This window comes from Sinorhizobium terangae, from assembly GCF_029714365.1.
Taxonomy (GTDB): Bacteria; Pseudomonadota; Alphaproteobacteria; order Rhizobiales; family Rhizobiaceae; genus Sinorhizobium; species Sinorhizobium terangae.
Genome location: NZ_CP121659.1, coordinates 3,802,524 through 3,914,428, shown reverse-complemented (window position 1 = coordinate 3,914,428; position 111,905 = coordinate 3,802,524). Strand labels below are relative to the sequence as shown.

Sequence of the window (111,905 nt, the reverse complement as noted above, 5' to 3'; positions counted from 1 at the left end):
TGAAGGCGATCGCGGGCGAGATCCTCGCCGAATGGCAAAGGCCGGATGGAATCCAGGCCGCCTGGAAGAAGCCCGGTCCCGACAATCCGCTCTTCCGCGACAGCAGGGAGGCCGCAACCGAGCTCCTCGGCATTCTCGTCCACAGCGTCGAGATGGTGAAGGACCAGCGGCTGCGGCCCTTTTACACCGGCACGCTCGATGGAAAGCCCGACAAGGGCCGTCCAAGGCTCGCCATCTACTGGCGCTCAGTCAATACGATGGCCGCCATTTCCGCGAATCTGCGGGCCCTGCAGATGCTCTTCGATACGGCCGGCATGGAGAGCCTGCTTCCAGCCGACAGCCGCTCGATCGCCGGTTCGATCAATTTCCTCTTCAAGGCGCTGATCCGCGCCGCGGACCGCATCGAGGGACCGATCGACGCGGCGCTTGCGGACGAGAACCAGCGTGCCACGCTCGACTTCATCGCGCTCAACACCGCTGATCTCCTCGATCGCTTCAATCGCGAATTCGGGGGCGCCATCGGCCTTGGCGCCGGCTTTTCCTTTGCCGACGGCGATTGACATTGCACGTTGACACGGCAACGTGAAGGGGCCCCGCCGGCCAGCGGTTGACAAGCCGCCCTTTTGGGCGCAAAGCGCAAGTCGTGTCCGCTGTCGCGGGCATGTTTCACCTAGCAAGGATCAACCGGAATGAACCCCGACAGTCGAAGTCGAGCCTTCACGCTCACGGCCGTCCGATCCTGATTGATCAGGGCTCCGGGCGGTCGGATGACTCGCCCCATGGAGCCCCAAATGCTGCGCATCTACAAAGGCCAGAACAACCATCTCGCGCCCGTCGACCTCCTCAACGGCCTGGCATCCCAGGAACCGGTGATCTGGTTCGACCTCTTCAGTCCCTCCGCCGAGGAAACCCGGCTGGTCGAAGAGAGGCTGGCGATCGCCATCCCGACACGGGACGAGATGCAGGAAATCGAGCTTTCAGACCGCCTCTACCAGGAGGACGGCGCCGAGTTCATGACGATGACCGCCGTGGCGAAACTCGACAGCGACAATCCGACAAAAGTGCCGGTGACGTTCATTCTCAAGGGACCGAGTCTCGTCACGGTGCGCCACGCCGATCCGAAGCCGTTCCAGGTCTATGCGACCCGCATCCAGAGGCCGAACGGGGCGGCGTGCGAAACCGGGGAAATGGTGATGCTGGGGCTGCTCGAGGCGATGATCGATCGCACGGCGGATGCGCTGGAGCGCGCCGGCAACGAGGTCGATGCGATCTCGCGCGAAGTTTTCCGTAAGTCGCACGCCAACGCCACCAAGAAGACGCGCAACCTGCAGTCGCTGATCGAGCAGATCGGCCAGAAGGGTGACCTCTTGACGATCATTCGTGAAAGTCTGGTGAGCGTCGGCAGGCTCGTCGCCTACCACGTGGCGATCGAGGGCAACGGACAGCGCAAGGCAGCCAAGGAGAGCCGGCAGCGGATCAAGCTGATCCAGCGCGACGCAACCTCGCTCGGCGATCACGCGCTGTTCCTGTCGAACAAGATCAACTTCCTGCTCGACGCGACGCTCGGCCTCATCAATCTCGAACAGAACCAGATCATCAAGATCTTCTCGGTGGCAGCGGTCGTGTTCCTGCCGCCGACGCTGGTCGCCTCGATCTACGGCATGAACTTTCAGTCGATGCCGGAACTGTTCTGGGACCTCGGCTATCCCTATGCTCTCGGCATGATGGTGCTTTCGGCGCTGTTGCCCTATCTCTATTTCAAACAGAGAGGGTGGCTGTGACGATGGCGCACTCTTCCCGGACTTTTCCCGCACAACCCCTCCCCAACCCCTCCCCACAAGGGGGAGGGACTTACGACGCTGCGCCGGCTTCGTTCAATCTCAACATTCCCGGGCATTCGGACGTCGGAGCTGGGATTGAGCGGGTCACGGAGGCGAGTCCCTCGCCCTTGTCGGGAGGGGCTGGGGAGGGGCTTGCCACGGGAAAGCGCCTCCGCCAGCAAAATCATATCAATGCCAGGAACCTCATCGATCGGCGCAGCTTCGTCAAAATGGCGGGCGCCGCCTGGCTGGCGACGCTTACCCCGCGTAGCGCTTTCGCGCTTGAAAGAGCCGACGCCGTCTTCGCCTCGGCCTTCATGGCGCCGGACGGAAGCTACGGCGTCGCGACCCTGACGGACGAGGGCCAGATCATAGACCGGACGCTGCTGCCGGCGCGGGCGCATGGCATGGCCTTCTCCCCGGAAAGCCGGCGCGCCGTCGCCTTTGCCCGCCGGCCTGGCACCTACGCGATGGTCCTTTCGACCAATGGCGCCGCCGAACCCGTCGTGATTACAGCCGCTGAAGGCCGACACTTCTTCGGCCACGGCTGCTTCTCCGCCGATGGCCGCATGCTCTATGCGACCGAGAACGACTTTTCCGCCAATCGCGGCATGATCGGTATTTACGACGGCACGAGGGGATTTGCCCGGATCGGCGAATTTCCGACCTACGGCATCGGGCCGCATGACATGACCCTTGCGGCCGACCGGCGGACGCTCGCGATCGCCAATGGCGGCATCGAGACCCATCCGGACTTCGGCCGCACCAAGCTCAATCTCGACCATATGGAGCCGAGCCTGACACTGGTCGACACAGTCACGGGGGCGCTCATCGAAAAGCATGTGCTGCCGAGGGAGCTTAGCCGGCTATCAACGCGGCATGTGGACATCGGAACCGACGGAAAGATCTGGTTCGCCTGCCAATACGAAGGGCCGCGCAACGACCTGCCCCCGCTCGTCGGCCATTTCTCGCGAGGTGAGGACCTTGCCTTTATCCCCCTTCCCGAGCGAACGACTGAGGCGCTCGCCAACTATGTCGGCGCCATCGCCGTCAACCGTCGCGAAGGGCTCGTCGGACTGACATCGCCGAAGGGGAACGTCGCCGTCACGCTCGATGCGCGCACAGGCGCCGTCTTGAATGAGAAGTTCATCGCGAAGGCCGCAGGCGTCGCCGCGGCCGAACACGGCTTCGCCGTCTCCTCCTATGATGGCCACTTCAACGTCCGCAAAAGCGCCGTTGCCTGGGACCAGCATATCGTCAGGTTGGGGTAGAGGTGGAGGCTACGTCACATCGCGGCATATCCGACGCCTGAAAGCGTCGCGAGATCGTCCCAGCGATAGGCGACCTGATCATAGCTTTCGCCGCCGACGCTGACGCGCCCTCGCCCGACGACACGCGCACCGAGCCGTTCATAAAACGCACGGTTCGGATTGCCCGCCAGCACCCAGGCAAAAAGCGACGAGGCGCCCGTGTCCCGGCAATGCCGCGCAATCGTGCGTACCAGCGCGGAGCCGATGCCGGCGCCCTGGAACTCCTCCAGCAGGTAGAGCGTGTAGAGTTCGCGATCGAAGGCCGGTGGCATTCCCCGTGCTCGCCCGTAACTCGCCAGGCCGATTACCTTCTTCGAGGTCATATCGGCAGCGACCAAATGGAAAGCGGCCGCGGCACGCATTCGCCGCGCATGCCGGATCGCGTGATCCTCGACCGTCATCGCATCGAGATACGCGTCGGAGATGATGCCCCGAAACGTCGACCGCCAGGTTTCGACGAGCACCGATGCCATCATCAGGACATCGTCAGGCTCGGCCGGTCGGATTTCAATGCGTCTGAAGTTCCTCATCGTAGACATATAAGGATCAGCCGGGGTTCGCGAAAGCAAGCGCGCAGTCCAATCGGCGCATATTTCGCCCCGGATGTGGTTCGTGTACCGCGTATCGGGCCTGGTGGCGTCCGAGCGTGGCGATTTTCCACCTCGCCCGCGCTTGTCCTGCCTCCACTCGCATGCCACTGTCGGCCCGAAGCGGGCGCTCGGCCCCGCCCTCGGAAAGGCCTTTTCTATTGATCGACGACGAGCCGCATGATTTTCACGCCCGCATCCGGGAAAGCTTCGACCGCCAGGCGGCCATGCACACCATCGGCGCGGAGCTGACACGCATCGAACCGGGCACGGTCGAGATCGAGCTGCCCTTCGATCCCAAGCTGACGCAGCAGCACGGCCTGCTGCATGCCGGCGTGATTTCCGCCGCGCTCGACGCTGCCGGCACCTATGCCGCCTATTCCGTAATCGACCCCGACGCGTCGCTGCTGACCATCGAGTTCAAGGTAAACCTGCTTTCGCCCGGCCGCGGCGACCGCTTCCTTTTCCGCGGCGAGGTGACGAAGCCCGGCACGACGATCATGGTTTCGGACGGGCGGGCCTATGCCATCCGGCCGGACGGGCCGGCAAAGCTGATCGCCTCGATGACGGGAACGATGATGGTGGTGCGCGGACGCGAAGGGATCGAGGGATGAGCTTTGAACTGAAGTCCGTGGCAGGCAAGACGATCCTCTACGTGATGGCGGTCGATGCCGAATACGGGCCCAGCCTGCGCACCCGCATCGCGCCGCTGATGACCGGGGTCGGCCCCGTCGAAGCCGCCGTCACCTTGACGAGGGCGCTCGCCAAACTCGATGCAGCCGACAGCCTGCCCGATCTCGTCGTCTCGCTCGGCTCGGCCGGGTCCGCCACCCTCGAACAGACCGAAGTCTACCAGGCGACGTCTGTCGGCTATCGCGACATGGACGCGTCCGTACTCGGTTTCGAGAAGGGGGCGACGCCGTTCCTCGATCTTCCCGCGGTCGTCAAACTGCCGTTGCGCATCCCGGGCGTGAAGGAGGCCCGGCTTTCGACCGGCGCCAACATCGTCTCGGGAAAGGCCTATGACGGCATCGACGCAGACATGGTCGAGATGGAGACCTTCGCGGTCCTGCGCGCCTGCCAGTCCTTCGGGCTGCCGCTGATCGGCCTGCGCGGCATTTCGGACGGCAAGGCGGAATTGAAGCATGTCGACGACTGGAAGGAATATCTCCATGTGATCGACGAGAAGCTCGCCGCCGCGATCGACCGGCTGGAGGCAGCACTAGGAACCGGTGAAATCAGGCTCTGAAAGTCCTAAATTGTCGGGGTGCAATGTAATCGTTGCGCCAAGGGCGGGCTTTCATTAAAGGCTCGCCATGATCAAGCTTGAAGGCCCGCTATGACTGAGACAGCCCATCCCGACACCGTTCTCATTGTTGACTTCGGCAGCCAGGTGACCCAGCTCATCGCCCGGCGCGTGCGCGAATCCGGCGTCTATTGCGAAATCGTGCCGTTCCAGTCGGCCGAGGAAGGCTTCAAGCGGCTGAAGCCGAAGGCGGTGATCCTGTCCGGCAGCCCGGCTTCGACGCTCGAGATCGGATCCCCCCGCGCGCCATCGGTGATCTTCGACAGCGGCTTGCCGGTCTTCGGCATCTGCTATGGCCAGCAGACCATGTGCGCCCAGCTCGGCGGCAAGGTGGAAGGCGGTCATCACCGCGAATTCGGCCGCGCCTTCCTGGAGGTCGAGAAGGAATGCGCCCTCTTCGACGGTCTCTGGTCGGTCGGCTCGCGCCATCAGGTCTGGATGTCGCACGGCGACCGCGTCACCATGATCCCGGACGGTTTCGAGGTCGTCGCGACCTCGTCGAATGCGCCCTTCGCCTTCATCGCCGATGAGAAGCGCAAATATTATGCGGTGCAGTTCCATCCGGAAGTGGTTCACACGCCGGACGGCGCCAAGCTGATCGCCAACTTCGTGCACAAGATCGCCGGCATCAAGAGCGACTGGACCATGTCGGCCTATCGCGCCAAGGCGGTAGAGGCGATCCGTGAACAGGTCGGCGACAAGAAGGTGATCTGCGCGCTTTCCGGTGGTGTCGATTCCTCCGTAGCAGCCCTTCTCATCCACGAGGCTGTCGGCGACCAGCTCACCTGCATCCTCGTCGACCATGGCCTGATGCGCAAGGACGAGGCGGCGAATGTCGTCGCCATGTTCAAGGAACACTACAACCTCCACCTGCTGCACATCGATGCCTCCGACCGCTTCATCGGCGAGCTCGAAGGTGTCAGCGATCCGGAGACCAAGCGCAAGATCATCGGCCGTCTCTTCATCGAGGTGTTCGAGGAAGAAGCAAAGAAGCTCGGCGGCGCCGATTTCCTGGCCCAGGGCACGCTCTATCCGGACGTAATCGAAAGCGTTTCCTTCACCGGCGGCCCGTCGGTGACGATCAAGTCACATCACAATGTCGGCGGCCTGCCGGAGCGCATGAACATGCAGCTCGTCGAGCCGCTGCGCGAACTCTTCAAGGACGAAGTGCGCGTGCTCGGTCGCGAGCTCGGCCTGCCCGACAGCTTCATTGGCCGCCATCCCTTCCCCGGACCCGGTCTTGCGATCCGCTGCCCCGGCGGCATCACCCGCGAGAAGCTTGAAATCCTGCGCGAGGCGGACGCGATCTATCTCGATGAGATCCGCAAGGCGGGCCTCTACGACGCGATCTGGCAGGCCTTCGCCGTGCTCCTGCCGGTGCAGACGGTCGGCGTCATGGGCGACGGACGCACCTACGAATTCGTCTGTGCGCTCCGCGCCGTCACCTCCGTCGACGGCATGACCGCCGATTTCTACCACTACGACATGGAATTCCTCGGCCGCGCGGCAACGCGCATCATCAACGAGGTCCGCGGCATCAACCGCGTCGTCTACGACGTGACCTCGAAACCGCCGGGCACGATCGAGTGGGAGTGATCCCACTCTCCACGTCGCCGCATCGATCATCAATCCAGCTTGTCGCGTCGCGCACTACAGCGCCGCGCGTCCAATCGGACGCGCAAAGGTCGCTGTAGCACTTTGATTTGCTGCGTGATTTTATCCTTAAATCGATTCCGATTTAAGGAATCATTTAGTAGACAGGATGCTACCCCGTGGGGGATCATCTGACCCCGCGTTTCATGAGGGAGCAAGTAGCTGCGGCGCGCCGAAATCGATAGCCAGAACCGCTGCCAGCTCAAGCGCCAGTGCGACTACCGCCTGGCGGTGGATATCATCACTCGCGCCTGGATGACGTTCCCGGAGGTTAAGGCAATTGCCGTGATCGACTCGGTCACAAAGCCGCTGTGGAAGGAGGTTCCCCGGTTGCGCTGAGCACTTCAAAGTCCCATAAACCACATTCCGACGGATCGCCTATCGAGGGACAGCAAAAGTGGAAATTACGGACATCATCATCGCCGGCGATACGCCGGGCGTCGAATGGCGGCTGCCGGTGTTCCGGTTCAAGGGGACGAAACGGGAAGCACCGCGAACCTATATCCAGGCGGCGCTTCATGCGAACGAACTGCCGGGCACGGCGCTCTCGCATTTCCTTCTGGAGAAGCTGCGCCGGGCGGATGCCGAAGGCGCGATCCTCGGCGATATCACGGTCGTTCCGCAAGCAAATCCGATCGGTTCGGCGCAGTCGCATTTCGGCGAGTTGCAAGGTCGCTTCGATCTCGGCTCCCGCACCAATTTCAACCGTGACTTCCCGCTGATTTCCCTTGGCGAACGCGACGGCCTGCTCGAGGATCTCGACCGGTACTCGGCGACCGACCGACTGAAGCGGCAGCTGCTCCACATGGCGCTTGGCGCCGAGCTGGTGCTCGACCTCCACTGCGACGACGAGGGGCTGCAATATGCCTATATCAACGAGGCCTTCTGGCCGGAAGCCGCGGACCTCGCTGCTGCGCTCGATATGAAAGCCGTGTTTCTCTCCGATGGCGAAAGCTCCGCTTTCGAAGAAGCGGTCGGCCATGCCTGGAAAAACGAGGACAAGAGCCGGAAGAAAACGTCCCTGCCCGGCCGGCTTTCCGTAACCGTGGAGCTGCGCGGTACGCGTGACGTCTATCCGGCAACCGCAAGCAAGGATGCCGACGGCGTCTGGCAGTTTCTTCTCGCCCGCGGCGTGGTTTTCGGGGCACGCACCGATGTTCCGGCCTTCTCCGGCAAGGCCGTGCCACTCGACAACATCGAGATGATCCGCGCACCCGCAGCCGGCGCGATCCTCTTCCATCGCGATATCGGTGAAAGCGTCCATGCAGGAGAACTGCTCGCGACGATCCTTGCCAAGCCCGGTACTCCGGAAGGCGCGATCGAGGTCCGGGCGCCGCAGGACGGGCTGATCGTCACCCGGGTCTCCACCCGCTTCGCACGCCGTAGGTCGGACCTGATGAAGATTGCCTGCGAGGAGCCTTCGCGAGCGGTGCGCAAGCCGGGCACGCTGGAGGCCTGATCCTCTGAGATGCCCTTACCACCTACGGCGTGGCACCAGCTTGCATTTTCGGACTGTCGAGAAGGATGGTCGAGCGGAGCGTCTTGATTTCGGCGATCTGCTCGAACTCGCTCCAGAGCAGGCGCTTGTAATCCGCAACATCGCTGACGGCGATCTTCAGCAGGAAATCGAAATCGCCGGCAACCGTGTGGCATTCGACCACTTCCGGCATGCGCGAGACCAACTCGATGAACCGCTGCCCCACTTTGCTCGCGGTGCGCTCCAGCGTCACCTCGACAAAGGCCTGGAAGCCGATGCCGGCTGCCTGTGGGTCCACCACAACCGTTTGGCGGATGATGCCTGCCGAATAGAGGCGCGCCAGCCGTCGCGACAGTGGCGCCGGCGAGAGGCCGACCTTTTCCGCCAGTTCGTTGTTGCTTCTCGATGCGTCTTCGACGAGCAGGCGGATGATCCGCCGGTCGATCGCATCCAGTTCCGTTTTTCCGCGCTCCATCGCAAACTCGCTCAACTCCATAACCGAGCAAATCCGCAGAGAAATCTGGCCGACCTGCGCAAAAACATATAAGCGATCTTGGAACTTGCGGCAAATTATGCGTCGAATTTGCGTTCAGACTATCTTACAGAGGTTGCAGACAAGTCGCGCATGCGGCTTGCCTTTCCGCCTGCCCAAAACAACTATGCCCCAATTGTTAGCACCAGAGGGAACCCGGCATGTTCGATGCTCTCGCCCGTCAACCCGACGACCCGTTGCTGGCCCTGATCGGCCTCTACCGAAACGACGCGCGCCCCGGCAAGGTGGACCTTGGCGTCGGCGTCTACCGTGACGAAACCGGCCACACGCCGATCTTCCGGGCCGTGAAAGCGGCGGAGAAGCGGCTGCTGGAGACGCAGGACACCAAGGCCTATGTCGGGCCTGAAGGGGACCATGTGTTCCTAGACCATCTCTGGACGCTTGTCGGCGGCGATACGGTCGAACGGAGCCATATCGCAAGCGTGCAGACGCCGGGCGGCTCGGGCGCGCTCAGGCTCGCGGCCGACCTGATCCACCGCGTGGGCGGCCGGCGGATCTGGCTCGGCCTGCCGAGCTGGCCGAACCATGCGGCAATCTTCAAGGCGGCGGGCCTCGAAACGGCAAGCTACGAGTTCTTCGACATTCCGTCGCAGGCGGTGCTCTTCGACAATGTCATCAGCGCGCTCGAGGGTGCGGCGGCCGGTGACGCCGTCCTGCTGCATGCAAGCTGCCACAACCCGACCGGCGGCGCGCTGACAGAAGCGCAGTGGCTGGAAATCGCCGCGCTTGTCGCGGAGCGTGGGCTCCTGCCGCTGGTCGATCTCGCCTATCAGGGCTTCGGCCGCGGCCTCAACGAAGACGTTGCAGGCCTGAGGCATCTCATCGGCGTAGTCCCAGAAGCGCTCGTCGCCGTTTCCTGCTCGAAATCCTTCGGCCTCTACCGCGAACGCACCGGCGCCATCTACGCGCTCACCGCCTCGGCGAGCTCCGCCGACACCGTGCGGTCCAATCTCGCCGGGCTCGCCCGCACCAGCTATTCCATGCCGCCGGATCATGGCGCTGCCGTCGTGCGCACGATCCTCTCGGACAAGGACCTCGCACGCAGCTGGGCGGAGGAGCTGGAGGCGATGCGCCTGCGCATGACCGGCATCCGCCGGGCGCTTGCGGAAGGACTGAGAACCCGCTGGCAGGCGCTCGGCGCGATCGCCGCTCAGGAGGGCATGTTCTCGATGCTGCCGCTCTCGGAAGCGGAGGTGCTGCGGCTTAGAAGCGAGCATGGCATCTACATGCCGACATCGGGCCGCATCAACATTGCCGGGCTGAAAACGGCGGAAGTCGCCGGCGTCGTCGGCAATTTCACGAGCCTCTGAGGGAGACAGCGGGGATGGAGGTCGACGGAGAGGGAAGCATTGCCGTTGCGCCCACCGAGCGCCACAGGCTTTACGAGGATGCGCTTGCCATCCTGACCGGCACGCTTATCGTCTCGCTCGGCGTGGTGATCTACAGCAAGGCGGTGCTTTTGACCGGCAGCACGGCCGGCCTCGCCCTGCTTCTGCAATACGCAACCGGTGCCGGATTCTGGCTGGTCTTCTCGCTCGTCAACCTGCCCTTTTACGTTCTTGCCGTCCGGCGGCTTGGCTGGCCGTTCGCGTTGCGCACGTTTCTCGCCGTCAGCCTTGTCTCGCTGTTTTGCCGCCTGACGGCGCGGTGGGTGGAGTTCGCGCACGTAGATCCGATCTACGCCGCCGTTGTCGGCGGCGGGTTGATGGGAATGGGTCTGCTCGTCCTCTTCCGACACCGCACCGGTCTCGGCGGCATCAACATCGTGGCGATCTATCTGCAGGAGAAATGGGGGATCCGCGCCGGCTATTTCCAGCTTGCCGTCGATCTGGCGATCCTGGCAGCCGCCTTCTTCGTGTTGCCGCCGGCGAACCTCGTGCTCTCGATCGTTGGCGCTTCTGTCGTCAACATGATCCTCGCGATCAACCACAAGCCCGGCCGTTATGTCGGCGTAACCTGAGCGGGCGCTTCCGGGCTTTTCTCCGAGGCGTCGCCCCGCTATTTGTTGCCCGCATTGGTAGAGACGGGAAGAGATTCGGCATGACGGTTACGATCTACGGAATCAAGAACTGCGATACGATGAAGAAGGCGCGCAGCTGGCTCGAAGACCACGGCGTCGCCTACCGGTTCCACGACTACAAGCAAGAAGGGATTGACCGGGCGCATCTTCAGCGCTGGTGCGACGAATTCGGCTGGGAAACGGTGCTCAATCGCTCGGGCACGACCTTCCGCAATCTGCCGGAGGAGGACAAGCAGGACATGACGGCTGAAAAGGCCATCGCGCTCATGCTCAAGCAGCCGTCGATGATCAAACGCCCGGTGCTCGATGCCGACGGCAAGCTCATGATCGGCTTCAAGCCGGAGCTCTACGAAGCCCGGTTCGGCGCGTAAGAGGCAGGGGATGTCCAAGACGACCCGCGCCACGCAGACGCTCGCCAAAGCCGGCGTTTCTTTCACCGTGCACAGCTACGACTACGACCCCGGCGCCGAGCGCGTCGGCCTGCAGGCGGCCGAGGCGCTCGGAGAGGATCCTTCCCGCGTGCTGAAGACGCTGATGGCCGAGGTCGATGGCAAGCCGGTCTGCTGCATCGTGCCTTCCGATAAGGAAGTCAGCATGAAAAAACTGGCGACCGCCTTTGGCGGCAAATCGGCCAACATGATGAAACCCGGCGACGCCGAGCGCCTGACCGGCTACCATGTCGGCGGCATCAGCCCCTTCGGCCAGAAGAAGATCGTTCCGACCGCGATCGAGGAGGCAGCGCTTGCCGAAACGCTTGTCTATATCAATGGCGGCCAGCGTGGTCTGCAGGTGCGGCTCGCGCCAAAGGATGCGCAGGCGGCCCTGAAGGCGATCGCTGCTCCGCTGATAGCCTGATCCGGCCGTCTCAGGCCAGCCGCGAAAGCAGTTCGGCGAGCTTGCCCGCCTCATCCTCGCCGAACTTTGCGCCGACATGCCTTTCGATCGAGCGTGCATAGGTTTGCCACATGCGGGCCCGCATCTGACGGCCCGTCTCGGTCACGACGACCCAACAGCCTCGCGCGTCCTCGTCGAAGGCTTCCCGGCGCACCAGGCCTTCCTTTTCCAGCCGATCGATCAGGCGCGAGAGGTTGTATTGGGCAAGCAGCGTGCGGGCCTCGATCTCGAATGGCCTGAGCCTGCCGGCTTCGGCGCGCACCAGTTCCCAAAGCACATCGTACCAGCCAAGCGGAGGCAGGCCTGCCTCCTTGAAATCCTTCTCGATCGCCGAAAGCACGCGCCGCTGTGCGCGCATAAGCGCGACCCACGCCCGCGTGGCCGCCAATGTCGGCTCGTAGTCTGCTGATCTTTCATTCATAGATGCAATTACATCCATCTTGACTGATTTTGCAAGTCGATATATATGCAGTTGCATCTACATTGCCCCAAAACAGGGAGAATATCGATGACCGCGCCACTGACCCTGATCAGCCACCATCTCTGCCCATACGTCCAGCGCGCCGCGATCGCGCTCGCCGAAAAAGGCGTGCCGTTCGAACGCGTCTATATCGATCTCGCCAACAAACCGGACTGGTTCCTGAAAATCTCGCCGCTCGGCAAGGTGCCCCTGCTCCGCATCCCGCAGGACGGCGGCGAAGCGATCCTCTTCGAAAGCACAGTGATCTGCGAATACCTGGAGGAGACCCAGCCGGGAGCGAAACTGCACCCGGCCGACCCGCTGACCCGGGCGCGCCATCGCGGATGGATGGAATTCGGATCGGCGATTCTTTCCGACCTCTGGACCTATGAAACCACCCAGGACGCCGACGTGCTCGAAACCAAGCGTGGCGTGCTCCGGACGAAATTTGCGACCGTCGAAGCAGAGCTCGGCGACGGCCCTTATTTCGCGGGCGCCGACTTCAGCCTGGTCGACGCCGTCTTCGCGCCCATCTTCCGCTATTTCGACGTGTTCGACACGATTTCGGACATGGGCATATTCGACGGACTGCCGCGCGTCATCGCCTGGCGGAAGGCGCTTGCCGCAAGGGCAAGCGTGAAGGCGGCGGTAACCCAGGACTATCCCGAGCGATTGATGGCGTTTCTCGAGAAACATGACGCGGCGCTTCTTCGCTCAAGGCGCGCCGCCGCGTGACATGCGGCTTGAACCGGTCTAAAACGAGCGCACCGCTCGACCGCGCGCGTCCCCGACGTGCAAGGCGGCGACGGCACGCAAAAGCCATGCGCTCGTTTCCACCGGCAGCGTCCATCGTCGGGAACGGCGCGAGAGGACAGCAGGAGCCGCGATGAACGCCCCCCTTCAATCCGCAAGGAATCCCGTCGATCCCGTAAAACTCGAAAAGCTCGCGGAGGTCGCCGTCAAGGTCGGCTTGCAACTCCAGAGGGGCCAGGATCTCGTGGTGACCGCGCCGATCGCGGCGCTGCCGCTCGTCCGCCTCATCACCAAGCACGCCTATGTTGCCGGCGCGGGCCTGGTGACGACGTTCTATTCCGATGAGGAGACCACTCTTGCCCGCTACGCCCATGCACCGGACGAGAGCTTTGATCGCGCAAGCGACTGGCTCTACGAAGGCATGGCCAAGGCCTATGCAGGCGGCGCCGCGCGGCTCGCCATTGCCGGCGACAACCCGATGATGCTTTCAGCTCAGGATCCGGCGAAGGTCGCGCGGGCCAACAAGGCGAACTCGATCGCCTACAAGCCGGCGCTCGAAAAAATCTCCAACTTCGACATCAACTGGAACATCGTCTCCTATCCGAACCCGTCCTGGGCGAAGCAGATGTTTCCGGACGATCCTGAGACGGTCGCCGTCGAGAAGCTTGCGAATGCCATCTTTGCCGCCTCCCGCGTCGACATCGACGACCCGATCGCCGCCTGGAAGGAGCACAACGCCAATCTCAGCAGGCGCTCCGCATGGCTGAACGGCGAGCGCTTCGCCGCGCTGCATTTCTCCGGCCCGGGTACCGACCTGACTGTCGGACTTGCGGATGGCCACGAATGGCACGGCGGTGCCTCGACCGCCAAGAACGGCATCACCTGCAACCCGAACATCCCAACCGAAGAGGTGTTCACGACACCGCATGCGCTCCGCGTCGAGGGACACGTCTCGAGCACCAAGCCGCTCTCCCACCAGGGTACGCTGATCGACGATATCCAGGTGCGCTTCGAAGGCGGCCGGATCGTCGAGGCCAAGGCCTCGCGCGGCGAAGAGGTGCTGAAGAAGGTTCTCGATACCGACGAAGGCGCGCGCCGGCTCGGCGAAGTGGCGCTGGTGCCGCATTCCTCGCCGATCTCGGCGAGCGGCATCCTCTTCTACAACACCCTCTTCGATGAAAATGCCTCCTGCCACATCGCGCTTGGCCAATGCTACTCGAAGTGCTTCCTCGATGGCGCCAACCTCAGCCAGGAACAGATCCGGGCGCAGGGCGGCAATTCGAGCCTGATCCACATCGACTGGATGATCGGCTCCGACAAGGTCGATATCAACGGCGTACGGGCGGATGGCAGCCGCGTGCCGGTCATGCGGAAGGGCGAGTGGGCCTGATCGGTCTTCCGCCCGAGCATCCGCCCCCTCATCCGCCTGCCGGCCAGCCCCTCATCCGGCCTACCGGCCACCTTCTCCCCGCAAGCGGGGCGAAGGTGGCCGTGGCGTCGCCCAAGTCCCTCTCCCCGCTTGCGAGGAGAGGGGCAAATCCGCCCTACTCTTGCGATTCGTGCCGCATCCCACTACGCCCGGACGGGCGCTGCACGACGACGCATCTGTGCCTGCTGGCTCATCCAGACACTCACGAACACGACGATGATCCCGAACACCTGCAGGGCCGTCAGTTGCTGATCGAGCACGCCCCAGCCAAGCAATATCGCCACGACGGGGCTCAGGAAACCGAGCGGCGAGACTTGGGATGGCTCCAGCCGTGACAGGCCGCGGAACCAGAGCAGGTAGGTGAATGCGGCGCCGATCAGGCCGAGATAGGCAAAACCCATGAGGTTTGCGGCGGTGAGCGGCGGCAAGGCCGGCTCGAAAATCAGCGCCACCGGCGCCAGCAGGAAGCCGCCGGCGGCCAGTTGCCAGGCGGTGAAGGTCAGCGGCGAGACGGGCGGTGCCCAATGGCGGGTGAGCACCGTACCGAAGGCCATGGAGACGGCGCCCGCGAGGCCGGCTGCAACACCCACTCGGTCGAGAGTGGCTGCCGGCGTCAGCACCAGCAATGCCACGCCGACCATGCCCGCGACCCCAGCCACGATGCTCAAGACCCTGATCGGGGAGCCGAGAATGATCCGCGACAAGACGACGACGATCAGTGGCTGGATGGCGCCGACGGTCGCGGCGACGCCGCCGGGCAGGCGATAGGCGGAGACGAAGAGCATCGTCTGGAAGAACGAGAAGTTGAGCGCCCCCAACAGAAAGCTGCGCAGCCACCAGATGCCCTTCGGCATTTGCCGGACGAGGAGCAGCAGGAGCAACCCCGCCGGGAGAGCCCTCAGCATCGCGACGGTGATCGGGTAGCCGGGGGGCAGGAATTCCGTCGTGACGAGATAGGTGCTGCCCCAAATGGCGGGGGCTACGGCCGTCAGGCCGATGTCGAAGTTGCGTGTGGTCATGTCTTTATCTCAAGTATCTTTGCGTCAAGATATCTCCATTCTATCCGCAATTATCTTGACGTCAAGGTATCTGCAGACTAGAGCGGACATGACGGCGCGGAACGGTTCGGCGCTGCCTCGCTGTGGCGGATCGATATGGAAGAGCCAAATAAGGACCACGTGGACAGGATCCTGGCGCAGTGGCGCCGGGAGCGGCCGGAGCTCGACGTTCAGGCGATGGGCCTTCTCGGGCGCCTGGGCCGGCTCAGGGCCCATATCGTCCGGCAGCAGGAAGCGGTCTTCGCCGAATACGAGCTGACATCGGCGAGCTTCGACGTGCTGGCCACGCTCCGGCGCTCCGGTCCCCCTTTTCAGCTTTCCCCCGGCGAATTGCTTGCTGCCACCATGGTCACCTCCGGCACGATGACCAATCGTATCGACCAGCTCGAGAAGGCCGGCCTTGTCGAGCGGCTCGACAATCCCGAAGACCGGCGGGGGGTGATCATCGCCCTAACACCGGAGGGGAAAAAGCGCATCGACGCGGCGGTAACGGCCCATGTCGCCAACCAGCAACGCCTGGTCGCCAGCCTTGACCCAGAGGAGCGGAAAGCGCTCGACGCGATGCTCCGGAAATTCCTGGCGACGTTTGAATGAAATCACCTTGGAGCGAGATGCGGAAAACCGCGCACACTTATCCTCATCCTACCCTACTCTAGAGCGCCGTGCGTTCAAATGAACGCACAAAGGACGCTCTAGCACTTTGATTCTAGAGCATCTTATCTGCTTTCAGTGATTCCACTTGAAAGCGGGATGCTCTAGATCCGGCTCACCAAAGCGCCCACGCGTTCGAGATGGCGCTTGCGCTTCGCCTCTGTCGCCCGGTCCATGTCGTGAAGGCTGATCATGCGGAAGTCGAGACCCTTGCCGCAGAAGGCGGCGATGCCGCGCTTGAGCAGTCGCCCCACCGGATTGCCCATGTAAAGGTGCACGACCCACCAAGGCGAACCCGTAGTGGTCAGCGCCCAGAATAGCTTGATGTTGCCGAGCCGCGGGACAATCCTCCCGCCCGCCGGATCATGATCGAAGGCGACGCCGGGTGCGAAGACGCGATCGAAGAAGCCCTTGAGGATCGCCGGAAAATTGAACCACCACTGCGGAAAGACGAGTACGAGTCCGTCGGCCGCCCGCAACCGGGCAATCCACGAGGCTGCCGCCGAGGAGTCGTAGCGATCGGAGAAATAGCTGCCGCGCTCTCTCGCACTCAGCCGCGGGTCGAAATCCTCGCGATAAAGATCGAGCAGATCGACCGCGTGCCCATTCGCTTCCAGCGTCTCTTTGGCTATCCGCGCGACGCTCGCCGCAAAGCTATCTTCGAGTGGATGAGCAAGCACCATCAGGATGCGCATCGTGCCTCACTCAAAACAGGCTGCCTTGCTTGGGCGGCCCGGAAGCAGGCTCCGGCGACCGTGACGGACGCTTTTTCGGCTCTTGCGGCGAAGGGGGCGTGCCGCCCTCGCCCGCGATTGCCGATACACTGCCATCGGCGAATTCCAGCGAAAGCGCCATGCCGGGCGCGACCGCCGCCGCCTGTTTCACCGGCTGCCCTGCAGCATCGCGCACCAGCGCAAAGCCGCGCTTCAGGACGTTGCGATAGGATAGCGATTGCAGCACCCGGTCCTGCGCGGTGAGCACGCCCTTGAGCCTACGTATCTCGCCGGCAATGGCAGCATCAGACCGTGCGCGAAGGCCTGCGACGCGATCAGAGGCGCGGTGGATCTGTCCGATCAGCCGCGACGGCAGGGCGCGAAGCGAGGCGTCGGCGGCAGAGACGCGCGACTGGCCGCGGTGGACCTGACGCTCGACGATCCGCTCGGCGCGGTTCATCGCCTCCGAGAGACGCCGCCGGCGGTCGCTGATCCGCGTCGTCAGCAGATCCGAGCGGAGATGCGCACCGATCCGCTCAAAGGCACGGCGCTTGTTGGCCGTATTCATTTGCAGGCCACGGCCAAGACCGCCCGACGCCTCGTCGAAACGGCGTCGCGGCAGAGCCAGCAGTTGATCGAGCGAAGGCAGGGCGCGGGAAAGCGCGCGCAGTTCCTGCCGGCGGTTGTCCATCTGCCGTGTCGCGGCCGCCTTCAGCCGTGCGGACAATGCGGACACCTCCGCCTCGAGGTCGGCTTTCACCGGGACGGCCATTTCGGCGGCGCCGGTCGGGGTCGGCGCCCGCTGGTCGGCGGCATAGTCGATCAGGGTCCAATCCGTCTCGTGCCCAACGGCCGAGATCAGCGGAATATGGGACGCAGCCGCCGCACGCACGACGGCCTCGTCGTTGAAGCTCCAGAGGTCTTCGAGGCTGCCGCCGCCGCGCGCGACGATCAGCACGTCCGGCCGCGGAATCTGCCCGCCGCTCTCCAGCGCGTTGAAGCCGCGTATCGCCGCTGCCACTTCTTCACCCGAACCGTCGCCCTGGACACGCACCGGCCAAACGACGACATGGACCGGGAAACGGTCGGCTATGCGGTGGAGGATATCGCGGATGACGGCGCCGGTCGGCGAGGTCACCACGCCGACCACCCTGGGCATGAAGGGCAGCGGCCGCTTGCGCCCGGCATCGAACAGACCCTCGGCGGCAAGCTTGCGCTTGCGCTCCTCGAGCAGCGCCATCAACGCGCCGGCGCCCGCCGGCTCCAGGGATTCGATGACGATCTGGTATTTGGACGAGCCTGGAAAGGTCGTCACCTTGCCGGTGGCGATGACCTCCATCCCCTCTTCCGGGCGGAACTTCAGCCGCGAAAACGCGCTTTTCCAGATCACCGCGTCGATGCGGGCGCGATCATCCTTCAGCGAAAAATAGGCGTGGCCCGAGGAGTGCGGACCGCGATAGCCGGAAATCTCGCCGCGGACACGAACCTGGTCGAACGCCTGCTCGACGGTTCGCTTGATCGAACCGGAAAGCTCCGAGACCGAATATTCGGCGAGATTCGACGGCGCAGGGGAATCGAAGAACGAGTTCATGCGCCCTTTGTAACCGACAGCGCCGCGAAGATCAGCAGCCGCGCGCGCCTATCTACCGTTTTTCTGCGCGACGGCGGCTCATTCCGCGACTTGCGGTAGAAAATTCCCCTTGAGTCGGAAGAGTTTTACCCCGGTCTCCGCCGTAACTGGCAATGGTTCGAGGAAATCCGGTATTTCTCCCGCGGCGAGACGGCCATAAAGCCCCTTGGGCTCCCTCTCGACGATCGTCCGCGTCTGCGGATCGTCCGCGCAGAAGGCCAGAACAGGCTCGCCCAGCGCCTTGAGCATCCCCGCTGCCTCACCCGGTGCTGCCAATCCGATTCTGAGCTCCGCCAGCATACCTTGCGGATTTCTGTGATAAGGCGCACTCAGTGCGCGGTGCGCCGTGAAGCGCAGGATCGCGGCGCCCATGTTGGAGGGGTCGACAACGAGGGTCGGCTTGATCTTCTGCAGATCCGCCATCGCCGCCGCCGAATAGCAACGCTCCGCCTTCTTCTGCCCATTGGCCGCGCCGCCTCCCATCTCCTTGATGCCGTTAACCGTCAATTCACCCGCCAGCGCCCAGACGGCGGGGACGGAAGCGAGCACAGCCAAGGCATAGATGACGGATGCGAACGGACCGCCACGCCCCTGCATCATCCTCGACCTTAGATCGACAAGCAGAAGCGAAATCGGCAGGATGGAAAGCAGATTGGAGAAGACGGCGGCGCGAACCTGCATCAGCGCGATGCCCCAATTGACGGCAACCACGGCCAGCAGGATGAGCGACAGGCCGGTGCGTTCGCCCCGCCAGATGCGCCAGAGGCAGAGCCCGGCGGCAAGGAGGCCCGCTGCGTAGAAACCGCCGAGGCTGCCCGAATCCTGCCCCGCGATGAACAGGAACGATCGTGCTTCGATAACACGGTCGAGCCACAGCTCGCGCAGGAGCAGATCGAGATCGGAAAGCGGATTTCGCAGGCACTCCGGCGCAATGCCGAGAAGCACGCCAGCGGCCACGACGCCGTTGCCGGCGAGGACTGCAAACCGCGCGGGTCGGGCAAGGCGGCTTGCCACCGCGGCCGCGACCGCAAGCAAGACGCCGCCCGTCATCGACAGAGCATAAAAAGCGATCGACAGGCTATCACATGTAACGGTTCGATAGAGATCAGGCGACACGGTCAGAAAGAACGCGGCGCTCACGGTGGTTGCAAGAGCTGCACCGAAGGCGGCGGCCGCAGCGGCGAATACCTGCCCCTCGCACGCCCAGATGACAGCGACGACAAGGCATACCACGGCAACGAAGGGTGTCGTCTCGACGCCGATGGCGAGTGCCAGCGCCGCGGCGGCACCGGCGATCGCGAAGTTGATCACCCGATATCGCTGATCGACCACCATCGCCACCATTGTCGCCGCCAGGACGAGTTGGACATTGTGGTGGTCAATCGCTCCCGCCAGGAAGCGGTTACTGGTCGCGACGAAGATCGCGGTCAATCCGAGGCAGAAATGCATGCATTGTGGGCCGCCAATGCGCCTGCCCGCCAGCCCCATGACGGTAAGCAGCGGAAAGACCAGCAGGAACGGCCAGATCGCCAGGGCGATCATTTCGGCTCGCTCGGGACCTACGATCGGCTCGAAGAGGGAGATGAGTGCGGCAAGCGGCAGGTCGATGAGACGCGACCAGTGCATCAACGTGCCGCCATCAAGGCCGAGCCTCGTCTGAGTGAGGTCGAACCAGCTTTGCCCGGCCAGCAGATCGCGAACCTGAACAAGCCGCATCGCGTCGTCGTTGTCGCGGCCGACATAGTCCTCGGCGTACAGCATCCTGACGAGGAAGAAAGCAATGACCGGCAGGCCGTAGGCGAAGACCATCCACGGCAAGCGCGACCAAAGCGGAGCGTGCCTTGCACCGGCGTGCTCATCCGACGCAATCAATGTCCCAACCGTCTCTGCCATCAGACTGTCCGCCCGCCGCCGGGATCACGGCCGCGACTGGACGCGATCCAAGAGCGCTGCGTGATCGGTCAATTGGATGCGAAGAACCGCGTCACGGCTTTCGCTTGAAATGCGCCGCAATCTTAGCGAGCGGCAATCAAGAAAGCGTAAAGCCGCGGCCGACACGCTTCCCGATCACGCAGCAAAGCCCCGGCAGGCATAGCGTCTTGTTAACCGCACCGCGTGTAGGATCGCCTGAGTTCCCGCCACCGGAGCAGCGATCCATGTCCGATCAGCTAGACATCGCCGTCCTCCTGCCTTGCTACAATGAAGCATCGACGATCGGTCAGGTGGTGCGCGGCTTCAGGGCGGCGCTGCCGTCCGCGCGCATCTATGTCTACGACAACAATTCGGTCGACGGCACGCCGCTGCAGGCGATGCTCGCCGGAGCCACGGTCGTGCGCGAGCGCCGTCAGGGAAAGGGCCATGTCGTCCGGCGCATGTTCGCCGACGTCGACGCGGACATCTATGTGATGGCCGATGGGGACGGCACCTACTCTCCTGCGGATGCCGAAGACCTCATCCGCACGCTTCTGACCGAGCAGGCCGATATGGTCGTCGGAACCCGCAGGGATATCAGGGTCGAAGCGGGACGCCAGGGTCACGCCTTCGGCAACCATATCTTCAATTTTCTTTACCGTACGATCTTCGGTACCGATTTCAGCGATGTCTTCTCGGGCTACCGGGCGTTTTCGCGCCGCTTCGTGAAGAGTTTTCCCGCCGTCTCCAATGGATTCGAAATCGAGACGGAAATGTCCGTGCACGCATCCCGGCTCAAGCTGCCCGTCAGCGAACTCGAACTCGACTATGGCCGGAGACCGGAGGGTTCGCATTCGAAACTTTCGACCTTCAGGGATGGCGCCAGGATTCTCTGGATGTTCGCCATGCTGATGAAGGAGACGCGGCCCTTCGCGTTTTTCGGCCTGATCAGCGCGGCGTTCATGGGTGCGAGCCTCATCTTCATGGCGCCAGTGCTCATCGAATATTTCGAAACCGGCCTCGTGCCGCGCATGCCGACCTGGGTGCTTTCGATGGCGCTCATGCTGGTGGCGATCATGCTTTTCACCGCCGGCCTCATTCTCGACTCCGTTTCGCGCGCTCGAACGGAGCAGTTGCGGATCCACTACATGACAATCGCCCGGCAAAGACCGCGCCGCGATAAAAAATCGCCTCCTGCCTCCCTGCCGAAGCCGCAGGTCAGGAAAGCCTGAGACCTAACTCTTTGAACTTACGCAATTCCGGGCGGAAAACCGCTAGGCACTTTTCCTGGAATTGCTCGAGGGACACTGCCGATGAACCGGGAAACGACAAACCGCATACGCTTCGTCATCGAGGACGTCATCCCGCCCATCCTGCGCGACTCGCGCCTGTTTAAGGGGATGGCGAGCCTTGCCTGGGGGGACCATATCTCCCATCTCGCGCGCTTTCGCGAAAGGGCGCCATTCCTCTCGGCCGTGGAGTACGAGCAGCTCTACCGGCAGCATCCGCGCGTGCATGAAGGAACCGATAACTCCGAGGCCTGCATCCGCAAGATCACGGCCGGGATCCGCGGCACCAGCGTCTGCGACGTCGGCTGCGGCACGGGCGCGCTTCTCAAGCGGATCAGAAGCGCCAACCCGACTCTGGAACGGCTCGCCGGCGTCGATTTCGCCATCGACGATGCCTCGGCGATCGACGGTGTCGAATATGTTGCCGCCAAGATCGAGGAACTGCCGTTTTCGGACGGAGAATTCGACACGGTCGTCTGCACCCATGTGATCGAACATATTCTCGACTATCGCCGGGCGATATCCGAGCTCCGGCGTATCGCTCGGCAGCGCGTGATCATCGTCGTGCCGCGCGAGCGGGAATACCGCTACACCTTCAACCCGCATTTCAACTTCTTCCCCTACACGCATTCTTTCCTGCGGGCGATGCATCCGGTACCGGAACGCCATGAGTGCGTCGACATCGGGCGCGACATTTTCTATCGCGAAGATAAGTGATGAGGCTCAACGGATGACGGCTTTCAATCTCGCGCCGGCCGTCTGGTTCGGGCTGATCTTCACGCCGATCCTGATTTCGACCGGGCAGATCCTGTTCAAGCTGACCAGCGCCAGAACGGGCGGCTTCGACATCCGCGGCCTTGCGGCGCTAATGTCCAATCCAATGCTGCTCACGGCGCTGGCCCTCTATGGCCTCGGTACGATCATCTGGATCTTCACCTTAAGGTCCGTGCCGCTGACGCTTGCCTACTCCTTCATGGCGCTGACATTCTGCTTCGTACCGCTGTTTGCGGCCGTTTTTCTCGGCGAGGCGCTCACCGTTCGCTATGCCGCCGGCGCCGCCCTGATCATAGGCGGCATGATCGTCATAAACTCCTGAACCGAGCTCGTCCTGGCTTCTCACAAATATCAATCCGGTTGCTCGAAGAAGCGCCGCGTCGCGTCGTCAGCCGGAAAGAAGGATTCGATCAAGACACCCTCAACCAGCGCGTCCTGAGTGGAACCAAAGGTCGAAAGCGTCGTGATGAAACGCAGTTCGGCAGCACCGACGCGCAGTTCAACCGGCAGCACCGGCAGCCGGTCGGTCTCGGGATAGTTGTCGATTGCCCGCGCGACCGCAGGATCGGCGACGAGCCGATCAAGCCGTCTTTGCAAGGGACTTCGCGGCCCCTGCAGCCAAGCCTCCATGCGCACTCTCTGGACAAGGTCCGCGGCGGCCGTCTCCCAGTTTATGACGAGCGCACGGATGCTCTCCGATCCGAGAAAGGCGTCGAGGAAGTTCTGACCGGGGTTGAGAGGAATATTGGTGGCTTCCGCAAGCGCGGCAAAGGCGGGAGTCGTGAGCAGCACGGTATATTCGTGGTCAAAGACGAGACCGGGATAGGGAGCATGGCGATCGAGCATCAGCCTAATTGCGCTTGCTACGGCGGCAGGCATGGCGTCGAGCCCACGAGCGGGACGCGTCGTCATCCGCGGCCGGTAGCCTGCTGCGGTGAAGAGCGAGCCCTGATCCCGAGCCGGAATATCGAGCACCGATGCCAGCCGCAGGATCATCCCCTCGGACGGTTTCGAGCGGCCGTTTTCCAGGAATGAAAGGTGGCGTGCCGAAATTCCTGCCGCGACCGCTAGATCGAGCTGGCTCATGCGGCGATGCCCGCGCCATTCCTTCAGGTGACGGCCGAATTCCATGGATGTCTTTCCTCCGTGCGCCGGGAGATTGGCCCGACGGAAGTGCAAAATCCATTACCTCTGAGGTAATCGGCTTGATGATCGCCTGCCGCAACTCCCAGCAGAAGGCCCGCTCAAGGCGTGCCATCATTCGTCGGCTAATGTGTTGGATTTAGACCGTCTCCCAACCGTCCTTTTCGCTTGCCCGGTAGATGGCGTCGATAAGTTTCTGGTTGAGGCGCGAGTTCTCGAGCGTCACCACTTCCTCCTGTTCGCCGGTTGCTGCGCGCGAGAAGGCCTCGGCCTCGAGCTTGTACTGGCGCGCATCCTGGAAGCGGAAGAGTTGCGACTGGCCGTGGTTTTGGTTGGTCAGTTCCACCTCCTCGCGGCCGTAGCGGTCGGCATTGAAGGGCGACTTCACCTCGATGTAGCCCTTGTCGCCGTGGAAAACCATGACCTGACGGGCAGCAAGCTGGGTCGAAATGTAGAAGCTCAGCTCGAAATCGCCGAAATCGGCGCGCACGCTCGAATAGATGTCGGTGCCGAATTCCGGATCGCGGTCGGTATTGGCCTGGACGCGAACGGGTTCCTTGCCGGTCACGAAACGGGTCGTGATCGTCGGATAGACGCCGATATCCGGCAGGCCGCCGCCGCCGAGTTCCGGGACGTTGCGCATGTTGGCGGGATCGCGATTGTAATAGGTGAAGGCGCCTTGGACATGCCTGAGCTTGCCGATCGCCCCTTCCGCAAGCAGCGAGCGCACCTTCCGCCACACGGGGCTGTAGGTCACCATGAAGGCTTCCGAAACCAGAACCTTGTTGCGGTCGCGCGCCGCGATCAGCGCGTCGATCTCCTCCGCCTTGAGCGCGATTGGCTTTTCGCAGAGCACGTGCTTGCCGGCATCGGCGGCCTTGATGGTCCATTCCACGTGCTGCGAGGTCGGCAGCGGAATGTAGACGGCATCGATCACATCGGATGCCAGCATTTCCTCGTAGGATCCAAACGCATGCGGCACCGAGAAGCGGTCGGCCATCGCCCTCGCCTTGGCGAGATCGCGACTGGCGATTGCCGAGACCACGCAGTTTTCCGCATCCTGAATGGCAGGCACGACGAGTTCGCGGCCAATCTTGGCCGTCGACAGAATTCCGAAACGCAGCATGGTTAGACTCCTTCCCTGGCTGCGCCGACACTAGCTCCGAGGTACGTACCTAGCAACTGTGCGGCACGCAGAAAAACGTCGGCTAGCAGGTGTCATTCTGCGCAATGGTGGCCTATCTTTTGAGCCCGCAATCCTCCCGATCGCAAACTTGTTTTCATCCAACCTTGTGGAGCGAAACCATGGAAAAGCGCAGACTTGGCCGAACCGGCCTCTCGATCGCGCCGCTCGTTTTCGGCGGCAACGTCTTCGGCTGGACCGCAGATGAGAAGACATCCTTCGCCCTGCTCGACGGCTTTTTCGACGCCGGCTTCAACGCCGTCGATACGGCGGACGTCTATTCCTCATGGGTGCCCGGAAACAAGGGCGGAGAATCCGAAACGATTATCGGCAAGTGGCTGAAGCGGTCGGGCCGTGCGCGCGACGAGGCGGTCATCGTCACCAAGGTCGGGTCGGAGCTGGGGCCGGACCGCAAGGGCCTGTCGCGACGCTGGATCATGCAGGCGGTCGAGGATTCGCTGCGCCGTCTGCAGACAGACCATATTGATCTCTACCTGTCGCATTGGCCGGATCCGGAGACACCCTATGAGGAAACGCTTGCCGCCTACGATGCGCTTCTCGCCGAGGGCAAGGTCCGCGCCATCGGCGCATCGAACCTCGATGCGACGCAGTTGCGCGACGCCCTCGACGTCTCGGCAATGGAGGGGCTGCCACGCTACGCCGTGCTGCAACCGGAATACAATCTCTATGACCGGGCGTCCTTTGACGGCCCCTTGCGAGAACTCTGCATCGCCGAGGAAATCGGTGTCATCACCTATTTCAGCCTGGCGAGGGGATTCCTTTCCGGCAAATACCGTTCGCACATCGACCTCGAGGGTTCCGCCCGCGGCGGCGGCGTCGAGAAATACCTCGACGGGCGCGGCATGCGCATCCTCGGCGTCCTGGATGAAATCGCCGAGGAAACCGGGGCGAAACAGGCGGAAATCGCGCTTGCCTGGATCATCGCCCGCAAAGGTGTGACCGCGCCGATCGCCAGCGCAACCAATCTCGATCAACTGGCGAGCCTCGTGAGGTCTGCGGAACTCAAGCTTTCCGACGAGGCGATCGGCAGGCTGAACGACGTGAGCGAGTAGCGGAAGGCGCAAAACCCCTCCCCACAAGGGGGAGCGGCTGCCCGGGGGCAGCGTTCGCATTTGGTCTTGACCGTTGGCCCTTGTTGAGCTGTTGGGCAGAATTATGAGCTCACCGTCACAAGCGATGGAAAGCCCGCATAATGCTGGGCGTGGCTGCCCTCGTGATTGGCCATGCCCGGTTTCGTCAAAAGCCCGCGCGGTTCGGCATAGCTTCTGATGGTGCGGCGCGGCCTCTCGTGCCACTGGATGTTGAAGGCCCAGAGTTTTGGAAAGAAGCAGAGCGAGGCATAAGGCAGGTGGTCGTGGATCCACCAGGCAAGGCTCTGCCAGCCGCCGTCCTCACGCTCACGATCCCAGACCCAGGGAATGACGATGCAGGCGGTTGCGCCCATGCATCCGTCGGCATCGCGCATATCCCATATGTGGTCGGCCGCCGTCGCCGCATTGGTGGAGCAGTTGAGCTTGTTGGCGTTACCGAAAGCGTTGACCGCACGATTGCGATAGGCCGAGCGGATGTGGAGGCGACCGAAGGTCGCCTGCAGCGGTTCAAGCAGTTCTTCACACAGCCTGCTGCCCGCCTCGATGGCGAGGTCCGGATCGTCCGGAATGTTCGGAATGCGATAGAAATCGGCAATCTCGGAATGCAGGAAGTCCCGAAGGAAGAAGTTCTGCGAGAGCCGGGCGCGACCGAGGTCCTCGAGCGATTTCATCGATCCGGGTTTCTTCATGCTCCGACCTCCCTACAGCGCCGCGCGTCCAACCGGACGCGCAAAGGATGCTGTTGCGCTCTGATTGCTGCGAGACCGCACTGTGACCATGCGCTCGGTGATTGCAAGATCAGGTCCGGTTGATCGAGACGCCGCCGTCGACGAGCAGCGCCGCTCCCGTGACAAAGCTCGCGGCGTCGGAGGCGAGATAGAGCGCGGCTTCGGCGATCTCCTCGGGGCGCGCCAACCGCTTCAGCGCATGCAGGCTCTCGATGAAGCCTCGTGTTTCCGGGCTAGCGCCCGGCAGGTTCGCGTGGTTGGACGGCGTATCGGTCCCGCCCGGCAGCAGCGCGTTGACGCGCACGCCCCGCGTTCCGAATTCGACCGCCAGCGATTGTGTGAGGCCAACAAGGCCGGCCTTGCTCGCCGCATAGGCGGTGGTGCCGGGAAAGCCGGCGGTGTGTCCGACGAAACTCGCCGTGAAGACGAGCGAGCCGCCGCCACGGGCCACCATCGCCGGTAGCTGATGCTTGGCTGCCAGGAAAGCGCTCGTCAGATTGATGTCGAGCGTTTCCCGCCAGTCGTCGATGGAAAGCGATGGGAGTTCGCCCATCGCGCCCACCGTCCCGGCATTGTTGAAGGCGATATCCAACCCGCCGAAGCGGCGGATCGCCAGAGCGACCAGCGCCTCGTTCAGTGCCTCGTCACGGATTTCGCCGGCAAGGAAGGCGGCCTCACCGCCCTCGCCCTCGATTTCCCGCGCAAGCAGCGTGAGTTCGCGCTCGCGCCGCGCAGTGACGACGAGCTTTGCGCCCTCGCGAGCAAAAAGCACGGCGGCGGCGCGGCCGATACCCGAACTTGCCCCGGTTACGATCGCGATCTTTCCTTCAAGTCTTGGCATCACGGATTCCTTTCTCGATAGCGACGAAGGAGTCGCAGATCCGGCGCGAGGCGGCCACCCGATTCCCGAGGCCGCGAGAGCGCCGGTTTCACCGGATAGTCGACGTGAGGAACGCATCTACGCAGTGCCCGGAACAAACGCGGTCCGACAGGATCGCGGGGGGGTTACCGCAAAGCCCGCAACGACACCGGCGAACAGGAAGGCTGCAGTTGGCGGCCGGCGCTACTGCATGTTTCCTTAAATCGTAGCCGATTTAAGGATCAAAACATGCAGCAAAGTACTACAGCGTCTTTTGCGCGTCTCATAACACGCGCGGCGCTGTAGACGCCGGTCGCCGTCACTCCACATGCCGGAAGAAATCGATGAAGGCTCTCAGCGCCGGGCGCATCTGGCGACGACTGGGATAATAGAGATAAGGCCCGGCATAGGGGGCGCACCAATCTTCGAGCACACGCTCCAGTCTGCCCGCGACTACGTATTCTGCCACCCGCGTTTCGAAGAGATAAGCGAGGCCGGCTCCGCCGAGCGCCGCCTTGATGATCGGGCGGTCCTCGCCGAGGATCAAAGGGCCCGCCACCGACACGGTTACCTCCTCGCCTTCCTTCTCGAATTCCCAACGATAGAGCGTGCCGTTCGAAAAGCGCCGGCGAATACAGCGATGCCCGGCGAGATCGCGCGGGTGGGAGGGCCTTCCGTGACGTTCGAAATAGGAAGGCGCCGCAACCACGGCGCTCGTCAGGTCCGGACCGACCTTCACCGCGATCATGTCGGCTTCCAGGCTTTCGCCGAGCCTGATGCCCGCGTCATAGCCCTGTTCGACGATGTCGGTGAAGCCGTCCTCGTTGGCGATCTCGAGAACGATATCGGGATAGCGATTGAGAAAGGCGCCGAGACGAGGCGCAAGGATGAGATCGGCGGCGAAGCGCGGCGCGGTAATGCGCAGGTTTCCTGCCGCGCGCTCGCGTGCCTCGGCCGCAGCCTCCAGCGCATGGGCGATTTCGTCGAGTGCCGGGCGCAGCCGTTCCAGAAGCCGCCGCCCCTCTTCCGTCGGCGCGACGCTGCGGGTGGTGCGGGAGAGCAGGCGGACGCCGAGGCTCGCCTCGAGGCTGCCGACGGCATGGCTGACGGCGGATGGAGCGACACCGAGTTCCTTTGCCGCGCCGCGGAAACTGCCATGCGCGGCGACAGCGGACAGAACGGCGAGTTGGGAAAGCTGGGTGCGGTTCATTGGTCGAAATAATAGAACAACCCGTGAGAATTGACAGAGATTTTCAACTATCGACGACCGCCCTATCTTCGCCTCGACATCTGGCGTCGGCGCTGGATGAAGAGACCACTCTGCGAACGCATCCATCGGCCCGAACCGCCCGCCTACGCGGCGTACCTTGAATGCGCGCTCCCCATGTTGCAGCCTGAAAGGACCTCCCATGAAAACCCGCAAGCTCGGAAATCAACTGACCGTCTCTACCATCGGCCTCGGCTGCATGGGCATGAGCTTCGCCTATGGCGAGGCTGACGAGCAAGAATCGATCCGCACGCTCCATCGCGCCGTCGAACTCGGCGTGACCTTCTTCGACACGGCCGAAGTTTATGGCCCCTATGAAAACGAGAAGCTGCTCGGCAAGGCATTGAAGGACCGGCGCGACCGGGTGACAATCGCGACGAAGTTCGGCTTTCGCATCGAGCCGGGCAAACCGGCGGCCGAAGCGATCAAGGGTGTCGACGGGCGGCCGGAAAATGCGAGAGCCGTCGCCGAAGCCTCGTTGAAGCGGCTCGGAACCGATGTCATCGATCTCTATTATCAGCACCGCGTCGACCCGAACGTACCGATCGAGGAAACGGTCGGCGCGATGGCGGAACTCGTGAAGGAGGGCAAGGTGCGCGCGCTTGGCCTTTCGGAGGCGAGTGCCGCCACCATTCGCCGCGCCCATGCGGTGCACCCGATCGCGGCGGTGCAGAGCGAATATTCGCTGTGGTCGCGCGACCCGGAAGAGGAGGTGCTCGCCACCTGCCGCGAACTCGGCATCGGCTTCGTACCCTATAGCCCGCTGGGGCGCGGCATGCTGACCGGCACGATCGCCAAGGTCGATGATCTCGCCGCCGACGATTTCCGCCGATCGCTGCCGCGCTTCCAGGCAGAAAACCTGAGCGCAAACGCGGCCCTGGTCTCGACGCTCGAAACGCTGGCTGCGCAAAGAGGCATCACCGCCGCCCAGCTTGCGCTCTCCTGGGTGATCAACCAGGGTGACTTCATCGTGCCGATTCCGGGAGCCCGCAGGATCCGGCATCTGGAGGAGAACGTTGCCGCCGCGGATATCGTGCTTTCCGACGCCGAGCTGGCGAAACTCGCCGAGATCCTGTCGCCGGCCCTTGTCGCCGGCCAGCGCTACCCCGAGGCGTCGTTGGCGCTGACGAACCGGTAGACGCATTCACCTCCGGACATTCCGGCATGCGGTAGGCATCGCATTTCGTCTGCGATGCCCTACCTATAGTGCAGTCGGCCCCCAATGGAGGAGGATAAGGAATGTCCGAAGAGCAGGCGATCAGCGCAGTGGTCCATCTCTACGTCGACGGCATGGCCTTCGCCAACGAGGCGGCGCTGCGCAAGGCCTTCCACCCGAACGCCTCGATCGTCGGTAATTATGAGGGGGCCATCGAGTGGCTGACCCGCGACGCCTTCATAGCAGCGATCCTGAAGGAAGGCTCGGCACCGCCGGAAACACAGCCGCTCATGGACGTGGAAATGATCCAAATCACCGGTGACGCGGCGAGCGTGAAGGTCGTCGATGAATTCGCCGGCTCACGCTATACGGATTACCTCTCGCTGCTGAAAGTCGACGGGCGGTGGCTGATCGTCAACAAGGTCTGGCACGTCCATTCATGAGTGCTGGCGCGGACGAGCCAATGTCGGCCGCTGGAATCGTGATCGGGATCGATCACGTGCAACTCGCGATGCCGGAGGGCGGCGAAGGCGAAGCGCGGCGTTTCTATTCCGGCCTTCTCGGCATTCCTGAGGTGCCGAAACCATCCAACCTTGCCGCGCGCGGCGGCTGCTGGTTCGAGCGTCCCGGACTCAAAGTCCACCTCGGTGTCGAGAAGGACTTCTCACCCGCCGGCAAGGCGCACCCCGCCTTCATCGTCGATGATCTATTCGCGTTGATCGCGCGCCTTGAGGCGGCTGGATTTCAAGTAACGGAGGACGAGTTGCTTGCGGGATTCGTCCGCCGGTATGTCCGCGACCCGTTCGGCAATCGGATTGAGTTGATGCAGCCCTTAGACTGATCGCTTCCGACGGGCCGATCGTTAGGCGACGCGCCTTGCCCCTCACCCTGGCCCTCTCCCCGCTTGCGGCGAGAGGGGACTGAGTGGGCGCCACCAGTCCCCTTCGCCCCGTCAAAACGGGGAGAAAGTGGCCGGCACGCCGGATGAGGGGCGAGCGCGGCGCAAAGAACACATCGTCTCGGTCTCGGATTGCCAGACTTTTTGGCCGAACAAGCCCGCCGCCTCCTGCGGCGGCCTCTTATGTTTCATCAGGCGCGGAGCACGCCACCCGTGCTCTTCGCCACATTGGCGATGATCTTCGAAGTCAAAGCCTCGAAATCCTCGTCGGCCAGCGTGCGTTCGACCGGCTGGATCGTCACCTCGATCGCCACCGACTTCTTGCCCTCGCCAAGGGAGGCCCCCTCGAACACGTCGAAGACGTTGACGCCGGTCACCAGCTTGCGGTCCGCACCGGACGCCGCCCTCAGGATCGCAGCCGCCTCGACCGTCCTGTCGACGACGAAGGCGAAATCGCGCTTGACCGCCTGGAATGGCGAAAGCTCCAGCGCCGGCTTGGTGCGCGTTGCCTTTTTCTTCGGCTCGGGCATGGCGTCGATATAGACCTCGAACCCGCAAAGCGCGCCCGATACGTCGAGGGCATCGAGCGCCTTCGGGTGGAACTCGCCGAAGCTGCCGAGAACGATCTTCGGACCAAGCTTGATCGTGCCGGAGCGGCCGGGGTGATACCAGGCCGGGCCACCGGCCTCGAACTGGACATTGCCCATCGGCACGCCGCAAGCCTCGAGCACGGCGATGGCATCGGCCTTGGCGTCGAAAACATCGACCGGCTTGCCGCCGCCCTTGGCCACATTCGACCAGAGCCGGCCGGAGCCGTTCAGCGACGCGGTACCGCGGCGGACACCGCCGGCGACACGGCGCTGGCCTTCCGGCGTATCGTCTTCATAAGTCCCGGAAACCTCGAAGATCGCCACGTCGCCATAGCCCTTGTCGGCATTGCGCTGCGCGGCAGTGAGAAGCCCCGGCAACAGCGAGGGCCGCATGTCGGACATGTCAGCGGCGATCGGATTGGCGAGTTTCAGCGCCGGCTGGCCGCCGCCGAAGAGCTTCGCCTGCTCTTCTGAAATGAACGACCAGGTAACCGCTTCGAGCATGCCGCGGCTGGCGAGCGTGCGTTTGGCCTGGCGCGTGCGGATCTGCAATGTCGTCAGGATCTTGCCGTTGACGACATTGTGGCTTTCGAGCGGGGCCGCAACAATGTTGTCGACGCCGTGAATGCGCATGACTTCCTCGACGAGATCCGCCTTGCCATCCACGTCCGGGCGCCAGGAGGGTACGGTGACGCGGAAGCGCTCGCCGGAGCCATCGACGCCGAAGCCAAGCTTGGTCAGGATCGAGACGCTTTCCTCGGTCGACACCTCGAGGCCGGTCAGCCGCTTCACCTCAGAAACCGGGAAGTCGACGACCTTGGGCGTGTGCCCCTCGTAGCCGACTACATCCAGCTTGGCGGCCGTTCCACCGCAGAGTTCCAACACCAACTCGGTCGCCCGCTCCAGGCCCGGCACCATGTATTCCGGATCGACGCCGCGCTCGAAGCGATAGCGCGCATCGGTGATGATGCCGAGCATGCGGCCGGTCTTGGCAATGTTCATGGGATCCCAGAGCGCCGATTCGATCAGCACGTCCGTGGTGTTCTCGTCGCAGCCGGAGTGCTCGCCGCCCATGACGCCGCCGATCGACTCGATGCCGTCCTCGTCCGCAATCACCACATTGGCCGGCGACAGCGTGTATTCGCGCGTGTCGAGCGCCAGCACCTTCTCGCCCTCCTTCGCCCGGCGGACCGTGAGGTTGCCGGTGACCTTGGCGGCATCGAAGACGTGCAGCGGACGGCCCTGGTCGAAGGTCAGGTAGTTGGTGATGTCGACAAGCGCGTTGATCGGTCGGAGACCGATGGCCGTCAGCCGCTGGCGCATCCAGGCCGGGCTCGGGCCATTCTTGACGCCGCGCACGAGGCGGAGCGCGAAGCCGGGGCAGAGGTGCTTGTCTTCACCGAGATCGAGGCTCACCTTGACCGGCGTATTGCCTTCGACGGCGAAGGATGGTGCCGGTTGGGCCTTCAAGGTGCCGAGACCGGAGGCGGCGAGATCGCGGGCGATGCCGTGAACGCTGGTGCAGTCGGGCCGGTTCGGCGTCAGGTTGATCTCGATGACCGGGTCGTCGAGGCCGGCGTAAGCCGCATAGCTCGTGCCGATCGGAGCATCCTCCGGAAGGTCAATGATGCCGGTGTGATCGTCGGAAATCTCCAATTCCTTTTCCGAGCACATCATGCCGCGGCTTTCGACGCCGCGGATGTTGCCGACCGAAAGCGTTACATCGATGCCGGGCACATAGGTGCCGGGGGCCGCGAAAGCGCCGATAAGACCCTTGCGCGCGTTCGGTGCGCCGCAGACGACCTGCACCGGCTGGCCGTTGCCGGCGTCGACCATCAGCACCTTCAGCTTGTCGGCGTTCGGATGCTGCTCGGCGGAGACGACCTTGGCGATGACGAAGGGCTTGAACGCCGCCTTGTCGTCGACGTCCTCGACTTCCAGCCCGATCATCGTCAGGCGGGCGCAGATTTCCTCGAGCGTGGCGTCGGTTTCCAGATGGTCCTTCAGCCAGGAAAGCGTGAATTTCATGTTTTCACCTGTGTCCCAAAAATATCAGCGCGCGGTCAAGCGGAGAGGCCGCCGAAGAGCGTCGGCATGTCGAGCGGGCGGAAGCCGTAGTGCGTCATCCAACGGACATCGGCGTTGAAGAAGTCGCGGAGATCCGGCATGCCGTATTTCAGCATGGCGATGCGGTCGAGGCCCATGCCCCAGGCGAAGCCCTGATACTCGTCCGGATCGAGACCGCCGGCGCGCAGCACGTTCGGATGGACCATGCCGCAGCCGAGGATTTCCATCCAGTCCTTGCCTTCGCCGAACTTGACGATCGGGCCGGAACGGTCGCACTGGATATCGACCTCGAAGGACGGTTCGGTGAAGGGGAAGAAGGACGGGCGGAATCGCATCGTCACCTGATCGACCTCGAAGAAGGCCTTGCAGAATTCTTCCAGGACCCAGCGCATGTTGGCGACATTCGCCGTCCTGTCGATCACCAGGCCCTCGACCTGGTGGAACATCGGCGAGTGGGTAGCGTCCGAGTCCTGCCGGTAGGTCTTGCCGGGAATGATGATGCGGATCGGCGGCTTCTGCGCTTCCATCGTGCGAATTTGCACCGGCGAGGTGTGCGTGCGCAGCACCTTGCGCTCGCCCTTCTCGTCCGGATGGAAGAAGAAGGTGTCGTGCATCTCGCGGGCTGGATGGCCTTCGGGGAAGTTCAGCGCCGTGAAGTTGTAGTAATCCGTCTCGATGTCCGGCCCTTCGGCGATCGAGAAGCCCATGTCGCCGAAGATCGCCGTGATCTCGTCAACGATCTGGCTGATCGGATGGATGCGCCCGCGCTCGGCCGGCGAGGAGCGCACCGGCAGGCTGATGTCCACCGTTTCGCGCGCCAGCCGCTCGGCGATTGCCGCATCCTTGAGCGCCAGCTTACGGGCGGAAATTGCATCCGTTACCGTGTTCTTCAGCGCATTGATCTGGGCGCCGCGCGTCTGGCGCTCCTCCGGCGTCATCGTGCCGAGCGTCTTCAAGAGTTCGGAAATGGAGCCCTTCTTGCCGAGAGCGCCGACGCGCACCGCCTCGATCGCTCCCTCGTCGCCGGCGGCGTCGATTTCCGCCAGCAATGTTCGTTCCAATGTTTCCAATTCGCTCATTCTGTCCTGCCTCGATGCGGGAATGGTTCGGTATATCGGTTCAATTCTTCAGCAATGTGATCGCGCAATGTCGGTCGGAGGGGTCGACTGTGGCTGCGACCACTGCTGGCGAGCCGAAAAGAAAAACCCGCGCCAGCCCTGCCAGCGCGGGTTTCCCAACAATTTCAGAAACGGTCTTGGGAAAACGCTGGCTTAACGGACAGCGCTTTCAAACTCGTTTGCCGTGCCGGCTTCCTTGAGGTAGGCGAGCGCCTTCTTGGCAGCTTCGACCAGCGCCGTGAATGCAGCCGTCTCATGGATTGCCATGTCGGACAGGACCTTGCGGTCGACTTCAATGCCGGCCTTGTTGAGACCGTCGATGAAGCGGCCATAGGTCAGGCCATGCTCGCGGACGGCAGCGTTGATGCGCTGGATCCAGAGAGCGCGGAAGTTGCGCTTGTTAACCTTGCGGTCGCGGTAGGCGTACTGCTTGGAACGATCCACTGCGGCCTTGGCGGCGCGAATGGTGTTCTTGCGGCGGCCGTAGAAACCCTTGGCGGCCTTGAGCGTCTTCTTGTGCTTGGCGTGGGCGGTCACACCGCGTTTTACACGTGCCATGTCATGATCTCCTTAAAATCCAAATCGCCAGACGTCTTAGAGACCGTTAGGCAGGTAGTTCTTGACGACCTTCTTGCCATCAGGCTCAGCGAGAACCATGGTTCCGCGTGCGTCGCGAATGAACTTGTTGGACCGCTTGATCATGCCGTGGCGCTTGCCAGCAGCGGCAGCGCGGACCTTGCCGGTAGCGGTGACTTTGAACCGCTTCTTGGCAGACGATTTCGTCTTCATCTTGGGCATTTTGCTACTCCATTGTTCTTAATAGTGCGAAACAGGCAGACGAGGCCCGTTTCCAGCGTTAAGAACGGCCACGGCATGCCCTGCCGGACCGTTCGGACGGGGGCTTATAACCGCACGCCCTGAAAAACGCAAGCAGGCAAACGCCGGCAATGCGCGAGGCGAAACAGGCACAGCGGCCGCCCGATCGCGCGCGCTACCGCCGCGGAAAAATCAACGCGGCCTGCAATCCGCCAAGAGGGGAACGCGCCAGCCTCAGCGTCGCCCCATAGGCCTCGGCGATATCAGCGCTGATCGCGAGACCCAGACCCGAGCCAGAGCGCTGTTCGGGGCCATGGTCGTCGAGGTGCGCGCCGCGCCTCAGGACCAACTCGCGGTTCTTATCGTCGACCCCAGGTCCGTCGTCGTCGATCTCGATCACGACGCAATCCTCGGCGTTGCGCGCACCGAGGCGTATACGCGAGCGCGCCCACTTGCTCGCATTGTCGAGCAAGTTGCCGATGCACTCGGCGAAGTCCGCGGGATCGATATCGAGCGACAGAGCCGGCTCGATGTCGACCTCCCAGGCGATGCCTTTTTCGACGGTGACCGGTCGCAATACATTGACCACCCTTGTGCCGAGCTCGGCGACAGTGGTCGCGGCCATGCGTTCGACGCCCATGCGAGCGGCCTGCAATTGCCGATCGGCACGCTGACGCACGGCATCCACCTGCTGAAGCGCGGCCGCGCGCTCGTCCGGCGGCAGGTGCTCGGCAAGATGCGCCAGTACCGTCAAGGGCGTCTTGAGGCCGTGAGCGAGATCGCTCGCCCGCGCCCGCGCACGTTCGAGCGCAGACTCGCGTTCGGCGAGCAGCATGTTGATCTCACTGACGAGCGGCTGCACCTCGCTCGGGCCGGCCGTGCCGAAATCGCTCTCCCGACCGGCACGTACGGCGGCGGCCCGCTGCCGCAGGCGCTGAAGCGGCATGAGGCCGATTGCACCCTGAAGAAAAGCCGCGCCCGCAAGCACGCCAGCCATGGCGAGGAGCATCAGCCGCATGCGGTCGTGGAATGCGCCAAGCGCGTCGTCCAGTTCCTTGCGGGAAAAGCCCGCATACGCCGTGAAGGACACCGCCGCAGGTCCGTCGCCAAGCGATAGGTGTTCGCTGTGGACGAGCATCGGCGAGCCGTCGGGGCCCTCGACCTGCGCGAAGCCTTGGTAGGCGTGTACCGGCGGCGAATCCGTATCAATCACGACGTCCCACAGCGATCGCGACCGCTGGGGCTCGCCCGACGCTGGAGAGATCTGCCAGTAGCGCCCGCCTGTCGGGAGGCGAAAGCGCGGATCGGCAGGCTCGCGTTCCAGCTGCAGTCCGCCGCCCGAGGCGGTCGTCTCGGCGGCAATGGTGTCGATGATCGACGTCATCTCTGCTCGATACTGCTTCAGCACATAGTCGGTGAAGAGCCTGCTCAAGGAGATCCATGCCATCAGCAGGACGAATGCGATCGCAATCATCGCCCCAATCGCCAGCCGCAGGCGCAGCGACCGCATCATGGTTGATCGTCCGGCAGGATGTAGCCGAAACCCCGGCGCGTCTCGATCGCGCCGCTGTCCGTCTTTTTCCGCAGCCGGGCGATCATCGCCTCAACCGCGTTCTTGGCGGCGTCATCCTCCCGCCCCTGAACATGGCTTGCGAGCTCGAGCTGCGTCACCACCTGGCCTTTTCGCTCGATGAAGAGCGCGACCATGCGGTATTCGAGAGGGCTGAGATCGAGCACCTTTCCATCGAAGGTCACCCGCCGCCTTTCCTCGTCAAGCGTGAAGCGCCCCGCGGCCCTGATGCCGCGCAGGCGCGGTCCTGCGCGTCGCAGCAGCGCCTTCAGTCGGGCGAGGAGCTCCTCGGTCCGGAAGGGTTTCGGCAAATAGTCGTCCGCCCCGGCGTCGAAGCCGTCGACACGTTCCATCCAGGATCCGCGCGCCGTCAGAACCAGCACCGGCGTCTCCACGCCCGCTTCGCGCCAGCGCTTTAGAATCGACAACCCGTCCATGCCAGGCAGGCCAAGATCGAGAACGATCGCAGCGTAGGCGTCCTGTTCGCCCCTCTCCCAAACGTCCGGGCCAAAGGCGACGGTATCGACTTCATAGCCGTTTACGCTCAGCCTGGCCGCGACATGGGCGGCGATATTGGGATCATCCTCGGCCAGAAGAATACGCATGCCCGCCTCAAAATCCGAGAATATTCATGAATTTACCGGTACGCGCGTTGATCCTGAGATCACGGATGACGCCCTTGCCGTCACGGGTCGTCAGCCGGTAGACGTCGCTCCCGCCGTAGCGCCTCAGATCGATGCCGATGACGGCGCCGTACTTGTCCTCGTCGACGAGGCGCAGCACGTCCTTGAGCGGCAGGATCCGCCCTTCAACTACCGCGTCGCGGACGCGCTCCTGATCACTCCGGCGGCCGCCGGCGTCCTCGCCGTCATCATCCTGTCCGTGACCTCCGTGGCCGCTGCTGCCAGACCCGCTATTGCTGCTGCCCGAGCCACTGTTGCTGCCGCCCGAGCCGCTATTGCTGCCACTACTGCCAGAGCCACTGTTGCTCCCGCTGCTGCCGGAGCCACTGCTGCCGGAGCCGCTGCTGCCGGAGCCGCTGCTGCCGCTGCCGCTTGCGGCATGGGCAGCAAAATCCACCGGATGCGGCGCCAGCAAGGGGAAAACGCAGCAGCTAAGAAGCGCAATGAAGAGGCGGCGTTTCACCCGCATGACATTGACCAATCGACAGAGGTGCCGCTACGCGGACGCGGAGACGTTAATACGTCGCAGTGATGGCGCTTCGTCAAGCCTACAGCAAGAGCCGAACGGCGCGTTCGCTTATGGGACGCCGCGACGTCGAAAATCCCACGCGACCCAAAGCGTGGGATATTCGGGCAAGCGGGCGCGGCCGGGCTCGCAACTCACCTCATCGCGCCGTCACGATCGCGAAGTGCCCGTCACGGCGTCCGCGCAGACCTGATCGAGACGGACCCGATCGGCCCCGGATTGCGGCGCGCATCCGACCCGTGCGGCTTGACGGTGACGAAACGAGCGCCGTGCTCGAATTCTACCTCGACCTCCAGGACCCGCCCGAGATTGTCGACGGCGACCAGCGAGCCATTGAGGAGACCACGAAGTCTTTCTTCGGGGACCTTCAACGCGACTTCCGGGCGATCCGGCCTGTCGCGCCTGCGATCATCGTCGTCGTCATTGCCGGCGCGGCGGTCGTCGCCATTGTCGTTGTCCTGTCCGTGACCGCCACCGCCATTTCCGCCGCCAGAACCGCCATTGCTTCCCTGACCGCCGGAATGGCCGCTGCCGGAATGGCTGCCGCCGCCCGATCCGCTGCTACCGCCACCCGACTTGCCGCTGCCGGAACCGCTGCCGCTCGCAACCGCATCGGCCGAAAGAGGATTTGCCGAATCAGGGGCAAGCAGAGACGAGGCAAATGGTCCCGCCGCCGCACTGAAGACACCGAGGGTCGTCGCCAAAAACAAATTCCTGAACTTGGATTGCATGTTTCCATCCTTCCCTTCGCCTACCAACCCCGGAAGAATGGCATACCGTCGCTGACAGCTCGCTGAGCCGCCTTGTCAGCGTTCTGTCAGGCAGGATCGGCGACAGCGGAGCACATCTAACGCGCGTCGCGTTCAATCGGACTCACGCGACGCGCTTTACAACGCCGCGCGTCTTAAGAGACGCGCAAAGATCGCTGGAGCACGTGGAATTGCTGAATGGGTTTAATCGGCTCCGACTCGGGGAGAACATGCTGCGGGGCCAAAAGCGAAGAAGCCGCCTAACGGCGGCTTCTTGCTGGAAACGCGACGGGTTTCCCGATCACTTCGGTGCGAGCACCATCATCATCTGGCGGCCTTCGAGCTTCGGTTCGGCTTCCACCTTGGCGATCGCCTGGGTGTCGTCCTTCACCTGCAAGAGCAGCTTCATGCCGAGTTCCTGGTGGGCCATTTCGCGACCGCGGAACTTCAGCGTCACCTTGACCTTGTCACCTTCCTCGAAGAAGCGGTTCATGGCCTTCATCTTCACCTCATAGTCATGGGTGTCGATGTTCGGACGCATCTTGATTTCTTTGATCTCGACGATCTTTTGTTTCTTGCGCGCTTCGGCGGCCTTCTTCTGGTTGGCGTATTTCAGCTTGCCCAGATCAAGAATCTTGCACACCGGCGGTTCGGAATTCGGTGCGATCTCTACCAGATCAAGACCGGCTTCGTCCGCCATGCGGAGCGCCTGGTCGATCGGAACGACGCCGACATTCTGGCCTTCGGCATCGATAAGCTGAACCCGGGGGACCCGGATTTCCTTGTTTGAGCGCGGTCCCTCTTTAACCGGGGCGTCCGCTTTGAACGGTCTGCGAATGGTCGTACTCTCCTCGAGCTATTGACGTATCTTTGGTCTGCTTGAACGGTCAGCGCGATCTCAGGCGAAGCGCTTGAAACTGTCACCGACGGCAATGTGTGAATTGCGGCGCCAGAGTCAATAGCATGGCTCGCAAGGAAAATCACCCTCTGTCGAAGCATAGGCGAATCTGTTTTAGAAGGAAATCTTGCGCCCGCCGCCGTCTTTCAAGAGGACATCCGATGTCAACAGCATCAGCCGAAACTGAAATCACGCGGATCGAGGTGGGCAGCGGTGCATCCGCGCGCACGATCGCCATGCGGATCTTTCGCACCGAGCCGCGCTCTCAGCGCCCCGCGCTCGTGTGGCTCGGCGGCTATCGCTCCGATATGACCGGCACGAAGGCCGTCGAGGTCGAGCACTATGCCCGCGCAGCCGGAACCGACTGCATCCGTTTCGACTATTCCGGCCACGGCGCCTCGGGCGGCGATTTCCGGGACGGCACGATCTCGCGCTGGATCGAGGAAAGCCTTGCGGTCATCGACCACGCCGCGCCGGCATCGCGCCTGATCCTCATAGGCTCCTCGATGGGCGGCTGGGTCGCCTTGCGTCTCATTCAGGAGCTCAAACGGCGCGGCGAGGCGGGTCGCGTCGCCGGCCTTGTACTGATCGCCCCCGCCCCGGACTTCACGGCGGAACTGATCGAACCCAATCTCACCGAGGCCGAGAAAACCTCGCTTGCCGAACGCGGCTATTTCGAGGAGCCGTCGCAATACAGCCCCGAGCCCAACATCTTTACGCGGGCGCTGATCGAGGACGGCCGCGCCAATCGCGTGCTCTTGGGCCCCGTCGAGACGGGCTGCCCGGTCCATATCCTGCAGGGCATGCGCGATCCCGATGTGCCCTACAGCCATGCGCTGAAGCTGATGGAGCACATGCCGGCGGACGATGTGGTGATGACCCTTATTCGCGACGGCGACCATCGGCTCTCGCGCGACGAGGATATTGCCAAATTGAAACAGGCGATCGGCGCGATGCTGACGCAAGCCTGACGATCGCATAGCGAGGCATCTTTTCACTGCGCGCCGCGCAATGCCATTGCGGCGCAAGCGTTATCGCCGCCAATTCTTGGCGTTTTTAACCATAACGGCCGATCCGCGAATCAGAAGATTGACTCCATCGATCTAACAATATTAACTCTTTGTTAACGATTAGAGCAGCAGTCGGGGGAAATCCTACAGAAGCTGTCGTCAACTCAGGATTGCGCGGACAGGTCCGGACAGGAAGAGCCGGTACGCCGCGTTGCAGGGGATCTGTATGACGTCTTGGACAGGGGTTAAGGCAAGCATTGCGGCTTTCTGCGCAGTATTCATTTCAGCAAACACGGCAATTCCCGCCCAGGCAGGGCCCTCTCCATGGATGCAGACCGGCTCGGTAACCTCCCAGCCGATCGGGCATTACGAGTTTTGCCAGAAATATCGCGGTGAATGCCGTGCGCGGTCCAAGACCACCGTCGCGCCGCGTGTTACCGACCGCGGCTGGGCCGTCATCCGACAGATCAATGCTCAGGTCAACCGCGAGATCACGCCCGTGACCGACCAGCAGGTTTTCGGCAGGGACGAGGTCTGGTCCTACCCGACCACCACCGGAGATTGTGAAGACTTCGCACTCGAAAAACGTCGCCGGCTGATGAAGCGGGGCTTTTCTGCCAGCCAGTTGCTGATGACCGTCGTGCGCAAGCCTGATGGCGAGGGCCATGCGGTCCTGACCGTCCGCACCGCGCAGGGCGACTTCATCCTCGACAATCTCGAAAACAGGGTGAAGCTCTGGACACAAACGCCTTATCGCTATCTGAAGCGCCAGGCGTCCTATAACAGCGGCCGCTGGGTGACCATCGACAACAGCGGCGAGATCGTCGTCGGCTCGGTCGGCAACTGACAAGCCAGAAGACGCGCTATTAAAAAGGGCCGGTTTGCGCGGCCCTTTTTTCATGTCGTTTTTCGCCACATGGCGTTACCTCGAAACTGCGGCGGCATGCATCAGGCATTGCCGATCAGGACGCCGGCGGCGAGTACCAGACTGCCGCCGAGCACGACCTGGAAGGCTGCCCTGAGGAACGGCGTCTCCATATAGCGGTTCTGGATGAAGGCGATCGCCCAAAGCTCGAAAAAGACGATCGCGGCCGCCGTCACCGTCGCCGTCCAGAAGTGCGGGATCAGATAGGGCAGCGCATGGCCGAGCCCTCCGAGCGCCGTCATGATGCCCGAGGCAAGCCCGCGCTTGATCGGTGAGCCGCGCCCGGAAAGCTTGCCATCGTCATGAGCAGCCTCGGTGAAGCCCATGGAAATGCCGGCACCGACCGAGGCCGAAAGGCCTACGAGAAAGGTCTGCCAGGTGTCCTGGGTCGCAAAGGCGGCAGCAAAGATCGGCGCCAGCGTCGAGACCGATCCGTCCATCAGGCCGGCAAGGCCCGGCTGCACGTAAGTGAGAATGAACTGCCGGCGCGACGTCTGCTCTTCCTCCGCTCGCACATCTTCGGGCGTGTGCTTCTCGCCAAGCCGGCGGGCGAGCGATTCATGCGACTTCTCGGCAATTGCGAGGTCTCCGAGCAATTTGCGCGTCGCCGCATCCCCTGTGCGCGCGGCCGCCTCGACATAGAAACGGTGGGCCGCCTCCTCCATCGCTTCCGCCTCGTCGCGCGCCTTTTCGATCGGCATCTCGGCGATCAGCCAATCGGGCTTGCGCTCCGGGAAGTCGCGCACGTGTTCGCGCCGGATGAGCGGAATGCGGTTGCCGAAACGGGCGACATGCAGGTCGATCAGCGCCTGGCGATGATGGCTTTCCTCCTCCGCCATATCCTCAAAGACCTTGGCCGAGTGCGGATATTTTGCGCGCAGCGCATCCGCATAGGCGAGATAGATGCGGCCATCGTCCTCCTCCGAGGAGATCGCCAGCGCCAGGATTTCCTGTTCGCTTAAGGAAAGAAAGGGACGCTTGAAGCGGGAGAAGAGGCGGGAAAGCATTGGTGAAACCTTCTTTAGAATAATTCTAAAAATAGGAGCCGGAACATGGAGCGTCAAGGCTCGGTGCGGGCGAGCCTTGCGGCGCAGTAACGCCCGCTCATCTCGCTGCCGCGACCTTCTCCCGCACCTAGAACAGACCCTCCCCAACCCCTCCCCACAAGAGGGAGGGCCAGGCACCGCGACACACTTCCCTGCCATTTCCAACCTTCGCGCCTGCCGTACAGGTCTGCCTGAGGCGTGAACAGAGCGGACCAGCAACCCCTTCCCCTTGTGGATGCCTTGTGGGGATGGTTGGGGAGGGGTGAAGGCTTAGGGTGAGAACTCAGATCGCGAGATTGAGCGCCCGTTCCTGGTCGATATAGGCGCGCTGCTGATCGGTGATGTAGTCGCGGACGATCGGGGCGGCGTCGCGGGAGCGCGACAATTGCATGTGGAAGACGAGCTGGCTGCCGGTGCGGAACATCATCTCCGCGCTGATCAGGTAGAACTCCCACATCCTGGCGAAGCGCTCGTCGTACATCGCGATCACCTTGTCGCGGTTTTCCTCGAAGCGCTTGCCCCAGTGAGCCAGCGTCGTCGCATAGTGCACCCGCAGGAATTCCAGATCGGTCACCCACAGGCTGTTCTGCTCGACAACCGAGAAGACTTCCGAAAGCGCCGGCGAATAGGCGCCGGGGAAGATGTATTTGCGCAGCCACGAACTCGCCATGCCGGGCGGGCTCATGTGCCCGATCGAGTGTAGCACCGCGAGCCCGTCGTCCGGCATCAACGCATTCAGCTTCTTGAAGAACTCGTCATAGTGGTGAACGCCGACATGCTCGAACATGCCGACCGAGACGATGCGATCGAAGGGGCCCTGGACGTCGCGGTAATCCTTGAGCTCGAAGCGCACGCGATCGGCCATGCCCGCCTTGCGAGCCCGCTCGGACGCGAGCGCCTGCTGCTCCTTCGAGAGCGTCACGCCCAGAACCTCGACATTCTCGAGCGCCGCCAGGTAGAGCGCCAGATCGCCCCAGCCGCAGCCGATATCGAGCACCTTCATCCCCGGCTTCAGGCAGAGTTTCGCGGCAAGCAGCCGGAGCTTGTTTCGCTGCGCCGCCTCCAGCGTCTCGTCGGGAGCGCGGAAATAGGCGCAGGAATAGAGCATGTTCTCGTCGAGGAAGAGCTTGTAGAAATCGTTGCCGAGATCGTAGTGGTGCGCAACGTTCTGCTGCGCCTTGCCCTTGGGGTTTGCCTGCTGGCGCTTGCGGAAGCGCATCTTGATTGCGCGCAAGACCTTCTGGATCGGATAGGAACCGAGCGAGAGCCGGTTGATCGAGAACAGCGTGAGAAAGTCCCGGAGCGTCGAGCCCTCCTCGAAGCGCATCGTGCCGTCCATATAGGCCTCGCCGGCCGCAAGCTCGGCATTGAAGACGAGGGTGCGGTAAAGCCGCTTGTCCGTCAGCCGCATCGTCACGTGTGGCCCGGGCTCTCCGGAGAAGACGTGGCGCTTGCCATCGGCATCGATCACCGTCAGGCGACCCTTGCGAATGAAGGACTTCATCATATGCGACAATGGGAACATGCAAAACCTCGCGTGACAGGATCGCCGAGATGAGAAAGGACGCAGTTGGCAAGCCACTTTGCGTCGCGCCCCGCTTCGGACGGCGGCATCCTAGCACCGGCTTCACAAAATGCGCCCCCTATTTGCAGGTATAGGCAGCCGAATGTGAATCGAAAACGGGGACGGCAGTCAGCGACAACCGTCCCCGTTTGATTTCCCATGCGGGTTTCTCAATCAGTCCTTGGCGCGTTCGACATAGGATCCGTCTTCCGTCGCGATGACGACGCGGGTGCCGGCCTGGATGTGCGGCGGCACGGAGGTGCGCACGCCATTCGAGAGAAGCGCCGGCTTGTAGGAGGACGACGCCGTCTGGCCCTTGACCACCGGTTCGGTCTCGGTGATCTCGAGGATGACGTGCCGCGGCAGGTCGATGGCGATCGCAACACCTTCGTGGATCGACAGCATCACGGCCATGCCTTCCTGGAGATAGGCCTTCTGGTCGCCGATGTCTTCAGCCGACATGACGAGCTGGTCATAGCTTTCCGGGTTCATGAAGTGGAACCCTTCGCCGTCTTCATAGAGAAACGTGTGTTCGCGGTCTTCGACGAAAGCGCGCTCGACCTGCTCGGTCGTGCGGTAGCGCTCGGAAACCTTCACGCCATCGGAAATGCGGCGCATGTCGACCTGCGTGACCGGCGTGCCCTTGCCCGGGTGGAAGTTCTGTGCGGTAAGCACGACATACAGCTTGCCGTCGACGTCGAGAACGTTGCCCTTGCGGACAGAAGAAGCGATGACCTTGACCATTAGTCTTCCTTGTAACAGAGGTATGCGCGACACGGCGAGCCGGGAAACCCGGCCCTGCAGGACGCGAAAACTAGGATTTCGCGCCGCAACTACCCTAAATTCGCGCAAATAGCCAGCCTGCGCCGGCTCTCTCGCGAAGAAACTTGGCACGCGAAGAAAGTTTGGACAGACCGATCATGCCGCATGCTTCTCCCTGGTGGACACCGGATGTCCATGCCGATCGGCGCCCGTTTCTGATCGGGCGCAACCGCATCCAATCGGCATTGCGGCGTTACTTCGACGAGCGGGATTTCACCGAGGTCGATACGGCGAGCCTTCAGGTATCTCCGGGCAACGAAGCCCATCTGCATGCCTTTGCAACGCAGGCGCTCGGCCACGACGGCTCCGCCCAACCGCTTTATCTTCACACCTCGCCGGAATTCGCCTGCAAGAAATTGCTTGCCGCGGGCGAAAAGCGCATCGCCTGTTTTGCCCATGTCTACCGCAACCGGGAGCGCGGGCCGCTGCACCATCCCGAATTCACCATGCTCGAATGGTATCGCGCCGGCGAGAGCTACGAGGCGCTGATGCGCGACTGCGCCGAAATCCTCGCACTTGCCGCCGAGACGACCGGCACACGCTCCCTCTCTTACCAGGGCAGGACCACCGACCCGTTTCTTGAACCGGAGCGGCTTTCGTTGGCCGAAGCCTTCGAGCGCTTTGCGGGCATCGACCTGCTCGCCTCTATCGCCGAGGACGGGGCGACGGATCGCCACCGGCTGGCCGCGGCCATGAGGGTTTCGGGCTTGCGCGTCGCCGACGATGACACCTGGGCTGACCTCTTCAGCCGCGTGCTCGTGGAAAAGGTCGAGCCAAATCTCGGTTTCGGCCGGCCGACGATCCTCGACGAATATCCGACAGCCGAGGCGGCGCTCGCCAGACCGACCGCGCGAGACCGCCGCGTTGCCGAACGTTTCGAGCTCTATGCCTGCGGAGTCGAGCTTGCCAATGCCTTCGGCGAACTGACCGATGCAGCGGAGCAGCGCCGCCGCTTCGAACTCGAAATGGCGGAAAAGGCGCGCGTTTATGGCGAAACCTATCCGCTCGACGAAGACTTCCTGTCGGCTCTCGCAATCATGCCCGAGGCGAGTGGCATCGCGCTCGGCTTCGATCGCCTGGTGATTCTGGCGACGGGGGCTTCGCGCATCGATCAGGTGCTGTGGGCGCCGGTCGCGGAGGCAAGCGCATGACTGCACAGCGCTCCATCAGAACGGCGCGCGAGCTCGTCGATGCCGGTCTTGTCGCGCCGACGGACGAGGAGGCGGTTTTCCGCGTGGCGTCGCGCTATGCCGTTTCGATCAGCCCGGCCATTGCGGATCTCATCGACCGCCAGGACCAGGACGACCCGATCGCCCGGCAATTCGTGCCGAACGCGGCCGAGCTGACGCTCACGCCGGAAGAGCGCGCCGATCCGATTGGCGACGGTTCGCACAGCCCGGTTACCGGGATCGTCCACCGCTATCCCGACCGCGTGCTGCTCAAGGCGGTGCATGTGTGCCCCGTCTATTGCCGCTTCTGTTTCCGTCGCGAAATGGTCGGGCCGCAGGGGCTCGGCACGTTGACGCCTGCCGAGCTCGACGCCGCGATCGCTTACATTGCGCACCATTCGGAAATCTGGGAAGTGATCCTCACCGGCGGCGATCCGCTGGTTCTTTCGCCCCGCCGGCTCGGCGAAATCATGGAGCGGCTCGGCGCGATCGAGCATCTCAAGATCGTCCGCTTCCACACACGCGTGCCCGTCGTCGAACCGGAGCGCGTCGATGCGGCCCTTATCGCGGCGTTGAAGGCGAGCGGCAAGGCGACCTATGTGGCACTTCATGCTAACCACCCGCGCGAGCTGACGCCCGAGGCGCGCGCCGCTTCGGCCCGCCTCATCGACGCGGGCATCGTCATGGTCAGCCAGTCGGTGCTGCTCAAGGGCGTCAACGACGATGCGAACGTGCTTGCGGAACTGATGCGCGCCTTCGTCGAAACACGGATCAAGCCCTATTACCTGCATCACCCCGATCTCGCGCCCGGCACCGGCCATTTCCGGTTGTCGATCGAGGAGGGACAGAAACTCGTCGCCGCGCTTCGCGGCCGCGTTTCCGGCCTCTGCCAGCCGACCTATATCCTCGACATCCCCGGCGGTCACGGCAAGGCCGTCATCAGCGCAAGCACGATCGCTGCGGAAGGGGGCGGCTGCTACACCATCACCGATTTCCGCGGAAACGAGCACGCCTATCCGCCCGGCGGCTGACTTCCGAAAAATTCGCAGCGCACGTCACAGGCGCCGACGGTCAATCGTCAACTGGTCGAAAGCTTCAATTGACCTCAATGGAGACAGACCATGACCGATATGAAAGCCGTGCGTTACGAACAGGAAATCCCGGATGTGCTCGACGCGCTTGCCGGCGTGCACACCAAAATGGACAGCCACGGCCTCGACCGGACGATCCACCACCTCGTGCAGCTGCGTGCCTCGCAGATCAACCGTTGCGGCTTCTGCGTGAAGATGCATACGAAGGAAGCCCGTGCCGACGGCGAGACGAGCGAACGGCTCGACCGCATTATCGTCTGGGACCAGGTCGGCGATTTCTCCGAGCGTGAAAAGGCCGCCCTCGCCTGGACCGAGGCCTTGACGGAACTCGAACCCCGGACGGATTTCGCCAGTCTCCGTGCCCGGCTTCGCGAGCACTTCAGCGACAACGAGATCAGCGTCATCACCTCGACCGTGGCAATGATCAACCTTTGGAACCGCATCCAGATTTCGAGGCACTGACATGGTTCGCAACGACAAGGGCCGCATGTTCGAGGAGGCGCAACCGCGCCTCCTCGGCCTCGCCTACCGCATTCTGGGTTCGCGTGCGGATGCCGAGGATGCTGTGCAGGACACGTTTCTGAAATGGCAGGCGACCGATCTTTCCGCGGTCGAAAATCCGGCCGCCTGGCTCACCACCGCCTGCACGCGCCGTTGCCTCGATCTGCTCAAATCCGCGCATCGCAAACGCGTCGACTATGTCGGCGCGTGGCTGCCGGAACCGATCCACACCGCAAGCGACGACAATGTGGAGGAGAAGCTTGCGCTCACCTCCTCCCTCACGACCGCATTCCTGCTGATGCTCGAGCGGCTGACGCCCAAGGAACGCGCTGCCTATCTGCTGCATGAGATTTTCGGCCAGCCCTATGACGAGATCGCCGAAACGCTCGACATGCAGGAGGCAGCCACACGCAAGCTGGTCTCACGCGCGAAATCCAACATCGGTGTGGTCCGGACCAGACATGCGACACCGCGCGAACGGCAGGAGGAACTGCTTGCCGCCTTCCACAACGCCATTCACGGCGGCAACATTGCCGGCCTTTCAGCGCTGCTGTCGGCCGACGTGAAGCTCACCGCCGATGGTGGCGGCAAGGCCGCGACCGTGCTCGGCATCGTTGCCGGCAAGGAGACCGTCATGGCCTTCATTGCCGAGCGCCTGACCGAATACTGGTCGCACTACCAGTGGGAAACCGCCGAGCTCAATGGCGGACGAGGCATCGTCCTCAGGAGCGATGGCGACATCGCCGCAACGGTTTCCTTCGGCTACGACCACGACGACCGGGTGGCCGATATCTTCATCGTCCGCAATCCGGACAAGCTCGCTCATCTTGACGACGCAGCCGTCCATTGAGACGGTCGCGGATCAACGAGGCTCAACATGCTCGACAAGACCAAGAACGCCGCGGCCGCGTCCGATGCCGGCTGGCTCACCCTTTTCTTCGGCGGTAATGCCATCCATTCGCTTGTGCTCAGCGGCGGCGTCGCGTTGCACGCGCTCAACATCTATATCGTCACGACCGTCATGCCATCCATCGTGCGGGACATCGGCGGGCTCGGCTATTATGCCTGGAGCACGACGCTTTTCGTTGCCGCGTCCATTCTCGGTGCGGCGCTCTCGGCGCGGCTGCTCGGTCGGGCCGGTGCCGGGGGCGCCTATGCCGTCGCTGCGCTGGTTTTCGGACTGGGCTCGCTCACCTGCGCCGTCGCACCCGGCATGGCCCTGCTGCTTGCCGGCCGCGCAATCCAGGGCTTCGGCGGCGGGCTTCTCTACGCACTCGCCTATGGCGTCATCCGCATGGTCTTCCCGGCCGCGCTCTGGGCCCGCGCGATCGGGCTCATATCCGCCACCTGGGGCACGGCGACGCTCGTCGGCCCAGCCGTCGGCGACATCTTTGCCGAATACGGCGCGTGGCGGGCTGCCTTCTGGTCGCTGCTGCCCCTGACGGCAGTGCTCGCGACCCTCGCCCTCTCCACCCTGCCGCGGACGACGTCGGGTGCGCGCGGTCCACTGCCGCTGACGCAGCTTGCGCTTCTCATCGGCATCGTCCTGGTACTCTCGGTGAGCGGAACCCTTACGGCGACCGCCGAACAGATCGCCGGCGTCAGTGCCGCGCTCGTTCTCTTCGCAATGCTCATCGCCGGCGAACGCCGCGCGGCGGCGCGGCTGTTGCCGCAGGGCGCTCTCAACCCTCGCTCGCCGCTCGCGGCGCTCTATGCGACCATTGCACTGGCCATGATCGGCATGCAGCCGGAGATTTACGTTCCCTATCTATTGCAGGAACTGCACGGGCGATCTCCCCTCGCTGCCGGTTACATTGCCGCATTGATGGCGCTCGGCTGGACGGCCGGCTCGATGACAAGCGCCCATTGGGAAGGCAGTCGCGCGCGCAAGACGATTACTGCCGGCCCGTTCTTCGGCCTTGCCGGTCTCCTGACGATCGCCGCCTTCATGCCAATGATATCGGGTGGATTCGCCGCGATCGCGGTGCCGCTGTGCCTCGGCATCGCTGCGGTCGGCTTCGGCATCGGGGTTGCGTGGCCGCACATCGTCACGGCGGTCTATGCCGCAGCGCCCGCTGGCGAGGAGGAAAAGGCGGCAGCGTCGATCACCACGATCCAGCTCTTCGCCGCATCTCTCGGCGCCGCACTTGCCGGCATGACGGCCAACCTTGCCGGCATTGGCGAGGGCACGGCGGCGGGCGCCACCTCGGCAGCGATCTGGCTCTTTGGGCTCTTCGCACTCGCGCCGGCTTCGGGCGTCGTCTCTGCCCGGAGGGCGCTTGGCGCAGGCCCCAACCGACATATGCAGAACCAAGACATGCATTAGTGCCGGGAACGCGGCCGGCACTGCAGACGCGCCGGGAGAGGCTTCGGCGAAGATGGTCTGCATCCCCGAAAGGAAAAGGGCCGCGCGGCATGCCGGCGGCCCTTGTCGTATCCGTGATCTTGCGATCAGCCCTGCTTGATCGGAGCGATCGAGATTTCGACGCGGCGGTTTTGCGCACGGCCGGCCTCGGTGGCGTTCGACGCGATCGGCCGCTCCATGCCGTAGCCCATGGTGGAAATGCGGCGCTGGTCGATGCCGCGGCTGCCGAGATAGTTGGCAACCGAAGCCGCGCGGCGCTCGGAGAGAGCCTGGTTGTGGGCGGCGCTGCCGGTCGAATCGGTGTGGCCGTCGACGTCGATCAGCGTGCGGTTGAACTTGCGCAACACGATCGCAACCGAATCGAGCGTCGAATAGAAGTCCGGGATCACCTGGTCGCGGTCGGTCGCGAAGGTGATGTTCGACGGCATGTTGAGGATGATACGGTCACCCGCACGCGTCACCGACACGCCCGTGCCCTGCAACTGGGCACGCAGCTCCGCTTCCTGCTGATCCATGTAGTTGCCGACCAGACCGCCGCCGAGCGCGCCGATGCCGGCGCCGACAAGCGCGGCATCACGTCGTCCCGCGGCGCTGCCGCCGACCAGAAGACCGGTTGCGGCACCAAGGCCCGCGCCGATCAGCGCACCGCCCGCCGTATTCGACATCTTCTGCTCGCCCGTATAGGGATCGGTGGTGGTGCATCCGGAAAGATAGACGGCCGCAATGGCCAGGATGGCGCATTTCTTGATCATCGAATCGATTGTCCCCATTGGTGCTCGAAGGGCTTCATACTATCGATTAAGGCAGGAAGATGAAGAGCCATTCCGTTAGCACTGCAACCGTCGGAATAGCCTTTGATGTTGCACGGCGGCAACGGTCGCGGCAGTCGGATGAAACGGCCGATCGCCGCCACATTGCTGTCCAGAGCACGCGCTAACCGATCCTTCACATGCCCGTGCTACACGGGGCCGCTGCATGGCATCTTAAGGACAAACCCATGCAGCCGATGAGAGTGTTACAGCGACCTTTGTGCCTCTGAAAGACGCGTGGCGCTGTAAGGGGTCAGACAAGCGGGGACAACGGCATGGCGATCGAGTTCGGCGACACGGAACGCAGTCTCAGTGACACGCTGAACGGCATGATCGCCTCGATCAAGGGCAATACGATCACGCTGCGCGAGCTTATGATCGGAATCGGCGAGCATGGTTTTCTGCTCCTTTGCGCGCTTCTGACGTTGCCGTTCCTGATTCCGGTTTCGATTCCGGGCGTCAGCACCGTGTTCGGCGCGGCAATCATCCTTATCTCGCTGGCAATCACACTCAATCGCCTTCCCTGGCTGCCGCAACGCATCCTTGATCGAAAGATCGAAACCGAGAAGCTCGTGCCGACGCTCAAAAAGGGAGCCGCATTCGTCTCCAAGCTCGACCGTTTCGTGCGGCCGAGGCTGAGCTTTCTCACGCAAGGCGCATTCATGAACCGCTTCAACGGGCTGATGATCATGGCCGGCGGTGTGCTCCTGATGTTTCCACTCGGACTTATTCCGCTGTCGAACACGCTGCCCGGCATCGCGATCCTGCTCTTGTCGCTGGGCATCATCCAGCGCGACGGCCTGATGGTGGCCGGGGGCTATCTTTTCCTTATCGCGACGACGATCTATTTCGCCGTTCTCGCCTATCTGGCCCTTGCCGCCGGTCAGGGCCTTTCTCACTTCTTCGTTTCGTGAGCGGAAAACCGCCGAATACAGGTGGCGGGCTCGTGAAACTGCCTTAAAGCGCGAGATGCTTGTAGAAGAAGGTCGTGTCGCAATAGCGGCCATCCGGCATCAGCGCATAGTCGGGAACGACGCCGGCGCGCATCCAGCCGAAGCGGTCATAGATCGCCTCCGCCGGCTCACCGGTGGCAGTGTCGAGCACCAGCACCCGGCGGCCGCGCTTCACCGCTTCCGCTTCGGCTTTGTCCATCAGCCGGCGCGCAAGACCGAGGCCCCGGGCATCCCGGTGGACGAGCAGCTTCTTGATGTCGGCGCGGTGCGGCTGGTTTGGCATGGTCCCGATGCCGAGTTGCACTGTACCGACGACCCGGCCGTCGACATCGGCAGCAATCAGCACCGTTTCGCCTCGGGCGACGGAGGCGCAAACCGCCTCCCAGAAAGGCAAGGCATCCTTCGGTGCGAAAGGCTGCATGAAGCCGACCGACGCGCCACCCTCGACGCAATCGGAAAGGATCTCGGCAAGCGCCGGCAGAGCGGCGCGGGTTTCTTCTTCGCAGAGCACGCGGATGTTTATTTCAGACATGGCTAGACCTTGGTGCGGCAGAGAATGACGGCGTAGTGTGCCGGTTCGTCATGAGGGTTATGAAAGACATGCGCCTCTTCCAGCCCCATGAAGAGGCAGTCGCCCGCCTCGAGCAGATGGGATCCGCCCTCCATGGTCAGTTCGAGCCGGCCGGAAAAGAGCCAGAGGTGCTGCGTGATGCCGCGGTCGGCCGGCTGGCGCTCGAAGACGACCCGAGCATGGGGCGGAAACTCGACCTCGACGATATCGACCGGTGAGCCGACCCCTTCCGGCGAGACAGACCGGCGCAAATATCCGCTTTCCGGATCGCGCCAGAGCCGCTGATCCGCGCGCCGCGCCACCGGTGAGGCATCCTTCACGTCGAAGGCGAAGAGCGCCGAAAGCGTCGTGCCGAGCGCGCTGCAAAGCTTTGCCAGAAGCTGCGCCGTCGGGCTTGTTTCGCCGCGTTCGATGCGCGATATCATCGCCCGGCTGACGCCCGAGCGCGTGGCGAGATCGTCGAGGGTCAGCGCCTGCTCGCTTCGCAGTTGCCGCACCCGTTCGCCGATGGCCCGTTCGAGAGGGTCGTTGAGATATTCCATTATTTGAGATTGCATTTCTCATATAGTGGAGTCAAGACGCCGCCGGCCTCCAAAATAAATTTTGCCGATGGCGCTTTGACGACAACATGCCGGCGCGTCCGGCGCTATGGTTGCCGACGAGCGGTAATTCGCAAACGCATTGTTCTTCAATAGTTTAGAAATTTCTTGTCGAGGGGGGCAGCATGGACGTTGCGGAAGCCAGTTACAGATCTCCCTCCTCGCTTCTATCGATCGCCAGCATCGTCGTCTCGATGACGGCGGTCGCGATCGGCAACGGCATGATGCTCGCCTATGTGCCTTTCGTGCTGACACGGTCCGAGGCACCGGACTGGGTTCCGGGCGCAGCCGTGACCGCCATTGCCTTCGGCGGGCTCGTCGGCTGCGTGATCGCCGGACCGCTCATCCGCCGTGTCGGCCATGCCCGCGCGTTCTCCTGTTCAATGGCCCTCGTGATCCTCGCTGCGCTGCTGATCAGCCTTGGCGTCCATCCCCTGCTCTGGGTGTTCGCGCGCTGCCTCTACGGTGCGGCCGGCAATACCAATTTCATCATCAGCCAGAGCTGGCTGAACCACGCCAGCGAAAACCACTGGCGCGGCAAGGCGATGGCGCTGTTCTACATGGCCTATGTGATCGGCCTCGGCGCCGGCGCCTGGCTCTTCGGCCAGATCCCTGCGGAAGGCAACCTTGCGCCGATCATCACGATCTTCTTCACAACGATCGCGATCCTGCCGATCGGCCTCACCCGCCTGCCGACGCCGCCGGCGCCCGCCAAGGTCAGCATCGACATTCCGATGGCGTGGCGAAATTCTCCCGTCGCCTTCGTCGGCATCCTTGCAGCCGGCGGGCTTTCGATGGTCGTGCAGGGCTTCACGCCGATCTATGCCGCCGCCAACGACGTCAGCCAGAAGGACGTGGCGGCGCTGATGTTCGTCATGCAGTTCGGGCTGATGTTCATCCAGTATCCGATGGGCGCTCTTTCCGATCGGATCGATCGCCGTGTCGTGTTGATCGCCACCTGCGCGCTGATCGTCGCCGCCGGACTTGCGGCGCTCAGCGTCTCCTTCGCCAACCTCATCCTGCTGATGCTGGTCTTCGCGCTCTTCGCCGGTGCGGTCGAGACGGTCTACTCGATCGCCAATGCGCATGCCAACGACCGCGCCGACCCGTCCGATTTCGTGCCGCTCGCCAGCACCATGCTCGTTGCCTGGTCGACATCTGCGACCATCGTTCCGATGCTTGTCACCATGCTGACGCCGGTCCTGGGGCAGCGCACCTTCATTTACGCCGCCATGGCGGTGGCGCTGCTTTATGCCGCCTTCGTGTTCTTCCGCCTTGGCAGCCGCGAGAGAGTGCCACCGCAGCTCTGCGAAAGTTTCGAATTGAAGAGCGCGCAGGTGCCGAACGCCGGCGCGTTGATCAAGATCGAAACACAGGCCGAGCAGGTGTCAGCGGGCACGAGACTATAGTGAACAAAGCCCTCATTTCCCGCTTTGCGCCGCCTGATCGCGCTGCTATATGCGGCCCATGAGCACAACATCTTCCAAGACGCCCCTGTCGCATATCCGCAACTTCTCGATCGTGGCCCATATCGACCACGGCAAATCGACGCTCGCCGACCGGCTGATCCAGTCGACCGGTGGTCTTGCCGAGCGCGAAATGTCCGAGCAGGTGCTGGACAGCATGGATATCGAGCGCGAGCGCGGCATCACGATCAAGGCCCAGACCGTGCGCCTGCACTACAAGGCCAATGACGGCGAAACCTATGTGCTGAACCTCATCGACACGCCCGGCCACGTCGACTTCGCCTATGAAGTCTCGCGCTCGCTTTCAGCCTGCGAGGGTTCGCTGCTCGTGGTCGATGCCAGCCAGGGTGTCGAAGCCCAGACGCTCGCCAACGTCTACCAGGCGATCGACAACAACCACGAGCTCGTCACCGTGCTCAACAAGATCGACCTGCCGGCGGCCGAACCGGAGCGCATCAAGGAGCAGATCGAGGAAGTGATCGGCATCGACGCTTCCGACGCCGTGCTGATCTCGGCCAAGACCGGCCTCGGCATCCCGGACGTGCTCGAGGCGATCGTCCAGAAGCTGCCGGCCCCGAAGAGTTCGGGCGGCGAGAAGGCGCCGCTGAAGGCGCTGCTCGTCGACAGCTGGTACGACACCTATCTCGGCGTCATGGTGCTCGTGCGTATCATCGACGGCGTGCTGACCAAGGGCCAGACCATCCGCATGATGGGCACCGGGGCGAAATACACGATCGAGCGCGTCGGCGTGCTGACGCCGAAGATGGTCGCGATGGATTCGCTCGGGCCCGGTGAGATCGGCTTCATCACCGCCTCGATCAAGGAAGTGGCCGACACCCGCGTCGGCGATACAATCACCGAGGACAAGCGCCCGACGTCGGAGGCGCTACCGGGCTTCAAGCCGGCGCAGCCGGTGGTGTTCTGCGGCCTATTCCCGGTCGATGCCGCCGATTTCGAGGAACTGCGCGGCGCCATGGGCAAGCTCAGGCTCAACGACGCCTCGTTCTCGTTCGAAATGGAATCCTCCGCCGCCCTCGGCTTCGGCTTCCGCTGCGGCTTCCTGGGGCTTCTGCATCTGGAAATCATCCAGGAACGGCTGTCGCGCGAGTTCGACCTCGACCTCATCGCGACCGCCCCCTCGGTCGTTTATCAGCTGACGATGACCGACGGCACCGAGAAGGAACTGCACAACCCGGCCGACATGCCGGACGTCGTCAAGATCTCCGAATTCCGCGAGCCCTGGATCCGGGCGACGATCCTGACGCCGGACGAATATCTCGGCGGCATCCTAAAACTCTGCCAGGACCGGCGCGGCATCCAGACGGAACTGACCTATGTCGGCAACCGGGCGATGCTCACCTACGACCTGCCGCTCAACGAAGTGGTCTTCGATTTCTACGATCGCCTGAAGTCGATCTCCAAGGGCTACGCCTCGTTCGACTACAACCTCTCGGACTATCGCGAGAGCGACCTCGTCAAGATGTCGATCCTGGTCAACGGCGAGCCGGTCGATGCGCTTTCGATGCTCGTCCACCGCTCGGCCGCGGAAAAGCGCGGTCGCGTCATGTGCGAGAAGTTGAAGGACCTGATCCCGCAGCACATGTTCCAGATCCCGATCCAGGCCGCAATCGGCGGCCGCATCATCGCCCGCGAGACCGTCAGGGCGCTCCGGAAGGACGTGACGGCGAAGTGCTACGGCGGCGACGCCACCCGCAAGCGCAAGCTTCTGGAAAAGCAGAAGGAAGGCAAGAAGCGCATGCGCCAGTTCGGCAAGGTGGAGATTCCGCAGGAGGCATTTATCGCGGCGCTCAAGATGGGCGATGAGTGATCGTTTGCTTCCAGTAAAGGTGCGCATATAATGTGCGCATCTTCATCGAGGCGAATATGACACGATCAACCGCAAGACGGCCAACCAATCTCTCGCTGGACGGCGATTTGCTTTCAAAGGCGCGCGATCTGAAAATCAACGTTTCGCGCGCGGCGGAAGAAGGCATCGCGCAAGCGATCAAGACCGAACGAGAAAAGCTCTGGCGTATTGAGAACGCGAAGGCGATCACCGATGCCAACGCCTTGGTCGAAAAGCGGGGCCTGCCGCTGGCGAAACATCGGCAGTTCTAATGGCCCGCTTCCATGTCTATCGTTTGAAGCAGGGCGACACATTGGTGGTCGACCTGCAAGCCGATCTGTTCGAGGCATTGAACACGAGGATCATGGCGCCGCTCATTCCGGCATCCGAATTCGATCAGGTGATGTCACGCCTTAACTCGAGCACGAAAATCGACGATAAAAATTACGTCATTGCGATCCATCTCATGGCCGCAATACACTTGAGCGAACTCGGCGACATGGTCACAGACCTATCGAGCCAGCGCGACGATATCGTCACGGCCACGGATTTTGTATTACAAGGCTTCTGATACGACCTCGCTACAGCAAATAGCACTTCGAACTACGATCGACCGGCCGACCATCCTGCAGCGGCACCGCCTTGTCGACCTTGTAATCGATAAAGCCCATCTTGCCGTAATAGGCCAAGCCACCGATGTTATCCGCGCGAATCGTGGCATTGATCGCCTGGAAGCCGGCGGCGCGCGCATATGCCTTGGTGGCAGTAAAGAGCGCCATTCCGGCGCCACGAACCTTCGCATGTGGCCGGGCAAAAGTTCCGATATCCACCCAGCCATCCGGAAGCCCGGCCCAGCGCTCCAATCCCTGAAAGGCGCAAGCCCGGCCATCCGCATCCTCGGCGACATAACAGCTGACGAAGCCGGGACAGGTCAGAAAATGCGCGGCGAAGCTCTCGTCGGTAAACGGCGTTTCGTGGGCGGTGGTGCCGCCGATCCGGATGATCTCGTTCAGAAAGGCGCGGAGCGTCGGAATGTCGTCGGCATGCGCCGGACGGACATTTATCGCCACGTTATCTGTCATTGACAAAAGTCCCCTGTTCTTTCCTTCGAGCGTGACTACCGAACCCGCGCCGGATTCCCCACCACCGTCGTACCCGGCGCCACATCCCGCGTCACCACCGCGCCCGATCCGACGATCGCGCCGTCACCGATCGTCACTCCGGCGAGAATGATCGCGCCGCCGCCGATCCAGACGTTTTCGCCGATCGTCACGGGGCGGGCGGTTTCCAACCCCTCGCGGCGCAACGCCGGGTCCTTGTGGTGTTCGGCGCAATAGATGTGCACGCCCGGTCCCAGCATCGTATCGGTGCCGATGACGACGGGCGCGCTGTCGAGGATGGTGCAGCCGGCGTTCAGGTAGACGCGGGCGCCGAGTTCAATGTTGATGCCGTAGGAACAATGGAACGGCGCCTCGACGAAGGCGTCGGCGGCAGCGGCGGCAAAGAGCTCCCTCAAGGCCGGGGCCAGACTGCCGCGCTCGTCCGGCGTGAGCGTATTGTGCTGGTGAACCGCCTTGCGCGCTCGATCACGCAATTGGTCGAGTTCCGGATCGAGGCAGCGGTACCACTCGCCCGCCGCCATTTTTTCACGCTCGCTTCCCGTCATGGGCGCGCCTGTCCTTTCGACTTGGCATAGGCGCGATCGCGCCGCTCCAGGCTCTCCTTCGGCCACAGCGCCTGCATGTCGTAATATTCCTCGAATGCCTTGGCGCCCGCCGGCAACGCCACCCAGTCGAGTTTCGAGCGCGTATAGATGTGCACGTCCGGCGGAAAATCCGATGGCCGGTCGAGCGTTGCGATGCGGACGAAGGTCAGCCAGTTGCGGCGGCCATAGTCGCTCCAGAGCGCTGACTGGCAGTCGGCACAGCGATAGACGTCGTGCGGGCGGCCGCTGTCGGTCGACAGTGAGACCATCACGGGCTCGCCCTTGAGCATTTCGACGTTTTCCGCCTCGATGATGCCGTTGATCGCGAAAGCGCTTCCCACCTGCCGCTGGCAATCGCTGCAATGGCAACAGTGGACAAACATCGGCCGCGCCTTCAGCCGATAACGGATGCGACCGCAAAAGCATCCGCCCTCAATCGCTTCGCTCATGACCAAACCTCCTCCGAGATTGCGTTGCCGCACGACGGACGGCCGGAGAGGCGACCGCCGCGGGCTAGATTGACCACGGCCGCCGCCACTGTTCAAGAGGCGAATGGCGGCCTTGACTTCGCCGGCGAACTTTCCGACCTTTGGTCCATGCCGACGCTTGCGATCCATTTCCGCTGTTCTTTCCGGGTCTGCCCTATCGCAGGAACATGACCCCGGCCCGGATGCGTGCGCTCTCCGGGGAAGGGGAGCCTTTCGCATTGAGACCGTCTGCGGCCATTCCACAGACCGGAGTGCGGCGAGCGCAAAACATTTCATAGGAACAATCGCGATCATGGCGCCTCTGTAGCGCCGCGGGCCTCGTCAGAGGGCGCAAAACGCTGCAGCAATTGAATTGCCGCATGTATTTCTCTTCGAGGAAACAGGTGGTGGAGGCGACCATGCGCCCAAGCACGGATCTCATCATGGCGGATAAAGCAACCCGCACGAAACTTCCACCAATCATCATCAATGCCGAGGACCACGCGCGCCTTACTGCGCTCGCTTCGTCGGTGCTCGACCGCATACCCGATGTCGCCGAGGCGCTGCTTTCGGAACTCGAACGGGCACGCGTCGCTACATATGACTTGCCGATGGACAGCGTGCAGATGGGCTCGATCGTCGCCTTCGACGCCGACAATGGCTTTGCCAAGGAAGTGACGCTGGTCTATCCCGGCGAGGCCGATATCGAAGCGGGCAGAATTTCGGTGCTGACGCCGATCGGCGCGGCGCTGATCGGCCTTTCCGTCGGACAGTCGATCGACTGGCTCGACCGGGCGGGAAAGGCGCATCGCATGACGATCCGCAGCGTCGCCCGATAATGTTGATCGTGATGAGGAGTGACGCGGCCGGCGAGCGGCCGCGTCTAAGGATCAGAACTGCTTGCCAAGCTTGGCGTCCACCGACTGGCTGTTGGCGCCACGAACGGCAAAGAAGAAGGTGATTGCAGCCCAAAGGATCGATTTCTCGGCGCCGCCGAGGCCCTGGCCCTGCACGATGCCATGGAAATAGACGGTGACCAGCAGCACGATGGTGGCCGCGAAAGCGGCGGGGCGGGTCAGAAAGCCGATGGCGATGAAGATGCCGCCGAAGAATTCGGTGGCGGAGAGGAGCGGCGACCAGAAGACGCCGGGATAGAAGCCAAGGCCTTCCACCATGCCGACGGCACCGAAGGGATTGATGATCTTGCCGTAACCGTGGGTGACGAGCAGCGCACCCGCGAGCACGCGCAGCAGCGTTTCGGCGAAGGTGTCGAGCGGCAGATAGATCTTTTCGAGTGCCGGCAGGATCGCACGCGGGCGGTCGGTCGTGGCGGTGGTGTCGGTCATGATTTCCTCTGGAATCGGTTGCACTGCAGCAATTCTCTTGCCAAGCGCCGTTCACAATTCAAGGCTCCCTCCGATAAAAACATGACTATCAAAGTTGACATGTATGTGATCTGTGCGTGAAAGCCCGGTTGTTGCGACCCCGGCGCGCCGATATGTTTGAAATCCAATGCAAAACAGGAAGCATGAGATGAGCGAAAAGCCTCGCGTCACGATCCTTTACTGCACCCAATGCAACTGGCTGCTGCGCGCCGGCTGGATGGCGCAGGAGCTGCTGTCGACCTTTGGCGATGCGCTCGGCGAAGTCGCGCTGATCCCCGGCACGGGCGGCAATTTCGAGATCCGCGTCGATGGCGAGCTCGTCTGGGAGCGCAAGCGCGACGGCGGCTTCCCCGGGCCGAAGCAGCTGAAGCAGCGTATCCGCGACGTGATCGAGCCCGACCGCGATCTCGGCCATGTCGACAGGAGTTGAGCCTGGACTTCGGTATCCTCTCCGGCGTCTTTGCCGCGGCCTTCCTGTCGGCGACCTTGCTCTTCGGCCTTTCGGAAGCGGCGGTCGTCGCGGCGGCGCTTGCCGGCGAGACAAGCCGCACAGCGCTCTTACTGGCGGCGACCGCGGGCAACGTGCTTGGCGCCGTCCTAAACTTCGCGCTCGGCCGCTTTCTCATCCGTTTCGCGGACCGCCGCTGGTTTCCGGTATCGCCGCCCGCGCGGCGGAAGGCCGAAGCGCTGTTCCAGCGCTATGGCCGGCCCGTCCTGCTTTTTTCCTGGCTGCCGGTCGTCGGCGATCCGCTGACGCTTGTCGCCGGGCTGCTGAAGACGCCGCTCACGCTGTTTCTGATCTTCGTGACGCTCGGCAAGGCGGCGCGCTATGCCGCCGTCCTGTGGCTGATACCGTGAACATCAGCTATGCGCAAAAATGTCCGTTTCTTCCCAGCCGAGCAGATCGAGCTTCGCGCGTGTCGGCAGGAAGGCGAAGCAGGCCTCGGCATGCTCCATGCGGCCATCGCGCAGGAGGCGTGCCGTCAACTTGTCGCGCAGCGCATGCAGGTGAAGCACGTCGGAAGCGGCATATTCCAGCTGGGCCGGTGAAAGAATATCGGCCGCCCAATCCGAGGACTGCTGCTGCTTGGAAATGTCGATGTCGAGCAATTCCTTGAGATTATCCTTCAGCCCATGCCGGTCGGTATAGGTGCGCGTCAGCCGTGAAGCGATCTTGGTGCAGAAGACGGGCGTCGTCGTCACCCCGAAAGTGTGGAAGAGCACGGCGATATCGAAGCGGCCGAAGTGGAAGATCTTCAGGCGCGCCGGATCGGCGAGCATCGCAACGAGGTTCGGCGCTTCTTTCTGACCGGCGGCGATGCGGATCACGTCGGCGGTACCGTCACCTGGCGACAGCTGCACCACGCACAACCGGTCGCGGCGGGGGATGAGGCCGAGCGTTTCCGTGTCGATGGCGATCGCGCCGGTGTAGCGGGCCGCATCGGCCGCGGAAATATCGCCTTCGTGGAACCGTATTGCATTCGCCATCGAAAATCCCCAGATCAACCAGTCAAGTGAATTGGAACACAGTTGGCCTATAGCGCAAGTTTGCCGGAGGCAATACCGTACATTTCCCGTCCGGTCCTGCCGATCCCCTCCTCAGAAAGCCCGAGAGCATGATTTCGCTTCGATCCGTCCTGGTGCCTGCCTCCACTGCCTTCCTCCTGGAGATCTCGACAGGCGCTGCGCTTGCGACAGAAGGCGCGCCGCAGTTTGCTCAAGCCTATAATGACCTTCCGGGCGTCCGGGCCGAGGATCCGTTGCAGGATCCGCCGAGGGTGGCTTGCGAGCAGGTCTTCGTCGACCGCTGGGCGCCGTTCGAGTCCTCGCGTGGGCCGGGCTACGACACGGTCTACAAATGCCGCGAGGGTGATGGTCCGGTCTTCAGGGGAAGTCGACTGCCACCCTCGCTCGAACGGCAAAAGCGCGGCTTGAACTATTAGCCGGGCGGATTCTGCTTTAGGCGGCCGCAGGCAAGCTCACGTGGCGCCCGACGACCGTAAGCAATAGCTTACGCTTTATGGAGCGGGCCGAGGACCTCCTTAGCTCCCCGGCTCGCCAATTAACAAGTTCTATGCAAACGCCGTGCAATGCTGCAGATTGACGGCGAACTCACAAACGGGAAAACGCATGCGCGGCTCCGACGAGAACAGGCACCCCGCGATCTGGACGCATTCTCTCCGATCCCTGTTTGCCCTCGTGATGGTTGCCATGCTCATCGTGGTATCCGCAACGCTGGTCGGCCTTGATTACCGTCGCTCGCGCGATGCCGCGATCGAAGATGCCGAAACGAACATGCGCGCCTTTGTCGGTCGACTCGTCGACCGGCTCGGGGTCCTTTCCGGCGACACCTCGGCATTGGTCAGCCTTGTGGCGTCGGTGGCGAATTCCTTCCTCGTGCCTCCCCCGGAGCGCCTGAACGACAAGATCGCGATCATGCGCGAAGGCATCATGCGGTCTCCGCATATCGATGGCATCTATGTCGGCTATCCAGATGGCACGTTCTTCCAGGTCGTCGATCTGGCGATGCCGGCGTGGCGCATGGCGCTCGATGCGCCGCGCGGCGCGACGCTTGCCGTGCGCTCCATGGAAAAGGACGCCGAAGGAAAGCCCGTCAACCGCGTCCTGTTTCTAGATGCAGCCGGCATACAATTCGCCGAACGCCGGTCAACGCCGACTGGCTTCGACCCGCAAACCCGCCCCTGGTATCAGGCAGCCGTCGACGGGAAAGTTCCCGTACCGACCGGGCCTTACGAAATGGCCACGACCGGCAAGCTCGGAATGACGATATCGCAAGCCCATCACGGGAACGGAAAGATCGTCATCGGCGCCGACGTCGTTCTCGACACGATCACCGACTTCCTGTCGCGCGAGCGGCTCACCGACGGCTCCGTTTCGTTCATTCTCGACGCAGTCGGGCGGCCGATCATCCACTCCGATCCCGCCATGATGCGGCGTATCATGGCGGCAAAACAGAAGTATGACCCGGTCACTGCGCCGCAAAACGATCCCCTCATCGAAAGCATCCGGCTCAATCCGCCTCCCCCGGGCAAGGCAAGCTTCGTCGATGTCGGCGATCGCACCTATCTCGTGGTGGTGACGCCGCTGGCATCGGCCCTGCTGCTTTCCGGACATCGGGTCGTCGTCGCCGCCCCTCTCGACGAGCTGATGGCGACGGCCAACACCGCCCTGCTCCAGGGCCTCGCGGTTTCGGGTGCCGTCGTGGTGCTTGCCGTCCTCAGCGCTCTCGTTCTCGCGCATCTGATCACGAAGTCCCTGCACCAGCTGACCGCCAGCGCCAACCGGCTGCAGGATCTCGACTTCACCACGCCGATCGACGTGCCGTCGCACGTCACGGAGATCTCGACGCTCAATGGCGCGATGAACAAGGCCCGCGACGCGATCTTCACCTTCGCACTCTACGTGCCCAAGGAACTGGTGCGCCGAGGCATCGAGTCCGGGCAATTCGGCGGCCGCGCCGCCTGGCGTCAGGAAGTGACGGCGCTTTTCACGGACATCTACGATTTCACCACGATCAGCGAGCGCCACGCGCCGGAGGAGGTGGTGGCGATGCTTTCGGAATATTTCGACATTTTCAGCGAAACAGTGCATGCCCACAACGGCACCATCATCCAGTTCCTCGGCGACTCGGTCTTCGCCATGTGGAACGCGCCGATCGCCGACGAACGCCACGCCGAACACGCCTGTCGCTGCGCTCTCGCCGTCGAGGAGAGGCTGCAGGCATTCAACGAAAAGCAGAAGGCCAAGGGCCTTCCGGAATTCCGCACCCGTTTCGGCATTCATACCGGCACCGCCGTCGTCGGCAGCGTCGGCGCGAAGGAGCGGCTGCAATATACGGCGATGGGCGACACGGTGAATGTCGCCTCGCGGCTTGAAGGCATGAACAAGAATTACGGCACGACGATCATGGCGAGCGGCGCGGTCGTGGCACAATGTCGGGACGTCATCACATTCCGTCCACTCGGCTCGGCACAGGCCAAGGGGCGGGCAACTGCCTTGGACATCTACGAGGTCCTGGCAGCGGGCCCTGTCGCCGAAGTGAAAATGGACGAAGCGCAAACCGGAACGGCGGCGTAGGCGTTGGTCGTCCTTGGCTGGCTGCATCGACTCGGGGGGTGCTGGATTCCAGCCGCACGCGTGAGCAGCTGTTTGGCGCAATCGGCCCCAAATGGCGAATTCAGTACAGTGCAGACGTTCGCGCGTGAGAGATCGGGCACTTGCGTGACCGCGTCAGATTGAAAGGGCGGAGTTGGCAACCCTGTTCATGTAGGCCCCTGTCGACCTGAAAATGTACTGCCATCGGGCCGCGACTTCAGTACTCTGTCATCGGTGGCAGACGTTACCTGCAACGACCTGACCAAACGCTGTCATCGCCGGTGCTGCCTGCCCAAAAAACCTCGCGTGTGGATTAGAGGTCGATGATGTCTTTCAAAGGTGTGACCGGCACACCGCGCCCCGCGCCCTGGGGCCTGGGTGCAAAGCTGTTCGCGATTCTCGTCCTGCTTGGTGCGGTCGCGGTTCTGCTGACGGCCGTGCTCGGATACTTCCGCGCCCGCGATGCCCTCGAGCAGGCAATCTTCGATCAGCTCACGACCGCCCGCCAGACCAAAGCGCGCCAGATCGAGACCTACTTCCGCACCATCCAGGCCGAATTGCGCCTCCTTGCCACCTCGAAGATGGTGGTCGAATCAACTCGCGAGTTCCGGATCGCGGTCGAACAACTCGACCGGGCAGGCATATCACCCGAAATGGACCGGAAGGTGAGCGACTGGTATGCCGAGAATTTCATTCCGCAAATGACGAGCATCTTGGGCAGGGAACCGGCCCTGTCGGACTACTTGCCGGTCGGCGGAGCCCCTCACTATCTGCAGTACCACTACATCGTGGCCAATCCGAACCCGGCCGAACGGCGCGGGCTTCTCGACGACGCCGGTGACGGCAGCGAATACAGCCGGCTGCACGCCATCTATCATCCGCTGATGCGGGCGGCTGCCACAACGGTCGGATTCTTCGACTTCATGGTGGCCGACCCCAAATCGGGCCGGCTGATCTACACCGTCCAGAAGGAGACGGACTTCACCACATCCCTCCAGTTCGGTCCGTACCGCCGCTCAAACGTTGCAGCCGCGGTCGCCCGCTGCTCGCTGGCCCCCGACCAGTCGGCTGTCTGCCTTGCGGATTTCGCGCCGTATGAGCCGTCAGGCGGCGCACCAATCGCCTTCATGGGCGCGCCGATTATCGACAAGGGCGTCGTCATCGGCGTGCTGATCGCGCAACTGTCGAATGAGGAGATCGACAACGTCGTTACCGGCGGCCGCCGCTGGCGGCAGGACGGATTTGGCAACACGGGCGAGGCATATCTCGTCGGGCCGGACTATCTGGTTCGCTCGGCCCCACGCGCGTTCTACGAGAATCTCGACGGCTACTTCGCCGAACTCCGCGCCGTAGGCAGCCCGGAGAGCGAGATGTCGGCCATCCGGCGCTACGGGACGCCCGTGCTGCATCAGCGCATCGACACCCAGGCCACTAGGGCGGCACTGGCCGGCGTCGAGGGTACTGGCGAGATCATCGGCTACCGTGGCGTTCCGACGCTCGCTTCATGGGGGCCACTCGCAATTCACGACGTCAAGTGGGGGCTTGTCGCCAAGATCGACAGCGCCGAAGCCTTTGCGCCGATCGATCGGCTGCGCCGGGATCTGATGGTGGTCGGAGGACTGGCGGCGCTGGTGGTGGCAGTCGCGGCCGCGTGGCTTTCGCATGCGCTGCTTCAGCCACTACGCGAGCTCACCGCAGGGGTGAAACGCTTCGCCGCCGGCGACTACGGAGCCAGCGTCCCGGTCCGCACGGGCGACGAGATCGGCCAGCTTTGCTCCGCCTTCAATGGCATGGTCGAGGATATTCGACTGAAGAACGTCGCGATCGAGGAGAAGAATCGCGAGAACGAGCAGCTGCTGCTGAACGTGCTACCGGCACCGATCGCCAACCGGCTCCGCAGTGGTGAGGTGGGGATCGCCGATGGCTTTGCGGAGGTCACTGTCGCTTTTGCTGATATCGTCGGCTTCACGGAGCTGACGTCTGATATGCCGCCGCAGGATGTCGTGACCCTGCTCAACGGTCTCTTCACCCGCTTCGACGCTTCTGCTCAAGATCTCGGCGTCGAGAAGATCAAGACGGTGGGCGATGCCTATATGGCGGTGTGCGGCCTACCCGTTCCCACGGCCGACCACGCCGAGCGCATGGTTCGCATGGCCATCCGCATGGTACACATTACCCGCGAGCACGCGCTGGAACACAACGCCTCGCTCAGCATCAGGGTGGGCATCAACACCGGCCCTGTCGTGGCCGGCGTTATCGGCAAGAGCAAATACATCTACGATCTTTGGGGCGACACCGTGAACCTCGCGAGCCGGATGGAAACAGGCGGCATTCCCAACTCGATCCAGGTTACGCGCGCGGTCTACGAAAAGCTCAAAGGCCAGTTCGTCTTCGAGCCGCGCGGCACAATCGAAGTCAAGGGCAAAGGGAAGGTAGAGGCGTGGCTCCTGAGATTATAGAGCGGTGAACAGCTCCCATGCCCGCCAGGCGTCTTCGCGTGGGCCGCGATGGCTTCAAATGAAGGCCGCGCAAGGCCACCACAACACGCCAGACAACAAAAAAGCCCGGCGGGCCGGGCTCTTTTTTGCGTTTCACGACCGCGCGAGGCAGTCTGAAATCGGAATTTGGTGCCCAGAAGAGGACTGGGTAACGACGCCGCCTTCCCACTGAAATTGCTTGCTTTTCTCGCTCACCGTTAGGAACGTGTGTAGCACTCATGTGGGAGCCAAGCAAGTCTGTCGGCACCCCTCAGAAAGGAATGTCATCATCTGTCAATTCGTAGTTTGACCGATCGCCCTCATTGGCTCTTTGGGCATCAGGTGCAGGTAACGCCTTGGGAACCGGAGTTGCGCCAAGCCGCTTAGCCTCCTGATCCTCAGCTTCTTTGTCCGCCCCGATGAGACTGGTGATCGTCGCGATGGCCTCCGGCGCATCCGCAAGAAAGCTTGTACCTGATGTAATTCCGAGACTAACGGCGGCGAGTAGCGCCATTGCCTTCCCGAAGCTCAGTCGCGTCTGATCAAGTTCGTGCCTGAACTGATCAATCCTCTGAAGAAGCGCCTTACGCCTACCCTCTGACATTTCAGCTTCTTCAATGAGTTGCTCCAGTCGACGCAACTGCAGTTCGATCTTCGCCCGAGATCTTTGGCTCAACCTTACAGACCCAGCCTTGGAGGAGCTGTTCCGCAGTCTAATCCGCGTGACAGCAGCAGCGGCTTCGAGAAGGAAGTCGTTGAACGCGGTGTAAGGTTCGTCGAGATGCGACGGGTATGAAAGGCCACCTATGCCCAGCTCCTCCGCAGCAGCCGAAACCACCGACATATACTGCATCTCGATCATGCGATCGAAAGTCGCCGGGGTTTGTTCGGAAATAAACTGGTTCATATTTCGCCGACATATAGCTTCCAAGGCTACGAATTTCAGCGCTGGCTCTTCGGGAAGAGCATCGTAATCCTGCTCTGTGATTAGCTCGTATTCCATCCGTACGCCTCCCAACTACCAGCGGAAAATACAACTTATCGGCGGGACCGCAACCAAACATGTATTGACCTGAGGATGTTTCCAACAAGAGACCCCGATGGGCGGGGGCGTGGCAAAACACACGAGATCGGGCGATGCCGGGTGTCGCTCGGGGCCGATGCACAGACGTCCATCCCCGTGCTTGAACCGAAAGTGGGACATGAGTTAAGCACGAGGGAGTTGGGTGCTTCTTATGATTGCGGGGCCACGATGTTTAACTTGCTGATTGCCTATACAGACAGCGAATGGGACGGTCTCGATTGGGACATCGAGAGGTCAAGGGTTGCCATCGAATACACAGCCGACGCGGTGAGCGAACGCTACCGTGACTTAGACGAGGCGGCGGTGACCGAACTGAAGAGCTTTCCCTGTCTCTTCGCAGTTGAGCACGAAGTCGTGCCTACACGAATTGGCTACCTTACGGATGTCGCCGTTTCGGATGACCGCGTAACGATCGGATTTGAGTTCGACGCCAATCTTCCACCGCTCCCGAGCGGTGCGCTGGAAAACATGCGCTCAGAAATCGAGCTCGGAAAGCTGGAGCTGTATCGTACCCACTGGGCCGTTAAGGACCAACCGTTGTGGGAAATTCTGATCAGCAAGGGATATTTGACGGCTGAACAGGTGAACGCAGCTCTGAATGCACGTAGCCCAACTCCGACGACCACCTCCGTAGAGGATCCCAACCAGCCAGAGACGGGAGCGCCGCCGAGAGAGGTCTTTATCGTCCATGGGCAGGACGAGATTGCGAAACTGGATGCCGCAAACTTTATCCAGTCGCTCGGACTTGTGCCGATCATTCTGCATCAGCAAGCCAGCCTCGGCATGACGATCATCGAAAAGATTGAGCACTACACGAACGTCGGCTACGGCATCGTGCTTTACACGGAGTGCGACGAAGGGCGGCGGCGTGGCGAGCTTAACTCGCGCTACCGCGCCAGACAGAACGTTGTCTTCGAGCATGGCTACCTCATTGCAAGGCTCGGTCGAAAGCGGGTTGCTGCGATGGTCAAAGGTCACGTTGAAACGCCCAACGACATCAGCGGGGTCGTTTACGTGAGCATGGATGACAGCGGGTCTTGGAAAGACACCATTCGCTTGGAACTCAAACAGGCCGGTTACGCCGTCTGAGGGTGTCGCCTATCCATCAAAGTGGCTGATACAGCAACGCAAGGACGGATCGATACATTGACGGATCAGGTTTCAGACTGGACATGCTACCATGTCACTCGGCAATTGCCCTACAACCCACATGCCAGCCTGACGGTAGGGTCGGAGATCGAGAGCGGGGAAGCGTCCAACCCGTTCTACGGCTTCTATGAGACGCCACGACGCTATTCGGTGACAATGCAGGATGGTTCGGTCGTTCAGTATGGAGCCATAGGTTTCCTGAAAGGTGTTGAGCGCGGGGAAATAAGCAGTCCGCAACTGCCGACGATTGCCGCCGAAATCAGTAACCACTACCTCATGTTGGCGCGTGAACTGCTTATGGAGATGGTCAGGCTGGAGTGCGCCCCCTTAGCGCCTTCGAGGCAGTCAGCCCTGTGGGTCACGCCAGATTTGGAGGCTGCTCGTATCTGGCAAGACCGGTTGGGATCGTCCGGAAGGATTTTGCAGCTTTCCGCTACAGGGAAGGTCCACTTGGCTGACGCTGGATTGCTTCTGGGCGACGCGGAAGCGATCTCGGAGACCAAAGCCAAAGCCGTTCAGTACTGGACGCAATTCGACCAAAGCACCGCCGTTGAACCGGAAGCACTCTTCGCGGGAAGAGCAACCGTGGTAGCGGAGGTCTGTTAGTGCGCACCGGCACAAAAGACACCGATGCGGAGGCGGGGACCACAAAACAAACTGATCCGTCCCAGTTCCACCAAGGCTTAACCCAAGAGGAGCCAAGGTGGACTGGTAGCCGGGTGTTGGACGCACAGCCTATGGCGAGCATATGCCAGTTGGCTGGAGCGACGAGACGTGTCGCCGTGGAGGGCAATGAGGCGCTTTCTCGATCCTCGGCACCCAAGGTGGCCAAACGGCGCTAAGCCCTCTGGAATGCCTCTACCGCGTCAGGACGAGGACGATGTTTCTGGACGCGCACTGATCGCGTTTCGCTCTCGACGCAATCGGCTCCCGCCCAAGTCTCAAGCGTCCGGTCGCGCTTAAAGACGGGGATGTATCCGTCTCTGTCCAATGCGCTGCGGATGACATGGACCTTTCCGCCGGGGTCATGACCGAGGTCAACGAGCTTCCGACACAACGGAGAGATCGGCCCCTTGGTGGTGCTGCGGTTACGACGGGAGGTTAGATCGACCGTAAGGCCGCTTTCGACATGACGGGCGACGTAAGAGCCGATCAGTTCGATGGTGTGCATGGCGGTGAGGACCGCTGGGATCAATGCAGGATACCTTTCCTGTGGGTGGTGATTTGATGATGAAGGGGCGCACTGGCGGAGCCTCCCTGTGACCGGCATTCCTTGCGGTGCGGTGGAGGCAATTTACGAGCGCCGAGGGTTTGGCTGAACATTGGCACCAGAGACGAACCGGAGCGCGTCTGTGGTCGTTGCCGCAAACGTTGTCCGTGTGGCGTTGCAGTGGGGATGACGGAGCCTGTCGGATGCCTGTCACAGATCGCCCAGGGCGAAGACAGACTGCGCAACTCCGGTTGACCTACAGGGCTGGGGAGATCGCTGATCCTCCTCATTACAGGCGGGACCTCGGTGGAATGCTTCCGCGTGGGTGCCACGGAGATCACCTGCGAGAGGAGAGCTGCAGTCTCGGCCCAAGGCTGACACGCAGGTGTGGACCGTGGTTCACTGCGGTGGTGCTCTGGATCAGGGGAGGAGGAGGTGATTGACACCCTCCCCTCTCAAGGGAACTGAAGCAGGACCGTAGCCCACCAAGGTCTCAACCATAGTGTAGAACTATAGATGAACCCCCGGCCCACCTACTGTTGCCCCAATTTGCCCAGAGCACTGTCGGTAGGCTTCCCGGCGCCCGTCGAAGTCTGCCCCGTTGATCTCGACAAGCTCCATCCGGTTGGCATCGCGTGGCATGTTTGACCGAGCAATCCGCTTGGCGCGGCACAATCGTTTCGAGCGGAAGACAGACTGACGGCCACCGCTCAGGGTCTCGTCCCCGTCGAAGTATGTCACCGCGAAATATCGAACTGGTCGTGATTGCTTGGCCCCGGTGTGTGCCATGGTGATTTCCTTTCGCGGTGTCGATGGATGGTGGGTGCAAAATCGAAATGAAATTGCTCCTGTTGTCCCTATTCGGCTCGCAGGCACCGTAGCGGCCTCCTGAGCGCGTTCTGCGGTTGCGGCTATGGTGATGGCAGGAAGACACTGCCGCCTCTGGAAAGCCGCTACCGCAGCAGTGTACGGCATCCGCTATGAGGACCGAGAGGAGACCCTATCCAAGACCCTCGACACTTGCGTAGGCGTCCACTTGCCGCCCCGGGATGTCGGAATGTTCATGCTGTCCAACGTCTCGGCTATCGCGCTCAGGGTTTGTCCCGACGCCCTCAACGGCCCGACAATCTTCATGACCTTCGCTGCCTCGGCATCCGCCTTCTGTTGGATCGCGTCGTTGCGCTTCATCGTCTTGTCGCGGAGGCCACCGAGACGGACGCCCCGCCCCTTGGCAGCCTTCAGCGCCGCCTTGGTCCTCTCCGAAATGAACGTCCGCTCCTGCTCGGCCAGCGCTGCGTAGATGTGGAGCTGGAACTTGTCCGCTTGGGGCATCTGCGCGACCCGGAGCTTCACCCTCTTGTCGTCCATCAGCGTGGCGATGAACGAGACCTTGCGGCTCAGCCGGTCCAGCTTGGCAACCAACAGTTCGGCCCCGGTCTTGCGCACCAGTTCCAACGCCTTGGTCAGTTCAGGGGGTTCGTTGTCCGCCCCTGATTGCACGTCACGGAACTCCCCGATGATCTCGAAAGGGATGTTGGAGAACTTGTCGAGGAAGATGGCGATGTCCCGCTCCTGAGCTTCCAGCCCGAGACCGCTGCGGCCCTGATCTTCGGTGCTCACTCGGATGTAAATGACGTACTGCTGCATGTCCGATCTCCGTTGGCGGAAGGAACATGTCAGGCGCTTTATCAAATGTCAACGTTCGTTGTGCATGTAAATCGAAATGAAATCAGTAGGCATCGATCTCCTTCCGTCAAGTCGCGGTACCACCGCCACGCAACGAGGGCAAGGCACTCAGGTGGGTGTCCTCCTATCGATGAGCTGGAGCATCGCCGAGCGCGAACCGAGGACACCCGAACCGGAGCATCGCCGCACCGTAATAGATCGGACGGGGGCCAGGGGGGAAGCCAGCTTGAGCTGCTCATCTGAATGGATGCCAGAGAAATTTCCGCCAAAAATCTGAGGCATGATGCGAACTACCGTTTCCACTATCCGTCGTTCGTCTCCGGTGCGGGCCTCTGAGCGCGTTCCTCTATCCAAGCCCGCCGTTGTTCGGCCTCGGCGTCTCGATCTGCTTTCGCGTAGACATCAGCCTTAATGTGGTGGCGGCCCTGAGCCACACTTTTCCAGTCTTCTCGGAGCTTTTTCATCTGTTCAGCAATCTGAACGAGCGGACTTGCAGCCCCCAGCCGACTAACATCGTCGTAGTCCGCCAAACTCAGCACGTACGTCAGCGCTTCACGCTTCTGCGCCTTCGGGCTCGGTCTCCAACCAATCGTGACCCGGTACGCTCGATCCGTAAGCCTGCTGTTCTCGCAGAGGCTACTCTTGATGGACTGCGTCGGGCGAAGGATGCTGATGTGTTGCAGGGGGACGCCATTAGCCTCGCTGCGCTCAGATAGCCTTGGAAGTGGTGGGTCAAAACTGACCTCGATGTCGTAGGCGACGGCGTTTCCCGAGTTCGCCACGACGATGTCAACCCAATGCATCGCCCACAGATTGGGCTCAAACGTCACGGTAACGTGAGCTTGGGAGGTTGCCCGAGAGAGAACACGAGTTTCTTTCGCGAGCACCCACGTCAAGTAGCCGAGGGCCACGCTTGTAGCCGCAGTCACTATGGCGGCGATGGTCTGCCAATTTGCTTGGTCTTTGACGAAATTGAGCGCCGGAAGAAGATGTTCCATATTTGCGTCCTGCCGATTGAGCCAGTCCCGAGGTCGCCAAGCCAGCAGAACGCGATAGTCGATGCAAGGGTTTTGCTCGGTTTACTCCGTCAATTGCGGCAGCTCAACCGGTTCGCTTACACGTTGACGCGCTCGGTCAAGTGGCTTCACCTCATATCGTGGGTACTTCGCCAGAGCTGCTGCCTTGGCCTCATTGGTGGCGATGCCGTAGTCGTCCCCCTCGGCGTCAGTGTCATGGCCGGTGATCGAGAAGCGAACGTCACGAGATATGCCAAGGTTACGGCCCAGCGTCATGAACCGATGTCGCCAAGCATGGTTCGGTGCCACCTCCGGGTCCGTGACGATCTCTCGGACAAAGTCGCGAACGCGGTTCTTCGTGGTGCGCCAAGCGCCTCTCTGGGCTTTCTCGGTGTCACCGAAGACCTTCATGAAGAGATGGCCGTTAGCTGCCTTGGATACGAACTCGGGGAAGCCCTGTTCAACGAGGTGGGGATGCAGCGGAACATCGCGGTACTCCCCGTCCTTCACCGTGCCAGCCTCGGGGGTTATGCGGATGATCCAGAGACCATTCTCTTGCCGGAGGTCTTGCTTTCGGAGCTGGACCATTTCCCCGATGCGGGCGCCAGAATAGGCGCAAAGCCATGGCACCCAGCGCCTCGCATTCGACAGGTGCGCCGACGCCTTGCCCGTTCTCTTGTGGTGAAACGCATCTGACAGAATGGCGACGGCCTCTTCATCAGTGAAGCCCGGGTCTCGGGTCCGCTTCTTCTTGACCTTCGCGACCTTTACACCCTCGGCAGGATTATGGCTCACCTTCCGGTTAGCGATGCCCCACGCGTAGAGCTGCCGAATGCCGGATATGTCTCCCCCGCCAATCGTCTTGAGGCTGACGCCCTGAGAAAGCCTATGGTCCTTGAATGCAATGATGTCGTCTTCGGTCACCGCACGTGCATCATCGTGACCGAGGAACTCGGAGAGCTGCTGCGCCACCCGCTGATATGCCTCATGGGTGCTGACCGCCCTGCCGGCCATCTTGTTCTCGCGCCACCAGCCTTCAGCCAATCCAGTGATGGTCTGAGACCCCTTTGGCAGGGGCTTCGCGGACTTCGCCTCCCTCGACAACTCCAGCGGCGGGAAGCGTGTCACGACCGTGTCGGGGCTATAGTCGCCCCCGGCGTTCTGCGCGAGGCGAACTGAAGCCTGAGACACCGACACGCCAACGGCACTTATGAGAGCGGAGCGGCTGTCCTTGTCGACGACAAGCCGATGTTTCGCCAAGATCAGATCAACAGTGGGGCCGAACCACCGCTCCCGTGCGTCCGGGGCCATGCTCTTGATCTGCAGCTGGACGATCTGCTTCCATGTCTCGGGCGAACCGGGATTATCCTCGAAAGACGCAACAAGCTCGCGATAGGCTTCGCCAGCCAGCGCGGCGATCTGCTTTTGGGTCAGCCGCTTCGGGCCCTCGCGGAGGGCTTGCCAGACGCTATCGAGGTAGGCCAGCGCTACGGCCTGACGTTCCTTGGCTTCTCTCGGGTCGCGCGTCCTCAGAGAGATCGTTATCTCCGACGCATTCTCGCCAACGACCATATGGAAGATTTCGCCCCCAACAGGGACGGCCAAGGATGTTCCTCTGGCTTTTTCGAGAATGTCCAGAGGAATGCGCTTACGGAGCTGATGGAATGAGGAGCCTTTGCGGCGCATTGGGCATGCCATTCTGATGCGCATGTGTGTCACCCGTGTGTAGCACTCGGGTGAGCGAAAGGTCACGCAATATCAGTTAGTTGAACGTTCTCAACACGTTCGAAGGGAAATGGTGCCCAGAAGAGGACTCGAACCTCCACGCCTCGCGGCACAGGTACCTGAAACCTGCGCGTCTACCAATTCCGCCATCTGGGCGACGGACCGGCATGTAAAAGGCCCGGGCCGAAGTGTCAACAGGCATTTTGAAGTTTTCGTGTCGGATCACGAAAAAGCACCGGAGAGTGGCTCCGCTTCGTCGTGCCCCGCCTTCCGCCGGTCCAGTCGGAGCAGTCCAGCCCGCAAGGATAGGGCAAGAATTTCAGTGACATGAGTGCCGGAGAGGCGCATGCTTCCTCCGACGGCTGATCGGCGCGGAAATCCTTTGGCTGAGCACGCGGCGCGCGACCCGACGTCATGGAATAAACCAACCAAAACAAACGTCTATGGAGCGGGGACAAACCGGAAAGCACGTCTTTCGGAAAGTGAGGAAAAAATGACGGGATTTCGGAATTTCGTTATGAGCTGCGCGCTGGCGGCCGCCTCCATGATTCCCCCTGTCGCGCCTGCCCAGGCCATGCCGCGTCCGGTGCTCGATATAGCAATCGGGCCACCCGCAGATGTCCAGACCGTCACCCATCGCGGCTGGGGCTATTATCCGCGCTGGCGGGGCGGCTACTATGGTGGCTGGCCGGGCTACCATCCCGGCTATCGCCGGGCCGGAATCAGCTTCTATTTCGGGCCGGGTGTCGGATACTATCCGGGGCCCTACTACTATGGGAACCGATATTATTACGGGACCCGCTATTACGGCCCGGGCTATTACCCCGGTTACTATCCCTATCGGTATTATCGCGGCTACTATCCGTACCGGTACTATGGCCCCGGTTACGGCCATCGGTACTACCGACCGGGCTATTACGGGGGCGTCATGATCCGCGGCTGGTAGGGCCCGCTCGAACGAGGCGCGGCGGCACTTCCGCCGAGCTTCCTTGGTTTTTGAAGCTGCGACTGGGCAAGCTGCCGCGTCGCGCATCGCAGAAGGACTGCGCTCGCACAGATACGGCGAAGATGTTCGCCGTATCTTCGGAAGGCAGGCAACCTCGGCATCATTAAGGCGCAGTTAACCTCGGCCGCCTATCGTTTCAGACCGGTACAATCAGATGGCGGATTGAAACGATGCTGCTTCCGACCCAGCAGGCAAGCGCGACCGTCTCGACCACCCTCGTGGGCTCGATCATCGAGGACATCGAAAAACGCCGCGCGGAGGAAGAGGAAAAGGCGAAAGCGACCAAGGAGGACAAGATCCTCAAGGCGCGGATCAAGTCGGACGAGGCACAGAAGGCCGCCAACGACAAGATCAACAACCACTTTTTCAATCGCGCCGTGCTCGATGTCACGGAGCTCAAGCTCGAACTGACCGGCAAGCTCGGCGAGCTCGTCGGCCTGGAGCGAGCGGATGGCCAATCGGCCTACGCCTACGGGCGTCAGCTCGAAGAGGCTCTTTCCAGTCTTGAGCCAGAACGGATCCGCATGGTCGAGAAGACGCTCGGCCTCGATGCGCTGGACCTTTCGCTCTCGGAAGTCCTTGCCGCGATCAAGAATCCCTACGGCACGGAAGACGACAAGCTTGAAGCGGCGCTGCAAACGAAGGCGCAGGATGGCGGGCTCAACGCCGTCGAAACGGCAAAGGTGCTGCAACGGCTGGAGGATGCCGCCAATCCGAAATCGCTCGAGGAACTGAAACTCGAACGGACGGAGAGCGATCCGACTCGCGTCGAGGATGCGGAGACCCATGCCGAGCGCGAGAAGACGATCCGCGCGCTCGAAGCCAGGGACAAGCTCGACGACGTCAAGGAACTGCATGAAGCCGTAAGGAAGCGGAACGAGGTCGCCGCCGATACCGACGCCGGAAAGGCAGCGCCCGAAGAAGAAGGCATCGATGCAGCCGAGATGCTGACCGTTCTCGCCGCCGGCGCCGAGGTCGCGGAAACGCAGGCGCGGAACGATGACCGCGACAACGAGCAGACTGCCTCGGAAAGCCGAGGCAGTGAGCGTGACAACGCCGGCATCACCAAGGAAGAGGCGAGCCTGATGGCGGCGATCCATGAGGACGGCGAAAAGCAGGCCGAGAAGCAGGCAGACGAGGCACGCGATCTCTTCGTTCTTCACGTCGACGAAGATGGCATCTACGACTTCATCAGGCGCAAGCTGGCTGGATCACAGCAGTAGGCTGATTATCGCTTTCTGACGATTCCGAGGCGGGCCATGACTTCCTTCGGAATGCCGTAGCGGCGGACCGCGTCGCGACTGTCGCGCAGGCCGCATATCTCGCGCTGAATGAGGAAGGCCCAGACAGCGTCCGCTGCCTCGTCGAGAAGGCGCTCACGGACGGCCGGTCCGTCCTTGCTCCTGTCGAACCGATTGAGCGCCGCAATTGCGCTTTCGACCTTCAAGCCATTTCGACCGAGCGCGTCCGCACGCTCCGCCATCAGCTCATATTCGAGCACATTCACGCCGCTCCTTGTATCAAAGCGGCCCAGCGATTGCGGCGGTCGAAATGTCATCGGCAGCTCCGTGAAAGCGACGGCATGATTCCTTAAATCGGAGTCGATCCAAGGGCAAAATCATGCAGCAATTCAAAGTGCTGCAGCGACCTTGCGTGTCCGCTTGGACGCGCGGCGCTGCAGGGGCAGGATGGACCGGGAATGGCCCTCACGCAAGGCCCCCATCAGCCTCGGCGCAGCGGGCGGTATGGTTAAGATTTCATAAACTCCTTTGGCTTATCCTTAACGATCATGCCCTACATGCGAAAATTCAAAGCGTTACTGCGTCCATTGCGCACCTGAAGACGCAAGGCGCTGCCAGTCTCCGCGGCCAAGCCGTGGCTGGCGCGGCCAACTGGGCCGTTACGCGCATGAAGCGCCCTCCGATAGCGATTCAAAGTTCTACAGCGGCCTATGCGCGTCTAAGGGACGCGCGGCTCTGTAACGAAGTGGAAACCGGAATGCTGCCCATTCTCACGATCAGAAACGCGGTCGGCCCAGGCGACGTATCCACGTCGCAGATCCGTCATGCAGCGCTTCCATCGGGTCAGCGCGCCGAGGCGATCCAGAAAATTCTCGACGCGCTCAGCCGTCATCTATCCGGTAAGGAGGTGCTTTCCAGGGACGCGCTGGTGCGGCTGATGGAGGACTTGGCGCGCATCCTCAGGTTTCCGCCCTTGCCGCAGGAAAGCGGCCGCGACTTCGTCAAGCGCTTGATCGGTTTCCTTCAGTCCATGCCGATGCCGGAGCGGCTACTCCTGGAGCGGCAACTCGGCGGACGCAATCTCGCACACCGCCTCGCCGTGCTAACCGCCATGCCGTCCAGCCACGGCGAAAGAACCGCACCAGCAGGCGCCGATGCAGGACTTCCGCAATCTCAGGCAAGGGAAGCGATCCGCAACCTGCCGGTGCAGGCAGCCGCGCCGCCCCAGTTCGCCGCAATAAAAGCGTCCGCATCCAGCGATATCGCACTGCTTCAGTCGATTCTGAAGAAGACCTTCAGCGCAGACGACGAGGGCGACCCGGTCGAGGCGATGATCGAGGAAGCGCGGGACGATGCGCCGAAGGACGCCAAACGATCGGATGCCAAGCAGACGCCGGATACGCGCGCGCAGCGGACGCTCGTTTCGGCCCATCCGGATATGGAGACAGCGGCACCGATTACAGGCGGCGCCACGCAGGGTGAAGTGGCTGAAACCGATGCGGCGCTCACAGAAACGCTGCCAGAAGGCGAAGTGGCCGACACCAGCATCGAGGTCGCCGCCAACACGGCTGGCGAAGCGGAGAGCTTCGACGCCCCTGCGTCCGACCCACCCCTCCCCGCCATGCCGGAAGACGCCGAGCCGGCAAGCGACGCCGAGAAGGCCTTGCCCGAAGGCGGGGTTGCCGCAGCGGCTGACGACGACGGGCTCGACGCGGACGGCACCTACGGCCGCCCCGCGCCCGACCCAGAAGGCGACGGGAACGGCACGCGACCTGCTGGTCCACGCGCCGAGCCCGTCGGTCAGGCTGCGCGTTTATCCTCCGACGCCGTAAAAGCGCTTGTCCGAGAGGGCCTCGCCCTTCCCGAAATCTTGGTCGAGAACGGAAAGCTGGCGGAACCGAAGGGCGGTGAGACCGGCGAGCGGATGCCGGCCGCGCCGGCGGAAAGCGATGCGGCGGAACATTCGCCGCTGGTGCGCGCCCGAAACGAGACGGCCGAGGCCGTTCCGATGAGCAACCCGGGATCCGCCGACCAACCGGACAAGATCGCGGCACCGCGCTCGGCGATTCAAGCGAGAACCTCAAATCCCGGCGACGATCCGACGTTGCAGCAGATGATCACCCGTCTCGTCGAAAACGGGCTTCCCCGCGAGGCGATACCGTTCGCCCTCGTTCCCTACCCTCCGGCCAAGGCGGACGCCGAAGATGCTGCTGGGAGGGCCGACTGGCAGGAACACGCGAGTGACAGCGAGGACGATGCCGGAGCGGACGCAGAGGACGACGAAGGCGATCGCCAAGCGCCCAAGGAATCCTCGGACGGTGGAGCGGAAGAGAAGAGCGACGAGCCCGGCGTCATCGATGCCTATGATCTCTACAGAAAGCTCGGCGGCCTTGGTTAGCCTCTACAGCGCCGCGCGTCTTATCAGACGCGCATTGGACGCTGTAGCACTTTGAATTGCTGCATGTTTTTATCCTTAAAGCGGCTATGATTTAAGGAAACATGCAAGTAGGTTCTTATCGCGCTCAACGAAAAAGCCCGCGGAGATCGCTCTCCGCGGGCTCGTTATTTTCAGATCCTCAACGATTACTCGTTGGTCTGGCGGTTCTTCAGAGCGGCGCCGAGAATGTCGCCGAGCGAAGCGCCGGAGTCGGACGAACCGAACTGAGCGACGGCTTCCTTCTCTTCCGCGATTTCCAGGGCCTTGATCGACAGCTGGATCTTGCGGTCCTTCTTGGAGAAGTTGGTGACGCGGGCGTCGACAACCTGACCAACCGAGAAGCGCTCCGGACGCTGTTCGTCACGGTCACGCGACAGGTCCGCACGACGGATGAACGAGGTGATGTCTTCGTGGTTCACGAGCTTCACTTCGATGCCACCATCGTTGATCGCGATGACTTCGGCCGAAACAACGGCGTTCTTGCGCAGTTCGCCGGAGGCGGCAGCTTCACCGACGGAATCCTTGCCGAGCTGCTTGATGCCGAGCGAGATGCGCTCCTTCTCGACGTCCACATCGAGAACGACAGCACGGACGACATCGCCCTTGTTGTATTCTTCGATGACCTGCTCGCCCGGACGGTTCCAGTCGAGGTCGGAGAGGTGGACCATGCCGTCGACATCGCCGTCGAGGCCGATGAACAGGCCGAATTCGGTCTTGTTCTTGACTTCGCCTTCGACTTCGGTGCCAGCCGGGTGGCTATGCGCGAATGCCTGCCACGGGTTCTCGAGCGTCTGCTTGAGGCCGAGCGAGATACGACGCTTGGTCGGATCGACTTCGAGAACGACAACGTCGACTTCCTGGCTGGTGGACAGGATCTTGCCGGGGTGAACGTTCTTCTTGGTCCAGGACATTTCGGAGATGTGGATCAGGCCTTCGATGCCCGGCTCCAGCTCGACGAACGCACCGTAGTCGGTGATGTTCGTGACGGTACCGGAGATCTTCTTGCCGACCGGATACTTCGCGCCGATGCCATCCCACGGATCGGACTCGAGCTGCTTCATGCCGAGCGAGATGCGGTGGGTTTCCTGGTTGATGCGGATGATCTGAACCTTGACCTGCTGGCCGATGTTCAGGATTTCCGACGGATGGTTGACGCGACGCCATGCCATGTCGGTGACGTGCAGCAGGCCGTCGATGCCGCCGAGGTCGACGAACGCACCGTAATCGGTGATGTTCTTGACGACACCCTCGACAACCTGGCCTTCCTCGAGGTTCTGAACGATTTCAGAACGCTGCTCGGCGCGGGACTCTTCCAGAACCGTACGACGCGAGACCACGATGTTGCCGCGGCGCTTGTCCATCTTGAGGATTTCGAAGGGCTGCGGGTTGTGCATGAGGGGCGTGACGTCGCGGATCGGACGGATATCGACCTGCGAACGCGGCAGGAAGGCTACGGCGCCGTCGAGATCGACGGTGAAGCCGCCCTTGACCTGGTTGAAGATGATGCCTTCGACGCGTTCGCCGGCTTCGAACTTCACTTCCAGGCGCTGCCAGCTTTCTTCGCGGCGAGCCTTTTCGCGCGACAGAACGGCTTCGCCGAGCGCGTTTTCGATACGCTCGACGTAGACTTCGACTTCGTCGCCGACCTTGAGCGAGCCGTCCTTGGCCTTGGCGCCGAATTCCTTCAGCGGTACGCGGCCTTCGACCTTCAGACCGACGTCGACGATTGCGACGTCCTTTTCGATCGCGGTGATGACGCCCTTGGCGACATAGCCTTCGGCGAGGTCCGTCTTGGCGAAGGACTCTTCGAGAAGCGCCGCGAAATCATCACGGGTGGGGTTGGTTGCAGACATAAAATCTCCTGATGCATCTCAAGAAGAGACGCACATGCGCCGGGGGTTAGCGTTAAACTGGCCTGAACCCAGTCCGCCCCACTTGAAGGAGCAATCCGGCGCGTGGACGGAATTTCAGGCTTTAAAAGAAGGCGATCCGGCAGGAGCCGATGATGGCTTTCTTCAAATCTTCCTTTGCAAGGCCGCGTCGATCAACGTCTTCGCCGCCTGGAATGCCGCCTCTATACTCATTTCGGAAGTGTCAAGCAAGTGCGCATCCGCGGCCGGCCGAAGCGGGCTGTCGGCCCGGCCCATATCGCGCTCGTCGCGCTTTTTCACATCCGCGAAGATCGCGTCGTAATCGGCCGAGCCACCGCCGGCGACGATCTCGTCGTAACGCCGTTTCGCCCTGACTTCCGGCGAGGCCGTCACGTAGAGCTTCACGGCGGCGTCAGGGCAGACGACGGTGCCGATATCGCGCCCGTCGAGCACGGCTCCGGGTTCCCGCCGCGAAAACGCGCGCTGTGCCTCGACGAGCGCGCGACGAACGGCTGGCATCACCGCGATCTTCGACGCCGCCTCGCCGATCGCGTGGGCGGACAGCACCGACCGGTCGAGACCGGAAAGGTCGACATTGCGCGCCATCTTCTCGGCAACCGCCTCGTCATCGAGCGGCAGCCCGGCATCGAGAAGCGCCTTGGCGGTGGCGCGATAGGTAAGCCCGGTATCGAGGTGGTGGAAACCGTATTCCTCGGCAACCCGGCGTGAGAGCGTTCCCTTGCCGGCCGCGGCGGGCCCGTCGATGGCGATTATGAAAGTCATCAAGCGATCTTGGCTTCCGTCTGTTCGATCTTCGCGCCCAGCCCCGTCATCAGATCCATAAACTCCGGGAAGCTGGTTGCGATCATCGTCGCGTCGTCGACGGTCACCGGATGTTCGGACGCGAGCCCCATGACGAGGAAGCTCATGGCGATGCGGTGGTCGAGATGGGTTTTGACCTTGCCACCGGAAGCATTGCCGAGGCCCTTGCCGCCGGGGCGGCCGCGGACGACCAGCGAGGCTTCGCCCTCGTCGCAGTCGACGCCGTTGAGCTTCAGGCCATCGGCGACGGCGGAGAGGCGGTCGGATTCCTTGACGCGCAGCTCATCGAGGCCGTTCATGACTGTCGAGCCTTCGGCGAAGGCGGCGGCGACGGCGAGCACGGGGTATTCGTCGATCATCGACGGGGCGCGCTCTTCGGGCACGGTGACGCCCTTCAGCTCCGAATAACGCACGCGGAGATCGGCGACATCCTCGCCGCCGGCAAGGCGCGCATTCATGACTTCGATGTTGGCGCCCATCTCCTGCAGCGTCAGGATGAGGCCCGTGCGCGTCGGATTCATCAAGACGTTCAAAATGGTGACATCCGAGCCCGGCACGAGAAGGGCGGCCACCAGCGGGAAGGCCGTCGAGGACGGATCGCCTGGGACATCGATCACCTGGCCAGTCAGCCTGCCGCGCCCTTCGAGGCGAATGGTGCGCACGCCTTGCGTATCGGTCTCGACCGTCAGGTTGGCGCCGAAACCCTGCAGCATCTTTTCCGTATGGTCGCGCGTCATCACCGGCTCGATGACGGTGGTGATGCCGGGCGTGTTGAGGCCGGCGAGCAGGACAGCCGATTTCACCTGGGCGGAGGCCATCGGCACGCGATAGGTGATCGGGTTCGGCGTCTTCGGTCCATGCAGCGTTACCGGCAGCCGGTCGCCCTCGGCCGATTTCACCTGGACGCCCATTTCCCTCAGCGGGTTCAGCACGCGCCCCATCGGCCGCTTTGTGAGCGAGGCATCGCCGATGAAAGTGGAGTCGAAATCATAGACGCCGACAAGGCCCATGGTCAGCCGGCAGCCGGTGCCGGCATTGCCGAAATCGAGCGGCGCTTCCGGCGCGAGCAGCGCGCCGTTGCCGACGCCGTCGATAATCCAGGTGTCGCCCTCCTTGCGGATCTTGGCGCCCATGGCCTGCATCGCCTTGCCGGTGTTGATCACGTCCTCGCCCTCGAGCAGGCCGGTGATGCGCGTCTCGCCCGCGGCAAGACCGCCGAACATGAAGGAGCGATGCGAGATCGACTTGTCGCCGGGAATGCGGACCGTGCCCTTGAGATCGGAAGACTTGCTTGCGGTGGCAGGCCGCGGGCTTGAGCCATGGGACATGATGTTTTTCCTCTGACAATCCGGCTGCCGGCGGCCACGGAACATCACGCGCTTCTCGCGCGTTGGGAAGCGGACCGCCGGTCTCGCCGGCTCCCTAACATAAAGCACAAATAGGGTCATCCTCCCGGACGAAGAAAATGCGAGCGAGGCCCGGCCGAAGTTTGTCTTTGACAGAAGTCGTCAAGACGATTATGGGGACCGGCTAATCATCATAAGCTTGATAACTTTCCACCCGCCGGCTTTCCGGCAAGAGCCGGTTCGTCCGGCCATTCAAGAGGCTTTGACTGTGGCAAAACCGGAACTTGGAACAAAGCGCATCGACCCGGAAACGGGGCGCAAATTCTACGATCTGAACCGTGATCCGATCGTCTCCCCCTATACGGGCAAGTCCTATCCGCTGTCCTTCTTCGAGGAGAGCTCCGTCGCCAAGGTGCTCGAGAAGGAGGAAGAGGAAGACGTAACGGAAGTCGATACGGAGAACACGGAAGTCGAGCTCGTCTCGCTCGAGGATGCCGACGACGAGGCATCGGGCGGCGACGACCTGCCGGATCTCGGTGACGACGATGTCGAGATCGACGGCGACGACGACGACACCTTCCTGGAGACCGACGAAGACGAGGACGACGACGATATGAGCGACCTCATCGGCGTCTCCGACGAGGACGAAGACGTCTAAGCGTTTCAAAAGACGGACAAAAGCCGCTTCGGCCGCGAGACTATGCGGCGGCCGGGGCAGATGGCCGGAAGAGAAAATAAATCGCACCGGCCATAAATTTTCGGCTTGCCATCTGCAAAAAGCAGAAGTAATAAGCCGCCACTCGCCGGACACAACGCCCGACGATCTTCCCGGAACCGGCACTGCCGGACCCTGATGGGGCTATAGCTCAGCTGGGAGAGCGCTTGCATGGCATGCAAGAGGTCAGCGGTTCGATCCCGCTTAGCTCCACCAAACCTTATTGCATCCCAATAATCTACCCAGATGACAATCGGCATGTGACCGGTCTGCAGGGACGCGCGAGAGCGAAAAGCGGCGTCCGACGACCTACCGATCGATGCTCGCAATGCGCCGGCCGCGATGGGCAGTCTTCCTGCATGTTTCCTTAAATCCTACCCGATCTGAGGACAAAACATGCAGCAATTGAAAGTGCTGCAGCGTCCTTTGTGCGTCTGAAAAGACACACGGCGCTTTAGGAAACCCCAAAGCAAAGAAGCAGGGCATCTTCACTTGCGCTTCCGCAGGAAAGTGAAAATGCGCCGTGATATATTGCGGCCGATGCTCGTCCGGTATGGCGGGAGCAGAGGCATGAGGGTCATCATCTCCGCCGTCGTGGCGTGGCAACGCGATCGTAAACAGCGTCATCGGCGCACCGGATCGGCAAATCGGGAGGGGATCGACGCACTGCAGACCACAACAGGCGGTTTGGCGCAGCAGCAAGACGCCGCCAAAGCATGGAGGTTCCCCAATGCCTTTGTTCATCGTGCGCCATCAGCATTCGCCCGAAGCGTGCCCCGCGCGCGATCCGGCCATGGGCGCGATGCTGCTGAACCATCTGAGCCGGCCGAGCGCCGCTCGCAATGGCGTGGCCATCAAGGGCGAGGCCGTGGTCCGCGGTGCCCACTCGCTGTTCTTCATCGCCGAGGCGGCGGATGAGGCCGTCCTACAAGCATTCTTGACGCCGTTCCGGCAAGCCGGCGAGGTCGAAGTGATGCCGGCATCGACCTGCGCCGAAGTCGTGGCGAGCGGCGGCTGCGATGCACACCCGACGCAGGTTTCAACCACATCGCTCGACCCGGCGGATGCTTGCCAGGACGCCATCGAGGCGGGACTTGTGGTTCATAGCGCCTATCCGCTGAACGGCGAGACATCGGTGCGGGACCTCGCGGGCGGGGCCGTGATGCCCAATGGCCGGTTCTACTTGCGCAACCACTTCGATATTCCGAAACTCGACGGCGAGAGTTATCGCCTCTCGGTCGGCGGTATGGTCGAAAGGCCGCTGAGCCTGCGTATGAGGGACCTTCACAATCTTCATGCCGAGAGTCTCGTGGTGACCCTCGAATGCGCTGGTAACGGCCGCAGCCTGTTCGATCCGGCCGTGCCGGGCGAACCCTGGGGCCTGGGCGCCGTCAGTACCGCCGAATGGACCGGCGTTCCCTTGATCGAAGTGCTCGAACGGGCAGGCCTCAGACCCGGCGCAACGGAACTCACGTTCCGCGGCGCGGACGGCGGGCTCGTCGACGGTCACGATGCGCCGATACGTTTCGAACGCGGCCTCGGCTTCGACCAGATTCGCGAAACGGGCGCGCTGCTTGCCTACGAGATGAACGGCGAACCGCTGTCGTCACCTCACGGCTATCCGCTGCGGCTGATCGTGCCCGGCTGGTATGCCGTGGCGTCCGTCAAGTGGCTGACCGAGATCGTTGTTAGCGACAAGCCCTGCGAGGCCTACCATCAGACGGAGAAGTACTGGTACGAGTGGGTGCGGAACGGGAACGACGAGCGCGCGCCGGTGACCCTCATGAATGTGCGGGCGCTGATCGCTTCGCCCGATCAAGGGGAGAGCCTGCCGCGTGGGGAGACGGCGATCCGCGGCGTCGCCTGGTCTGGCGCCGGGAGCATCTGTCGGGTCGAGGTAAGCCTGAACGGCGGCCCATGGCACGAGGCACGACTCGTGGGCGAACGGCGGCCTGGGGCATGGCAATGGTGGGAGTTGATCACGCGGCTCGATCGGATCGGGCCGCTCGCCGTTCGGGCACGCGCCACCGACATGACCGGCCGAATCCAGCCTGAACGCGCCGAGTGGAACCGTATGGGCTACGGCAACAACTCGATCCACTCCGTCGCCGCACGGGTGATCTGACGCCGAGCGCGGGCGCGCGCTCGATGAGACCTCTGGTCAGCACAACGTCGCCGAGACGGATGCGGTCCAAAGCGTAGTGCCGGATGTTCGCCCGATTGCGCGGTTGATGCATTCACAAAATCTTAACCAGCGACACTGGAGAACAAGGGTCCGATGTTCCTCGTCTCCAAAATCTTCTGGCTCCTTGCCCAGCCGCTCTCCCTCGCCTTCTTCAGCGCCCTCATCGGCTTTCTGCTGGCGCTGCTGGGCCGCGCGCGCATCGGCGGCGTTTTCGGCTCGCTTGGCCTCGTGGTGCTGTTCCTGACCCTGTTCACGACAACAGGCTCTTACTTCCTGCAGATCCTCGAAGACCGGTTTCCCCGCCCCTCCCCGCCGGCGGAGCTTACCTGCATCGTCGTGCTTGGCGGCGCCTTCGAGAACGTGGTGATCGATGGGCGCGGCGGCATCGAACTCAACCAGGCGGCGGAGCGCTTCGTCGAGACCGCCCGGCTTGCCAGGGCCTATCCTGCCGCCCGCATCCTCGTGTCGGGCGGAGACGGTTCGTTGAGCGGTGGCTATGCCGGCGACGCGGAGCTCTCGCGGCCGTTCTTCGACGCGTTCGGTATCGCGCCTGATCGTCTCGTCCGCGAGGAAAACTCGCGCACCACCTTCGAGAATGCGCGCAACACCAAAGATTTGTTGGGCGCGAACCAAATGGAGCACTGCGCGCTTGTCACCTCGGCCTACCACATGCCGCGCTCGATCGGCCTCTTCCGTTCGTTCGGCATCGACGTGATGCCTTGGCCGACGGACTATCGGACGAGCGGCAAGGTGAAGCTCGGCGTCGACTTCACCCAGCCCTCACTCAATGCGCAACTGACGACGACCGCCGCCAAGGAATGGACCGGGCTGCTTGCCTACTATCTGCTTGGCCGGACGCAGACGATCCTGCCACGATAGGCTTTTGCGATAGATCGCGGTGAGCGCCCTCTAAGTCCCCTCTCCCGCCTGCGGGGAGAGGGCTACTGCATGTTTCCTTAAATCGTAGCCGATTTAAGGAAACATGCAGCAATTCAAAGTGCTACAGCGTCCTTTGCGCGTCTGATAAGACGCGCGGCGCTGTAGGGTGAGGAGCAAGATCCTCAACTCGCTCTGTCATATCCTTGAATGCCACGGCCTTCCGCCCCGCTGACTTATTCCCGGCGTTGCGCTAATGATCGCGGATAGCGTCAACCCGGGCTCGGCGCAGTCCAGAGAGCGGAGTACCCATGCCGATCCTCGAAATTCTTGACTATGCCGGCGTGGCCGTCTTCGCGGCGACAGGTGCGCTTTCGGCATCGCGCAAACAACTCGATATCATCGGCTATCTGTTCCTGGCATCGGTCACCGGCATTGGCGGCGGCACGATGCGCGACGTGATCCTGGGCGTGACACCGGTGTTCTGGGTGTTGAACCCGGCCTATCTCATCATCTGTGCCTCGGTCGGGTTCTTGGTGTTCCTCACATCCCACCGCTTTGAGTCTCGCTACCGCGTGCTTGTGTGGCTCGATGCGATCGGCCTTTCGGCCTATTGCGTCATGGGCGCTGCGAAGGGGTTGGCCGCCACTGGCTCGCCGACCGTCGCGCTGGTCACCGGCATCCTGACGGCGACCTTCGGCGGCATCCTGCGCGATCTGCTCGCCGGCGAGCCCTCCGTGCTCTTGAGACCGGAAATCTACGTCACCGCGGCCCTTGTTGGCGCCGGGGCCTTCGTTCTGGCGACGGTGATCGGCATGCCGCTCGCAGCGACCTCCGCGATCGGCGTGCTCTCGGCCTTCGCGGTTCGCGGCGGCGCGTTGCGGTATGGCTGGACGCTGCCGACCGGCAAGGCCGGCCCCGGTCGCCACCCGAACGATGTGATGTAGAAGTTTTTGAAAACTTCACGACGCCTTCAGCGTCCGACGGACGCGGCGCCGTTCCTGTGGTCAGCGATCGGACTTGCGACGCAGGCGGACCACGACATCGACATGGGAGATCTCCATGCCTTTCGGAGGCTCCGGAAGATTGTCGATCTGGATATTGCTCACCGGAATGTCGAGCACCTCATTCTGCCCTTCAACGAAGAAATGATGGTGGTCGGACACATTGGTGTCGAAATAGGTCTTGGCGCTCTCGACCGCCAGCACGCGGATCATGCCCGCTTCGGTGAACTGGTGAAGCGTGTTGTAGACGGTGGCAAGCGAAACCGGGACGCCGGCCTCGACCGCCTCTTCGTGCAGCTCCTCGACGGTCAAATGACGGTCGCCCTTTGCGAAAATGAGATCCGCAAGCGCGACGCGCTGGCGTGTCGGGCGCAAGCCCGAATTGCGCAGCCTCTCCTGCGAACACATTTGTGGTGCTTTCGTCATACGCAGCCGTTTCGGTATCCTGGCCAAAATTCACAGATTATCCGTTTGCGATATAACTTCTGCCGCCGCCGCTTTCAATAGATTCCGAGCTTCCAGGGGTGCAAACGCCTGAAAATCGGCCCAAAGCGGGGGAAGGCTGGCATTTAACTCTGGTCGTGCCCACATTCATATTGTAAGCGACGGCGGAACGATGTCGCCAATAAGAGCCGCATGAGAGAAAAAGTGAAGCGGGTTTTCGCCGCCATCCGCACTACCTTATAGGATATCGTCGAAGCGGAAACTGCGGCAGACGGGATTGCCATTGGCGCAGGGCCACGCTTCAATTCAGCCCGAACTTGCTCTAAAGCAGGTCGGGGAACACTCAGTCACTCGGGGAAAAAACCATTCATGACCACCAGACAATCCAGCTTCAGCTATGAGGAAATCCTGACCTGCGGCCGAGGTGAAATGTTTGGCCCCGGCAATGCCCAGCTGCCGTTGCCGCCGATGCTGATGTTCAACCGCATCACCGACATCTCGGAAACCGGAGGCCCGCACGACAAGGGCTACATCCGCGCCGAGTTCGACATCACGCCGGACCTCTGGTTCTTCCCCTGCCATTTCATGGGCGACCCCGTCATGCCCGGCTGCCTTGGCCTCGATGCCATGTGGCAGCTGACGGGATTCTTCCTCGGCTGGCTCGGCGAGCCCGGCAAGGGCCGAGCGATCTCCACCGGCGAGGTGAAATTCACAGGTATGGTGACGCCAAAGACCAAGCTGGTCGAATACGGCATCGACTTCAAGCGCGTGATGCGCGGCCGCCTGGTGCTCGGCATTGCCGACGGCTGGATGAAGGCCGATGGCGAAGTGATCTACAAGGCCAGCGACCTCAGGGTCGGTCTTTTCCAGGAAAAGGCCGACTGAGCCGCAAAAAGGCCAGGACGGGTTCAAGTTAAGAAAAGGTCATTACCATGAGACGGGTTGTTGTCACGGGCCTCGGCATCGTTTCCTCGATCGGTAACAATGCCGAGGAAGTCACGGCATCGCTGCGCGATGCGAAATCGGGCATCACGTATTCGCCCGATTTCGCCGAGAATGGCTTCAAGTGCCATGTCTGGGGGGCACCCACGCTCGACCCGACCGACCTCGTCGACCGGCGTGCCATGCGCTTCCTGTCGCAGGGCGGCGCCTGGAATCACGTGGCGATGAAGCAGGCAATCGCAGATTCCGGGCTTGAAGCCGGCGACATCACCAACGAACGCACCGGCATCATCATGGGCTCGGGCGGTCCTTCGACCCGCACCATCGTCGAGGCTGCCGACGTCACGCGCAAGAACACGAGCCCCAAGCGCATCGGCCCCTTCGCGGTGCCGAAGGCGATGTCCTCGACGGCCTCGGCCACGCTTGCGACCTGGTTCCAGATCCATGGCGTCAACTACTCGATCTCGTCCGCCTGCTCGACCTCGGCGCATTGCATCGGCAATGCCGCGGAAATGATCCAGTGGGGCAAGCAGGACGTGATGTTCGCAGGCGGCCACGAGGATCTCGACTGGACCATGTCGAACCTCTTCGATGCCATGGGCGCGATGTCATCGAAGTTCAACGATACGCCGTCCTCGGCCTCGCGCGCCTATGACGCCAACCGCGACGGCTTCGTGATTGCCGGCGGCGCCGGCGTTCTGGTGCTCGAGGAGCTGGAGCGTGCCAAGGCCCGCGGCGCCAAGATCTATGCCGAGATCGTCGGCTATGGCGCAACCTCCGACGGTTACGACATGGTTGCCCCGTCCGGTGAGGGCGCTGTGCGCTGCATGCGCCAGGCGCTTGCGACCGTGAAGGGCGACATCGACTACGTCAACACCCACGGAACCTCGACGCCAGTCGGCGACTCCAAGGAAATCGGCGCCATTCGCGAAGTCTTCGGCGAAAAGATGCCGCATATCCAGTCGACCAAATCTCTCACGGGCCATTCGCTGGGCGCTGCCGGCGTCCAGGAATCGATCTACGGCCTGTTGATGATGCAGGCCGGTTTCATCGGCGAAAGCGCGCATATCAGCGAGCTCGACCCGGAGTTCGAAGGCGTACCGATCGTTCGCAAGCGGATCGACAACGCCAAGATCGACACGGTTCTTTCGAACTCCTTCGGTTTCGGCGGCACCAACGCCACGCTCGTCTTCCAGCGCTACAACGGATAACACAATGAACGGACTGATGAACGGAAAGCGCGGCCTCATCATGGGGGTGGCCAACAACCATTCTATTGCCTGGGGAATCTCGAAGGCGCTCGCCGCCCAGGGCGCCGAACTCGCCTTCACCTATCAGGGGGAAGCGCTCGGCAAGCGGGTCAAGCCGCTCGCCGCAGAAGTCAATTCCGACTTCCTCCTTCCCTGCGACGTCGAGGACATCGCGTCGGTCGACGCCGTGATCGCCGCCATCAGGGAGCGCTGGGGAAAGCTCGACTTCGTCGTTCACGCCATCGGCTTCTCCGACAAGAACGAGCTGAAGGGGCTCTACGCGGACACCACGCGCGACAATTTCAGCCGCACCATGGTCATCTCCTGCTTCTCCTTCACCGAGATCGCCAAGCGCGCCGCCGAGCTGATGAACGAAGGCGGCACGATGCTGACGCTCACCTATGGCGGCTCGACTCGGGTCATGCCGAACTACAATGTAATGGGCGTTGCCAAGGCGGCGCTCGAAGCCTCGGTGCGCTATCTCGCGGCCGACTACGGCACCCGCGGCATCCGCGTCAACGCGATCTCGGCCGGGCCGATCCGTACGCTCGCCGGCGCCGGCATCTCGGACGCCCGCGCGATGCTGTCCTGGCAGCAGAAGAATTCGCCGCTGCGCCGCACGGTGACGATCGACGATGTCGGCAATTCGGCGCTCTACCTTCTCTCCGATCTTTCGCGCGGCGTCACCGGCGAAATCCACTATGTGGATTCCGGCTACAACATCACCTCCATGCCGACGCTCGAGGCATTGCGCACCGCCGACGTGGAGTAAGACAGCCGATCCGGGTTACTCACCAGACGTACTTCCGCACGGAAAGCCACCACACACTTTTCCTGAATTGCCCGAACCCGGATCAGGCCGCCGTCCAGCCCCAGATCAATCCGAAAAGAACGGCCAGGAGCGCGAGGCCAACAATGGCTGTCGCGCCACGCATGTGTCGCAGCCTTCCCGGCGCAAGCGGCACGCGATAGAGTTTGCGGAGGAACGGGAGCGGAACTTCCGACGTCGCGCCATGTCCCTCGGCATGCTTGATATCGCGCGCAATGACCTCTTCAACATCTTCCATCATAGGGGGTCGAGCGGGTCCAAATCCCATCGCCTGCTCCTCTCCTGCAAAGACGCACCGACCCGGCCATGGTGTTCCTGATCGTCCTTGCTGGCAACTGGAAACGGCGCGCCGCGGCAAGCGACGGCGCTCTCCGGAGCGTGTACATTCATCTGGATGCTAACTCTTTGAACGCTAGCGTTTCGCCCAGAGGACCTTGAAGCGCGCATTGCGGCAGGTCTCGCCGCTCTCCTTGAAGTTTTCCGCGAGAACCTGCTCGTAGGGCAGGCCGCGATTGGCGACCAGCATCAGCCTGCCGCCGTGCTTCAAGGCTTTGGTGGCCGATCTGATGATCGCGGCACCGAGCGACGGCTCTGCGGCGTGCCCCTCGTGGAAGGGCGGGTTCATGACGATCAGGTCGTATTTGTCGCGCGTCTCCTCGCTGGTGAGGTCGTGCCAATAGAAACGGGCCGGTATCGAGGGGGCGTTCGCCATCATGTTGACGCGCGCGGCCTCCAGCGCTTCATAGTCCGCCTCGAAGAGATCGATGCCCTTCACGCCCGGCGAGGCATGGGCGAGCATCACCGAAAGATAGCCCCAGCCGGCACCGAAATCGGCCGCGTGGCCGGTAAAATCCTTGGGGAGCCGCGAGGCAAGAAGCTCCGAACCGGGATCCACCCGATCGTGCGAGAACATGCCAGGCGACGCCTCGAACAGGCCGTCGACACGCACCGGCACCTTGGCAAGCTGGGACACGGCCTCCGACACGTCTTCGGGCCGGGTGAACCAGAAGGCGACGCCATGATATTTCGGCAGCGAGTCCCCGTCCCAGCCGAACTTGCCGATCTTCTTGCGCAGCGGCTGGATCCCGTCCTCCTTGCCGCCTGCAACCACGACCAATGCGCCAGCGCGGGTGCGCTTGAGCGCCTCGGCGATCCGATCCTCGTTTTCGCCCTTGTGCTTGCCACAGAGCACCAGCGCGGCGTCATACTCGTCGCCCTCGGCGAGCGGAGTCACGTCGGCGCGTGCCGCTTCCAGCGCGCGATAGAGCGACCTTAGAGGCTGCACGGCAGCGATCGAGGCGGAAAAGTCCTGCGGCAGCCTGTAGCCCGCCTCGGCCCCGAGAAAGAGCACGCGTTCGTCCTCACCCGGCGGATCGATGACGCCGGTGTCGAAAGGGTGAAATAGGGTTTTCAGTGCGTCGCGGCTCATGGGGCTTCCGTCGGATTCGGTGCTGCCGAGAGGCCCCTCCCCAACCCCTCCCCACGGGGGGAGGGGCTTACCGGGTGCGCCCACTGTTCACCAATCCAACGGTTCCGCAAGTTCGGATGTTGAGTTGGGCGAACGAGGGCCATGCGCGACAGCCCCTCCCCCTTGTGGGAGGGGTTGGGGAGGGGTGATAAATGGGAGGCGTATGGCTACACCCCGGATGCGTTCGGCTTATTCGGCCGCTTCGCCACCGTCCTTCTTCTCCGCCTTCTCGGCGACGACCTCCTTGCCGGTCGCCTGATCGACGACCTTCATCGAGAGGCGAACCTTGCCGCGCTCGTCGAAGCCCATCAGCTTGACCCAAACCTTGTCGCCTTCCTTGACGACGTCGGTTGTCTTGGCGACGCGCTCGGAGGCGAGCTGCGAGATGTGGACGAGGCCGTCGCGGGCGCCGAAGAAGTTGACGAAGGCGCCGAAATCAGCGGTCTTGACGACCGTGCCTTCGTAGATCTGGCCGACTTCCGGCTCGGCGACGATCGAGTGGATCCACTTGCGAGCCGCTTCGATCTCCTTGGCGGAGGCGGATGCAATCTTGACCGTACCGTCGTCTTCGATGTTGATCTTGGCGCCGGTCTTTTCGACGATCTCGCGGATGACCTTGCCGCCCGAACCGATGACTTCACGGATCTTGTCGACCGGGATGTTCATCACTTCGATGCGCGGGGCGAATTCACCGAGCTGGCCGCGGCTTTCGGAGATGGCCTTGGCCATTTCGCCGAGGATGTGCATGCGGCCGCCCTTGGCCTGGTTGAGGGCAACACCCATGATCTCTTCGGTGATGCCTTCGATCTTGATGTCCATCTGCAGCGAGGTGATGCCGGCCTCGGTGCCCGCAACCTTGAAGTCCATATCGCCGAGATGGTCTTCGTCGCCGAGGATGTCGGAGAGAACGGCGAAGCGGTCATCTTCCTTGATGAGGCCCATGGCGATACCGGCGACGGGCTTTGCAAGCGGCACGCCTGCATCCATCAGCGCCAGCGACGTGCCGCAGACAGTGGCCATCGAGGAGGAACCATTGGACTCGGTGATTTCGGAGACGACGCGCAGCGTATAGGGGAACTGTTCCGCCGTCGGCAGCATCGGGTGGATGGCGCGCCAGGCGAGCTTGCCGTGACCGATTTCACGACGGCCCGGGGAACCCATGCGGCCCGTTTCACCGACCGAGAAGGGCGGGAAGTTGTAGTGCAGCATGAAGTTTTCCTTGTACATGCCGGTCAAGGAATCGACATACTGCTCGTCTTCGCCGGTGCCGAGCGTGGCAACCACGATTGCCTGCGTCTCGCCGCGGGTGAAGAGCGACGAACCGTGCGTGCGCGGCAGGATGCCGACTTCCGCGACGATTGGGCGGACCGTGACGAGGTCGCGGCCGTCGATGCGGCTCTGCGTGTCGAGGATGTTCCAGCGAACGATCTTGGCCTGCAGATGCTTGAAGACGGCAGCGATTTCTTCCGCCGTGTGAGGAGGATTTTCGATGCCTTCCGGCAGGAAGTGTTCCTTCACCTTGGCCTTGACGGCGTCGACGGCGGCGTAGCGGGCAGCCTTCTCGGTGATCTTGTAGGCGTTGCGCAGCTCGTCTTCGGCAATGACGAGCATGGCGTTTTCGAGCGCGGAATGATCTTCCGGTTCGAACTCGCGCGGCTCCTTGGCCGCAACTTCGGCAAGCTTGATGATCGCGTCGATCACCGGCTGGAAGCCCTTCTGGCCAAAGACGACGGCGCCGAGCATGATGTCTTCCGGCAGCTCCTTGGCCTCCGACTCGACCATCAGCACGGCTTCCTGGGTGCCGGCGACGACGAGATCGAGCGAGGATTCATCCATCTCGTCGAGATGCGGGTTCAGCACATATTCGCCGTTGATGTAGCCGACGCGGGCGCCGCCGATCGGGCCCATGAAAGGGATGCCGGAAAGCGTCAGCGCGGCGGAGGCCGCAACCATCGAAACGACGTCCGGATTGTTCTCCAGGTCATGCTGCATGACCGTGACGATCACCTGGGTGTCGTTCTTGTAGCCTTCCGGAAAGAGCGGACGGATCGGCCGGTCGATCAGGCGGGAAACGAGCGTTTCGTTTTCGCTCGGGCGACCTTCGCGCTTGAAATAACCGCCGGGAATCTTGCCGGCAGCGTAGGTCTTTTCCTGGTAGTTGACGGTGAGCGGGAAGAAATCCTGGCCCGGCTTCGGTGCCTTGGCCGAAACGACGGTGGCAAGCACCACCGTTTCGCCGTAGGTGGCGAGAACGGCACCGTCAGCCTGACGCGCGATCTTGCCGGTTTCGAGCTTGAGCGGACGCCCTGCCCATTCGATTTCTACCTTGTGGGTCTCGAACATGTTCTGTCCTTCGTGTGCGGGAGACCTTCCGCGGCTTTTGCAGCGCGGATGATCTGAGAGCCGCTTGGTGGTGGCGCATCACGGGCAAGACAACGGGAGGCTTCTAAACAAACCGGCTCGATTCCGTCTCGCCGTGCTGCCCGCGTGGCAGCTCCGGCGCGCGGGCGCCGAAGCATCCTGCAATCCTGCCCCATGACGGGCCATCGGTTGATCCGCGATACCGGCCCATCCGGTTCGCTGGACATTCTCTCCAATCCTCGCGCCACAGGCGCCAGCGGAGAGACAATTCTGCCGCGCGGTTGCGTCCTTTCAGACGCACAAAAGTCGCAGCAGCACTTTGAATTTCTGCATGTTTCTATCCTTCAATCGGCCCCGATTTAAGGAAGCATGCAGCAGGCGATCAAGCGCCCAATAAAAAGCCGGCGGACCGCAAGCGGCCCGCCGGACAAAGTCGTTTAGCGACGGATGCCCAGGGCACCGATCAGCTTGGTGTAGCGCGCTTCGTCTTTCTTCTTCAGATAGTCGAGGAGCGAACGACGGCTGGAAACCATCGCGAGAAGACCACGGCGGGAATGGTTGTCCTTCTTGTGGCCCTTGAAGTGTTCGGTCAGGTTGTTGATCCGTTCCGTCAGGAGCGCAACCTGGACTTCCGGAGAACCGGTGTCGCCTTCAGCGGTCGCGAATTCCTTGATGAGCTGAGCCTTGCGCTCTGCAGTAATCGACATCGGATGATCCTTTCGTTTCGAGGATTTCGGGGTCGCCGGCAGCCGGGATGTCGTCCAGCCGCGGCCGTTCATACGAAGAGGCAGTCCCCTTCGCTGGCGTGCCTATAAACGAAATGGATCGAAAAGGAAAGGGTCATGGAACCCGGCGTCCGGAGGCGGCACGCCACGCTTCAATTGCCGGTTGGCTGAAGGCGCGCTCGCCGGTTTCCGGGAATCGAAGGTGCTATCCGGCAAACCCTTGAAAAGCGTCCGCGTCCATCACTCTCGCCGTCAACTTCCGGTTTCGGCCGGTACGTCGCCCCTGCTGCTGCGCGGAATCCGGATGGTCCATTCGATGCCGTCCGGGTGCATCGTCCTTTCGAGCTCAGCCCCAAGCGCCATGCCGAGCATACGCTCGAGCACGACCGTTCCGAAACCCGTTCGCCCGGGAGTTTGTTTCGGCGGCGCAATATCCGCTCCCTCTTCGCGCCAACGGATAGCGATCATTCCATCCGACACTGACCAGTCGAGCCTGATGATACCGGTCGCGTTGGCAAGGGCGCCGTATTTGGTCGCGTTGGTCGCCAGTTCGTGCAGCGCCATACCGAGCATCTGAGCCACTTGCGTTTCCAACCGCAAGGCCGGACCGGTGAGGACGATGCGCTTCGGGTCGTCGGGGGTAAAAGGTTGCAGCTGATCCTGCGCCAGTTCTTGGAGATCGACACCGAGGGCAGCATTGGCGACCATCAGGTCGGTCGATCGGGCAAGTCCGGCAATCCGCTTTCGAAACGCCTCGGCGAATTCCAACGCGCTCTCGGCGGAACTGGCGGATTGGTTCAGCATTGATTGAATGACAGTGAGCTGATTCTTGGAGCGGTGCGCAACCTCCCTCATCAGAAAACGGATTTCCCCTTCAGCCTTGGTGCGCGCTGCGGCCGCCCGGGCGAACGCCCTCGATACGTCCTCGACCTCGGTAATCATGTAGCGACGCGGTTTGATCGGCTCGCCGGCGCCGAGGCGCCGGGCGTCCATGGCAAGCAGCTTCACCCCCTGCGAGAGCAGGCGGGCGATGGTCAGCGAACCCGCGACCGCGATGCTTGCGAAAATGATGCCGCCGAGCGACAACCAGAGGAACGACCACACTATCGGCGCATCGACAACCTGACGCGGCGCCCAGGCGACGATGCGCCATCCGGTCACGATGGAAAACTCGGTCGCGACGCGGTAGTCCGCGCCGTTTTCGCTGATGTTGGCAACGCCGATGCTGATCGCCGGCAGCTTCTCGAGGAAGAATGTGTCGCCCGCTTTGACCGCGGCATCGGAAGACACGATCACCTTTCCGCTGCCATCCACCAGTGCGGCATTCCAGCCGGGCGACAGCGTGTCGCGGTTGACAGCCTTCGCCATCCCGTCAGCGTCTTGCGTCAAGGTCAACAGATAGCTCTCCCCGGTTGAAAGACTGACCGGAAGATAGACATTGAAGGCCCATCGCCCGTCGGTCTTGTCGAAAAACACGCCGGAGACGAGTGGACCCTTGTTCTTGAAGGCAAGTTCGATCGACTCCGGATCGGACGCCTGTCCAAGCGGCGCACCGAAGGGAAGTCGGGTATTCAGTCTCTGATTGCGGTTCCTGTCTATGACAATCAGGTTGGAATCACTGTCGGCCAAGGCGACGGAAGCGCGGCCGTAAAAGGCGCGCATGTCGCGCAACTCCATCGCGCTCGATGTCGAAAGAACCTTGAGCGTCGTCAGCATGCCCTCGATCTCGCGCTCGACGATGCGCGCGACCGAGCCGGTCGAGGCGTTCAGGAGCGATGTCACGACCTGCTCCTGTGCATCCATGCTGCGTTTCAGGATGACGAAGGAGAAGATGAAGGAAGGGATGATCGCGACCAGCAGCAGCGAAATCAGATAGAAGCTGAACGGCCGGCGGAGACGGTCCCGAACGAAGGCGGCTGCGGCCTGCAAGCCGCCGCGCGAAGCTTCTCCGTGGTCCTTCCCTGACACCTCAGTCACCCGGGCCGCCTTTCACCGTCTATCGTCGCGCCGCCGGCGGCCAACGATCAAACGAGGTCCCGTGGCTCCTGCGCGTCGGCCGCACAACCGCCACGAGTTGGCGCATGGCAAGATCGCGATCTCGGATTGAGCTCGATCGCCGCGAACGGCCATATCCGCAGCTTGCGCCGAACAGATCGAATCGTCACTCGCGATCATGCGTCAGCGTTCCAGCAAACGCAAACCGCCTGCAGCGTCGCGCGTCTTTTCAGACGCGCAAAGGACGCCATAGCACTTTGAATTGCTGCATGTTTTATCCTTGAATCGGTTCCGATTTAAGGAAATGTGCAGCCGTGCCGACGGATCAGGACGTCGCGAACACGCGCCTTGGCCGGAATTCGCCTTCGGCGATCTCGCCGATCGCCACGAGCTTGCCGCGCGCCGTCGCATAGGCCTCGGGAGCAGGCAATGGTGCCTCGCGTCCGCGCAGGATGATCGGATTGCCCATCTTGAGGCGGTGCGCCTGATCGTCATTGACGGCGATGTGCGGCAGGCCGGAAAGAGCCTCGCCCGTCTCGATCAGGAAGTCATCCAGCGCCGCGAGCCTCTCGGCATCGTCCTCGATCTTCTCCAGCGCAACGAGGTCGGCAAGCGGCACCATGTCATCCTCGCCGAAGGGAGCGACGAACGTGCGGCGCAGCGAGGCTATATGTCCGAAGCAGCCGAGATCGCGGCCCATGTCGCGGGCAAGCGAGCGAACATAGGTTCCCTTGCCGCATTCGATCTCGAAATGCGCGAGATGCGGCGTGCATCCGATCAGTGACAGCCGGAAGACCTCCACTTCGCGGGCCGGAATTTCCACCGCTTCCCCGTCGCGGGCGAGATCGTAGGCGCGTTCGCCGTCAATCTTGATCGCCGAGAATTGCGGCGGCACCTGGCTGATCACGCCGGTGTATTTCGGCAGCAGGGCGCGGATCGCCTCTTCCGTCGGCCGCTCCGCCGAGGAACGGATGACGTCGCCCTCGAGATCGTCGGTCGTCCGCTCCTCGCCCCAGGCGACGGTGAACTCGTAGATCTTGCGCCCATCCATCACGTAGGGAACGGTCTTCGTCGCGTCACCAAGCGCGATCGGCAGCATGCCAGAGGCGAGCGGATCGAGCGTGCCGGCGTGACCCGCCTTCTGCGCCTTGAACAGCCACTTGATCTTCGAAACGGCCTCGGTGGAACCAAAGTCGAGCGGCTTGTCGAGGATCAGCCAGCCCGAGATCGGGCGACCCTTGGGTTTGCGCGGTTTGGACATGGATCTTTCTTATTCTTCGTCGTCGGTATCGGAATCGAGGTCGCGGCTGACTTCGGGCGAGCGCAGCAGCTCATCGATCTTCTGGTAATTTTCGAAGCTGGTATCGTCGCGGAAGCGGACTTCCGGCATGTATTTCATCTGCCGCAGCTGCGGCCCGAGCCGTCCGCGGATGAACTTCGCGTTCCGGTTCAATGCCTCGATTACCGCGCCATGGTCGCTCATGCCGAGCGGGGTCACATAGGCCGTGGCGATCTTCAGATCCGGCGACATGCGCACCTCGGAAATGGAAATCACCGTCTTCTCGATCAAGGGATCACGCACCTCGCCACGCTGCAGAACCTGCGTGATCGCGGCGCGCACCTGTTCTCCCACGCGCAGCATGCGCTGGGAAGGGGCGGAGGATGTGGATTTGGTCATCGTGCTTACCTCGGATCACGTCATGACCTTGGATTGAATCCACTCAAGACCACAGACGGGATCGATTTCAAATGAAACGCGGAATGCGGGCGGAAACCGCCCGCGCTTTTCTCATCCCGCTTCAAAAAATGCGAGCGCCGAACAGAAGCCGGCGCTCGCACAGTCTCGAACCGGACGGATATCAGAGTGTGCGCGTAACGTGTTCGACGCGGAAGCACTCGATTGTATCGCCGGCGCGAATGTCTTCGTAGTTCTCGAAGGCCATGCCGCATTCCTGGCCGGCCTGGACTTCCGAGACTTCGTCCTTGAAGCGCTTGAGCGTCTTGAGCTTGCCCTCGTGGATGACCACGTTGTCGCGCACCAGACGGACGCCCACACCACGCTCCACCTTGCCCTCGGTGACACGGCAACCCGCGACCTTGCCGACCTTGGTGATGTTGAACACCTCCAGGATCTCGGCATTGCCGAGGAAGGTCTCGCGCCGTTCGGGCGACAGCAGACCCGACATCGCCGCCTTCACGTCATCCACCAGATCGTAGATGATGTTGTAATAGCGGATTTCGATGCCGGAACGCTCGGCCGCATCGCGCGCCTGCTTGTTGGCGCGGACGTTGAAGCCGATGATCGCAGCGTTCGAAGCTTCGGCGAGCGAGATATCGGACTCGGTGATACCACCGGCACCCGAATGCACGACGCGCGCCCGAACCTCGTCGGTGCCGAGCTTTTCGAGAGCGCCGGCGATCGCTTCGATCGAGCCCTGCACGTCGCCCTTGATGACCAGCGGGAACTCCTTCATGCCGGAAGCATGGAGCTGGCTCATCATCTGCTCGAGCGAACCGCGCGAGCCGGACTGGCGCGCAACCGCCTTTTCGCGTGCAAGCCGCTGGCGATATTCGGAAATCTCGCGCGCGCGGCTTTCGTTCTCGACGACTGCGAACTTGTCGCCGGCCGCCGGCGTACCGGAGAGGCCGAGGACTTCGACGGGGGTCGACGGGCCCGCGGACTTCACATGCTCGCCCTTGTCGTTGACCAGCGCGCGCACGCGACCCCACTGGTCGCCGGCGACGATGATCTGACCGGGGGTCAGCGTACCCTTCTGGACGAGGACGGTTGCAACCGCACCGCGGCCGCGATCGAGCTCGGCTTCGACCACCGTACCCTCGGCCGTCCGGTTCGGATTGGCCTTGAGGTCGAGGATTTCGGCCTGCAGCAGGATCGCCTCGAGCAGCTTGTCGAGGTTGGTGTGGTTCTTCGCCGAGACTTCGACGTCGAGAACTTCACCGCCCATCGATTCAACGAAGACCTCGTGCTGCAGCAACTCGGTGCGGACCTTCTGCGGGTTCGCCGTCGGCTTGTCGATCTTGTTGATCGCCACGATGATCGGCACGTTGGCCGCCTTGGCGTGGTTGATCGACTCGATCGTCTGCGGCATCACGCTGTCATCGGCAGCCACGACGAGGACGGCAATGTCCGTCGCCTGGGCGCCGCGGGCACGCATGGCCGTGAAGGCGGCGTGGCCGGGGGTGTCGATGAAGGTGATCTTCTGACCGTTCTGTTCGACCTGATAGGCACCGATGTGCTGGGTGATGCCGCCGGCTTCGCCGGCCACCACGTTGGCGTGGCGGATCGCATCGAGCAGCGACGTCTTGCCGTGGTCGACGTGACCCATGATCGTGACGATCGGCGGGCGCGCCTCCATCGTCTCTTCGGTGTCGGCGATGTTGAAAATGCCCTCTTCGACGTCCGATTCCGAGACGCGCTTGACCGTGTGGCCGAATTCGCCGGCAATGAGCTCGGCGAGATCGGCATCGATCAGGTCGCCCGGCTTCATCATCTGACCTTCCTTCATCAGGAACTTGATCACGTCGACGGCGCGTTCGGACATGCGCTGCGACAGTTCCTGAATCGTGATGGTTTCCGGCAGAACGACTTCGCGCGAGATCTTTTCGCGGGTCTCCTGCATCTGGCTGCGTTTGAACTTCTCCTGCCGGCGGCGCATCGCCGAGAGCGAACGGCCGCGCTGACCGCCATCCTCGTCGACGGCGGCCGTCAAGGTCAGCTTGCCCTGGCGGCGGCCATCGTCGCCCTTCGGGCGGGTGACCGGCTTCGCGGGCTCCGGACGCGCGACCTTGCCCCGAGCGGGACCGGCGCCGCGCGAACCGCGATCTTCCTCTTCGTCGTCACCGGCACGGCGGCCACGAGGCGCGGCTCCGCCCGGCGCCTGCGGGGCGGCCGGAGCCGGACGCGGCGGTTGCGGCCGCGTGTCGGGACGGCGTTCGGCCGTAACGGCGGGCGCAGCAGCGGCCGGCCGCTCTTCCTCGACTTTTTCGGCGACGGCCGCCGGGCGCGCTGCCTCTTCGGCGGCGCGGCGAGCAGCCTCTTCCTTTTCGCGGGCGAGACGTTCTTCTTCCTCGCGCCGGCGCAGGACTTCCTCCTCGGCGCGGCGCTTCGCTTCCTCGGCGTCACGGATCTGCGCTTCGGCGAGCGCGCGGCGGCGGGCCTCGATCTCGCCTGCGGAAAGATCGTTCAGCACGACGCCGACACGCGAACGGTTCTGCTCCTGGCGCGGCTGATGCGGCTGCGGCTGCGGCGCAGGCCGTCCGGACGGCTGCGGCGGAACAGGACGCTGCTCGGCCTGGCGGGCGGCAGGCGTCGCAGCAGCCGGCGTGATCGGCCGCTCGTCCTTGTGACGCGCCAGACCGAATTTCTTCTTGGTCTCGACCACGACCGCCTTGGTGCGGCCGCGGCCCATATCCTGACGCACTGTCCCCTGCTGAACCCCGGAGGGTTTCAGGGTCAGCGTCTTCTTGCCCGCTACGCTGAGTGTCTTGTCGTCTTTGTTATCGGTCATTCCGTTCCGTTCCTAGCGATCAGGGCCGGATGCGAAACACCTGACCCTGTCTTCCAAATTGTCTCAAACAATGCTCGCGATGCCGGCCCTTGCCGGTGACGCGTATCATTGCTGTGGCTTGCCAGCGCCGCCTTCGGCCCGGACCGGGACGGATCCTCGGTACTTTTCGAGCATGATTGCGCGCTTCACTACACCCTCACCCGCCTGCCCTGCAAGCGCTGCGGCATGGATAAAAGCATTACTTCCCAAAAGCCCATCCATTTCCGCCGCCGTGAAGGGGCGGAATGCGGCTATCTCCTTTTCGTCCTCGGCGACGAAGCTCATCGCCTTGCGAGCCTGATCGATCTTGCGGACACCGTCGGCGGCCGCATCAATGGCGTGGAAGACGGCGAGCGCCGCAAGTCCACGCACCGCCTGTTCCGTCTTCGTCGCCCCGGAAACGAACTGGCCGGCCTTGCGCGCCATGTTCATCATTCCGGCAAGCTGCTCGGCAAGCAGCCTGTCGACGTCGTCCGCCAGCGCCGCGTCGGCCCTGACATCGGCCTTGAGGGCGCGGGCGAAGAGCTTCTTCGCCACCGCCTTCTCGACAAGCGATCGCTCCGCCTTGATCCAGCATCCGCGCCCGGGAAGCTGCCGCTTCAGGTCCGGCACGACGCGTCCGTCAGGAGCGGCAACGAAGCGGATCAACTCGTCCGGCGAACCGCTCTCGCGACTGACGATGCAGGTCCGGGTGCTGCCGCTCCGGTCCTTCGGACCCTTGTCCGAAGGCAGGGTGTCAGCATCGGTTTCCGCTGTCATCGTGATCAGGCGTCCTGCTCGGCGCCTTCGGCGACCTCGATCGGCTCTTCTTCCGCCTCGCTTGCCAGATCCTCTTCGGTGATCCAGCCAGCGGCCAGGCGCGCCTGGACGATCATCGCCTCCGCCTCCTCACGGGTTACCTCGAACTTCGAGAAGATACCCTCGAAGCGCTTGGTCTCGCCGTCCTTGCGCTCGGACCAGCCGACGAGATCGTCGGCGGCGCAACCGGCAAAGTCCTCGACGGTCTTGATGCCCTCTTCGCCGAGCGCGACCAGCATCTGGCTGGTCAGCCCATTGATCGTGCGCAGTTCATCGGCGACCCCGAGTTCCCTGCGCTTGGCGTCCATCTCGGCCTCGATCTTGTCGAGATAGTCGCGGGCGCGGGTCTGGATCTCGGTCGCGGTCTCTTCGTCGAAACCGTCGATCGACGAGATCTCGTCCAGATCAACATAGGCAAGTTCCTCGACCTGGGCAAAGCCTTCGGAGGCGAGCACCTGGCCGACCATCTCGTCGACGTCGAGTGACTCCATGAAGAGCTGGGTCCGCTCGTTGAATTCCTTCTGACGCCGCTCGCTTTCCTCCTGCTCGGTGAGGATATCGATATCCCATCCGGTCAGTTGCGAAGCGAGGCGGACGTTCTGGCCGCGGCGGCCGATGGCGAGCGAAAGCTGCTCGTCCGGAACCACCACTTCGATGCGCTCGGCATCCTCGTCGAGAACGACCTTGGCGACTTCCGCCGGCTGCAGGGCGTTGACGATGAAGGAGGCCGGATCCTGCGACCACGGAATGATGTCGATCTTCTCGCCCTGAAGCTCGCCGACGACGGCCTGGACGCGCGAGCCGCGCATACCGACGCAGGCGCCGACCGGATCGATCGACGAGTCGTTGGAAACGACAGCGATCTTGGCGCGCGAGCCGGGGTCGCGGGCAACCGACTTGATCTGAATGATGCCGTCGTAGATTTCCGGCACTTCCATGGTGAAGAGCTTGACCATGAACTGCGGATGCGTGCGCGACAGGAAGATCTGCGGCCCGCGCTGTTCACGGCGCACATCGTAGACGAAGGCGCGAACGCGGTCGCCGTAGCGCATGTTTTCGCGCGGGATCATCTCGTCGCGGCGGATGATGCCTTCGCCACGGCCGAGATCGACGATGACGTTGCCATATTCGACACGCTTCACCGTGCCGTTGACGATCTCGCCGACGCGGTCCTTGAATTCCTCGTACTGGCGGTCACGCTCGGCTTCGCGGACCTTCTGCACGATAACCTGCTTGGCCGACTGCGCGGCGATACGGCCGAAATCCATCGGCGGCAGCGGATCTGCGATGAAATCGCCGATCTTGGCGTCCGGGTTGCGATCGCGCGCAAGCTCAAGCGGGATCTGCGTCGAATAGTCGTCCGCCTTCTCGACCACTTCCAGAAGGCGCTGCAGACGGATTTCGCCGGTCTTCGAATTGATGTCCGCGCGAATGTTCGATTCCGAGCCATAACGCGAACGAGCCGCCTTCTGGATCGCATCCGCCATCGCGGCCAGAACGATCTCGCGGTCGATCACCTTTTCGCGTGCCACAGCATCTGCGATCTGCAGAAGTTCGAGCCGGTTAGCACTGACTGCCATATCTTGTCTCCGTCTGGTTGCAGGGGCCTCTGAAGCACGCCCTGCCTTATTCGATAGGTGAATCTTCGTCTTCGAAATTCTGGTTGGCGGCGCGCGCCGCCTTCGCCTTCTTGTCGGCCGTCAACGCGTCGCGGATCAGGTCGTCGGTCAGGATCAGCCGGGCATCCGAAAGCGCCGTGAACGGAATTGCGACAACAGCTTCCTCACCGTAGGCGGGCTGATCCCGCTCGAGACGGAAGCCGTCTTCGTCCACCGACACGATCTTGCCGCGAAACCGCTTGCGACCTTCGACCATCACCGAAGTCTCGCATTTCATCAGATGGCCCTGCCAGCGGACGAAATCGGACTTGCGCACCATCGGGCGGTCGATGCCCGGCGACGACACTTCCAGATGATACGCCTTGTCGATCGGATCTTCCACATCGAGGACGGGCGAAATGGCCTTGGAAACCTCTTCGCAATCCTCGACCGTCATGGTGCCGTCGTTGCGCTCCGTCATGATCTGGAGCGTCAAGCCGTTCTGGCCGGACATGCGGACGCGCACGAGGCGGAAGCCCATCTGCACGAGCACAGGCTCGATGATGTCGGCAATGCGCTGATCGAGACCAGTTTCGGTGATCAACCGCGGTTCATTTGCATTTTCAGCCGTTGTCTTATCGGACAAACGATCGTCTCCTCATCGGACCGGCTAATAAAAAAGAGCGGGTCCTGACGGGCCCACTCTTCATCTAACCGATCAAGAATTTGACGCTCATATACGCTTCATCGCCGCAAATTGCAAGGCTTGCGACCGCGACCACAGGAGCGGCGACCGAGGGCGGACCAGTTTCGTGTCCGATCGTCAATTTCAATGGCTGGCGCGCCACATTTCGGAGTTTATAAGGGAGCATCCGCTTCGCATTGGTCAAACGAAAGAGAATACGAGGTGACGAGCCGCATGTCGCCCCTGGCCCCCTTCAAACACGATACGTTCCGGATCATCTGGACCGCCAGCCTTGCCTCCAATTTCGGCGGGCTGATCCAGGCAGTCGGCGCCGCATGGCTGATGACCTCCATCTCGCAGTCGGTCAACATGGTGGCGCTGGTACAGGCCTCCACAGCGCTGCCGATCATGCTCTTCTCGCTGGTGTCGGGCGCGCTTGCCGACAATTTCGACCGGCGGCGGATCATGCTCGTCGCACAGGGATTCATGCTGAGCGTCTCGGCCATTTTGACGGCTTGCGCCTATTTCGGCCTGATCACGCCTTGGCTGCTCCTGCTGTTCACCTTTCTGATCGGCTGCGGGACGGCGCTCAACAACCCGTCGTGGCAGGCCTCGGTCGGCGACATGGTGCCACGCGACGACCTGCCGGCGGCGGTGGCGCTGAACAGCGTGGGCTTCAACATCACCCGCAGCGTCGGCCCGGCGATCGGCGGCGCGATCGTTGCAGCCGCGGGCGCGGCCGCAGCCTTCGCAGCCAATACGCTCAGCTATCTGGCGATCCTTTTCGCGCTTTTCCGCTGGAGACGGGAGATTCCGGAAAGTTCCCTGCCGCGCGAAACGCTCGGGCGGGCGGTTTCCGCCGGCCTTCGCTATGTCGCGATGTCGCCGAACATCGGCAAGGTGCTCTTGCGCGGTTTTGTCTTCGGCCTGTCGGCAAGCGCCATCCTTGCCCTGCTGCCGCTTGTCGCCCGCGATCTCGTCCGCGGCGGTCCGCTCACCTACGGCATCATGCTCGGCGCATTCGGCCTCGGCGCTATCGGCGGCGCGTTGCTGAGCGCCAGGCTGCGGGAACGCCTGTCGAGCGAGGCGGTCGTGCGCTGCGCCTTCGCCGGCTTTGCCGCAAGTGCCGCGGTCACGGCGATAAGCCCCGTGGCGTGGCTGACCTCGCTCGCCCTCACCGTCTCCGGTGCCTGTTGGGTGCTGGCGCTGGCGCTGTTCAACACCACGGTTCAGCTCTCCACCCCGCGCTGGGTGGTCGGGCGGGCGCTTTCCCTCTACCAGACCATGACCTTCGGCGGCATTGCCGGCGGCAGCTGGCTGTGGGGCGTTGCCGCCGAGCAATACGGCGCCGCCAACGCACTGATCGGCTCCTGTCTTCTCATGTTCGCCGGAGCGGCCATCGGCCTGCGCTTCGCGCTGCCGGAATTCAAGTCGCTGAACCTCGACCCGCTCAACCGCTTCGCCGAACCGCCGCTCGAGCTCGATCTCAAGCCGCGCAGCGGCCCGATCGTCATCATGATCGACTACGAGATCCATGAACCCGACATCCCCGAGTTCCTGACGACCATGGCGGAACGCCGCCGCATCCGCATCCGCGACGGCGCGGGACATTGGGCGCTGATGCGCGACCTCGAAAACCCGACAACCTGGACCGAGACCTATCACGTGCCGACCTGGGTGGAATATGTCCGTCACAACCAGCGGCGCACGCAGGCCGACGCGGCCGTCGGCGACAAGCTGACGGCGCTCCATCGCGGCACGACGCCGCCGCGCGTCCACCGCATGATCGAACGGCAGACGATCGTTCCGGAGCATTACGAACGCTACAAGCAGCCTGCCGAGATGCATTGAGAGGTAGCCCAACCCGGTCGCGCCTCATCCCCGCGCAGGACGCGTGTTTGCCCCTCACGCTAACCCTCTCCCCGCATGCGGGGAGAGGGTTAGCGTGAGGAAGCTGTGGCCCCTCTTTGTATCGGATCGGTCGAGGAGCCGAGGCGTCGCCGCTTGTCCCTTCGCCCGCTTGCGGGGAGAAGGTGCCGGCAGGCGGATGAGGGGCGGACGCAACGAATCCCACGAGCGTGCATCACCGCAGCTTCGCCTTCAGCGACGCGGCCGGAAAACAGGTAGCGGACAGGCCGTTCTTCGCCTGCCAGTCGCCGAGCGACCGGCGCGTCTTATAGCCGGGCAGGCCATCGACCTTGCCGACGTCGTAGCCCATCGAGACGAGCGCCTTCTGCATCGCCAGCACGTCGGAACGCAGCATGTTTCCGACATCGCCCCACTCTCCACGGAAGGCGCCGCCGCCGGAAGCGATGCGATCGGCGAGGTTGCCGATGAAAAGCGCATAGAGATCCGAGTTGTTGTATTCCTTGATCACATAGAAGTTCGGCGTGACGATGAATTGCGGCCCATGGGTGCCGGCCGGCACCAGCATCATGCCGGCCGCCGCGCGCTCCACCGATGGAAAGGCCTTGCCGGAGATGCGCCCGATCCCCATGCCGGCCCAGTCGGCGATCGGCCGGGCAAGATCCGGGCCCTCCTGGGCGCAGGAGACACCTTCGGGGATCAAGACTTCAAAGCCCCAGTCGCGGCCAGCTTGCCAGCCTTTCTGCGAGAGATAATTGGCGATCGAAGCCAGACTGTCCGGCACCGAATTCCAGATGTCGCGGCGGCCGTCGCCGTCGAAATCCACGGCGTATTTCAGGAAGCTCGACGGCAGGAACTGCGGCTGGCCCATGGCGCCGGCCCAGGAACCGCGCATTTCCGCCTCGCGCACGTCGCCGCTATCCAGAATGTGGAGCGCGGCGATCAGTTCGCGCCGGAAAAGCTCGGGCCGCGTCGACATGAAGGCCTTGGTCGCCAAAACGTCCATGATGGGGTGCGGGATCTTGGCCCGGCCAAAGCCGGATTCTCGGCCCCAGATGGCGAGCACGATCGGACCGGGAACGCCATACGTTGTTTCGATGCGCTTCAAGGTCGAGGCATGGGCGGAGGCGAGGCTCCGACCGGTCGCCGCCAATCCCTGCAGGCGCTTCTCGGAAAAATAGGAACCGGGCGATGAAAACTCCGCCTGGCTTTGCTTGCGCTCCTTCGCCTTGGGAAAACCGGGAGGAGCAAGGTCGGGCAGATCCCAATTAAGCTTCACATCGGCAAAGGCCGCCTTGAAGGACGCTGCGGAAATGCCGGACTTCTGCGCTTCGGGCCATAGGTCGTTCTGCAGCCACTGGCGGAACTGGCTTTCCACGTCGGCCTTGGAGGCTGCGTGAGCGGGAAGGTGGAGGACAAGGAACGCGGCAACCACTGCGAGCAGGCGAACCCGGCGCTTACCCCCCTCTGCCCTGCCGGGCATCTCCCCCACAGGGGGGGAGATTGGCGGGCGGCAACCACTTCTCCCCGCGGTACGAGTGGCATTCGCAGCGGCGATGTTGCCGGATCGAGCGCTCGCTCCGACCTGATCTCTCCCCTTGTGGTGGAGATGCCCGGCAGGGCAGAGGGGGGTTGTCTCAGCAAGAAAACCGGCAAACCACAAGCGAACACGAGATCTCAAACGCATCTGCATCCCTTCAAATGGAGGTGCGCGCCCTGAGCGCAGCGGCGAGCGTGCCTTCGTCAAGATAGTCAAGCTCGCCACCGACAGGAACGCCATGGGCGAGACGCGTGATTTTCACCTCCATGCCTTCGAGCTGGTCGGTGATGTAGTGCGCCGTCGTCTGCCCCTCGACCGTCGCATTGACGGCGATGATCAGCTCGCGCACGCCACCCTTGGCGACACGATCGACCAGGCCCTTGATGTTGAGATCGTCCGGCCCGATACCATCGAGCGGCGACAGCGTGCCGCCGAGCACATGATAGGCGGCGTTCATCGCGCCGGCGCGCTCCAGCGCCCAAAGGTCGGCGACATCCTCGACGACGATGATCACGGACTGGTCACGCCGCTCGTCCGTGCACACCGTGCACGGATCGATCGTGTCGACATTGCCGCAGCAGGAGCAGATGCGGACCTTGCGATGCGCCTCGCCCATCGCGTCCGCGAGCGGGCCGAGCAGTTGCTCCTTCTTCTTGACGAGGTGCAGTGCGGCCCGCCGCGCGGACCGCGGCCCGAGGCCCGGCACCTTCGCCAGGAGCTGGATGAGTTTTTCGATTTCGGGGCCGGTGACTCGCTTTGCCATGCCGGGCTTTTAGCTCAATTCATCGGCAAACGGAATCGCTTTGACGCCAATCAGCGCACGGCGATCGCGGCCGCCAACGGCTCGACAGGTCCGCTTAGTCAGAACGGCAGCTTCATGCCGGGCGGGATCGGCAGGCCGGCGGTCAGCTCGCGGGTCTTTTCCGCCTGCACGGCTTCCGCCTTGTCCTTGGCGTCCTTGTGCGCGGCAACGATCAGGTCTTCGAGGATCTCGACATCGTCTTCCTTGAAGAGCGAGGGATCGATCTTCAGGCTTTTCATCTGGCCCTTGCCATCGAGGCGGACCGTGACGAGCCCGCCGCCGGATGTGCCGTCGACTTCGAGCGCGGCGATTTCCGCCTGCATCTTCTCCATCTTGGCCTGCATTTCCTTGACCTTGCCCATCATGCCCATGATGTCGCGCATCGTCATCTCCTGTCTTTCGTAATCTCTTCCAAGAAGCAGCGATTATTCGATGTCGTCGCCGGGGACGATATCGCCGTCTTCCGATTCAGCCGCCGCCGGAGCGACGGTTTCGATTTCCTGTTCCGCCGCACGGATGCGCACGTCGGTGATCCTCGCGCCCGGAAAGCGCGCGAGAATTGCCGCGACGTCGGGATCCTGGCGGGCGTCGTTGACCCGCTGTTCCTGCGCACGCTGCTCGGCCTCGACAAGGGTCGGTTCGCCCGGTTCGCGGCTGTAACTGACGACCCAGTGGATGCCGGTCCATTCCTTGAGCTTGACGGCGAGTTCGCCAAGCAGCGTCTTCGGCGCATCGTCCGGCACATTGACGTCGAGGCGGCCGGGCTCGATGTGCACGAGTCTCACGAAGCCGCGCACCAGCGTCTTCAGCTTGATGTCCCTGTTCTTTCCGCAGAGATCGACGATATCGCTGATCGAGTTGACCGTAACCTTCGGCTCCGCCTTCGCGGCAGGGGCCGGTACCGGCCGTTCCTCGATGCGCCCGACGCTTATCGGCTGGGGCGCAGCATCCGGCACGGCACGCAGCATGGTGGCGCCGTTGTTCGACGCGCGCTGAACCGGCGCGGCTTCGACGGAACGCGCCTGCGTCGACAAGCCTGACTGCGCCTGACTTCCGCCGCCATTGGTACGCGGCGCCGGACGACCGGCCGGCCCCTCGCCATCGGCAAGCTCCAAGAGCCGCCGTGCTGCGTCTTCCGGCGACGGCAAATGGGCGGCATGAGCGAGCCTGATCAGCACCATTTCCGCGGCACCCGCGGGGCGCGACGAGCTTTCCGCCTCGGGGATGCCCTTCAAAAGCATCTGCCAGATGCGCGAAAGTGCCGTCACCGCGACACTGTCAGCGAATTCGGCACCGCGCAGGCGCTCGATCTCGCTCAGCGACTGGTCGTTCGCCGCGTCAGGAACATATTTCATCCGCGTGACAAGATGGGTGAAGTCGGCAAGGTCCGTCAGCACAACGGTGGGATTGGCGCCCGCCTCGTACTGCGCGGCGAACTCCTGAAGCGCCGCCGTCACGTCGCCTTTGACGATATGCTCGAAGAGATCGACGATGCGGGCACGGTCGGCAAGCCCGAGCATCGAGCGCACGGTTTCAAGCTCGACCGAGCCGCCGCCGTGGGCGATCGCCTGGTCGAGCAGCGACAGGCCGTCGCGCGCCGAACCTTCGGCGGCGCGCGCGACCATCGCGAGCGCGTCCGGATCGAAAGGCACGCCCTCTTTGACGAGAATGGTGGAGAAGAGACCGACAAGGTCCGATGCGCCGATGCGGCGCAGGTCGAAACGCTGGCAGCGCGACAGGACGGTAATCGGAACCTTGCGGATTTCGGTGGTCGCGAAGATGAACTTCACATGCTCCGGCGGCTCCTCGAGCGTCTTCAACAGGCCGTTGAAGGCCTGCGTCGAGAGCATGTGCACTTCGTCGATGATATAGACCTTGTAGCGGGCGGAAACCGGGCGGTAGCGCACCTGCTCGATGATCTCGCGGATGTCGTCGATGCCGGTGTGCGATGCGGCGTCCATCTCGATCACGTCGACATGGCGGCCGTCCATGATCGCCTGGCAATGCTCGCCCGGCACACGCAGTTCGATCGTCGGCTTGTCGATTTCGGCGGTCTTGTAGTTGAGCGCGCGCGCCAGGATGCGGGCCGTCGTCGTCTTGCCGACGCCGCGCACACCCGTCAG

109 protein-coding genes and 2 tRNA genes (2 of these 111 cut by a window edge) are annotated in these 111,905 nt (G+C 62.7%); 53 read left to right on the top strand and 58 right to left on the bottom strand.

The window, feature by feature from the left end:
* The 3 genes from QA637_RS18425 to QA637_RS18415 all read left to right on the top strand — a co-directional run.
* Positions 1 to 560, top strand: partial view of an imelysin family protein gene (locus QA637_RS18425; protein WP_283062691.1) — the 3' end only. Its footprint begins 568 nt before the window's first position; only the last 560 of its 1,128 coding nucleotides appear in the window; the start codon falls outside the window, past its left edge; it ends in the stop codon at positions 558 to 560.
* A 231-nt stretch (positions 561 to 791) separates the two neighbouring features.
* The gene (locus QA637_RS18420) at positions 792 to 1,781 is read left to right on the top strand and encodes a magnesium transporter CorA family protein (protein WP_283062690.1); all 990 of its coding nucleotides are present in this window, start codon (positions 792 to 794) and stop codon (positions 1,779 to 1,781) included.
* A gap of 269 nt (positions 1,782 to 2,050) precedes the next feature.
* Positions 2,051 to 3,091 carry a DUF1513 domain-containing protein gene (locus QA637_RS18415; RefSeq protein WP_283065001.1) on the top strand — a complete coding sequence of 347 codons (1,041 nt, stop codon included), beginning with the start codon at positions 2,051 to 2,053 and terminating at the stop codon, positions 3,089 to 3,091.
* A gap of 14 nt (positions 3,092 to 3,105) precedes the next feature.
* Here the strand turns inward: QA637_RS18415 and QA637_RS18410 are convergent, their stop codons facing one another.
* Positions 3,106 to 3,660, bottom strand: a complete 555-nt coding sequence (locus tag QA637_RS18410; RefSeq protein ID WP_167528399.1) for a GNAT family N-acetyltransferase — start codon at positions 3,658 to 3,660, stop codon at positions 3,106 to 3,108.
* A gap of 284 nt (positions 3,661 to 3,944) precedes the next feature.
* Between QA637_RS18410 and QA637_RS18405 the strand changes: the two genes are divergently transcribed.
* From QA637_RS18405 to QA637_RS18390, 4 genes are all read left to right on the top strand, one after another.
* Positions 3,945 to 4,331, top strand: coding sequence for a PaaI family thioesterase (locus tag QA637_RS18405; RefSeq protein WP_428843137.1), 387 nt, complete (start codon positions 3,945 to 3,947; stop codon positions 4,329 to 4,331).
* The gene (locus QA637_RS18400; protein WP_153442532.1) at positions 4,328 to 4,966 is read left to right on the top strand and encodes a 5'-methylthioadenosine/S-adenosylhomocysteine nucleosidase; all 639 of its coding nucleotides are present in this window, start codon (positions 4,328 to 4,330) and stop codon (positions 4,964 to 4,966) included. Before QA637_RS18405 ends, QA637_RS18400 begins: the two co-directional genes overlap by 4 nt.
* A gap of 90 nt (positions 4,967 to 5,056) precedes the next feature.
* Positions 5,057 to 6,619 carry a glutamine-hydrolyzing GMP synthase gene (gene guaA, locus QA637_RS18395; RefSeq protein WP_153442531.1) on the top strand — a complete coding sequence of 521 codons (1,563 nt, stop codon included), beginning with the start codon at positions 5,057 to 5,059 and terminating at the stop codon, positions 6,617 to 6,619.
* A 454-nt stretch (positions 6,620 to 7,073) separates the two neighbouring features.
* Positions 7,074 to 8,135, top strand: coding sequence for a M14 family metallopeptidase (locus QA637_RS18390; protein WP_283062687.1), 1,062 nt, complete (start codon positions 7,074 to 7,076; stop codon positions 8,133 to 8,135).
* 22 nt (positions 8,136 to 8,157) lie between these two features.
* On the opposite strand, the gene QA637_RS18385 is transcribed toward QA637_RS18390, so the two are convergent.
* Positions 8,158 to 8,628 (bottom strand): Lrp/AsnC family transcriptional regulator, encoded by a 471-nt coding sequence (locus QA637_RS18385; RefSeq protein WP_153442529.1) that lies wholly within the window; start codon positions 8,626 to 8,628, stop codon positions 8,158 to 8,160.
* Positions 8,629 to 8,846: 218 nt separating this feature from the next.
* Here QA637_RS18385 and tatA point away from each other — a divergent pair, with 218 nt between their 5' ends.
* The 4 genes from tatA to ybaK all read left to right on the top strand — a co-directional run bounded on the left by tatA (position 8,847) and on the right by ybaK (position 11,581).
* Entirely contained in the window at positions 8,847 to 10,016 is a 1,170-nt protein-coding gene (gene tatA, locus QA637_RS18380) for a tyrosine aminotransferase (protein WP_283062686.1), read from the top strand.
* Between the two features lie 14 nt (positions 10,017 to 10,030).
* Entirely contained in the window at positions 10,031 to 10,666 is a 636-nt protein-coding gene (locus QA637_RS18375) for a YitT family protein (protein ID WP_283062684.1), read from the top strand.
* A gap of 80 nt (positions 10,667 to 10,746) precedes the next feature.
* Positions 10,747 to 11,097, top strand: coding sequence for an ArsC family reductase (locus QA637_RS18370; protein ID WP_153442526.1), 351 nt, complete (start codon positions 10,747 to 10,749; stop codon positions 11,095 to 11,097).
* Positions 11,098 to 11,107: 10 nt separating this feature from the next.
* On the top strand, positions 11,108 to 11,581 hold the full coding sequence (gene ybaK, locus QA637_RS18365) for a Cys-tRNA(Pro) deacylase (RefSeq protein WP_283062682.1): 474 nt from the start codon (positions 11,108 to 11,110) through the stop codon (positions 11,579 to 11,581).
* Positions 11,582 to 11,591: 10 nt separating this feature from the next.
* On the opposite strand, the gene QA637_RS18360 is transcribed toward ybaK, so the two are convergent.
* Positions 11,592 to 12,041: a MarR family winged helix-turn-helix transcriptional regulator gene (locus QA637_RS18360; RefSeq protein ID WP_283062680.1), complete on the bottom strand. Its 450-nt coding sequence runs from the start codon at positions 12,039 to 12,041 to the stop codon at positions 11,592 to 11,594.
* Positions 12,042 to 12,128: 87 nt separating this feature from the next.
* Between QA637_RS18360 and QA637_RS18355 the strand changes: the two genes are divergently transcribed.
* Both QA637_RS18355 and QA637_RS18350 read left to right on the top strand, forming a co-directional pair.
* Positions 12,129 to 12,815: a glutathione S-transferase family protein gene (locus tag QA637_RS18355; protein ID WP_283062678.1), complete on the top strand. Its 687-nt coding sequence runs from the start codon at positions 12,129 to 12,131 to the stop codon at positions 12,813 to 12,815.
* Between the two features lie 151 nt (positions 12,816 to 12,966).
* On the top strand, positions 12,967 to 14,223 hold the full coding sequence (locus QA637_RS18350; protein WP_283062676.1) for an aminopeptidase: 1,257 nt from the start codon (positions 12,967 to 12,969) through the stop codon (positions 14,221 to 14,223).
* 182 nt (positions 14,224 to 14,405) lie between these two features.
* Here QA637_RS18350 and QA637_RS18345 read toward each other — a convergent pair whose 3' ends face one another.
* A complete protein-coding gene (locus QA637_RS18345) occupies positions 14,406 to 15,281 on the bottom strand; it encodes an EamA family transporter (protein ID WP_283062675.1) in 876 nt (291 codons plus the stop codon).
* Between the two features lie 135 nt (positions 15,282 to 15,416).
* Between QA637_RS18345 and QA637_RS18340 the strand changes: the two genes are divergently transcribed.
* The gene (locus QA637_RS18340) at positions 15,417 to 15,914 is read left to right on the top strand and encodes a MarR family winged helix-turn-helix transcriptional regulator (protein ID WP_283062674.1); all 498 of its coding nucleotides are present in this window, start codon (positions 15,417 to 15,419) and stop codon (positions 15,912 to 15,914) included.
* Between the two features lie 161 nt (positions 15,915 to 16,075).
* On the opposite strand, the gene QA637_RS18335 is transcribed toward QA637_RS18340, so the two are convergent.
* The 3 genes from QA637_RS18335 to QA637_RS18325 all read right to left on the bottom strand — a co-directional run bounded on the left by QA637_RS18335 (position 16,076) and on the right by QA637_RS18325 (position 20,207).
* Entirely contained in the window at positions 16,076 to 16,666 is a 591-nt protein-coding gene (locus QA637_RS18335) for an NAD(P)H-dependent oxidoreductase (protein ID WP_283062672.1), read from the bottom strand.
* A gap of 10 nt (positions 16,667 to 16,676) precedes the next feature.
* Positions 16,677 to 18,275 (bottom strand): exodeoxyribonuclease VII large subunit, encoded by a 1,599-nt coding sequence (xseA, locus tag QA637_RS18330; RefSeq protein ID WP_283062670.1) that lies wholly within the window; start codon positions 18,273 to 18,275, stop codon positions 16,677 to 16,679.
* Positions 18,276 to 18,353: 78 nt separating this feature from the next.
* On the bottom strand, positions 18,354 to 20,207 hold the full coding sequence (locus QA637_RS18325) for a hypothetical protein (protein ID WP_283062669.1): 1,854 nt from the start codon (positions 20,205 to 20,207) through the stop codon (positions 18,354 to 18,356).
* 263 nt (positions 20,208 to 20,470) lie between these two features.
* Between QA637_RS18325 and QA637_RS18320 the strand changes: the two genes are divergently transcribed.
* From QA637_RS18320 to QA637_RS18310, 3 genes are all read left to right on the top strand, one after another.
* Positions 20,471 to 21,457 (top strand): glycosyltransferase, encoded by a 987-nt coding sequence (locus QA637_RS18320; RefSeq protein ID WP_283062668.1) that lies wholly within the window; start codon positions 20,471 to 20,473, stop codon positions 21,455 to 21,457.
* An 81-nt stretch (positions 21,458 to 21,538) separates the two neighbouring features.
* Positions 21,539 to 22,231: a class I SAM-dependent methyltransferase gene (locus QA637_RS18315; RefSeq protein WP_153442516.1), complete on the top strand. Its 693-nt coding sequence runs from the start codon at positions 21,539 to 21,541 to the stop codon at positions 22,229 to 22,231.
* Positions 22,232 to 22,244: 13 nt separating this feature from the next.
* The gene (locus QA637_RS18310; RefSeq protein WP_153442515.1) at positions 22,245 to 22,610 is read left to right on the top strand and encodes a DMT family transporter; all 366 of its coding nucleotides are present in this window, start codon (positions 22,245 to 22,247) and stop codon (positions 22,608 to 22,610) included.
* Positions 22,611 to 22,639: 29 nt separating this feature from the next.
* Here QA637_RS18310 and QA637_RS18305 read toward each other — a convergent pair whose 3' ends face one another.
* Together QA637_RS18305 and QA637_RS18300 are read right to left on the bottom strand one after the other, a co-directional pair.
* Positions 22,640 to 23,419, bottom strand: coding sequence for a helix-turn-helix domain-containing protein (locus QA637_RS18305; protein ID WP_283062667.1), 780 nt, complete (start codon positions 23,417 to 23,419; stop codon positions 22,640 to 22,642).
* A 151-nt stretch (positions 23,420 to 23,570) separates the two neighbouring features.
* Complete coding sequence (locus tag QA637_RS18300) at positions 23,571 to 24,557, bottom strand: Gfo/Idh/MocA family protein (protein WP_153442513.1); 987 nt, start codon at positions 24,555 to 24,557, stop codon at positions 23,571 to 23,573.
* A 179-nt stretch (positions 24,558 to 24,736) separates the two neighbouring features.
* Here QA637_RS18300 and QA637_RS18295 point away from each other — a divergent pair, with 179 nt between their 5' ends.
* Complete coding sequence (locus tag QA637_RS18295) at positions 24,737 to 25,687, top strand: aldo/keto reductase (protein WP_153442512.1); 951 nt, start codon at positions 24,737 to 24,739, stop codon at positions 25,685 to 25,687.
* 101 nt (positions 25,688 to 25,788) lie between these two features.
* Here QA637_RS18295 and QA637_RS18290 read toward each other — a convergent pair whose 3' ends face one another.
* From QA637_RS18290 to QA637_RS18280, 3 genes are all read right to left on the bottom strand, one after another.
* Positions 25,789 to 26,415, bottom strand: coding sequence for a hypothetical protein (locus QA637_RS18290; RefSeq protein WP_153442511.1), 627 nt, complete (start codon positions 26,413 to 26,415; stop codon positions 25,789 to 25,791).
* 109 nt (positions 26,416 to 26,524) lie between these two features.
* Positions 26,525 to 27,295, bottom strand: a complete 771-nt coding sequence (locus tag QA637_RS18285; protein WP_153442510.1) for an SDR family oxidoreductase — start codon at positions 27,293 to 27,295, stop codon at positions 26,525 to 26,527.
* Positions 27,296 to 27,632: 337 nt separating this feature from the next.
* Positions 27,633 to 28,523 (bottom strand): LysR family transcriptional regulator, encoded by an 891-nt coding sequence (locus QA637_RS18280; RefSeq protein WP_153442509.1) that lies wholly within the window; start codon positions 28,521 to 28,523, stop codon positions 27,633 to 27,635.
* A gap of 199 nt (positions 28,524 to 28,722) precedes the next feature.
* On the opposite strand from QA637_RS18280, the gene QA637_RS18275 reads away from it, so the two are divergent.
* From QA637_RS18275 to QA637_RS18265, 3 genes are all read left to right on the top strand, one after another.
* Positions 28,723 to 29,718, top strand: a complete 996-nt coding sequence (locus QA637_RS18275) for an aldo/keto reductase (protein ID WP_153442508.1) — start codon at positions 28,723 to 28,725, stop codon at positions 29,716 to 29,718.
* Between the two features lie 101 nt (positions 29,719 to 29,819).
* On the top strand, positions 29,820 to 30,179 hold the full coding sequence (locus QA637_RS18270) for a nuclear transport factor 2 family protein (RefSeq protein ID WP_153442507.1): 360 nt from the start codon (positions 29,820 to 29,822) through the stop codon (positions 30,177 to 30,179).
* Between the two features lie 20 nt (positions 30,180 to 30,199).
* On the top strand, positions 30,200 to 30,577 hold the full coding sequence (locus tag QA637_RS18265) for a VOC family protein (protein WP_153442506.1): 378 nt from the start codon (positions 30,200 to 30,202) through the stop codon (positions 30,575 to 30,577).
* A gap of 248 nt (positions 30,578 to 30,825) precedes the next feature.
* Here QA637_RS18265 and pheT read toward each other — a convergent pair whose 3' ends face one another.
* The 9 genes from pheT to infC form a co-directional block, all read right to left on the bottom strand.
* Positions 30,826 to 33,252, bottom strand: coding sequence for a phenylalanine--tRNA ligase subunit beta (pheT, locus tag QA637_RS18260; RefSeq protein ID WP_283062664.1), 2,427 nt, complete (start codon positions 33,250 to 33,252; stop codon positions 30,826 to 30,828).
* A 35-nt stretch (positions 33,253 to 33,287) separates the two neighbouring features.
* Positions 33,288 to 34,370: a phenylalanine--tRNA ligase subunit alpha gene (gene pheS / locus QA637_RS18255; RefSeq protein ID WP_153442504.1), complete on the bottom strand. Its 1,083-nt coding sequence runs from the start codon at positions 34,368 to 34,370 to the stop codon at positions 33,288 to 33,290.
* A 192-nt stretch (positions 34,371 to 34,562) separates the two neighbouring features.
* Positions 34,563 to 34,967 (bottom strand): 50S ribosomal protein L20, encoded by a 405-nt coding sequence (gene rplT, locus QA637_RS18250; protein ID WP_153442503.1) that lies wholly within the window; start codon positions 34,965 to 34,967, stop codon positions 34,563 to 34,565.
* 36 nt (positions 34,968 to 35,003) lie between these two features.
* Positions 35,004 to 35,207, bottom strand: a complete 204-nt coding sequence (gene rpmI / locus QA637_RS18245; RefSeq protein WP_014330719.1) for a 50S ribosomal protein L35 — start codon at positions 35,205 to 35,207, stop codon at positions 35,004 to 35,006.
* Between the two features lie 193 nt (positions 35,208 to 35,400).
* Positions 35,401 to 36,738 carry a sensor histidine kinase gene (locus tag QA637_RS18240; protein WP_153442502.1) on the bottom strand — a complete coding sequence of 446 codons (1,338 nt, stop codon included), beginning with the start codon at positions 36,736 to 36,738 and terminating at the stop codon, positions 35,401 to 35,403.
* Positions 36,735 to 37,400: a response regulator transcription factor gene (locus tag QA637_RS18235; RefSeq protein WP_153442501.1), complete on the bottom strand. Its 666-nt coding sequence runs from the start codon at positions 37,398 to 37,400 to the stop codon at positions 36,735 to 36,737. Before QA637_RS18235 ends, QA637_RS18240 begins: the two co-directional genes overlap by 4 nt.
* A 7-nt stretch (positions 37,401 to 37,407) precedes the next feature.
* Positions 37,408 to 37,959, bottom strand: a complete 552-nt coding sequence (locus QA637_RS18230) for a PepSY domain-containing protein (RefSeq protein WP_283062659.1) — start codon at positions 37,957 to 37,959, stop codon at positions 37,408 to 37,410.
* 215 nt (positions 37,960 to 38,174) lie between these two features.
* Positions 38,175 to 38,708, bottom strand: coding sequence for a hypothetical protein (locus QA637_RS18225; protein ID WP_153442500.1), 534 nt, complete (start codon positions 38,706 to 38,708; stop codon positions 38,175 to 38,177).
* Positions 38,709 to 39,054: 346 nt separating this feature from the next.
* Positions 39,055 to 39,591: a translation initiation factor IF-3 gene (gene infC, locus QA637_RS18220; protein ID WP_136506618.1), complete on the bottom strand. Its 537-nt coding sequence runs from the start codon at positions 39,589 to 39,591 to the stop codon at positions 39,055 to 39,057.
* A 221-nt stretch (positions 39,592 to 39,812) separates the two neighbouring features.
* On the opposite strand from infC, the gene QA637_RS18215 reads away from it, so the two are divergent.
* Both QA637_RS18215 and QA637_RS18210 read left to right on the top strand, forming a co-directional pair.
* Positions 39,813 to 40,622, top strand: coding sequence for an alpha/beta hydrolase (locus QA637_RS18215; protein ID WP_153442499.1), 810 nt, complete (start codon positions 39,813 to 39,815; stop codon positions 40,620 to 40,622).
* Between the two features lie 265 nt (positions 40,623 to 40,887).
* Complete coding sequence (locus QA637_RS18210; RefSeq protein ID WP_153442498.1) at positions 40,888 to 41,508, top strand: transglutaminase-like cysteine peptidase; 621 nt, start codon at positions 40,888 to 40,890, stop codon at positions 41,506 to 41,508.
* A 101-nt stretch (positions 41,509 to 41,609) separates the two neighbouring features.
* On the opposite strand, the gene mbfA is transcribed toward QA637_RS18210, so the two are convergent.
* From mbfA to efp, 3 genes are all read right to left on the bottom strand, one after another.
* Positions 41,610 to 42,593, bottom strand: a complete 984-nt coding sequence (gene mbfA, locus QA637_RS18205; protein ID WP_153442497.1) for an iron exporter MbfA — start codon at positions 42,591 to 42,593, stop codon at positions 41,610 to 41,612.
* Between the two features lie 322 nt (positions 42,594 to 42,915).
* Positions 42,916 to 44,157, bottom strand: coding sequence for an SAM-dependent methyltransferase (locus QA637_RS18200; RefSeq protein WP_153442496.1), 1,242 nt, complete (start codon positions 44,155 to 44,157; stop codon positions 42,916 to 42,918).
* Positions 44,158 to 44,370: 213 nt separating this feature from the next.
* A complete protein-coding gene (efp, locus tag QA637_RS18195; RefSeq protein WP_153442495.1) occupies positions 44,371 to 44,940 on the bottom strand; it encodes an elongation factor P in 570 nt (189 codons plus the stop codon).
* A 176-nt stretch (positions 44,941 to 45,116) separates the two neighbouring features.
* On the opposite strand from efp, the gene epmA reads away from it, so the two are divergent.
* From epmA to QA637_RS18170, 5 genes are all read left to right on the top strand, one after another.
* Positions 45,117 to 46,169 (top strand): EF-P lysine aminoacylase EpmA, encoded by a 1,053-nt coding sequence (epmA, locus tag QA637_RS18190; RefSeq protein WP_283062657.1) that lies wholly within the window; start codon positions 45,117 to 45,119, stop codon positions 46,167 to 46,169.
* On the top strand, positions 46,166 to 47,218 hold the full coding sequence (locus QA637_RS18185; RefSeq protein ID WP_153442493.1) for a lysine-2,3-aminomutase-like protein: 1,053 nt from the start codon (positions 46,166 to 46,168) through the stop codon (positions 47,216 to 47,218). Before epmA ends, QA637_RS18185 begins: the two co-directional genes overlap by 4 nt.
* Before the next feature lie 90 nt (positions 47,219 to 47,308).
* The gene (locus tag QA637_RS18180; RefSeq protein WP_153442492.1) at positions 47,309 to 47,740 is read left to right on the top strand and encodes a carboxymuconolactone decarboxylase family protein; all 432 of its coding nucleotides are present in this window, start codon (positions 47,309 to 47,311) and stop codon (positions 47,738 to 47,740) included.
* Position 47,741: 1 nt separating this feature from the next.
* Positions 47,742 to 48,629: an RNA polymerase sigma factor SigJ gene (gene sigJ / locus QA637_RS18175; protein WP_153442491.1), complete on the top strand. Its 888-nt coding sequence runs from the start codon at positions 47,742 to 47,744 to the stop codon at positions 48,627 to 48,629.
* A gap of 27 nt (positions 48,630 to 48,656) precedes the next feature.
* Complete coding sequence (locus QA637_RS18170; protein ID WP_153442490.1) at positions 48,657 to 50,105, top strand: MFS transporter; 1,449 nt, start codon at positions 48,657 to 48,659, stop codon at positions 50,103 to 50,105.
* A 125-nt stretch (positions 50,106 to 50,230) separates the two neighbouring features.
* On the opposite strand, the gene QA637_RS18165 is transcribed toward QA637_RS18170, so the two are convergent.
* The gene (locus tag QA637_RS18165; RefSeq protein ID WP_153442603.1) at positions 50,231 to 50,896 is read right to left on the bottom strand and encodes a YiaD family glycine zipper/OmpA-like lipoprotein; all 666 of its coding nucleotides are present in this window, start codon (positions 50,894 to 50,896) and stop codon (positions 50,231 to 50,233) included.
* 332 nt (positions 50,897 to 51,228) lie between these two features.
* Here QA637_RS18165 and QA637_RS18160 point away from each other — a divergent pair, with 332 nt between their 5' ends.
* Positions 51,229 to 51,867, top strand: a complete 639-nt coding sequence (locus tag QA637_RS18160) for an exopolysaccharide biosynthesis protein (RefSeq protein WP_153442489.1) — start codon at positions 51,229 to 51,231, stop codon at positions 51,865 to 51,867.
* 43 nt (positions 51,868 to 51,910) lie between these two features.
* Here QA637_RS18160 and QA637_RS18155 read toward each other — a convergent pair whose 3' ends face one another.
* Positions 51,911 to 52,438 carry a GNAT family N-acetyltransferase gene (locus QA637_RS18155; protein WP_153442488.1) on the bottom strand — a complete coding sequence of 176 codons (528 nt, stop codon included), beginning with the start codon at positions 52,436 to 52,438 and terminating at the stop codon, positions 51,911 to 51,913.
* 2 nt (positions 52,439 to 52,440) lie between these two features.
* Positions 52,441 to 53,019, bottom strand: coding sequence for a helix-turn-helix domain-containing protein (locus QA637_RS18150; protein ID WP_428843136.1), 579 nt, complete (start codon positions 53,017 to 53,019; stop codon positions 52,441 to 52,443).
* Positions 53,020 to 53,201: 182 nt separating this feature from the next.
* Here QA637_RS18150 and QA637_RS18145 point away from each other — a divergent pair, with 182 nt between their 5' ends.
* From QA637_RS18145 to QA637_RS18130, 4 genes are read left to right on the top strand one after another with little or no spacing between them, the layout of a single operon-like run.
* Positions 53,202 to 54,485 (top strand): MFS transporter, encoded by a 1,284-nt coding sequence (locus QA637_RS18145; protein ID WP_153442486.1) that lies wholly within the window; start codon positions 53,202 to 53,204, stop codon positions 54,483 to 54,485.
* A 58-nt stretch (positions 54,486 to 54,543) separates the two neighbouring features.
* Positions 54,544 to 56,370 (top strand): translation elongation factor 4, encoded by a 1,827-nt coding sequence (gene lepA / locus QA637_RS18140; protein ID WP_153442485.1) that lies wholly within the window; start codon positions 54,544 to 54,546, stop codon positions 56,368 to 56,370.
* 56 nt (positions 56,371 to 56,426) lie between these two features.
* Complete coding sequence (locus QA637_RS18135) at positions 56,427 to 56,660, top strand: type II toxin-antitoxin system CcdA family antitoxin (protein ID WP_153442484.1); 234 nt, start codon at positions 56,427 to 56,429, stop codon at positions 56,658 to 56,660.
* A complete protein-coding gene (locus QA637_RS18130; protein ID WP_153442483.1) occupies positions 56,660 to 56,959 on the top strand; it encodes a CcdB family protein in 300 nt (99 codons plus the stop codon). Before QA637_RS18135 ends, QA637_RS18130 begins: the two co-directional genes overlap by 1 nt.
* Before the next feature lie 10 nt (positions 56,960 to 56,969).
* Here QA637_RS18130 and QA637_RS18125 read toward each other — a convergent pair whose 3' ends face one another.
* The 3 genes from QA637_RS18125 to QA637_RS18115 are packed head-to-tail and all read right to left on the bottom strand — an operon-like array spanning position 56,970 to position 58,542.
* Positions 56,970 to 57,470 carry a GNAT family N-acetyltransferase gene (locus QA637_RS18125; protein ID WP_153442482.1) on the bottom strand — a complete coding sequence of 167 codons (501 nt, stop codon included), beginning with the start codon at positions 57,468 to 57,470 and terminating at the stop codon, positions 56,970 to 56,972.
* 35 nt (positions 57,471 to 57,505) lie between these two features.
* Positions 57,506 to 58,054, bottom strand: coding sequence for a sugar O-acetyltransferase (locus QA637_RS18120; RefSeq protein WP_153442481.1), 549 nt, complete (start codon positions 58,052 to 58,054; stop codon positions 57,506 to 57,508).
* Positions 58,051 to 58,542, bottom strand: coding sequence for a GFA family protein (locus QA637_RS18115; RefSeq protein WP_153442480.1), 492 nt, complete (start codon positions 58,540 to 58,542; stop codon positions 58,051 to 58,053). Before QA637_RS18115 ends, QA637_RS18120 begins: the two co-directional genes overlap by 4 nt.
* Positions 58,543 to 59,003: 461 nt before the next feature.
* On the opposite strand from QA637_RS18115, the gene rnk reads away from it, so the two are divergent.
* Positions 59,004 to 59,399, top strand: coding sequence for a nucleoside diphosphate kinase regulator (rnk, locus tag QA637_RS18110; RefSeq protein WP_283065000.1), 396 nt, complete (start codon positions 59,004 to 59,006; stop codon positions 59,397 to 59,399).
* A 51-nt stretch (positions 59,400 to 59,450) separates the two neighbouring features.
* On the opposite strand, the gene QA637_RS18105 is transcribed toward rnk, so the two are convergent.
* Complete coding sequence (locus tag QA637_RS18105) at positions 59,451 to 59,906, bottom strand: DoxX family protein (protein WP_153442479.1); 456 nt, start codon at positions 59,904 to 59,906, stop codon at positions 59,451 to 59,453.
* 187 nt (positions 59,907 to 60,093) lie between these two features.
* Between QA637_RS18105 and QA637_RS18100 the strand changes: the two genes are divergently transcribed.
* Positions 60,094 to 60,375: an Rdx family protein gene (locus QA637_RS18100; RefSeq protein WP_153442478.1), complete on the top strand. Its 282-nt coding sequence runs from the start codon at positions 60,094 to 60,096 to the stop codon at positions 60,373 to 60,375.
* A gap of 56 nt (positions 60,376 to 60,431) precedes the next feature.
* Complete coding sequence (locus QA637_RS18095; RefSeq protein ID WP_327790991.1) at positions 60,432 to 60,803, top strand: YqaA family protein; 372 nt, start codon at positions 60,432 to 60,434, stop codon at positions 60,801 to 60,803.
* A gap of 3 nt (positions 60,804 to 60,806) precedes the next feature.
* On the opposite strand, the gene QA637_RS18090 is transcribed toward QA637_RS18095, so the two are convergent.
* The gene (locus tag QA637_RS18090) at positions 60,807 to 61,433 is read right to left on the bottom strand and encodes a ribonuclease D (protein WP_153442477.1); all 627 of its coding nucleotides are present in this window, start codon (positions 61,431 to 61,433) and stop codon (positions 60,807 to 60,809) included.
* Positions 61,434 to 61,561: 128 nt separating this feature from the next.
* On the opposite strand from QA637_RS18090, the gene QA637_RS18085 reads away from it, so the two are divergent.
* The 3 genes from QA637_RS18085 to QA637_RS18075 all read left to right on the top strand — a co-directional run bounded on the left by QA637_RS18085 (position 61,562) and on the right by QA637_RS18075 (position 66,520).
* A complete protein-coding gene (locus tag QA637_RS18085) occupies positions 61,562 to 61,888 on the top strand; it encodes a hypothetical protein (RefSeq protein ID WP_153442476.1) in 327 nt (108 codons plus the stop codon).
* 187 nt (positions 61,889 to 62,075) lie between these two features.
* Positions 62,076 to 64,043, top strand: coding sequence for an adenylate/guanylate cyclase domain-containing protein (locus QA637_RS18080; RefSeq protein WP_283062645.1), 1,968 nt, complete (start codon positions 62,076 to 62,078; stop codon positions 64,041 to 64,043).
* 344 nt (positions 64,044 to 64,387) lie between these two features.
* The gene (locus QA637_RS18075) at positions 64,388 to 66,520 is read left to right on the top strand and encodes an adenylate/guanylate cyclase domain-containing protein (protein ID WP_283064999.1); all 2,133 of its coding nucleotides are present in this window, start codon (positions 64,388 to 64,390) and stop codon (positions 66,518 to 66,520) included.
* Positions 66,521 to 66,809: 289 nt separating this feature from the next.
* On the opposite strand, the gene QA637_RS18070 is transcribed toward QA637_RS18075, so the two are convergent.
* On the bottom strand, positions 66,810 to 67,541 hold the full coding sequence (locus tag QA637_RS18070; protein ID WP_283062643.1) for a hypothetical protein: 732 nt from the start codon (positions 67,539 to 67,541) through the stop codon (positions 66,810 to 66,812).
* 258 nt (positions 67,542 to 67,799) lie between these two features.
* On the opposite strand from QA637_RS18070, the gene QA637_RS18065 reads away from it, so the two are divergent.
* Positions 67,800 to 68,711: a TIR domain-containing protein gene (locus tag QA637_RS18065; RefSeq protein ID WP_283062641.1), complete on the top strand. Its 912-nt coding sequence runs from the start codon at positions 67,800 to 67,802 to the stop codon at positions 68,709 to 68,711.
* A gap of 57 nt (positions 68,712 to 68,768) precedes the next feature.
* Positions 68,769 to 69,377, top strand: coding sequence for a DUF2441 domain-containing protein (locus QA637_RS18060; protein ID WP_283062639.1), 609 nt, complete (start codon positions 68,769 to 68,771; stop codon positions 69,375 to 69,377).
* Positions 69,378 to 70,959: 1,582 nt separating this feature from the next.
* On the opposite strand, the gene QA637_RS18055 is transcribed toward QA637_RS18060, so the two are convergent.
* The 4 genes from QA637_RS18055 to QA637_RS18040 form a co-directional block, all read right to left on the bottom strand.
* Positions 70,960 to 71,628, bottom strand: a complete 669-nt coding sequence (locus QA637_RS18055; protein WP_283062637.1) for a recombinase family protein — start codon at positions 71,626 to 71,628, stop codon at positions 70,960 to 70,962.
* Between the two features lie 341 nt (positions 71,629 to 71,969).
* The gene (locus QA637_RS18050) at positions 71,970 to 72,665 is read right to left on the bottom strand and encodes a hypothetical protein (RefSeq protein WP_283062634.1); all 696 of its coding nucleotides are present in this window, start codon (positions 72,663 to 72,665) and stop codon (positions 71,970 to 71,972) included.
* Between the two features lie 81 nt (positions 72,666 to 72,746).
* Positions 72,747 to 74,288 (bottom strand): DUF6538 domain-containing protein, encoded by a 1,542-nt coding sequence (locus QA637_RS18045; RefSeq protein ID WP_283062632.1) that lies wholly within the window; start codon positions 74,286 to 74,288, stop codon positions 72,747 to 72,749.
* Positions 74,289 to 74,479: 191 nt separating this feature from the next.
* Positions 74,480 to 74,564: transfer RNA gene (locus tag QA637_RS18040), tRNA-Leu, on the bottom strand.
* A gap of 337 nt (positions 74,565 to 74,901) precedes the next feature.
* Here QA637_RS18040 and QA637_RS18035 point away from each other — a divergent pair.
* Both QA637_RS18035 and QA637_RS18030 read left to right on the top strand, forming a co-directional pair.
* On the top strand, positions 74,902 to 75,354 hold the full coding sequence (locus QA637_RS18035; RefSeq protein WP_153442474.1) for a BA14K family protein: 453 nt from the start codon (positions 74,902 to 74,904) through the stop codon (positions 75,352 to 75,354).
* A gap of 230 nt (positions 75,355 to 75,584) precedes the next feature.
* Positions 75,585 to 76,637, top strand: a complete 1,053-nt coding sequence (locus tag QA637_RS18030; protein ID WP_283062630.1) for a hypothetical protein — start codon at positions 75,585 to 75,587, stop codon at positions 76,635 to 76,637.
* Between the two features lie 5 nt (positions 76,638 to 76,642).
* On the opposite strand, the gene QA637_RS18025 is transcribed toward QA637_RS18030, so the two are convergent.
* The gene (locus QA637_RS18025) at positions 76,643 to 76,972 is read right to left on the bottom strand and encodes a DUF6665 family protein (protein ID WP_153442472.1); all 330 of its coding nucleotides are present in this window, start codon (positions 76,970 to 76,972) and stop codon (positions 76,643 to 76,645) included.
* 440 nt (positions 76,973 to 77,412) lie between these two features.
* Here QA637_RS18025 and QA637_RS18020 point away from each other — a divergent pair, with 440 nt between their 5' ends.
* Positions 77,413 to 79,053: a hypothetical protein gene (locus tag QA637_RS18020; protein ID WP_283062627.1), complete on the top strand. Its 1,641-nt coding sequence runs from the start codon at positions 77,413 to 77,415 to the stop codon at positions 79,051 to 79,053.
* Between the two features lie 185 nt (positions 79,054 to 79,238).
* Here QA637_RS18020 and rpsA read toward each other — a convergent pair whose 3' ends face one another.
* From rpsA to aroA, 3 genes are all read right to left on the bottom strand, one after another.
* Positions 79,239 to 80,945, bottom strand: coding sequence for a 30S ribosomal protein S1 (gene rpsA / locus QA637_RS18015; RefSeq protein WP_136509254.1), 1,707 nt, complete (start codon positions 80,943 to 80,945; stop codon positions 79,239 to 79,241).
* 162 nt (positions 80,946 to 81,107) lie between these two features.
* On the bottom strand, positions 81,108 to 81,746 hold the full coding sequence (cmk, locus tag QA637_RS18010) for a (d)CMP kinase (protein WP_153442470.1): 639 nt from the start codon (positions 81,744 to 81,746) through the stop codon (positions 81,108 to 81,110).
* On the bottom strand, positions 81,746 to 83,113 hold the full coding sequence (aroA, locus tag QA637_RS18005) for a 3-phosphoshikimate 1-carboxyvinyltransferase (protein ID WP_283062624.1): 1,368 nt from the start codon (positions 83,111 to 83,113) through the stop codon (positions 81,746 to 81,748). The genes cmk and aroA overlap by 1 nt, the downstream gene beginning before the upstream one ends.
* 286 nt (positions 83,114 to 83,399) lie before the next feature.
* Between aroA and QA637_RS18000 the strand changes: the two genes are divergently transcribed.
* Together QA637_RS18000 and QA637_RS17995 are read left to right on the top strand one after the other, a co-directional pair.
* Positions 83,400 to 83,789, top strand: coding sequence for a TIGR02300 family protein (locus QA637_RS18000; RefSeq protein WP_184108403.1), 390 nt, complete (start codon positions 83,400 to 83,402; stop codon positions 83,787 to 83,789).
* Between the two features lie 197 nt (positions 83,790 to 83,986).
* Positions 83,987 to 84,062, top strand: a tRNA-Ala gene (locus tag QA637_RS17995).
* A gap of 93 nt (positions 84,063 to 84,155) precedes the next feature.
* Here the strand turns inward: QA637_RS17995 and QA637_RS17990 are convergent.
* Positions 84,156 to 84,590, bottom strand: a complete 435-nt coding sequence (locus QA637_RS17990) for a hypothetical protein (RefSeq protein WP_283062621.1) — start codon at positions 84,588 to 84,590, stop codon at positions 84,156 to 84,158.
* On the opposite strand from QA637_RS17990, the gene QA637_RS17985 reads away from it, so the two are divergent.
* The 3 genes from QA637_RS17985 to QA637_RS17975 all read left to right on the top strand — a co-directional run bounded on the left by QA637_RS17985 (position 84,577) and on the right by QA637_RS17975 (position 87,854).
* On the top strand, positions 84,577 to 85,971 hold the full coding sequence (locus tag QA637_RS17985) for a sulfite oxidase (protein ID WP_283062619.1): 1,395 nt from the start codon (positions 84,577 to 84,579) through the stop codon (positions 85,969 to 85,971). The genes QA637_RS17990 and QA637_RS17985 overlap by 14 nt on opposite strands.
* Before the next feature lie 153 nt (positions 85,972 to 86,124).
* Complete coding sequence (locus QA637_RS17980; RefSeq protein ID WP_283062617.1) at positions 86,125 to 86,910, top strand: YdcF family protein; 786 nt, start codon at positions 86,125 to 86,127, stop codon at positions 86,908 to 86,910.
* A gap of 308 nt (positions 86,911 to 87,218) precedes the next feature.
* Entirely contained in the window at positions 87,219 to 87,854 is a 636-nt protein-coding gene (locus QA637_RS17975; RefSeq protein ID WP_283062616.1) for a trimeric intracellular cation channel family protein, read from the top strand.
* A gap of 60 nt (positions 87,855 to 87,914) precedes the next feature.
* Here the strand turns inward: QA637_RS17975 and irrA are convergent, their stop codons facing one another.
* Entirely contained in the window at positions 87,915 to 88,337 is a 423-nt protein-coding gene (gene irrA, locus QA637_RS17970) for an iron response transcriptional regulator IrrA (protein ID WP_283062614.1), read from the bottom strand.
* Between the two features lie 387 nt (positions 88,338 to 88,724).
* On the opposite strand from irrA, the gene fabA reads away from it, so the two are divergent.
* The 3 genes from fabA to fabI are packed head-to-tail and all read left to right on the top strand — an operon-like array spanning position 88,725 to position 91,319.
* Entirely contained in the window at positions 88,725 to 89,240 is a 516-nt protein-coding gene (gene fabA, locus QA637_RS17965) for a 3-hydroxyacyl-[acyl-carrier-protein] dehydratase FabA (RefSeq protein WP_153442463.1), read from the top strand.
* A 47-nt stretch (positions 89,241 to 89,287) separates the two neighbouring features.
* Entirely contained in the window at positions 89,288 to 90,508 is a 1,221-nt protein-coding gene (fabB, locus tag QA637_RS17960) for a beta-ketoacyl-ACP synthase I (RefSeq protein WP_283062613.1), read from the top strand.
* A gap of 4 nt (positions 90,509 to 90,512) precedes the next feature.
* Positions 90,513 to 91,319 (top strand): enoyl-ACP reductase FabI, encoded by an 807-nt coding sequence (gene fabI / locus QA637_RS17955; protein ID WP_153442461.1) that lies wholly within the window; start codon positions 90,513 to 90,515, stop codon positions 91,317 to 91,319.
* Between the two features lie 82 nt (positions 91,320 to 91,401).
* On the opposite strand, the gene QA637_RS17950 is transcribed toward fabI, so the two are convergent.
* The 11 genes from QA637_RS17950 to rimP all read right to left on the bottom strand — a co-directional run bounded on the left by QA637_RS17950 (position 91,402) and on the right by rimP (position 105,535).
* Positions 91,402 to 91,617 carry a hypothetical protein gene (locus QA637_RS17950; protein ID WP_283062611.1) on the bottom strand — a complete coding sequence of 72 codons (216 nt, stop codon included), beginning with the start codon at positions 91,615 to 91,617 and terminating at the stop codon, positions 91,402 to 91,404.
* Between the two features lie 171 nt (positions 91,618 to 91,788).
* Positions 91,789 to 92,805 carry a class I SAM-dependent methyltransferase gene (locus QA637_RS17945; RefSeq protein WP_283062610.1) on the bottom strand — a complete coding sequence of 339 codons (1,017 nt, stop codon included), beginning with the start codon at positions 92,803 to 92,805 and terminating at the stop codon, positions 91,789 to 91,791.
* A gap of 228 nt (positions 92,806 to 93,033) precedes the next feature.
* The gene (pnp, locus tag QA637_RS17940) at positions 93,034 to 95,187 is read right to left on the bottom strand and encodes a polyribonucleotide nucleotidyltransferase (protein ID WP_153442458.1); all 2,154 of its coding nucleotides are present in this window, start codon (positions 95,185 to 95,187) and stop codon (positions 93,034 to 93,036) included.
* 455 nt (positions 95,188 to 95,642) lie between these two features.
* Positions 95,643 to 95,912: a 30S ribosomal protein S15 gene (rpsO, locus tag QA637_RS17935; RefSeq protein ID WP_136509269.1), complete on the bottom strand. Its 270-nt coding sequence runs from the start codon at positions 95,910 to 95,912 to the stop codon at positions 95,643 to 95,645.
* A gap of 270 nt (positions 95,913 to 96,182) precedes the next feature.
* The gene (locus QA637_RS17930) at positions 96,183 to 97,907 is read right to left on the bottom strand and encodes a sensor histidine kinase (protein ID WP_283062607.1); all 1,725 of its coding nucleotides are present in this window, start codon (positions 97,905 to 97,907) and stop codon (positions 96,183 to 96,185) included.
* A gap of 343 nt (positions 97,908 to 98,250) precedes the next feature.
* A complete protein-coding gene (gene truB, locus QA637_RS17925; RefSeq protein ID WP_153442457.1) occupies positions 98,251 to 99,186 on the bottom strand; it encodes a tRNA pseudouridine(55) synthase TruB in 936 nt (311 codons plus the stop codon).
* A 9-nt stretch (positions 99,187 to 99,195) separates the two neighbouring features.
* Positions 99,196 to 99,603 (bottom strand): 30S ribosome-binding factor RbfA, encoded by a 408-nt coding sequence (gene rbfA, locus QA637_RS17920; RefSeq protein ID WP_153442456.1) that lies wholly within the window; start codon positions 99,601 to 99,603, stop codon positions 99,196 to 99,198.
* 181 nt (positions 99,604 to 99,784) lie between these two features.
* A complete protein-coding gene (infB, locus tag QA637_RS17915) occupies positions 99,785 to 102,454 on the bottom strand; it encodes a translation initiation factor IF-2 (RefSeq protein WP_153442455.1) in 2,670 nt (889 codons plus the stop codon).
* Between the two features lie 105 nt (positions 102,455 to 102,559).
* Positions 102,560 to 103,252, bottom strand: a complete 693-nt coding sequence (locus QA637_RS17910; protein WP_153442454.1) for an RNA-binding protein — start codon at positions 103,250 to 103,252, stop codon at positions 102,560 to 102,562.
* 5 nt (positions 103,253 to 103,257) lie between these two features.
* A complete protein-coding gene (gene nusA, locus QA637_RS17905) occupies positions 103,258 to 104,871 on the bottom strand; it encodes a transcription termination factor NusA (RefSeq protein ID WP_283062603.1) in 1,614 nt (537 codons plus the stop codon).
* 46 nt (positions 104,872 to 104,917) lie between these two features.
* Positions 104,918 to 105,535 (bottom strand): ribosome maturation factor RimP, encoded by a 618-nt coding sequence (gene rimP / locus QA637_RS17900; protein ID WP_153442452.1) that lies wholly within the window; start codon positions 105,533 to 105,535, stop codon positions 104,918 to 104,920.
* A 273-nt stretch (positions 105,536 to 105,808) separates the two neighbouring features.
* On the opposite strand from rimP, the gene QA637_RS17895 reads away from it, so the two are divergent.
* Complete coding sequence (locus tag QA637_RS17895) at positions 105,809 to 107,425, top strand: MFS transporter (RefSeq protein ID WP_283062601.1); 1,617 nt, start codon at positions 105,809 to 105,811, stop codon at positions 107,423 to 107,425.
* A gap of 232 nt (positions 107,426 to 107,657) precedes the next feature.
* Here the strand turns inward: QA637_RS17895 and QA637_RS17890 are convergent, their stop codons facing one another.
* From QA637_RS17890 to QA637_RS17875, 4 genes are all read right to left on the bottom strand, one after another.
* Positions 107,658 to 108,923 (bottom strand): lytic murein transglycosylase, encoded by a 1,266-nt coding sequence (locus QA637_RS17890; protein ID WP_283062599.1) that lies wholly within the window; start codon positions 108,921 to 108,923, stop codon positions 107,658 to 107,660.
* A gap of 214 nt (positions 108,924 to 109,137) precedes the next feature.
* Positions 109,138 to 109,743 carry a recombination mediator RecR gene (gene recR, locus QA637_RS17885; protein ID WP_153442450.1) on the bottom strand — a complete coding sequence of 202 codons (606 nt, stop codon included), beginning with the start codon at positions 109,741 to 109,743 and terminating at the stop codon, positions 109,138 to 109,140.
* A 98-nt stretch (positions 109,744 to 109,841) separates the two neighbouring features.
* The gene (locus QA637_RS17880) at positions 109,842 to 110,165 is read right to left on the bottom strand and encodes a YbaB/EbfC family nucleoid-associated protein (RefSeq protein ID WP_153442449.1); all 324 of its coding nucleotides are present in this window, start codon (positions 110,163 to 110,165) and stop codon (positions 109,842 to 109,844) included.
* A gap of 42 nt (positions 110,166 to 110,207) precedes the next feature.
* Positions 110,208 to 111,905: the 3' portion of a DNA polymerase III subunit gamma/tau gene (locus QA637_RS17875; protein WP_283062594.1), read on the bottom strand. 168 nt of this gene lie beyond the right edge of the window; only the last 1,698 of its 1,866 coding nucleotides appear in the window; the start codon falls outside the window, past its right edge — the gene reads right to left on this strand; it ends in the stop codon at positions 110,208 to 110,210.

Excerpts from the sequence above, each read along its gene's own strand:
- QA637_RS18085 (WP_153442476.1), top strand. The coding sequence starts at position 61,562 with ATGATTTCGCTTCGATCCGTCCTGGTGCCTGCCTCCACTGCCTTCCTC.
- QA637_RS18300 (WP_153442513.1), bottom strand. The coding sequence starts at position 24,557 with ATGCTGCGTTTCGGAATTCTGTCGACGGCCAAGATTGGCCGCGAACTC.
- QA637_RS18210 (WP_153442498.1), top strand. The coding sequence starts at position 40,888 with ATGACGTCTTGGACAGGGGTTAAGGCAAGCATTGCGGCTTTCTGCGCA.
- pnp (WP_153442458.1), bottom strand. The coding sequence starts at position 95,187 with ATGTTCGAGACCCACAAGGTAGAAATCGAATGGGCAGGGCGTCCGCTC.
- QA637_RS18170 (WP_153442490.1), top strand. The coding sequence starts at position 48,657 with ATGCTCGACAAGACCAAGAACGCCGCGGCCGCGTCCGATGCCGGCTGG.
- QA637_RS18180 (WP_153442492.1), top strand. The coding sequence starts at position 47,309 with ATGACCGATATGAAAGCCGTGCGTTACGAACAGGAAATCCCGGATGTG.
- tatA (WP_283062686.1), top strand. The coding sequence starts at position 8,847 with ATGTTCGATGCTCTCGCCCGTCAACCCGACGACCCGTTGCTGGCCCTG.
- QA637_RS18410 (WP_167528399.1), bottom strand. The coding sequence starts at position 3,660 with ATGAGGAACTTCAGACGCATTGAAATCCGACCGGCCGAGCCTGACGAT.
- rpsO (WP_136509269.1), bottom strand. The coding sequence starts at position 95,912 with ATGTCGATTACTGCAGAGCGCAAGGCTCAGCTCATCAAGGAATTCGCG.
- fabB (WP_283062613.1), top strand. The coding sequence starts at position 89,288 with ATGAGACGGGTTGTTGTCACGGGCCTCGGCATCGTTTCCTCGATCGGT.
- QA637_RS18325 (WP_283062669.1), bottom strand. The coding sequence starts at position 20,207 with ATGGCAGAGACGGTTGGGACATTGATTGCGTCGGATGAGCACGCCGGT.
- QA637_RS18350 (WP_283062676.1), top strand. The coding sequence starts at position 12,967 with ATGAACGCCCCCCTTCAATCCGCAAGGAATCCCGTCGATCCCGTAAAA.
- lepA (WP_153442485.1), top strand. The coding sequence starts at position 54,544 with ATGAGCACAACATCTTCCAAGACGCCCCTGTCGCATATCCGCAACTTC.
- QA637_RS18070 (WP_283062643.1), bottom strand. The coding sequence starts at position 67,541 with ATGGAATACGAGCTAATCACAGAGCAGGATTACGATGCTCTTCCCGAA.
- QA637_RS18265 (WP_153442506.1), top strand. The coding sequence starts at position 30,200 with ATGTCGGCCGCTGGAATCGTGATCGGGATCGATCACGTGCAACTCGCG.
- QA637_RS18320 (WP_283062668.1), top strand. The coding sequence starts at position 20,471 with ATGTCCGATCAGCTAGACATCGCCGTCCTCCTGCCTTGCTACAATGAA.
- infB (WP_153442455.1), bottom strand. The coding sequence starts at position 102,454 with ATGACCGATAACAAAGACGACAAGACACTCAGCGTAGCGGGCAAGAAG.
- QA637_RS18105 (WP_153442479.1), bottom strand. The coding sequence starts at position 59,906 with ATGACCGACACCACCGCCACGACCGACCGCCCGCGTGCGATCCTGCCG.
- QA637_RS18135 (WP_153442484.1), top strand. The coding sequence starts at position 56,427 with ATGACACGATCAACCGCAAGACGGCCAACCAATCTCTCGCTGGACGGC.
- rbfA (WP_153442456.1), bottom strand. The coding sequence starts at position 99,603 with ATGACCAAATCCACATCCTCCGCCCCTTCCCAGCGCATGCTGCGCGTG.
- QA637_RS18025 (WP_153442472.1), bottom strand. The coding sequence starts at position 76,972 with ATGACATTTCGACCGCCGCAATCGCTGGGCCGCTTTGATACAAGGAGC.
- QA637_RS18370 (WP_153442526.1), top strand. The coding sequence starts at position 10,747 with ATGACGGTTACGATCTACGGAATCAAGAACTGCGATACGATGAAGAAG.
- QA637_RS18080 (WP_283062645.1), top strand. The coding sequence starts at position 62,076 with ATGCGCGGCTCCGACGAGAACAGGCACCCCGCGATCTGGACGCATTCT.
- QA637_RS18335 (WP_283062672.1), bottom strand. The coding sequence starts at position 16,666 with ATGCGCATCCTGATGGTGCTTGCTCATCCACTCGAAGATAGCTTTGCG.
- ybaK (WP_283062682.1), top strand. The coding sequence starts at position 11,108 with ATGTCCAAGACGACCCGCGCCACGCAGACGCTCGCCAAAGCCGGCGTT.
- aroA (WP_283062624.1), bottom strand. The coding sequence starts at position 83,113 with ATGTCCCATGGCTCAAGCCCGCGGCCTGCCACCGCAAGCAAGTCTTCC.
- QA637_RS18165 (WP_153442603.1), bottom strand. The coding sequence starts at position 50,896 with ATGATCAAGAAATGCGCCATCCTGGCCATTGCGGCCGTCTATCTTTCC.
- QA637_RS18200 (WP_153442496.1), bottom strand. The coding sequence starts at position 44,157 with ATGTTCCCATTGTCGCATATGATGAAGTCCTTCATTCGCAAGGGTCGC.
- QA637_RS18355 (WP_283062678.1), top strand. The coding sequence starts at position 12,129 with ATGACCGCGCCACTGACCCTGATCAGCCACCATCTCTGCCCATACGTC.
- QA637_RS18400 (WP_153442532.1), top strand. The coding sequence starts at position 4,328 with ATGAGCTTTGAACTGAAGTCCGTGGCAGGCAAGACGATCCTCTACGTG.
- QA637_RS18215 (WP_153442499.1), top strand. The coding sequence starts at position 39,813 with ATGTCAACAGCATCAGCCGAAACTGAAATCACGCGGATCGAGGTGGGC.
- QA637_RS18160 (WP_153442489.1), top strand. The coding sequence starts at position 51,229 with ATGGCGATCGAGTTCGGCGACACGGAACGCAGTCTCAGTGACACGCTG.
- QA637_RS18090 (WP_153442477.1), bottom strand. The coding sequence starts at position 61,433 with ATGGCGAATGCAATACGGTTCCACGAAGGCGATATTTCCGCGGCCGAT.
- nusA (WP_283062603.1), bottom strand. The coding sequence starts at position 104,871 with ATGGCAGTCAGTGCTAACCGGCTCGAACTTCTGCAGATCGCAGATGCT.
- QA637_RS18050 (WP_283062634.1), bottom strand. The coding sequence starts at position 72,665 with ATGGAACATCTTCTTCCGGCGCTCAATTTCGTCAAAGACCAAGCAAAT.
- rpmI (WP_014330719.1), bottom strand. The coding sequence starts at position 35,207 with ATGCCCAAGATGAAGACGAAATCGTCTGCCAAGAAGCGGTTCAAAGTC.
- QA637_RS18415 (WP_283065001.1), top strand. The coding sequence starts at position 2,051 with ATGGCGGGCGCCGCCTGGCTGGCGACGCTTACCCCGCGTAGCGCTTTC.
- pheS (WP_153442504.1), bottom strand. The coding sequence starts at position 34,370 with ATGAGCGAATTGGAAACATTGGAACGAACATTGCTGGCGGAAATCGAC.
- QA637_RS18075 (WP_283064999.1), top strand. The coding sequence starts at position 64,388 with ATGTCTTTCAAAGGTGTGACCGGCACACCGCGCCCCGCGCCCTGGGGC.
- QA637_RS17985 (WP_283062619.1), top strand. The coding sequence starts at position 84,577 with ATGCCTTTGTTCATCGTGCGCCATCAGCATTCGCCCGAAGCGTGCCCC.
- QA637_RS17910 (WP_153442454.1), bottom strand. The coding sequence starts at position 103,252 with ATGACAGCGGAAACCGATGCTGACACCCTGCCTTCGGACAAGGGTCCG.
- QA637_RS17975 (WP_283062616.1), top strand. The coding sequence starts at position 87,219 with ATGCCGATCCTCGAAATTCTTGACTATGCCGGCGTGGCCGTCTTCGCG.
- irrA (WP_283062614.1), bottom strand. The coding sequence starts at position 88,337 with ATGACGAAAGCACCACAAATGTGTTCGCAGGAGAGGCTGCGCAATTCG.
- QA637_RS17880 (WP_153442449.1), bottom strand. The coding sequence starts at position 110,165 with ATGCGCGACATCATGGGCATGATGGGCAAGGTCAAGGAAATGCAGGCC.
- QA637_RS18375 (WP_283062684.1), top strand. The coding sequence starts at position 10,031 with ATGGAGGTCGACGGAGAGGGAAGCATTGCCGTTGCGCCCACCGAGCGC.
- fabA (WP_153442463.1), top strand. The coding sequence starts at position 88,725 with ATGACCACCAGACAATCCAGCTTCAGCTATGAGGAAATCCTGACCTGC.
- QA637_RS18310 (WP_153442515.1), top strand. The coding sequence starts at position 22,245 with ATGACGGCTTTCAATCTCGCGCCGGCCGTCTGGTTCGGGCTGATCTTC.
- recR (WP_153442450.1), bottom strand. The coding sequence starts at position 109,743 with ATGGCAAAGCGAGTCACCGGCCCCGAAATCGAAAAACTCATCCAGCTC.
- rpsA (WP_136509254.1), bottom strand. The coding sequence starts at position 80,945 with ATGTCTGCAACCAACCCCACCCGTGATGATTTCGCGGCGCTTCTCGAA.
- QA637_RS18420 (WP_283062690.1), top strand. The coding sequence starts at position 792 with ATGCTGCGCATCTACAAAGGCCAGAACAACCATCTCGCGCCCGTCGAC.
- QA637_RS18290 (WP_153442511.1), bottom strand. The coding sequence starts at position 26,415 with ATGAAGAAACCCGGATCGATGAAATCGCTCGAGGACCTCGGTCGCGCC.
- QA637_RS18275 (WP_153442508.1), top strand. The coding sequence starts at position 28,723 with ATGAAAACCCGCAAGCTCGGAAATCAACTGACCGTCTCTACCATCGGC.
- guaA (WP_153442531.1), top strand. The coding sequence starts at position 5,057 with ATGACTGAGACAGCCCATCCCGACACCGTTCTCATTGTTGACTTCGGC.
- truB (WP_153442457.1), bottom strand. The coding sequence starts at position 99,186 with ATGTCCAAACCGCGCAAACCCAAGGGTCGCCCGATCTCGGGCTGGCTG.
- QA637_RS18035 (WP_153442474.1), top strand. The coding sequence starts at position 74,902 with ATGACGGGATTTCGGAATTTCGTTATGAGCTGCGCGCTGGCGGCCGCC.
- QA637_RS18100 (WP_153442478.1), top strand. The coding sequence starts at position 60,094 with ATGAGCGAAAAGCCTCGCGTCACGATCCTTTACTGCACCCAATGCAAC.
- QA637_RS17990 (WP_283062621.1), bottom strand. The coding sequence starts at position 84,590 with ATGAACAAAGGCATTGGGGAACCTCCATGCTTTGGCGGCGTCTTGCTG.
- epmA (WP_283062657.1), top strand. The coding sequence starts at position 45,117 with ATGCCGCATGCTTCTCCCTGGTGGACACCGGATGTCCATGCCGATCGG.
- QA637_RS18285 (WP_153442510.1), bottom strand. The coding sequence starts at position 27,295 with ATGCCAAGACTTGAAGGAAAGATCGCGATCGTAACCGGGGCAAGTTCG.
- QA637_RS18030 (WP_283062630.1), top strand. The coding sequence starts at position 75,585 with ATGCTGCTTCCGACCCAGCAGGCAAGCGCGACCGTCTCGACCACCCTC.
- QA637_RS18295 (WP_153442512.1), top strand. The coding sequence starts at position 24,737 with ATGGAAAAGCGCAGACTTGGCCGAACCGGCCTCTCGATCGCGCCGCTC.
- QA637_RS18020 (WP_283062627.1), top strand. The coding sequence starts at position 77,413 with ATGCTGCCCATTCTCACGATCAGAAACGCGGTCGGCCCAGGCGACGTA.
- QA637_RS18340 (WP_283062674.1), top strand. The coding sequence starts at position 15,417 with ATGGAAGAGCCAAATAAGGACCACGTGGACAGGATCCTGGCGCAGTGG.
- xseA (WP_283062670.1), bottom strand. The coding sequence starts at position 18,275 with ATGAACTCGTTCTTCGATTCCCCTGCGCCGTCGAATCTCGCCGAATAT.
- QA637_RS18305 (WP_283062667.1), bottom strand. The coding sequence starts at position 23,419 with ATGGAATTCGGCCGTCACCTGAAGGAATGGCGCGGGCATCGCCGCATG.
- sigJ (WP_153442491.1), top strand. The coding sequence starts at position 47,742 with ATGGTTCGCAACGACAAGGGCCGCATGTTCGAGGAGGCGCAACCGCGC.
- QA637_RS17895 (WP_283062601.1), top strand. The coding sequence starts at position 105,809 with ATGTCGCCCCTGGCCCCCTTCAAACACGATACGTTCCGGATCATCTGG.
- pheT (WP_283062664.1), bottom strand. The coding sequence starts at position 33,252 with ATGAAATTCACGCTTTCCTGGCTGAAGGACCATCTGGAAACCGACGCC.
- QA637_RS18385 (WP_153442529.1), bottom strand. The coding sequence starts at position 8,628 with ATGGAGCGCGGAAAAACGGAACTGGATGCGATCGACCGGCGGATCATC.
- QA637_RS17890 (WP_283062599.1), bottom strand. The coding sequence starts at position 108,923 with ATGCCCGGCAGGGCAGAGGGGGGTAAGCGCCGGGTTCGCCTGCTCGCA.
- QA637_RS18280 (WP_153442509.1), bottom strand. The coding sequence starts at position 28,523 with ATGAACCGCACCCAGCTTTCCCAACTCGCCGTTCTGTCCGCTGTCGCC.
- cmk (WP_153442470.1), bottom strand. The coding sequence starts at position 81,746 with ATGACTTTCATAATCGCCATCGACGGGCCCGCCGCGGCCGGCAAGGGA.
- QA637_RS18235 (WP_153442501.1), bottom strand. The coding sequence starts at position 37,400 with ATGCGTATTCTTCTGGCCGAGGATGATCCCAATATCGCCGCCCATGTC.
- efp (WP_153442495.1), bottom strand. The coding sequence starts at position 44,940 with ATGGTCAAGGTCATCGCTTCTTCTGTCCGCAAGGGCAACGTTCTCGAC.
- QA637_RS17980 (WP_283062617.1), top strand. The coding sequence starts at position 86,125 with ATGTTCCTCGTCTCCAAAATCTTCTGGCTCCTTGCCCAGCCGCTCTCC.
- QA637_RS18315 (WP_153442516.1), top strand. The coding sequence starts at position 21,539 with ATGAACCGGGAAACGACAAACCGCATACGCTTCGTCATCGAGGACGTC.
- QA637_RS18125 (WP_153442482.1), bottom strand. The coding sequence starts at position 57,470 with ATGACAGATAACGTGGCGATAAATGTCCGTCCGGCGCATGCCGACGAC.
- rplT (WP_153442503.1), bottom strand. The coding sequence starts at position 34,967 with ATGGCACGTGTAAAACGCGGTGTGACCGCCCACGCCAAGCACAAGAAG.
- QA637_RS18270 (WP_153442507.1), top strand. The coding sequence starts at position 29,820 with ATGTCCGAAGAGCAGGCGATCAGCGCAGTGGTCCATCTCTACGTCGAC.
- rnk (WP_283065000.1), top strand. The coding sequence starts at position 59,004 with ATGGCGGATAAAGCAACCCGCACGAAACTTCCACCAATCATCATCAAT.
- QA637_RS18145 (WP_153442486.1), top strand. The coding sequence starts at position 53,202 with ATGGACGTTGCGGAAGCCAGTTACAGATCTCCCTCCTCGCTTCTATCG.
- QA637_RS18055 (WP_283062637.1), bottom strand. The coding sequence starts at position 71,628 with ATGCAGCAGTACGTCATTTACATCCGAGTGAGCACCGAAGATCAGGGC.
- QA637_RS18360 (WP_283062680.1), bottom strand. The coding sequence starts at position 12,041 with ATGAATGAAAGATCAGCAGACTACGAGCCGACATTGGCGGCCACGCGG.
- QA637_RS17945 (WP_283062610.1), bottom strand. The coding sequence starts at position 92,805 with ATGAGCCGCGACGCACTGAAAACCCTATTTCACCCTTTCGACACCGGC.
- QA637_RS18185 (WP_153442493.1), top strand. The coding sequence starts at position 46,166 with ATGACTGCACAGCGCTCCATCAGAACGGCGCGCGAGCTCGTCGATGCC.
- QA637_RS18120 (WP_153442481.1), bottom strand. The coding sequence starts at position 58,054 with ATGACGGGAAGCGAGCGTGAAAAAATGGCGGCGGGCGAGTGGTACCGC.
- QA637_RS18345 (WP_283062675.1), bottom strand. The coding sequence starts at position 15,281 with ATGACCACACGCAACTTCGACATCGGCCTGACGGCCGTAGCCCCCGCC.
- QA637_RS18240 (WP_153442502.1), bottom strand. The coding sequence starts at position 36,738 with ATGATGCGGTCGCTGCGCCTGCGGCTGGCGATTGGGGCGATGATTGCG.
- QA637_RS18115 (WP_153442480.1), bottom strand. The coding sequence starts at position 58,542 with ATGAGCGAAGCGATTGAGGGCGGATGCTTTTGCGGTCGCATCCGTTAT.
- fabI (WP_153442461.1), top strand. The coding sequence starts at position 90,513 with ATGAACGGACTGATGAACGGAAAGCGCGGCCTCATCATGGGGGTGGCC.
- mbfA (WP_153442497.1), bottom strand. The coding sequence starts at position 42,593 with ATGCTTTCCCGCCTCTTCTCCCGCTTCAAGCGTCCCTTTCTTTCCTTA.
- QA637_RS18405 (WP_428843137.1), top strand. The coding sequence starts at position 3,945 with ATGCACACCATCGGCGCGGAGCTGACACGCATCGAACCGGGCACGGTC.
- QA637_RS18150 (WP_428843136.1), bottom strand. The coding sequence starts at position 53,019 with ATGGAATATCTCAACGACCCTCTCGAACGGGCCATCGGCGAACGGGTG.
- QA637_RS18130 (WP_153442483.1), top strand. The coding sequence starts at position 56,660 with ATGGCCCGCTTCCATGTCTATCGTTTGAAGCAGGGCGACACATTGGTG.
- QA637_RS17950 (WP_283062611.1), bottom strand. The coding sequence starts at position 91,617 with ATGATGGAAGATGTTGAAGAGGTCATTGCGCGCGATATCAAGCATGCC.
- QA637_RS18155 (WP_153442488.1), bottom strand. The coding sequence starts at position 52,438 with ATGTCTGAAATAAACATCCGCGTGCTCTGCGAAGAAGAAACCCGCGCC.